Source organism: Dyadobacter sediminis (assembly GCF_005860765.1).
GTDB lineage: Bacteria > Bacteroidota > Bacteroidia > Cytophagales > Spirosomataceae > Dyadobacter > Dyadobacter sediminis.
In genome coordinates this window covers 288,357-403,699 of the sequence record NZ_VCEI01000025.1, presented here as the reverse complement: position 1 = coordinate 403,699, position 115,343 = coordinate 288,357, and the positions used below count along the sequence as shown (strand labels likewise).

The 115,343-nt window shown below is 44.9% G+C and carries 107 protein-coding genes and 1 pseudogene (2 of these 108 cut by a window edge); 60 read left to right on the top strand and 48 right to left on the bottom strand.

Going from position 1 to position 115,343, the window contains the following annotated elements:
- The 6 genes from FEM55_RS14085 to FEM55_RS14060 form a co-directional block, all read left to right on the top strand.
- Nucleotides 1-492 carry the 3' portion of a transketolase family protein gene (locus tag FEM55_RS14085; protein WP_138282006.1) on the top strand. The gene continues 429 nt to the left of window position 1, outside the view, so the window shows 492 of its 921 coding nt (coding positions 430-921); its start codon lies beyond the left edge, outside the window; the stop codon is at nucleotides 490-492.
- Nucleotides 489-2,183, top strand: a complete 1,695-nt coding sequence (locus tag FEM55_RS14080; RefSeq protein WP_138282005.1) for a hypothetical protein — start codon at nucleotides 489-491, stop codon at nucleotides 2,181-2,183. The genes FEM55_RS14085 and FEM55_RS14080 overlap by 4 nt, the downstream gene beginning before the upstream one ends.
- A 2-nt stretch (nucleotides 2,184-2,185) precedes the next feature.
- A complete protein-coding gene (locus FEM55_RS14075; RefSeq protein ID WP_138282004.1) occupies nucleotides 2,186-3,307 on the top strand; it encodes an acyltransferase family protein in 1,122 nt (373 codons plus the stop codon).
- A gap of 72 nt (nucleotides 3,308-3,379) precedes the next feature.
- Nucleotides 3,380-4,123, top strand: a complete 744-nt coding sequence (locus FEM55_RS14070) for a glycosyltransferase family 2 protein (protein WP_138282003.1) — start codon at nucleotides 3,380-3,382, stop codon at nucleotides 4,121-4,123.
- Between the two features lie 11 nt (nucleotides 4,124-4,134).
- The gene (locus FEM55_RS14065) at nucleotides 4,135-6,819 is read left to right on the top strand and encodes a DUF3352 domain-containing protein (RefSeq protein ID WP_138282002.1); all 2,685 of its coding nucleotides are present in this window, start codon (nucleotides 4,135-4,137) and stop codon (nucleotides 6,817-6,819) included.
- 8 nt (nucleotides 6,820-6,827) lie between these two features.
- Nucleotides 6,828-7,853 (top strand): hypothetical protein, encoded by a 1,026-nt coding sequence (locus FEM55_RS14060; protein WP_138282001.1) that lies wholly within the window; start codon nucleotides 6,828-6,830, stop codon nucleotides 7,851-7,853.
- Here the strand turns inward: FEM55_RS14060 and FEM55_RS14055 are convergent.
- Nucleotides 7,850-9,106, bottom strand: a complete 1,257-nt coding sequence (locus FEM55_RS14055; RefSeq protein ID WP_138282000.1) for a cation:proton antiporter — start codon at nucleotides 9,104-9,106, stop codon at nucleotides 7,850-7,852. The genes FEM55_RS14060 and FEM55_RS14055 overlap by 4 nt on opposite strands.
- A gap of 298 nt (nucleotides 9,107-9,404) precedes the next feature.
- Here FEM55_RS14055 and FEM55_RS14050 point away from each other — a divergent pair, with 298 nt between their 5' ends.
- Both FEM55_RS14050 and FEM55_RS14045 read left to right on the top strand, forming a co-directional pair.
- Nucleotides 9,405-10,493 carry a lipase family protein gene (locus FEM55_RS14050; RefSeq protein WP_229209263.1) on the top strand — a complete coding sequence of 363 codons (1,089 nt, stop codon included), beginning with the start codon at nucleotides 9,405-9,407 and terminating at the stop codon, nucleotides 10,491-10,493.
- An 8-nt stretch (nucleotides 10,494-10,501) separates the two neighbouring features.
- Nucleotides 10,502-12,253, top strand: coding sequence for a M14 family metallopeptidase (locus FEM55_RS14045; RefSeq protein WP_138281998.1), 1,752 nt, complete (start codon nucleotides 10,502-10,504; stop codon nucleotides 12,251-12,253).
- Between the two features lie 16 nt (nucleotides 12,254-12,269).
- On the opposite strand, the gene FEM55_RS14040 is transcribed toward FEM55_RS14045, so the two are convergent.
- On the bottom strand, nucleotides 12,270-13,085 hold the full coding sequence (locus FEM55_RS14040; protein WP_138281997.1) for a hypothetical protein: 816 nt from the start codon (nucleotides 13,083-13,085) through the stop codon (nucleotides 12,270-12,272).
- Between the two features lie 175 nt (nucleotides 13,086-13,260).
- Here FEM55_RS14040 and FEM55_RS14035 point away from each other — a divergent pair, with 175 nt between their 5' ends.
- Both FEM55_RS14035 and FEM55_RS14030 read left to right on the top strand, forming a co-directional pair.
- Nucleotides 13,261-14,403 (top strand): DEAD/DEAH box helicase, encoded by a 1,143-nt coding sequence (locus FEM55_RS14035; RefSeq protein ID WP_138281996.1) that lies wholly within the window; start codon nucleotides 13,261-13,263, stop codon nucleotides 14,401-14,403.
- A gap of 75 nt (nucleotides 14,404-14,478) precedes the next feature.
- Nucleotides 14,479-14,784 carry a rhodanese-like domain-containing protein gene (locus tag FEM55_RS14030; protein WP_138281995.1) on the top strand — a complete coding sequence of 102 codons (306 nt, stop codon included), beginning with the start codon at nucleotides 14,479-14,481 and terminating at the stop codon, nucleotides 14,782-14,784.
- A gap of 16 nt (nucleotides 14,785-14,800) precedes the next feature.
- Here FEM55_RS14030 and dapF read toward each other — a convergent pair whose 3' ends face one another.
- Together dapF and rplS are read right to left on the bottom strand one after the other, a co-directional pair.
- The gene (dapF, locus tag FEM55_RS14025; protein WP_138281994.1) at nucleotides 14,801-15,586 is read right to left on the bottom strand and encodes a diaminopimelate epimerase; all 786 of its coding nucleotides are present in this window, start codon (nucleotides 15,584-15,586) and stop codon (nucleotides 14,801-14,803) included.
- Between the two features lie 146 nt (nucleotides 15,587-15,732).
- On the bottom strand, nucleotides 15,733-16,095 hold the full coding sequence (gene rplS, locus FEM55_RS14020) for a 50S ribosomal protein L19 (protein WP_138281993.1): 363 nt from the start codon (nucleotides 16,093-16,095) through the stop codon (nucleotides 15,733-15,735).
- Between the two features lie 249 nt (nucleotides 16,096-16,344).
- On the opposite strand from rplS, the gene FEM55_RS14015 reads away from it, so the two are divergent.
- Nucleotides 16,345-17,826, top strand: a complete 1,482-nt coding sequence (locus tag FEM55_RS14015; RefSeq protein ID WP_138281992.1) for an NAD(P)H-hydrate dehydratase — start codon at nucleotides 16,345-16,347, stop codon at nucleotides 17,824-17,826.
- Between the two features lie 37 nt (nucleotides 17,827-17,863).
- Here the strand turns inward: FEM55_RS14015 and feoB are convergent, their stop codons facing one another.
- Nucleotides 17,864-19,999, bottom strand: a complete 2,136-nt coding sequence (feoB, locus tag FEM55_RS14010; protein WP_138281991.1) for a ferrous iron transport protein B — start codon at nucleotides 19,997-19,999, stop codon at nucleotides 17,864-17,866.
- 29 nt (nucleotides 20,000-20,028) lie between these two features.
- Nucleotides 20,029-20,277, bottom strand: coding sequence for a FeoA family protein (locus tag FEM55_RS14005; protein ID WP_229209262.1), 249 nt, complete (start codon nucleotides 20,275-20,277; stop codon nucleotides 20,029-20,031).
- A gap of 222 nt (nucleotides 20,278-20,499) precedes the next feature.
- Here FEM55_RS14005 and FEM55_RS14000 point away from each other — a divergent pair, with 222 nt between their 5' ends.
- The 5 genes from FEM55_RS14000 (at nucleotide 20,500) to ccsA (FEM55_RS13980) (ending at nucleotide 25,231) form a co-directional block, all read left to right on the top strand.
- The gene (locus FEM55_RS14000) at nucleotides 20,500-21,162 is read left to right on the top strand and encodes a heme exporter protein CcmB (RefSeq protein WP_229209261.1); all 663 of its coding nucleotides are present in this window, start codon (nucleotides 20,500-20,502) and stop codon (nucleotides 21,160-21,162) included.
- Between the two features lie 46 nt (nucleotides 21,163-21,208).
- Entirely contained in the window at nucleotides 21,209-21,892 is a 684-nt protein-coding gene (ccsA, locus tag FEM55_RS13995; RefSeq protein ID WP_138281989.1) for a cytochrome c biogenesis protein CcsA, read from the top strand.
- Between the two features lie 77 nt (nucleotides 21,893-21,969).
- Nucleotides 21,970-22,194, top strand: coding sequence for a CcmD family protein (locus tag FEM55_RS13990; protein WP_138281988.1), 225 nt, complete (start codon nucleotides 21,970-21,972; stop codon nucleotides 22,192-22,194).
- 5 nt (nucleotides 22,195-22,199) lie between these two features.
- Nucleotides 22,200-22,634 carry a cytochrome c maturation protein CcmE domain-containing protein gene (locus tag FEM55_RS13985; protein ID WP_138281987.1) on the top strand — a complete coding sequence of 145 codons (435 nt, stop codon included), beginning with the start codon at nucleotides 22,200-22,202 and terminating at the stop codon, nucleotides 22,632-22,634.
- On the top strand, nucleotides 22,631-25,231 hold the full coding sequence (gene ccsA, locus FEM55_RS13980; RefSeq protein WP_138281986.1) for a cytochrome c biogenesis protein CcsA: 2,601 nt from the start codon (nucleotides 22,631-22,633) through the stop codon (nucleotides 25,229-25,231). Before FEM55_RS13985 ends, ccsA (FEM55_RS13980) begins: the two co-directional genes overlap by 4 nt.
- Nucleotides 25,232-25,319: 88 nt before the next feature.
- On the opposite strand, the pseudogene FEM55_RS25185 reads toward ccsA (FEM55_RS13980), so the two are convergent.
- Both FEM55_RS25185 and FEM55_RS25180 read right to left on the bottom strand, forming a co-directional pair.
- Nucleotides 25,320-26,453: pseudogene (locus tag FEM55_RS25185) on the bottom strand (TonB-dependent receptor plug domain-containing protein); the annotation flags it as partial.
- A 45-nt stretch (nucleotides 26,454-26,498) separates the two neighbouring features.
- Nucleotides 26,499-27,872: a TonB-dependent receptor gene (locus FEM55_RS25180; protein ID WP_229209260.1), complete on the bottom strand. Its 1,374-nt coding sequence runs from the start codon at nucleotides 27,870-27,872 to the stop codon at nucleotides 26,499-26,501.
- Between the two features lie 297 nt (nucleotides 27,873-28,169).
- Here FEM55_RS25180 and FEM55_RS13970 point away from each other — a divergent pair, with 297 nt between their 5' ends.
- Both FEM55_RS13970 and FEM55_RS13965 read left to right on the top strand, forming a co-directional pair.
- On the top strand, nucleotides 28,170-28,469 hold the full coding sequence (locus tag FEM55_RS13970) for a DUF3817 domain-containing protein (protein WP_138281985.1): 300 nt from the start codon (nucleotides 28,170-28,172) through the stop codon (nucleotides 28,467-28,469).
- Between the two features lie 49 nt (nucleotides 28,470-28,518).
- A complete protein-coding gene (locus FEM55_RS13965) occupies nucleotides 28,519-30,696 on the top strand; it encodes a DUF5916 domain-containing protein (protein WP_229209259.1) in 2,178 nt (725 codons plus the stop codon).
- Here FEM55_RS13965 and FEM55_RS13960 read toward each other — a convergent pair whose 3' ends face one another.
- Nucleotides 30,697-32,073, bottom strand: coding sequence for a leucine-rich repeat domain-containing protein (locus FEM55_RS13960; protein ID WP_171036548.1), 1,377 nt, complete (start codon nucleotides 32,071-32,073; stop codon nucleotides 30,697-30,699).
- A gap of 110 nt (nucleotides 32,074-32,183) precedes the next feature.
- Nucleotides 32,184-33,158 (bottom strand): polyprenyl synthetase family protein, encoded by a 975-nt coding sequence (locus tag FEM55_RS13955; RefSeq protein ID WP_138281983.1) that lies wholly within the window; start codon nucleotides 33,156-33,158, stop codon nucleotides 32,184-32,186.
- Between the two features lie 228 nt (nucleotides 33,159-33,386).
- On the opposite strand from FEM55_RS13955, the gene FEM55_RS13950 reads away from it, so the two are divergent.
- On the top strand, nucleotides 33,387-34,301 hold the full coding sequence (locus tag FEM55_RS13950) for a patatin-like phospholipase family protein (protein ID WP_138281982.1): 915 nt from the start codon (nucleotides 33,387-33,389) through the stop codon (nucleotides 34,299-34,301).
- A 75-nt stretch (nucleotides 34,302-34,376) separates the two neighbouring features.
- Here the strand turns inward: FEM55_RS13950 and FEM55_RS13945 are convergent, their stop codons facing one another.
- Nucleotides 34,377-37,760, bottom strand: a complete 3,384-nt coding sequence (locus FEM55_RS13945; RefSeq protein WP_138281981.1) for a TonB-dependent receptor — start codon at nucleotides 37,758-37,760, stop codon at nucleotides 34,377-34,379.
- 460 nt (nucleotides 37,761-38,220) lie between these two features.
- On the opposite strand from FEM55_RS13945, the gene FEM55_RS13940 reads away from it, so the two are divergent.
- Nucleotides 38,221-39,003: an alpha/beta fold hydrolase gene (locus FEM55_RS13940; protein ID WP_138281980.1), complete on the top strand. Its 783-nt coding sequence runs from the start codon at nucleotides 38,221-38,223 to the stop codon at nucleotides 39,001-39,003.
- Here the strand turns inward: FEM55_RS13940 and FEM55_RS13935 are convergent.
- Nucleotides 38,993-39,436 (bottom strand): hypothetical protein, encoded by a 444-nt coding sequence (locus FEM55_RS13935; RefSeq protein ID WP_229209258.1) that lies wholly within the window; start codon nucleotides 39,434-39,436, stop codon nucleotides 38,993-38,995. The genes FEM55_RS13940 and FEM55_RS13935 overlap by 11 nt on opposite strands.
- A gap of 78 nt (nucleotides 39,437-39,514) precedes the next feature.
- Here FEM55_RS13935 and FEM55_RS13930 point away from each other — a divergent pair, with 78 nt between their 5' ends.
- From FEM55_RS13930 to FEM55_RS13910, 5 genes are all read left to right on the top strand, one after another.
- A complete protein-coding gene (locus FEM55_RS13930; protein ID WP_138281979.1) occupies nucleotides 39,515-40,219 on the top strand; it encodes an SAM-dependent methyltransferase in 705 nt (234 codons plus the stop codon).
- A 140-nt stretch (nucleotides 40,220-40,359) separates the two neighbouring features.
- Nucleotides 40,360-41,070 (top strand): hypothetical protein, encoded by a 711-nt coding sequence (locus tag FEM55_RS13925; protein WP_138281978.1) that lies wholly within the window; start codon nucleotides 40,360-40,362, stop codon nucleotides 41,068-41,070.
- A 135-nt stretch (nucleotides 41,071-41,205) separates the two neighbouring features.
- Nucleotides 41,206-41,841 (top strand): MBL fold metallo-hydrolase, encoded by a 636-nt coding sequence (locus tag FEM55_RS13920; RefSeq protein WP_138281977.1) that lies wholly within the window; start codon nucleotides 41,206-41,208, stop codon nucleotides 41,839-41,841.
- Nucleotides 41,842-41,870: 29 nt separating this feature from the next.
- On the top strand, nucleotides 41,871-42,575 hold the full coding sequence (gene pssA, locus FEM55_RS13915; RefSeq protein WP_138281976.1) for a CDP-diacylglycerol--serine O-phosphatidyltransferase: 705 nt from the start codon (nucleotides 41,871-41,873) through the stop codon (nucleotides 42,573-42,575).
- A 163-nt stretch (nucleotides 42,576-42,738) separates the two neighbouring features.
- Entirely contained in the window at nucleotides 42,739-43,740 is a 1,002-nt protein-coding gene (locus FEM55_RS13910) for a 3-oxoacyl-ACP synthase III family protein (RefSeq protein WP_138281975.1), read from the top strand.
- Between the two features lie 61 nt (nucleotides 43,741-43,801).
- Here FEM55_RS13910 and FEM55_RS13905 read toward each other — a convergent pair whose 3' ends face one another.
- Nucleotides 43,802-44,161 carry a CoA-binding protein gene (locus FEM55_RS13905; protein ID WP_138281974.1) on the bottom strand — a complete coding sequence of 120 codons (360 nt, stop codon included), beginning with the start codon at nucleotides 44,159-44,161 and terminating at the stop codon, nucleotides 43,802-43,804.
- Nucleotides 44,162-44,321: 160 nt separating this feature from the next.
- Here FEM55_RS13905 and FEM55_RS13900 point away from each other — a divergent pair, with 160 nt between their 5' ends.
- Nucleotides 44,322-44,894: an NUMOD4 domain-containing protein gene (locus FEM55_RS13900; RefSeq protein WP_138281973.1), complete on the top strand. Its 573-nt coding sequence runs from the start codon at nucleotides 44,322-44,324 to the stop codon at nucleotides 44,892-44,894.
- An 8-nt stretch (nucleotides 44,895-44,902) separates the two neighbouring features.
- On the opposite strand, the gene FEM55_RS13895 is transcribed toward FEM55_RS13900, so the two are convergent.
- Nucleotides 44,903-45,199, bottom strand: coding sequence for a HesB/IscA family protein (locus FEM55_RS13895; protein WP_138281972.1), 297 nt, complete (start codon nucleotides 45,197-45,199; stop codon nucleotides 44,903-44,905).
- Between the two features lie 140 nt (nucleotides 45,200-45,339).
- Between FEM55_RS13895 and FEM55_RS13890 the strand changes: the two genes are divergently transcribed.
- Nucleotides 45,340-45,858, top strand: a complete 519-nt coding sequence (locus tag FEM55_RS13890; protein ID WP_138281971.1) for a DUF7935 family protein — start codon at nucleotides 45,340-45,342, stop codon at nucleotides 45,856-45,858.
- A 108-nt stretch (nucleotides 45,859-45,966) separates the two neighbouring features.
- The gene (locus FEM55_RS13885; RefSeq protein ID WP_138281970.1) at nucleotides 45,967-48,375 is read left to right on the top strand and encodes an endonuclease MutS2; all 2,409 of its coding nucleotides are present in this window, start codon (nucleotides 45,967-45,969) and stop codon (nucleotides 48,373-48,375) included.
- Between the two features lie 72 nt (nucleotides 48,376-48,447).
- Here the strand turns inward: FEM55_RS13885 and FEM55_RS13880 are convergent, their stop codons facing one another.
- Complete coding sequence (locus FEM55_RS13880; protein WP_138281969.1) at nucleotides 48,448-49,698, bottom strand: MFS transporter; 1,251 nt, start codon at nucleotides 49,696-49,698, stop codon at nucleotides 48,448-48,450.
- A gap of 242 nt (nucleotides 49,699-49,940) precedes the next feature.
- Here FEM55_RS13880 and FEM55_RS13875 point away from each other — a divergent pair, with 242 nt between their 5' ends.
- From FEM55_RS13875 to FEM55_RS13860, 4 genes are all read left to right on the top strand, one after another.
- Nucleotides 49,941-51,068 carry a Gfo/Idh/MocA family protein gene (locus tag FEM55_RS13875; RefSeq protein ID WP_138282569.1) on the top strand — a complete coding sequence of 376 codons (1,128 nt, stop codon included), beginning with the start codon at nucleotides 49,941-49,943 and terminating at the stop codon, nucleotides 51,066-51,068.
- A 75-nt stretch (nucleotides 51,069-51,143) separates the two neighbouring features.
- Complete coding sequence (locus tag FEM55_RS13870; RefSeq protein ID WP_138281968.1) at nucleotides 51,144-52,289, top strand: Gfo/Idh/MocA family protein; 1,146 nt, start codon at nucleotides 51,144-51,146, stop codon at nucleotides 52,287-52,289.
- 90 nt (nucleotides 52,290-52,379) lie between these two features.
- Nucleotides 52,380-53,432 (top strand): sugar phosphate isomerase/epimerase family protein, encoded by a 1,053-nt coding sequence (locus FEM55_RS13865; RefSeq protein WP_138281967.1) that lies wholly within the window; start codon nucleotides 52,380-52,382, stop codon nucleotides 53,430-53,432.
- 166 nt (nucleotides 53,433-53,598) lie between these two features.
- Nucleotides 53,599-56,946, top strand: coding sequence for a ThuA domain-containing protein (locus tag FEM55_RS13860; RefSeq protein WP_229209257.1), 3,348 nt, complete (start codon nucleotides 53,599-53,601; stop codon nucleotides 56,944-56,946).
- A 79-nt stretch (nucleotides 56,947-57,025) separates the two neighbouring features.
- Here FEM55_RS13860 and FEM55_RS13855 read toward each other — a convergent pair whose 3' ends face one another.
- The 4 genes from FEM55_RS13855 to FEM55_RS13840 are packed head-to-tail and all read right to left on the bottom strand — an operon-like array spanning nucleotide 57,026 to nucleotide 59,832.
- Nucleotides 57,026-57,799 carry a TIGR02757 family protein gene (locus FEM55_RS13855; RefSeq protein ID WP_138281965.1) on the bottom strand — a complete coding sequence of 258 codons (774 nt, stop codon included), beginning with the start codon at nucleotides 57,797-57,799 and terminating at the stop codon, nucleotides 57,026-57,028.
- A 15-nt stretch (nucleotides 57,800-57,814) separates the two neighbouring features.
- Nucleotides 57,815-58,027 carry a hypothetical protein gene (locus FEM55_RS13850; protein ID WP_138281964.1) on the bottom strand — a complete coding sequence of 71 codons (213 nt, stop codon included), beginning with the start codon at nucleotides 58,025-58,027 and terminating at the stop codon, nucleotides 57,815-57,817.
- 20 nt (nucleotides 58,028-58,047) lie between these two features.
- Complete coding sequence (locus tag FEM55_RS13845) at nucleotides 58,048-59,040, bottom strand: LysM peptidoglycan-binding domain-containing protein (protein ID WP_138281963.1); 993 nt, start codon at nucleotides 59,038-59,040, stop codon at nucleotides 58,048-58,050.
- A 3-nt stretch (nucleotides 59,041-59,043) separates the two neighbouring features.
- Nucleotides 59,044-59,832: a DUF4905 domain-containing protein gene (locus FEM55_RS13840; RefSeq protein ID WP_171036547.1), complete on the bottom strand. Its 789-nt coding sequence runs from the start codon at nucleotides 59,830-59,832 to the stop codon at nucleotides 59,044-59,046.
- 56 nt (nucleotides 59,833-59,888) lie between these two features.
- Here FEM55_RS13840 and kdsB point away from each other — a divergent pair, with 56 nt between their 5' ends.
- On the top strand, nucleotides 59,889-60,626 hold the full coding sequence (gene kdsB / locus FEM55_RS13835; RefSeq protein WP_138281961.1) for a 3-deoxy-manno-octulosonate cytidylyltransferase: 738 nt from the start codon (nucleotides 59,889-59,891) through the stop codon (nucleotides 60,624-60,626).
- Nucleotides 60,627-60,785: 159 nt separating this feature from the next.
- Nucleotides 60,786-62,351 carry a T9SS response regulator signal transducer PorX gene (porX, locus tag FEM55_RS13830; RefSeq protein WP_138281960.1) on the top strand — a complete coding sequence of 522 codons (1,566 nt, stop codon included), beginning with the start codon at nucleotides 60,786-60,788 and terminating at the stop codon, nucleotides 62,349-62,351.
- 125 nt (nucleotides 62,352-62,476) lie between these two features.
- Here the strand turns inward: porX and FEM55_RS13825 are convergent, their stop codons facing one another.
- Both FEM55_RS13825 and fsa read right to left on the bottom strand, forming a co-directional pair.
- On the bottom strand, nucleotides 62,477-63,151 hold the full coding sequence (locus FEM55_RS13825; RefSeq protein WP_138282568.1) for a cell division ATP-binding protein FtsE: 675 nt from the start codon (nucleotides 63,149-63,151) through the stop codon (nucleotides 62,477-62,479).
- A gap of 30 nt (nucleotides 63,152-63,181) precedes the next feature.
- Entirely contained in the window at nucleotides 63,182-63,838 is a 657-nt protein-coding gene (gene fsa / locus FEM55_RS13820; RefSeq protein ID WP_138281959.1) for a fructose-6-phosphate aldolase, read from the bottom strand.
- A gap of 280 nt (nucleotides 63,839-64,118) precedes the next feature.
- Between fsa and FEM55_RS13815 the strand changes: the two genes are divergently transcribed.
- Entirely contained in the window at nucleotides 64,119-64,820 is a 702-nt protein-coding gene (locus FEM55_RS13815; RefSeq protein WP_138281958.1) for a tetratricopeptide repeat protein, read from the top strand.
- A 93-nt stretch (nucleotides 64,821-64,913) separates the two neighbouring features.
- Nucleotides 64,914-65,261 (top strand): transmembrane 220 family protein, encoded by a 348-nt coding sequence (locus FEM55_RS13810; protein WP_138281957.1) that lies wholly within the window; start codon nucleotides 64,914-64,916, stop codon nucleotides 65,259-65,261.
- On the opposite strand, the gene FEM55_RS13805 is transcribed toward FEM55_RS13810, so the two are convergent.
- On the bottom strand, nucleotides 65,251-66,018 hold the full coding sequence (locus tag FEM55_RS13805; protein WP_138281956.1) for a biotin--[acetyl-CoA-carboxylase] ligase: 768 nt from the start codon (nucleotides 66,016-66,018) through the stop codon (nucleotides 65,251-65,253). The genes FEM55_RS13810 and FEM55_RS13805 overlap by 11 nt on opposite strands.
- A gap of 44 nt (nucleotides 66,019-66,062) precedes the next feature.
- On the opposite strand from FEM55_RS13805, the gene rsfS reads away from it, so the two are divergent.
- The 3 genes from rsfS to FEM55_RS13790 all read left to right on the top strand — a co-directional run bounded on the left by rsfS (nucleotide 66,063) and on the right by FEM55_RS13790 (nucleotide 69,625).
- On the top strand, nucleotides 66,063-66,446 hold the full coding sequence (gene rsfS / locus FEM55_RS13800; protein ID WP_138281955.1) for a ribosome silencing factor: 384 nt from the start codon (nucleotides 66,063-66,065) through the stop codon (nucleotides 66,444-66,446).
- Between the two features lie 73 nt (nucleotides 66,447-66,519).
- A complete protein-coding gene (ftsH, locus tag FEM55_RS13795) occupies nucleotides 66,520-68,577 on the top strand; it encodes an ATP-dependent zinc metalloprotease FtsH (RefSeq protein WP_138281954.1) in 2,058 nt (685 codons plus the stop codon).
- A 100-nt stretch (nucleotides 68,578-68,677) separates the two neighbouring features.
- Nucleotides 68,678-69,625, top strand: coding sequence for an aldose 1-epimerase (locus FEM55_RS13790; protein ID WP_138281953.1), 948 nt, complete (start codon nucleotides 68,678-68,680; stop codon nucleotides 69,623-69,625).
- Here FEM55_RS13790 and FEM55_RS13785 read toward each other — a convergent pair.
- From FEM55_RS13785 to FEM55_RS13770, 4 genes are read right to left on the bottom strand one after another with little or no spacing between them, the layout of a single operon-like run.
- Nucleotides 69,622-70,755 carry a nucleotidyltransferase domain-containing protein gene (locus FEM55_RS13785; protein ID WP_138281952.1) on the bottom strand — a complete coding sequence of 378 codons (1,134 nt, stop codon included), beginning with the start codon at nucleotides 70,753-70,755 and terminating at the stop codon, nucleotides 69,622-69,624. The genes FEM55_RS13790 and FEM55_RS13785 overlap by 4 nt on opposite strands.
- A 1-nt stretch (nucleotide 70,756) precedes the next feature.
- Nucleotides 70,757-71,674 (bottom strand): serine kinase, encoded by a 918-nt coding sequence (locus FEM55_RS13780; protein WP_138281951.1) that lies wholly within the window; start codon nucleotides 71,672-71,674, stop codon nucleotides 70,757-70,759.
- Nucleotides 71,675-71,686: 12 nt separating this feature from the next.
- On the bottom strand, nucleotides 71,687-72,127 hold the full coding sequence (locus tag FEM55_RS13775; RefSeq protein WP_138281950.1) for a lasso peptide biosynthesis B2 protein: 441 nt from the start codon (nucleotides 72,125-72,127) through the stop codon (nucleotides 71,687-71,689).
- Between the two features lie 5 nt (nucleotides 72,128-72,132).
- On the bottom strand, nucleotides 72,133-72,399 hold the full coding sequence (locus FEM55_RS13770; RefSeq protein ID WP_138281949.1) for a PqqD family protein: 267 nt from the start codon (nucleotides 72,397-72,399) through the stop codon (nucleotides 72,133-72,135).
- Nucleotides 72,400-72,717: 318 nt separating this feature from the next.
- Here FEM55_RS13770 and FEM55_RS13765 point away from each other — a divergent pair, with 318 nt between their 5' ends.
- On the top strand, nucleotides 72,718-73,980 hold the full coding sequence (locus FEM55_RS13765) for a BaiN/RdsA family NAD(P)/FAD-dependent oxidoreductase (RefSeq protein WP_138281948.1): 1,263 nt from the start codon (nucleotides 72,718-72,720) through the stop codon (nucleotides 73,978-73,980).
- On the opposite strand, the gene uvrC is transcribed toward FEM55_RS13765, so the two are convergent.
- The 4 genes from uvrC to porW are packed head-to-tail and all read right to left on the bottom strand — an operon-like array spanning nucleotide 73,949 to nucleotide 81,535.
- On the bottom strand, nucleotides 73,949-75,757 hold the full coding sequence (uvrC, locus tag FEM55_RS13760) for an excinuclease ABC subunit UvrC (RefSeq protein ID WP_138281947.1): 1,809 nt from the start codon (nucleotides 75,755-75,757) through the stop codon (nucleotides 73,949-73,951). The genes FEM55_RS13765 and uvrC overlap by 32 nt on opposite strands.
- Before the next feature lie 60 nt (nucleotides 75,758-75,817).
- Nucleotides 75,818-76,951 carry a glycerate kinase gene (locus FEM55_RS13755; RefSeq protein ID WP_138281946.1) on the bottom strand — a complete coding sequence of 378 codons (1,134 nt, stop codon included), beginning with the start codon at nucleotides 76,949-76,951 and terminating at the stop codon, nucleotides 75,818-75,820.
- A gap of 18 nt (nucleotides 76,952-76,969) precedes the next feature.
- Nucleotides 76,970-79,270 (bottom strand): penicillin-binding protein 1A, encoded by a 2,301-nt coding sequence (locus FEM55_RS13750; RefSeq protein ID WP_138281945.1) that lies wholly within the window; start codon nucleotides 79,268-79,270, stop codon nucleotides 76,970-76,972.
- A gap of 51 nt (nucleotides 79,271-79,321) precedes the next feature.
- Nucleotides 79,322-81,535: a type IX secretion system periplasmic lipoprotein PorW/SprE gene (gene porW, locus FEM55_RS13745; protein ID WP_229209255.1), complete on the bottom strand. Its 2,214-nt coding sequence runs from the start codon at nucleotides 81,533-81,535 to the stop codon at nucleotides 79,322-79,324.
- A 138-nt stretch (nucleotides 81,536-81,673) separates the two neighbouring features.
- On the opposite strand from porW, the gene FEM55_RS13740 reads away from it, so the two are divergent.
- The gene (locus FEM55_RS13740; protein WP_138281944.1) at nucleotides 81,674-81,922 is read left to right on the top strand and encodes an AtpZ/AtpI family protein; all 249 of its coding nucleotides are present in this window, start codon (nucleotides 81,674-81,676) and stop codon (nucleotides 81,920-81,922) included.
- A 19-nt stretch (nucleotides 81,923-81,941) separates the two neighbouring features.
- On the opposite strand, the gene FEM55_RS25295 is transcribed toward FEM55_RS13740, so the two are convergent.
- Complete coding sequence (locus FEM55_RS25295; RefSeq protein ID WP_262710590.1) at nucleotides 81,942-82,076, bottom strand: hypothetical protein; 135 nt, start codon at nucleotides 82,074-82,076, stop codon at nucleotides 81,942-81,944.
- Nucleotides 82,077-82,322: 246 nt separating this feature from the next.
- Between FEM55_RS25295 and atpB the strand changes: the two genes are divergently transcribed.
- The 4 genes from atpB to atpH all read left to right on the top strand — a co-directional run bounded on the left by atpB (nucleotide 82,323) and on the right by atpH (nucleotide 84,941).
- Nucleotides 82,323-83,417, top strand: coding sequence for a F0F1 ATP synthase subunit A (atpB, locus tag FEM55_RS13730; RefSeq protein ID WP_138281942.1), 1,095 nt, complete (start codon nucleotides 82,323-82,325; stop codon nucleotides 83,415-83,417).
- 44 nt (nucleotides 83,418-83,461) lie between these two features.
- On the top strand, nucleotides 83,462-83,725 hold the full coding sequence (gene atpE, locus FEM55_RS13725; protein ID WP_131957818.1) for an ATP synthase F0 subunit C: 264 nt from the start codon (nucleotides 83,462-83,464) through the stop codon (nucleotides 83,723-83,725).
- Between the two features lie 163 nt (nucleotides 83,726-83,888).
- Nucleotides 83,889-84,383 (top strand): F0F1 ATP synthase subunit B, encoded by a 495-nt coding sequence (gene atpF, locus FEM55_RS13720; RefSeq protein ID WP_229209254.1) that lies wholly within the window; start codon nucleotides 83,889-83,891, stop codon nucleotides 84,381-84,383.
- A gap of 21 nt (nucleotides 84,384-84,404) precedes the next feature.
- Nucleotides 84,405-84,941, top strand: a complete 537-nt coding sequence (gene atpH, locus FEM55_RS13715) for an ATP synthase F1 subunit delta (protein WP_138281941.1) — start codon at nucleotides 84,405-84,407, stop codon at nucleotides 84,939-84,941.
- Nucleotides 84,942-85,001: 60 nt separating this feature from the next.
- Here the strand turns inward: atpH and FEM55_RS13710 are convergent, their stop codons facing one another.
- From FEM55_RS13710 to FEM55_RS13665, 10 genes are all read right to left on the bottom strand, one after another.
- Nucleotides 85,002-85,880, bottom strand: coding sequence for a sugar phosphate isomerase/epimerase family protein (locus FEM55_RS13710; RefSeq protein WP_138281940.1), 879 nt, complete (start codon nucleotides 85,878-85,880; stop codon nucleotides 85,002-85,004).
- A 27-nt stretch (nucleotides 85,881-85,907) separates the two neighbouring features.
- A complete protein-coding gene (locus FEM55_RS13705; RefSeq protein ID WP_138281939.1) occupies nucleotides 85,908-87,590 on the bottom strand; it encodes a carboxylesterase family protein in 1,683 nt (560 codons plus the stop codon).
- 165 nt (nucleotides 87,591-87,755) lie between these two features.
- Nucleotides 87,756-90,296, bottom strand: coding sequence for an ATP-dependent Clp protease ATP-binding subunit (locus FEM55_RS13700; protein ID WP_138281938.1), 2,541 nt, complete (start codon nucleotides 90,294-90,296; stop codon nucleotides 87,756-87,758).
- 65 nt (nucleotides 90,297-90,361) lie between these two features.
- Nucleotides 90,362-90,982, bottom strand: a complete 621-nt coding sequence (locus FEM55_RS13695; protein WP_229209253.1) for a WbqC family protein — start codon at nucleotides 90,980-90,982, stop codon at nucleotides 90,362-90,364.
- Nucleotides 90,983-91,125: 143 nt separating this feature from the next.
- Nucleotides 91,126-91,752: an L-threonylcarbamoyladenylate synthase gene (locus tag FEM55_RS13690; RefSeq protein WP_138281936.1), complete on the bottom strand. Its 627-nt coding sequence runs from the start codon at nucleotides 91,750-91,752 to the stop codon at nucleotides 91,126-91,128.
- Between the two features lie 52 nt (nucleotides 91,753-91,804).
- Nucleotides 91,805-92,776: a glycosyltransferase gene (locus FEM55_RS13685; protein ID WP_138281935.1), complete on the bottom strand. Its 972-nt coding sequence runs from the start codon at nucleotides 92,774-92,776 to the stop codon at nucleotides 91,805-91,807.
- 123 nt (nucleotides 92,777-92,899) lie between these two features.
- Entirely contained in the window at nucleotides 92,900-93,823 is a 924-nt protein-coding gene (locus FEM55_RS13680) for a YihY/virulence factor BrkB family protein (protein WP_138281934.1), read from the bottom strand.
- A 26-nt stretch (nucleotides 93,824-93,849) separates the two neighbouring features.
- A complete protein-coding gene (locus FEM55_RS13675; RefSeq protein ID WP_138281933.1) occupies nucleotides 93,850-94,257 on the bottom strand; it encodes an acyl-CoA thioesterase in 408 nt (135 codons plus the stop codon).
- A gap of 2 nt (nucleotides 94,258-94,259) precedes the next feature.
- Nucleotides 94,260-95,297 (bottom strand): endolytic transglycosylase MltG, encoded by a 1,038-nt coding sequence (mltG, locus tag FEM55_RS13670; RefSeq protein WP_138281932.1) that lies wholly within the window; start codon nucleotides 95,295-95,297, stop codon nucleotides 94,260-94,262.
- Between the two features lie 66 nt (nucleotides 95,298-95,363).
- Entirely contained in the window at nucleotides 95,364-96,443 is a 1,080-nt protein-coding gene (locus FEM55_RS13665; RefSeq protein ID WP_138282565.1) for an Ldh family oxidoreductase, read from the bottom strand.
- Nucleotides 96,444-96,671: 228 nt separating this feature from the next.
- On the opposite strand from FEM55_RS13665, the gene FEM55_RS13660 reads away from it, so the two are divergent.
- The 5 genes from FEM55_RS13660 to FEM55_RS13640 all read left to right on the top strand — a co-directional run bounded on the left by FEM55_RS13660 (nucleotide 96,672) and on the right by FEM55_RS13640 (nucleotide 101,646).
- Nucleotides 96,672-97,295 (top strand): DUF502 domain-containing protein, encoded by a 624-nt coding sequence (locus FEM55_RS13660; protein WP_138281931.1) that lies wholly within the window; start codon nucleotides 96,672-96,674, stop codon nucleotides 97,293-97,295.
- Between the two features lie 87 nt (nucleotides 97,296-97,382).
- Complete coding sequence (locus tag FEM55_RS13655; protein ID WP_138281930.1) at nucleotides 97,383-97,997, top strand: hypothetical protein; 615 nt, start codon at nucleotides 97,383-97,385, stop codon at nucleotides 97,995-97,997.
- Nucleotides 97,998-98,053: 56 nt separating this feature from the next.
- Entirely contained in the window at nucleotides 98,054-99,289 is a 1,236-nt protein-coding gene (locus FEM55_RS13650) for a 3-phosphoshikimate 1-carboxyvinyltransferase (RefSeq protein ID WP_138281929.1), read from the top strand.
- A 9-nt stretch (nucleotides 99,290-99,298) separates the two neighbouring features.
- Complete coding sequence (locus FEM55_RS13645; RefSeq protein ID WP_138281928.1) at nucleotides 99,299-99,985, top strand: hypothetical protein; 687 nt, start codon at nucleotides 99,299-99,301, stop codon at nucleotides 99,983-99,985.
- Nucleotides 99,982-101,646, top strand: a complete 1,665-nt coding sequence (locus FEM55_RS13640) for a S8 family peptidase (protein WP_138281927.1) — start codon at nucleotides 99,982-99,984, stop codon at nucleotides 101,644-101,646. The genes FEM55_RS13645 and FEM55_RS13640 overlap by 4 nt, the downstream gene beginning before the upstream one ends.
- Here FEM55_RS13640 and FEM55_RS13635 read toward each other — a convergent pair.
- On the bottom strand, nucleotides 101,633-102,172 hold the full coding sequence (locus tag FEM55_RS13635) for an NUDIX hydrolase (protein ID WP_138281926.1): 540 nt from the start codon (nucleotides 102,170-102,172) through the stop codon (nucleotides 101,633-101,635). The genes FEM55_RS13640 and FEM55_RS13635 overlap by 14 nt on opposite strands.
- 72 nt (nucleotides 102,173-102,244) lie before the next feature.
- Here FEM55_RS13635 and FEM55_RS13630 point away from each other — a divergent pair, with 72 nt between their 5' ends.
- Entirely contained in the window at nucleotides 102,245-103,156 is a 912-nt protein-coding gene (locus FEM55_RS13630; RefSeq protein WP_138281925.1) for a DUF2911 domain-containing protein, read from the top strand.
- Between the two features lie 48 nt (nucleotides 103,157-103,204).
- Here the strand turns inward: FEM55_RS13630 and FEM55_RS13625 are convergent, their stop codons facing one another.
- From FEM55_RS13625 to FEM55_RS13615, 3 genes are read right to left on the bottom strand one after another with little or no spacing between them, the layout of a single operon-like run.
- Complete coding sequence (locus FEM55_RS13625; protein WP_138281924.1) at nucleotides 103,205-103,813, bottom strand: trimeric intracellular cation channel family protein; 609 nt, start codon at nucleotides 103,811-103,813, stop codon at nucleotides 103,205-103,207.
- A 9-nt stretch (nucleotides 103,814-103,822) separates the two neighbouring features.
- Entirely contained in the window at nucleotides 103,823-104,644 is an 822-nt protein-coding gene (locus tag FEM55_RS13620) for a thymidylate synthase (protein WP_138281923.1), read from the bottom strand.
- A 32-nt stretch (nucleotides 104,645-104,676) separates the two neighbouring features.
- On the bottom strand, nucleotides 104,677-105,105 hold the full coding sequence (locus tag FEM55_RS13615; RefSeq protein WP_138281922.1) for an OsmC family protein: 429 nt from the start codon (nucleotides 105,103-105,105) through the stop codon (nucleotides 104,677-104,679).
- Between the two features lie 248 nt (nucleotides 105,106-105,353).
- Here FEM55_RS13615 and FEM55_RS13610 point away from each other — a divergent pair, with 248 nt between their 5' ends.
- Genes FEM55_RS13610 through FEM55_RS13580 form a run of 7 tightly spaced genes read left to right on the top strand, consistent with a single transcriptional unit; the run spans nucleotide 105,354 to nucleotide 109,600 of the window.
- On the top strand, nucleotides 105,354-105,788 hold the full coding sequence (locus tag FEM55_RS13610; protein WP_138281921.1) for a hypothetical protein: 435 nt from the start codon (nucleotides 105,354-105,356) through the stop codon (nucleotides 105,786-105,788).
- Between the two features lie 17 nt (nucleotides 105,789-105,805).
- Complete coding sequence (locus FEM55_RS13605; protein ID WP_138281920.1) at nucleotides 105,806-106,048, top strand: 4a-hydroxytetrahydrobiopterin dehydratase; 243 nt, start codon at nucleotides 105,806-105,808, stop codon at nucleotides 106,046-106,048.
- A gap of 46 nt (nucleotides 106,049-106,094) precedes the next feature.
- A complete protein-coding gene (gene rsmI, locus FEM55_RS13600; protein ID WP_138281919.1) occupies nucleotides 106,095-106,796 on the top strand; it encodes a 16S rRNA (cytidine(1402)-2'-O)-methyltransferase in 702 nt (233 codons plus the stop codon).
- Nucleotides 106,797-106,814: 18 nt separating this feature from the next.
- Complete coding sequence (locus FEM55_RS13595; protein WP_138281918.1) at nucleotides 106,815-108,092, top strand: lipoprotein N-acyltransferase Lnb domain-containing protein; 1,278 nt, start codon at nucleotides 106,815-106,817, stop codon at nucleotides 108,090-108,092.
- Complete coding sequence (locus tag FEM55_RS13590; RefSeq protein ID WP_138282564.1) at nucleotides 108,058-108,855, top strand: inositol monophosphatase family protein; 798 nt, start codon at nucleotides 108,058-108,060, stop codon at nucleotides 108,853-108,855. Before FEM55_RS13595 ends, FEM55_RS13590 begins: the two co-directional genes overlap by 35 nt.
- A 35-nt stretch (nucleotides 108,856-108,890) precedes the next feature.
- Entirely contained in the window at nucleotides 108,891-109,427 is a 537-nt protein-coding gene (locus tag FEM55_RS13585; protein WP_138281917.1) for a YfiT family bacillithiol transferase, read from the top strand.
- A gap of 17 nt (nucleotides 109,428-109,444) precedes the next feature.
- The gene (locus FEM55_RS13580; protein ID WP_138281916.1) at nucleotides 109,445-109,600 is read left to right on the top strand and encodes a FeoB-associated Cys-rich membrane protein; all 156 of its coding nucleotides are present in this window, start codon (nucleotides 109,445-109,447) and stop codon (nucleotides 109,598-109,600) included.
- Nucleotides 109,601-109,731: 131 nt separating this feature from the next.
- Here FEM55_RS13580 and acs read toward each other — a convergent pair whose 3' ends face one another.
- Complete coding sequence (gene acs / locus FEM55_RS13575) at nucleotides 109,732-111,621, bottom strand: acetate--CoA ligase (RefSeq protein WP_138281915.1); 1,890 nt, start codon at nucleotides 111,619-111,621, stop codon at nucleotides 109,732-109,734.
- 253 nt (nucleotides 111,622-111,874) lie between these two features.
- On the opposite strand from acs, the gene FEM55_RS13570 reads away from it, so the two are divergent.
- Nucleotides 111,875-113,095 carry a THUMP-like domain-containing protein gene (locus FEM55_RS13570; protein WP_138281914.1) on the top strand — a complete coding sequence of 407 codons (1,221 nt, stop codon included), beginning with the start codon at nucleotides 111,875-111,877 and terminating at the stop codon, nucleotides 113,093-113,095.
- A 29-nt stretch (nucleotides 113,096-113,124) separates the two neighbouring features.
- Here FEM55_RS13570 and FEM55_RS13565 read toward each other — a convergent pair whose 3' ends face one another.
- Together FEM55_RS13565 and FEM55_RS13560 are read right to left on the bottom strand one after the other, a co-directional pair.
- Entirely contained in the window at nucleotides 113,125-113,478 is a 354-nt protein-coding gene (locus FEM55_RS13565; protein WP_138281913.1) for an ArsC family reductase, read from the bottom strand.
- An 18-nt stretch (nucleotides 113,479-113,496) separates the two neighbouring features.
- Nucleotides 113,497-114,903: a dicarboxylate/amino acid:cation symporter gene (locus FEM55_RS13560; RefSeq protein WP_138281912.1), complete on the bottom strand. Its 1,407-nt coding sequence runs from the start codon at nucleotides 114,901-114,903 to the stop codon at nucleotides 113,497-113,499.
- A 422-nt stretch (nucleotides 114,904-115,325) separates the two neighbouring features.
- On the opposite strand from FEM55_RS13560, the gene FEM55_RS13555 reads away from it, so the two are divergent.
- Nucleotides 115,326-115,343 carry the 5' end (the start) of a universal stress protein gene (locus FEM55_RS13555; protein ID WP_138281911.1) on the top strand. The gene runs 834 nt beyond the window's last position, so only the first 18 of its 852 coding nucleotides appear in the window; the start codon lies at nucleotides 115,326-115,328; the stop codon falls past the right edge of the window.

Below are 115,343 nucleotides of genomic sequence, written 5' to 3'. Positions count from 1 at the left end.
CAAATCAGGAATGACGCACGTCCCGCTTATTTGCGGCTCGGAGCCGGGAAAACGGCACCTGAAAATTCTGTTTTATCAAAATCTTTTAAAATAATACATCAGGGAAATGCTGCCGAAATCACCGTTTTTGCACTTGGCCCGATTGCGAACAATGTCATGACCGCTTTGTCATTGTCAGCGGAGCTTGCATCCCGGGTGAACGTTGTCACGGCTTTGCATTTTCCTCTTCAGCTCGGCAGTGAACTGATTGATCTTGTTAAGAATGCGCCTTCTGTTCTTGTGGCAGAGGAACATGTGAGTACAGGCGGACTGGCTCAGCAGCTTTCGGTACAATTGCTTGAAAACGGCATTTTTCCACGCAGCTTCAGAAGCCTGAAAGCAGAAGGTTATCCCAACAGAAAATACGGAAGCCAGACTTATCACCAAAAAATATCCGGGCTAGACGCGGATTCCATCTTATCAGAAATCAGCCAGCTACTCATTCCGGCATGACGAACAAGGCTTTAACCGTTATTGTTAGCCTCATTCTTTTATTACCGTTAGTCATTTATTTTACGGTATGGGATTACTATGCCATCAATATTCCCAAATGGGATGACCACGCCCTGAAAACGTTTATCCTGGAATATGCCGGTGCCGAAAACGGACAGCAAAAAATCAGGGCACTTTTCAAACAGCACAATGAACACCGCATTGCACTCACGCGGTTTATTACCTGGATCGACTTTTGCATAGCGGGCGGTGTAAATTACAGGCATCTGATGCTTGCCGGCAACTTGTTGCTTCTGGGGATCATTCCGCTCTGGCACGACATCCTGAAGAAAAGCAAAAAGCCTCTTTTTGCATTGGTACCGGTTCCGTTCCTCTGGCTTACACTCGCTTTCTGGGAAAATATGTATTGGGGAATGGCCGCCATTCAGAATTTCGGCGTGGTGACGCTGGCATTATGGACGTTGTATCTTTGTATCAATCCCCGGATTTTCCCTTTTCTGATGTCGTTTTTTCTGGCGGGCCTCACCATCCTGACGAGCGGAAACGGGCTGCTGGTCCTCCCGGTCGGTGCGGTGCTGCTTTTTCTTACACAGAACCGGAAAAGATTTGCAAGCTGGATTATTGCCAGTGCTGCAATGGTTGCCGTTTACTTTTACTCATATACCAAAACCGGGTCCAATCCGGAGTCCAAGGCTTCTCTTTTCCAGCTTGTCAAAGGCTATATGGCTTTTTTAGGCTCTTTTGCTGAATCCTTCCCCGTACTGAACCATTTTCAGGTCTGCTTTTTTCTGGGCATTGTACTTTTTCTTGTCGCCGTTTCCATCATTTCCGCCACTTTGTTCAGACTGATCCGGAATAAATACGGCGTTAAATATGAGCGGATTACAGATCTTTTTTGCCTTGGCGCCATTCTTTTTATTCTCGGAACTGCATTGATTGTCGTTTACGGACGTGCGGGTTTCGGCCTGGAAGGACTGATTACCAGCCGGTATAAAATTTACTCCGTGCTGCTGCTTATTGTCGCTTATCTGTATGTTGTAATTCCGATCCGCGGCAGTTTTTTATCGCCCTATATTACCGCTATTATATTTCTGGCGGTTACTTTTAATGTTTTCAGTTATCATTATCATCTGGTGGATGCCTACAACCTGCGCAAAATGCTGGTTACCGAACAGTTCAACTGGACTTTTGAAGATAAAGAACTGAAATACCCTTCGGACACTTCCTTTGCTTCCCGGATCGTGGCCAAAACACCCGTTTTCTACGATCAATGGCTTCCTTTGATTTCCATTGCGGACCGGCAGAATTATGCGGGCAACTCACCCGGCATGACAGCTCTGTTTGATGAAACCAGTTTTAAAGCAGGCAAAAACAGCCTGACAGTCAACAACAATAGTTTCACCAGCCAGCGGTTGCAGGACAGCGGCATATATATTTTGCTAAGTTCCAAAAAACGGTATTATGTATTTCCGGCGTACCGTACACGCAATACGAGCAGGAAAGAGCTGTTTCTGAAGCAATATTACTTTGCATCCGGTTTTCATTCGGAAATTTCTTATGCAGGTCTGGAAAAAGGAACTTACCAGATTGCGCTCATTCGACAGCAAGGCGAGCAAACCGGAATGCTGTTTAAAGGAAAGAAAATAATCGTTCGGGAAACCCGGGAAAACAAAGTAAAGGTAAACTGGTAACTATGCGCGCCACAGCTCAGGGACATATCATTCAGCTTGACGGGATTCGTTTCATTGCAATTGCACTGGTGCTCATTGATCATCTGTTTGTAGCAGTGAATGTCATTCCGTTCGGAGCATTAGGCGTTACGATTTTCTTTGTACTGAGCGGTTTTCTGATTTCCAGGATTCTCCTAAAAAGCAAGAAAAAAACCTACGGAACGCCGGACGGCTTCAAAAAATATTTACGCAAGTTTCTCATAAGAAGAACCATACGCATTTTTCCGGTTTATTATCTGACCATATTTTTACTGTACGTTTTCAATGTGCCTCCGGTCAGGGACAAGCTTGCATGGCTCGCACTTTACGGTACGAACATTTACATGGCCTATCACAAGACCTGGATGGGCTCCGTGGATCATTTGTGGTCCCTTGCCGTGGAAGAACAAGTTTACTTATTCTTTCCATTTCTTATATTTTTTATACCAAAACGCAACTTGGTACCGGTTTTGGGCATGATGGGTATACTAAGCCTTGCATTCCGTTTCGTTTACTTCCTGATGAGAAAGGATTTTACAAGTGACGACTGGATTGTGACTTATGTAAGCACGCCCGCCTGCCTCGACTCCTTTGCGCTTGGCGGCTTTATGGCGTGGATCCAGCTTTACAAAAATGACTTTTTTATAAAACTTTTCAATAAATCCGGACCGGTACTGATCGGCTTGCTGGCCTGGGTGTTGTTGCAGTACTGGGCTAAAACTTTTGAAAACAGGTTCAATTTCGCCTTTGTCGTGCTGGACCGGACCGTTTCATCCGCATTCGGTTTTTTCCTGATCGGAAGAGCAGTAATGGGTTATAACGGGTTGATGGCTGCCTTTCTGGAAAATTCCGTAAGTATTTATCTGGGAAAAATCAGCTATGGCCTTTATCTGTATCACAATTTTGTCTATAACCATTTTCACAGCGGCCCGACGCACCCGACGGTTCGCCTGTTCAATAAAATTTACCAGTATATACCGGATTTAAGAGGTTCTGTAACCTTTGAAGCGCTTATTGTTATTGCGCTGACGATTGCCGCAGCTTCCATTTCCTGGCATTTTTTTGAAAAACCGATCAACGCAATAAAAGATAAGTATGCCAACTAATTTAAAATTTGCGATAGCCCGGTTACAGCCTTTATTTATTAATTTCGCCAAACATACCAAATAAGATTCTGCATGTCGTACCTGCTAAGTATTGTAATGCCTGCTTACAACGAACAAGATTGTATCGAAAAAGTAGTATATAACTGGACTGATTTTCTTAAAAATAAATTCCCGAACGATAAAACAACCCTCATTGTAATCAACGACGGATCCAAAGATAAAACCAGGGAACTTCTGGATAAACTAATCCCGAAAATTTCCAACCTGACCGTTATCCACCAGAAAAACGGCGGACACGGCAATGCAGTTGTGAACGGCTACCGCAAGGCGCTGGAAGTTGGTTCCGAATACGTTTTCCAGACCGACAGTGACGATCAGTTTGTTTCCAGTGATTTTGACAAGTTGTGGGAAAAGCGAAATCAGTCACAGTTCATTCTGGGTTACCGGCAAGTACGGCATGATGCGGGTGTGCGTCTGTTTATAACATCCTTTCTGCGCGGAACCATTTCGATGATTTACGGTACTTACATCATGGACAGCAACATTCCGTTCCGGCTGATCAAAGGCACTTTCCTGCAAAAGCTGATGAATCAGTTACCAGATCCGGAGCCTTTTGCACCAAATATCTTTTTATCCGTCATGGCGAAAAAATCCGGTCAGCAGCTTTTCGATATTCCGATTACGCACAAGGACCGGGAAACAGGAACCGTTTCTATCGTAAAATGGAATCTCTGGAAAGTTTGTATCCGAAGCTTTAATGAACTGCTGCGGTTCCGGCTTGAACTGAACAGAAAAGTGAAGGCGATCCGTGCTTAAAATTCAGGTTTGTGTCTATTAAAAAAATAGTTGTTTTTCTGCTGGCATTAGGAATCCTTTCAGGAGGATATTTTCTGTACCGATGGTCGCGTGGTTCTTCGGCTGCATGGAAATTCATTCCTTCCAATGCCGTTGTCGTTATTACAAGCGAGCATCTTCAGGATTCGTTCTACACCGCAACGGAGGCTGACGTTGATCTGAAAAGACTTCCGTTTCTGGACATTGCCAGCGATAATCTTTCGCTATTGAACCTGCTTACGCCGGACCGGAAAAAATTATCCGGTTTTCTCAAAGAGAAAGTACTTTCGTATTCCTATCATCCGAGAACGAGTACGGAATGGGGCGTGATCCTGTACATTCCCGTTAAAGATGACGAAGAAGCCAAATGGTTGAAAAGCCCGCAGCGGGCAGGAATCCGTGCTTTGCACCATACTTTTCAGAATCAGCGGATCACGGATATTATTGACAGCAATTCGCGGCCATTGTTTTCTTACCTTATCAAAGACGATTTTCTGATCGTCAGCTATTATGGTGATCTGATTGAAGATGTTGTGCGTGCTTCATCTCTGAACCTGGAATCGTTCCGGCTGAAATCGGAATTTTCACAGATTCATGATTCGGATTACGGGACAAGCCTGTATCTGAACAGCGAAGCATGGAACTCCGTAATTTCTTCCGAGCATTCAGACGGCGTTTTGAGAGAATTTTCAAGAAATTTCGGACGTTATCAGGATTTTCACATTGAAAAAAGCAAGGAAAAAGGGCCGCTTACGCTTAAATCCACAGGAACGGATTCTCCGGATTATTATCTTGCCGGCATCACCAACGGAATTCCGGGCGCGCCGTTTGCAGGTCACAGGCATATTTCACAGCAAACCTCATTTCTGTACCGGACAGCCGTCGTAGACAAGGAAGCATTTCAGAAAAATTTCCTGAAATGGCATAAAAGCTATAAATCCGAGGCCTGGAACAAGCTTAATTATTACATTGCCGGAGAAAGCAATCTGCTGATTGAAAATCTCGGATCGGAGTTGATTCTCTGTCAACTGGAAGAAAACAACAGCATCAGTGACGGAAAAATCCTGCTGGCAGAATTTTCCAACTACGAAAAGCTGAGGCCCGTCCTACAAAAACTGGCAAAGCTGGCCACACAGGAATCCAGTGTTTCAGCAGACCAATATCAGGGGTACGACATTTACTCCGTGCCGCTGCCCGAATTGCCTTCGGGACTTTACGGACCTATGTTCAAGGGATTTCCGAGAAGTTACATTACTTATATTGCGCCTTATCTTGTCATCAGCAACAATTCACAGGTTCTGCAAAACTACATTGTAGACTATGAAAACCAGATTACATGGAAACAGTCGCCGGAATATGACAGTGCGCTGACGGCCACCAAAAATGAAGCCCAGCTTTCACTGATTGTTAACCTGCGCAAAGCACAGACAAGAGCCGGGAAGCAGGCTGCAAAAAACTACAATGACCTTACTTCCAAAATTGAAGCCGTTGTTTTTCAATGCCATTACGACGGCAATAAAGCATATCCTGAAATAACGCTTTATCCGAAGAAGAGACAGACAGCCAGTAAAGTGCTTAACCGTACTTTTCTGAATATCAATATTGAATGGCCGGTGATTTACGACACGGAACTTGCCGCTCTCCAGAACCCGGTTGACGGCAGCTCAGAAATACTGCTTACCGATCAGAATAACAATTTATTGAGAAGCAGCAATTTATACGAAGGCAAAACAAAAGCGGTCGCCAGACTCAACGGTCCGATCGTTACCGCTGCTTACAAGCTGGACTTTCTCAATATCGGCAGGCAGCAAAGGATATTTGCCACGAAAAGAAGCATTTACGTACTGGATGAAGACGATTCCACAAGGATTTCAACTTTTACCGGAACATTGCCTTCTTCACAGCCCATCACCGCGCTGTATTCCATTGACGGCGGCAATGAAGGAAGTAACCGTTTGATTATCAAGAATGAGGCAGAAGAACTGTTTTTGTGGGAAAATGTCATGAAGCCGGTCAAAAGGCTGAACCGTTCCGTTCAGTTTGAAAGCATACAGAGTCCGGTTGTAGCATTGAACCAGATCGGAAACAGGGGTTTTATTGTCACGCAGAAAAACGGAAAAATCTACTTGCTGAAAGAAAACGGCACTGTACGGCCCGGCTTTCCGACTGACATCCTTACACGGACTGAAAGTGCATTCACATGGGCACAAAACCCTGAAAGTGGTCAGCCTGAACTGGTTGGCGTAAGTGTTTCCGGCGAACTGATCCGGATCGGTCTGGACGGAAACATAACATCGCGCAAGCAGCTTTTGCGCCCTGAACCCGGTTCCAGGTTCCGTACGCTTTTTGACAGAAACTCGCTGGACTGGATTCTTGTCCGTTCGCTCAATTCCAAAACTGCCATCATCACCAAGGACGGCAATGAACTGTTTGAGATCAAAGACATTCTGCCGAATTCAATCATCCAGTATCATTTCTTTGGCGTGGACAACCGGTTTATCAGCATTAAATCGGGAAATTACACGACTGTTTTCGATATGACGGGAAAGAGACTGGGCGACAAAGCCATTCCGTCGGAAATGCCGGTTCAGCTTACTTATCAGCCGGGTTATTATAAATTGCTTATATTCAGCAGGTCGGAAGAAAAAGTACAGGTTTGGTCGGTTAAGCTGCGGTAGTGTTTTTTATGAAATTTCTTAAATACGCATTTCTTGTCCTTGGTTGTCTGGTCTGGGCTGCCGGACTGAGCCCGGCCTTGTTGTCGGAAGCCGGGAAGCTGGATCTGATCAAAGACAGTTACCGGTTTGGCGATCTTTACCGTTTGTCCAATCTGGCTCAGTTTAAAGATCCAAGAACCGAATGCACAGCTTACAGAACGCCTGCAAAAACTGCTTCACAGAAAACCCATTTATACATCATCGGTGACAGCTTTACGGAAGCGCAGCGCGTTGGCAAAAAGGATTTTGCGGTGGATGCTTACACGTATGTACACTGGAATGAATTTCTGCATCTGAAAACAGATCCTTCCGAAACCAATATTCTGCTGCTGGAATCGGTGGAAAGGCATTTCAGGGAAAAGATGAAGGATACGATCCGGAACCTGATTCCGGACCATGCGACGTTTGTTTCCAAAGGCACTCCGCCGCGCTTCATGAACCGGCTCGACAATGCTTTCAAATCCAGATCAACCGAAGACCGGCTGGACGAACTGCTGTTTCAGAATGATGTCATTCTTACTTTGAAAGAATGGAAATCCGCATTTAATTACCGCTTCTTCAGCCGTGTGAACAAAGGCGTTACGCTTATAAACAATGACGAAAACGTCGTTTATTACATGGATACGGATACGCCCAACATGACTTCTTCTTTTTCCAAAGTAAATGAAACGGAAATTGACAGCATGGTACAAAATATCAATGCTTCGCAGGATTTTGCCAGAAATCTGGGTTTTGACCACGTCATATTGTCCATTATTCCAAACAAGGTTTCTGTTTTAACAACCGAAACTGTAAAATACAACAACCTGATCAAGAGGATTTATACGCATCCTGAACTGAAAATGCCGTTTATAGATGTTCTCACCGATTTCCGGAAAATGGGCAGCAACGCTTATCTTAAAGGCGATTCGCACTGGACCTGCGAAGGTCAGTACCTCTGGCTTGACAAAGTCAATGCATTTATAAAAACGATTGAGAAACCCGCAAATTCCTAATCTGCTACTTCCGCCGTTTCGCTCATTTTGGCCGTCAGCTTGCCAACGGTAAGCCCCTGAACAATAATGGAAAAGAGCACTACAAAGTAAGTAATGGCCAGAAGCAGATCTTTGTTCAGATCCTGATCTATAGATAAGGCCAATGCGATGGAAACGCCGCCCCGCAAACCGCCCCAAACAAGAATGGTTATGGACTTTTTACCAAAACGCGTACGGAACGGAATAATCCGGACCGGAATGTAAATGGAAATAAACCTTGCAAAAAGCACAACTGCAATCGCCGCTATTCCGATAAAACCGTATTGTTTCAGATCAGGAATCAGAAGCAGTTCAAAACCGATGATGAGGAACAGGATGGCATTCAGGATCTCGTCGATCAGTTCCCAGAACTTGTCAATATAATCCCGCTCCATTTCAGAAACGCCTCCAAGATTTTTCCCGTAATTGCCTACAACCAGTCCGGCTGCGACCATCGCCAGCGGACCCGACATATGCATGGCCTGCGCTGCAAGATGCCCGCCCATAACGATAGCAAGCGTAATCAGAACGTGAACATTGTAGCCGTCCACGCGGTAAATCATCTGTGAACCTATGAATCCAAGCACAAGTCCGAGAACAATTCCGCCGAGTGCCTCTTTGACAAGCAGTGAAGTAATGCCTCCGAATGAAGTATTTACCTCCTCGCCTCTCGCCAGTGCAAGCATCAGAATGAACACCACGACGGCCATACCGTCATTGAAAAGGGATTCTCCGGCAATTTTGGTTTCCAGCGATTTCGGAACGCCGGCCTGCTTCAGGATTCCTAATACGGCAATCGGATCGGTTGGTGAAATCAAAGCGCCGAAAACCAGACACTGAATCATCGGAATCGGCATTCCTGCAAAATTCAGTAAATTGTACATCAGAAATCCGATCACAAAAGTGGAAATCACCACGCTGACCGTAGAAAATATCATGACAGGCGCACGCTGTTCCCTTAAATCTTCCAGGTGAATGTGAATGGCGCCAGCAAAAAGCAAAAAATTAAGCATGGCTCCCATCAGGATTTCCGTCAGATCGACACTGGCGATCAGGGTCGTAATCCGGATAAATGTCCTTGGAAAAATACTGTCAGTTGCTATTAATCCAACGGAAACAATCAATGCAATCACCATTACACCAATGGATGCAGGCAGTTTCAGAAACCGTGCATTGAGGTAAGCAAAGATGGCCGAAAGGACGATTAATGCCGAAAAAGAATAATATAATTCCATAAAAATATTTTTAGACCAGCCAAAAATAAGAAACTCAAATTTAAAACTGCCCTTTGAAGAGGCTGATTTGCAAACTCTAATGGTATTCTAATGACCTGAACAGCTGTCAATTTTTCAAAAAAAGTACCCTGCGGCATGAATCCAGTTATTAAACCGGGAGATTTCCTACATTTAGAAATTGATACTTTACTGTTCCTTTTAATAAAAATATGCCGTTGAAATGATAAATATCCGGACTGTTTTCAGAAAACTATATTTACGATCCTTAACCAGTGCCGCCGCTGTATTTTGCTGCTGCATGGCATTACACGCCCAAAATGGTTTGCTGAAACCGGGATTCGATAAAGCCGAATATGAAGAGTTGCTGCGTATGCACGTCTTGCTTTACGATCCGCTGATGACAGATTCCGCAAAAACGCCTGTTCCGAAACCTGCCGTTTTCAAATCTGTTTACAAATCGCCGGTTATAGGACTGGACAATCGCTGGGAACTCTGGAAAAATGACGATCAGGTGGCGGCTATCAATATCCGGGGTACAACTAAAAACCCGGTTGGCTGGCTGGAAAACTTTTATGCTGCCATGGTTCCTGCACACGGCGAAGTCAAACTTTCTTCCACCTTTTTGTTTCAGTACCATCTTGCGGACCATCCGAAAGCAGCAGTACATATCGGCTGGCTTATCGGAACCGCTTATCTGGCGAAAGACATTCTCCCGAAAATCGATTCGTGCTACAAAGCCGGTATCAAGGACTTTCTGGTAATGGGACATAGTCAGGGCGGCGCCATTTCCTACTTGCTGACGTCGCATTTATACAATCTTCAGAAACAGAACCGCCTTCCGAAAGACATTCGTTTTAAAACATACAGCAGCGCAAGCCCGAAAGCCGGCAATACATATTATGCTTACGAGTACGAAGCCATGGTTGCCGGTGGCTGGGCGAATAACGTTATCAATGCAGCCGACTGGGTTCCGGAAGTGCCGTTCTCCGTGCAGACGCTGGACGATTTCAATAAAACCAACCCTTTTAAAAACATAGACAAAATAATAAAAAAGCAGAAGTTCTTTGCACGGATCGCATTACGGCATGCTTACAGGAAAATGAAAAAGCCAAGTGAAAAGGCAAGAAGTAATTATGAAAAATTCCTGGGCAACTACGCTTCCAAAATGGTCAGAAAAACGTTGCCGGAGTTTAAATCCCCTGTTTATTTCAAAAGCAGCAATTACGTACGCATCGGACCAACAGTCGTTTTAATGCCGGATAAAGCTTATTTTAACCTGTACCCGGATTCTGATGATCAAATATTTGTGCATCATCTTCCCGAACCATATTTATATTTGCTGAAAAAGTACAATGCCGGTCCGGCTGAAACAGGTAAGTCAAGATAATCCATCCTATGCGCATTCAAAATACATTTGTCCGGACAAGTATTCTTCTTTTCGGTTTCCTGATTTCTTTTTCCGTTCGTGCGCAGTATGAAACCAGATTTGAGAAATCCGGAGGCACTCAAACTACTGATTATGAAGAAGGTATTGCTTTTTATAAACTGCTGGCAAAAAAATTTCCTCAGGTCCGGATTACCGAAGAAGGATTGACTGACAGCGGCAAACCGCTGCATCTTGTTTTATATTCCAGCAATAAAAACTTTGACATAAAAAAACTGAAAGCAGAGGGAAAAGCCATTTTGTTTGTCAACAACGCCATTCACCCCGGCGAGCCGGACGGCGTGGATGCTTCCATGATGCTGTTAAGGGATATTTTGTTGAATCCGAAGAAATTTCCTGAAATGGAGCATGTTGTGCTTGCTGTTATTCCATTTTACAACATCGGCGGAACGCTGAACCGCAACAATACGACTCGTACCAATCAAAACGGTCCGGAAGAATACGGTTTCAGAGGAAATGCCCGGAATTTTGATCTTAACCGCGATTTTATAAAAAATGACACCAGAAATGCACGAAGTTTTGCAGCTATTTTCCATAAACTGGATCCTGATCTTTTTGCCGACATGCATGTAAGCAACGGCGCGGATTACCAGTATGTGATGACGCTCGATTATGCGCAGAAAGACAAGCTGGGCGGAAGACTGGGTGAATTCAACAATGCCGTTTTTCTTCCTTATATGTACAAACATCTTGAAAAAGCCGGTTATGAAGCAACGCCGTACGTGAATGCCTGGGGTCAGACGCCTGACAAAGGTTTTGTGCAGTTTCCCGACTGGCCGCGTTACTCAACAGGCTACGCCGCTCTTTTTCATACAATTGGTGTCATGACAGAAACACATATGCTGAAACCTTATGATCAGCGCGTGAAAGCAACTTATGCGTACTTGCACGGCAATATCCTGTTTCTGGCCAAATACCGGAAAGAACTGCTGCAATTGCGCAAAGAGACCAAGGAAGCGGTGAAAGTGCAGGAAAAGTTTGCGGTCACGTGGCAGGTTAACAAAGAGAAAAATACCCAGATCGAATTCAAAGGCTATGAACCTGAATACATTACCAGTAAAGTAAGCGGTCAGGAGCGACTGTATTACAACCGTTCAAAACCATTTATCAAGAATATTCCTTTTTACGATACGTACGTGCCGCAGGATGAAGTTACAAAGCCGGCAGCTTACCTTGTTCCGCAAGGCTGGCACAATATCATTGAACTGCTGAAACTGAACGGAGTGGAAATGAAACAGCTGGAAAAAGATGCTGAAATGGAAGTGGAAACGTATTTTATTGAAAATTACGAATCACCCAAACAGCCTTTTGAAGGACATTACTGGCATACGGGCGTCAGTCTCAGGACCGAAAAAACGAAAGTCGGTTTCAGGAAAGGCGATTGGTACATTCCTGTAAATCAATGGACGAACCGTTACATCATTGAAACGCTGGAACCCAAAGCAGTTGATTCTTTTTTCAAATGGAATTTTTTTGATACGATTCTTCAGGCCAAGGAACATTATTCTGCGTATGTATTTGAAGATCTGGCAGCGGAACTTCTGGAAAAATCACCCGAACTGAAAAAGCAGCTGGAAGAAAAAAGAAAATCCGAGCCGGAATTTGCAAAAAGCGCCAATGCCCAGCTCGAATTTATTTATGACCATTCACCTTATCGCGAAAAAGAGTATTTGCGCTATCCGGTTTTCAGGCTGATGAAATGATTTTTAACTAAAATAATCAGAGACGCAGGCCGAGGTTAAACATGAATTCTCCGGTAAATTCAATACCATGCATTTTGTTATTGATGTTGAGATACTTTTCGTTATCAACATATCTGGAACCGAGGCCGAGATGCAGGCCAAGCTGAAATGCGCGTGTGATCTGAAAATTAATGTAATTATTCACCATAAGGCCAAATCGGAACACTTTTGCTCTTGCCTCCGTACTGGTGTAACTTCCGGTATTCGGATTATAGAAGTCGTTATATATCCATCGATGACCAAAACCAGTAAATAAATTAGGACCTACTGCATAAGTGACGCGTCTTTGTCCTGCCGGATAAATTTTAAGTCCCGGCGAAAAATAAAATATTTCTGTTCCCTGTCTGGTATCGTAAGCAATACTTGAGGAATTGTCAGGAAAAGTAAGTGCAAAAGGCAGCGTAATACCAAAATAACCTTGTTTGTCGATGATTCTTTCGTAATTAATTCCAAAGCCAATGCCGCTGTCCAATGCCTGGAACGGAGAAAAATTGATGAGGTTAGCTCCAAACGTTATTCCTCGTCTGCTGTTTTTTTCATTTTCGGCCTCCTGCCGTTCGTTCATGTAAACAGTTACACCGTTTTCCATACGGATACTGCTCAGTTCATTTTTACGGATGACAAAGCTGGCGTCGGATTCTTCTTTTCCAAGCTTGTACGTCACGTTGTTGATGCCAACTTCGAGGATCTTGCATTCAGTGACTTTGCCATTTCTGCGGATGATGACATCCTGTGCATTTGCAACGATAAAAATGGCTGAAAATAAAACAGTTAAAGTAATGGCTCTGATCATAAATTTACTGATTTAATGAAGGTTGTCTAAATTTACGCATTCCGGAAAACTTTTACGCAGTATACCCACTGAACGTTTAAAAAGTTACTTCTGTTATACTTTCGGCCTCCTTGGTCAATAATTATTCAGGCTGTTTATATCATGATGTTAAAAGCAGCCATCTTAAAAAACACAAATGATATTTCAGGATTTAAAACTCATTGAGCCCATTACAAAGGCGCTCCGGGAAGAAGGCTACACAACACCCACTCCCATTCAGGCAAAAGCAATTCCCATTATTTTAGAACAGAAAGATTTGCTGGGCTGCGCGCAGACCGGAACCGGGAAAACAGCCGCATTTGCCATTCCGATGCTTCAGTTGCTTCAGAACAATCCGGTTGGAAAATTTGAAAGAAGCCGTATCCGTGCGCTGATACTTACTCCGACGCGCGAACTGGCTATTCAGATTGGTGAAAGTTTTGCCGCTTACGGAAGATATACCGATATAAAACATACCGTTATTTTTGGCGGCGTTGGCCAGAAGCCGCAAACCGATGCCATTCAGAGAGGCGTTGACGTACTGATTGCAACACCCGGCCGTTTGCTGGATCTGATCAATCAAGGCTTTATCAAGCTGAATCAACTTGAATTTTTCGTACTGGACGAAGCCGACCGCATGCTGGATATGGGATTTGTTCACGATGTTAAAAAAGTGATCAAACTGCTGCCTGCCAAAAGACAATCGCTTTTCTTTTCGGCAACCATGCCGCCGGCGATTGTTACGCTTGCCGATACGATCTTAAGAAATCCGTCCAAAGTGGAAGTGACACCTGTTTCCTCTACGGCGGACACGATCAGACAATCGGTTTTCTTTGTGGACAAATCGGATAAAAATTCGCTTTTACTGCATATTCTGCAGGATTCTTCCATTGCTACGGCGCTGGTTTTTACCAGAACCAAACACGGTGCCGACAAAGTTGTGAAAGTATTGAGAAAAGCAGGCGTTACGTCTGAAGCCATTCATGGCAACAAATCGCAGAACGCGCGTCAGAATGCGTTGAAAAACTTCAAAAGTCAGGCTACGAGGGTTTTGGTTGCCACGGATATTGCGGCAAGAGGAATTGACGTAGACGATCTGACGCATGTAATCAACTATGAAATCCCGAATATTCCGGAAACGTATGTTCACCGGATCGGGCGAACAGGCCGCGCAGGAGCGAAAGGAACGGCTTTTTCATTTTGTGATACGGAGGAAAAAGTATATCTGAAAGACATTCATAAACTGATTGCCAAAAACATTCCGGTGGTTAATGACCATCCTTATGCCGCAAGGAGATAAAATTTTAAATGGTTTGTGAATTTTCGTTACCGTATTATCCTTTATGGAAAACCGGTAACGATTTTTTTTAACGGTATGACAAAGAATACTTACACCGATATTGATCTCCACGAGGCGCTGAAACTGAGAAATGAAGCCAGTTCCGTATTGGTGGACGTGCGGGAAACATGGGAATTCGAAGAATTCAACGAAGGCGGCATCAACATTCCTTTATCCGAAATCCGGGATAAAAGGAATTTGCTGACTCCTTATAAAAATATTGTTGTGATCTGTACAAACGGCGTCCGGAGCAAAGTCGCGGCAATGGATTACTGCCGCGTACCCGAATGGCTGGACAAATCGATTTTCCACGTAAAAGGCGGAATTATCGAATCGGAATAGCTAGCTTAAATCCGTTTTATTCCGGCAAGTTCAGCTTTCCTTCAAACACGCGTACGGCTGGCCCGATTAAATAAACATCGTCAAATTCGCCCGGCTGTTTTTCTTCAAACGCAACTTCCAGCGCGCCGCCAATGGTTTTGACATGGATCGGACTTTCCCAGCCTTCACGTAAATGCGCTGAAAGTGCACAGGCTGTTACGCCTGTTCCGCAGGAAAAAGTTTCGTCTTCCACGCCGCGCTCGTAAGTACGGACGCTTAACTGATTCTGATCTTTTACCTCAACAAAATTGACATTCACGCCGCCTTTGGGCCCGTAAACGGAACCATACCGGATGCCGCTTCCGATATTTACGACATCCACTTCCTCAATATGATCCACATAGGTAACATAATGCGGAGAACCCGTATTCATGAAATCATGTTCGTCAAACTTTTGAACGTCTCGAACCGAAGACATTTTCAACCGGATAATGTCATCTGAAACTGTGGCTTCATGCAAACCGTCTACGGCAATAAAAGTGGTTTTTTCAGAAAAAAGGCCCAGATCATGCGCAAAGCGCACAACGCAGCGGCCACCGTTTCCGCACATGCTTCCTTCTCCGCCGTCCGCATTGAAATAAACCATTCTGAAATCGTAACCCGTTTCATTCTGAAGTAATATCAGTCCGTCCGCTCCGATTCCGAACCTGCGGTGACAAAGCGATGCAATGAATTCTTTCGAGACCGGAAAGTTTTTTTCCCGGTCATCAATCATTACGAAATCATTTCCGGTACCCTGATATTTATAAAATACGGTATTCATAAAAGTAAATAGTTTGCAGCATTCCAACGCCTGTAAAAATAGCGGATATTACATCCAGTTGAAACAGGCAGTTGTTTTAAACAACAAAACCCTGCAAGAAATAATTACTTGCAGGGTTTCGATTCAGGTCCGAAAGACAATAAATCTTATTTCGAAACTTTAAGCTCTTTGATACGAGCGGCTTTGCCCTGACGTCCACGCAGGTAAAACAAACGGGCACGACGTACTTTACCGCGGCGAACCAGTTCGATTTTTGCAATACTTGGAGAAAGAATAGGGAAAACACGTTCAACAGCTATGCCGTTTGATATCTTGCGTACTGTAAATGTCTCACCGCTTGCGCTAAGGTTACGGCGCTGCATAACAGTACCCTGAAATTGCTGGATACGTTCTTTGTTACCTTCGCGGATCTTAACGTGTACGTTGATCGTGTCGCCTGAATTGAATTCAGGATACTCGGATTTACGATTTTCAATCGTAGCTTCTACGAGTTTAATAAGTTCGCTCATGACGAATGCTTTTTATGGATTAAAATAATGACTGTTTTCAGCGGATTGGGTGACGCCCATTCATTCAAAACAGCTTTTGCGAAAACGAGTGCAAAGCTACTATTATTCCGTTGCATATGAAAGTTTTGACCTGATATAATCCTCAAAAATTATACGTTTTTACGCTTTGTTACCTTTGCAGCAAGCGCGTTGGTACAATGATTTAGGCAAATGCTATTTTGCATGACATTTTTCACAACCTGACTTTTTATGAAAATCCTGAATGTAGAACAGATTCGCCAGCTGGACGCTTATACAATTGAAAACGAACCGATTTCATCCGTTGATTTGATGGAACGTGCTTCAAACGGCTTTGTAAGATGGTTCTGCAATCAGTTTGTGAATACAAGACCGGTTTGTGTTTTTTGCGGAAAAGGCAACAATGGCGGCGACGGGCTGGCAATTGCGCGCATACTTGCTTCAATGGATTATCATGTAAATGTTTACATAGTTGAGCACAGCACCGATGCTTCGGCTGACTTTCAGGCAAATCGGGAGAGATTTAAAAACAGCGTACAACCAAACAGCATCCGTACAGCCGCCGACTTTCCTGAAATTGCTCCGGAAACCGTTTTGATTGATGCCATTCTGGGTTCAGGATTATCCAGACCGGCAGAAGGACTTTTGGCGGATGTGATCAATGCTATTAATAATTTGACAAACAAAACGATTTCGGTTGACATTGCCAGCGGACTTTATGCCGACAAACCCAATGATAAAAATAATATCATTATCAAGCCGGATCATACCGTCACATTTCAGTTTCCGAAACTGGCTTTTATGCTGCCGCAGAATGCGTTGTTTGCCGGAGAATGGCACGTTGCGGACATCGGTCTCAGCAAGGATTTTATCCGGAATGCGCAAACACCTTATTATTTTACCGAAAAACAAAACGCGGAAGCAATCATAAAGCCCAGGGAAAAGTTTTCACACAAAGGAACGTTCGGGCATGCGTTGCTGATCGCGGGAAGTTTTGGAAAAATGGGCGCGGCAGTTTTGTCCGGTAAAGCTTGTTTGCGCTCGGGCGCCGGGTTGCTGACGATGCATTTTCCGGCTTGCGGTTACGATATTATGCAGATTTCCATTCCCGAAGCGATGGCGGTTCCGGACAAAAATGAAAAATACATCAGTGAGTTACCCGATCTGGAAAGTTACTCTGCGGTTGGCATCGGGCCGGGGCTCAGCAAGGATGCAGCGACTGTAAAGGTTCTGGAACAACTGCTGGATTCCGTAAAAGTTCCTTTGATCATTGACGCCGACGCATTGAATATTTTATCCGAAAATCGCTTTTTACTTGACAAATTACCTGAAAATACAATTCTTACTCCGCATCCGAAAGAATTTCAGCGACTGGCAGGCGAAAGCAAAAACGAATACGAACGACTGGAAACAGGCAGACAATTTGCCGTAAAACACAAAGTCGTTATTTGCCTGAAAGGTGCAAATACGGCTGTAATCCTTTCAAACGGCGAAGTGCATTTCAATTCAACAGGCAATGCCGGCATGGCAACCGGCGGAACCGGCGATGTACTGACAGGAATAATAACCAGTCTGCTTGCACAAAAGTATGCGCCTGCGGATGCTGCCGTTCTGGGGGTTTACGAACACGGACTCGCCGGCGATCGTGCAGCCGTCAAAAAAGGACAAAGCGCACTTATCGCTTCCGACGTTGTCGACTGTCTTGGCTGGTAAAAAACTCCGTTGTTTTGTCAAAAGCCGTTCTGCAAGATCAGCTCAGCAACTGATAAGTAGCAAATGCAGATGCATAAGCCAGTGCCATCAGATACACAAGCTGGATCAACGGCCATTTCCAGCCGTGTGTTTCGCGGTACACGACGGCAATCGTGCTCATGCACATCATGGCAAAAACGTAAAACATCAGCAACGAATAACAGACTGCAGGCGTAAACATGGCCGCACCCGTATCCGGATTCTTTTCGTTCAGCAGCTTTTCTTTAACCGTAAGTACATCTTCGGAATCGCCGCCAATGCTGTAAATAGTAGCCATTGTACCTACAAAAACTTCCCTCGCCGCAAAGGAAGCCAGCAATGCAATTCCGATTTTCCAGTCGTAGCCGAGCGGACGGATAACGGGTTCAATGAAATGTCCGAACTGACCGGCATACGAATTTTCCAGTCTTGCGGAAGCAACGGCAACATCAATTTCTTCCTGCGGCTTCGTGCCCATTTCTGAAATGACCCTTTTTTCGGCATTACTCATGCTATCGCCCGGACCGTAAGAAGCCAGCACCCAGAGAATAATGGAAATCGCCATAATGACTTTCCCGGCTTCCAGCACAAACGATTTGACACTTTCATACATGGAAAAACCGACATGTCCCCAGCGCGGCCATTTGTAAGTAGGCATCTCGAGCATGAAATAACCCGGTTCTTTTCTTGGAATAAAAAGGGATAACAGCCACGCCGAGCCAAGCGCCCCGACAAGCCCGAGCACATACAATCCGAAAAGTACAAGTCCTTGCATATTGAAAAACCCGAAAACTTTTGTGGACGGCACCACCAAAGCAATCAGAATCGTATAGATAGGCAAACGTGCCGAACAACTCATCAGCGGCGTAACCAGAATCGTAAGCAAACGTTCGTAGCGGCTGCTGATGCTTCGGGTCGTCATAATGGCCGGAACAGCGCACGCAACGCCGGAAATAAGCGGAACCACACTTCGTCCGTTCAGACCGAAGCGGCGCATGAGCTTATCCATAATCACCATCACACGCGCCATGTAACCGGATTCTTCCAGTACGGAAACAAGTGCAAACAGAATCGCAATTTGCGGGATAAAAATAATGATACCGCCGATTCCGGCCAGAATTCCATTTGTTATCAGATCATTGAGCACGCCTTTTGGCAATGCTTCCTTGGTCCATTCAATGGTTTGGGCCGTAACCGCATCCAGCATATCCATCGGATAGGAAGCCCATGCAAAAATGGCCTGAAAAATGACAAGCAGCACAAAGGCAAAAGTTACATAGCCCCAAACCGAATGCAGTAAAATACTGTCCAGTTTTCTGGTCCAGTATGGCTGTTCCGTAATTCCCTGGGATTTTACGGATTTGGAAACAATCGGCTTTATTTTCTCATAGCGTGCGACCGTTTCCGATGCCAGAAAGTGGTTTTCATCAAACCCGTACTTCTCAATAAGTGTGTCGAGCTTGGCCCGGACGGGTTGTTCAAGAAAGGAAAAATTATCGTGCTGACAAACGTATTGCAAAGCAACATAATCATTGTCAAGATGATACAGTTCGCGCACTTCTTCGATCAGCTCCACTTCGTTTCCTTTGGGTTCGTAGAAATACTGCAGAGCAGGCTTTTCTCTTTTTTCCAGTGTCTGCTTTACAGCTTCTTTCAAAGTGCTGATTCCTTCTCCGGTACGTGCGTTGATCCGGATAACGGGAACATTCAGCTGCATGGCAAGCTGTACCGCATTGACCGTCAGATTCATGCTGGAAGCCACATCCAGCATGTTGAGCGCCAGAATGGAAGGAACACCAAGGTCGCTTACTTCCGTGAAAAGAAGCAGGTTTCGCTGTAAATTGGATGCATCCGCCACAATAATGACAACATCCGGATAATCAGGGTGTTTCGGGTTGGCAAGAATATCCATTACAACCGTTTCATCCTTTGATTTGGGATAAATGCTGTAAGTTCCCGGAAGGTCTACAACCGTTACGGCTGTATCCGGCTGCCCCTCCGAGCCGGACAAACGGAATGTACCTGATTTCTTCTCAACTGTTACACCGGGAAAATTTCCTGTTTTCTGCCGTAATCCGGTCAATGCATTAAATAACGTAGACTTGCCGGCATTTGGATTTCCTACCAGCGCAACTTTAATATGAACTTGTTTCAATGGACAGGCTGATAAACGGAACGTATTTGTTACTCAAGCTCAATAACGGCCGCTTCGTTCAGTCTTAACGACAAGGAGTAACAACCGCCTACATTGATACAAATCGGATCACCAAAAGGTGCAATTGCATCCAGACGCACTTCGCTGCCGGGAAGACAGCCCATTTCCAGCAATTTCAAAGACATGTCACGATCTGTGAATGACTTTATAACCCCTTTTTCTCCTTTTCGAAGACTGCAAACCGTACGAGCCGACATACGCTCCTTATTTAGATTCATTTTATTTAAAGTGCAAATTAAGCACTATCAGTTTGTAATTCAAACATAACTTCAGCAATTGTATAATGCTTGCGACAAATACTGCAAATTCGTACCCGATTTATTATTTCCCTCAGCCTTTATGTCGTATTTTTGCAGTGCGAAAGGAATCCGACAAGCAGAGGATTTGATTTAGTAAGTACAATCACCGAGCTGCAAGCAAACAGCCGATTGCCCGTAATCTTGAACGAAATAAAAACCCTGATCTGGAAAGAAGTAACCCTTGAATGGCGTCAGAAATACGCATTGAGCGGGATGTTGCTTTATGTTGTGAGCACCGTTTTTGTTTGTTATCTCAGTTTTAATCTCAGAAGAAACCAGCTTACACCCATCGTATGGAACACGCTTTTCTGGATTATCATCTTGTTTACGGCAGTGAATGCGATTGCCAAAAGTTTCTCGCAGGAGAGGTTCGGACGGTTGTTGTACTACTATAATCTTTGCAGTCCGCAGGCCATCATCATATCAAAAATCGTTTACAATTCGTTGATCATGTTGCTGCTGTCCGGTTTCGGATTTGTTTTTTATGCTTTCGTCATGGGAAATCCGGTTGGCGATATGGGACTTTATCTGATCTGTATTTTGCTGGCCGCCATTGGTTTTGCTTCGGTGCTAACGTTGGTGGCAGGCATTGCTTCCAAGGCGGACAACAGCGCTACGCTGATGGCCGTTCTCAGTTTCCCGATCATACTGCCCATGCTGCTCATGACGATCCGGCTGGCCAAAAATGCGCTGGACGGTCTGGACTGGTCGGTAAGTTCGGATGAAATCACCACACTATTATCTATTGATCTCATAGTAATTACGCTCAGCTATTTGCTTTTTCCTTATCTATGGAGAAGCTGAAACCTGCATCTGGCCTGAAAAAAGATTAAAAGTTAAAATTCTGAAAATGAGAAAGATCTGGTGGAAAATCCTTTGCATTGCTATTATATTCTACGTGATTGTAATGGGCATCATGGGTCCTGTTCCGCATCTTGCGATTATCAACGAAAGCATCCGCAATACGTATTATCACGTGGCGCTCTGGCTGGCCATGACTACTTTGCTCTTTGCATCCATGGTTTTTTCCATTCGCTACCTCAGCAGCGGACGCATCAATGATGATGATATTGCCAGCGAACTTGCGAAGTCGGCCATCTTTTTTGGTATTCTGGGCTGCCTTACCGGCTCGGTCTGGGCCAATTATACGTGGGGCGACCCGTGGCCGAACGATCCGAAACTGAACGGGGCCGCTGTCGGAATCCTGATTTATCTTGCGTACCTTTTGCTGAGAAGTTCGTTTGAAGACGAGCAGCGTAAGGCCCGCATTTCGTCCGTTTACAACATCTTTGCGTTTGCCGTTTTTATCCCGATCATTTATATTCTTCCAAGGCTTACAGATTCGCTGCACCCGGGAAGCGGCGGCAACAGCACTTTCGGTTCGTACGATTTCAACAACGACATCCGGAAGGTATTTTATCCGGCCATTATCGGTTATATTCTGCTTGGATTGTGGCTTGCAGAACTGCGGGTAAGGATCAAACGGATTAACCGCGTGCGTGAAGAAAAGCTTGTTTCAACGTCCAGAATATAGATTTATCACTGTTTTTTAACAGATCATAAACATTTCAATTCAAATTTTCGTTAAGATTTCAGTTCCCCTTAAATACAATGAAAAGAGTTCTTCAGATTCTGTTTTTCCTGTTTTTCATATCCGGAAATACATTTGCACAAGCTGCTGAAAACGCTGTCCCGATGGCTGACAAGCTGCGCGAAGACGGCAAAATATGGGTTGTAGTTGCCGTCATAGCCATTGTGTTTCTGGGCATTGCCGTTAACATGCTTCGAATTGACTCCCGTGTAAGCAAAATTGAGAAGGAATTAAATATCAAGTAACATTCATGAAAAAGATACAGATATTCGGTCTTATTATCGTAGCCGTTGCCATCGGAATCATTGTTTCCACTGCCGGCGATGCCAGTACTTATGTTGACTTTACCAAAGCCAGGGAAATGGCACAAGAAGGTGACGCTGAAAGTATCCATGTGGTCGGAAAATTGAAAAAAGACGTTTCAGGACGGATTCTGGATATGGAATACCAGCCTGAAATTGACCCCAATTACTTCGCTTTTACATTGATTGACAATAATAACGTAGAACAGAAAGTCATTTACAAAAACACCAAACCGCAGGATTTTGATAAATCGGAACAGGTTGTGGTGATTGGAAAAATGCAGGACGGCGCTTTTACAGCCGAAAAAATATTGATGAAATGTCCGTCGAAATACGACAACGGCAAAATGGAAACCACTGAACATACAGCAGCAAAATCATGATTCACAGCACAATCGGAAGTGCAGGTCACCTGCTGGTTATTATTGCGTTTGTAACGGCGCTCGTTGCAACATTCGCCTATTTCAAAGCCGGCATGTCCGGCACATTGCCTGAGGAAACACTGACCTGGAAGAAGTTCGCCCGAATGATTTTTTTCGTGCACGTGGCGGCAGTCGCAGGGGTCGTCTTTTCGTTGTACTGGATCATCGGAAATCATTATTTTGAGTACCATTATGCCTGGAAAAACTCCTCGCTTTCCCTGCCGACCGGTTACACGATTTCCAGCTTCTGGCAGGACCAGGAAGGAAGTTTTCTGCTCTGGATCTTCTGGAACGTCGTGCTCGGCGTGGTACTGATTTTCTCAAACCGCTCGTGGGAAGCGCCTGTGATGACCGTTTTTGCTTTGGTTCAGGCATTTCTGACTTCCATGATTCTGGGCGTTGTCATTCCCGGACTGGATCTTAAAATCGGCTCCACTCCGTTCCTTTTGCTAAAAGAAGTAATGCCGGACTTACCGGTTTATCAGATGGACGCCAATTTCATTCCGAAAGATGGCAACGGACTGAATCCGCTTTTACAGAATTACTGGATGGTGATTCACCCTCCTACCCTTTTTCTGGGATTTGCCACTACGCTGATTCCTTTCTCGTTTGCCATTGCCGGATTATGGACGAGGAAAATTCAGGACTGGATTCGTCCGGCATTGCCGTGGGCGCTGTTTTCCGCGCTGATTCTGGGTGTAGGTATTTTGATGGGCGCTTACTGGGCTTACGAAACGCTTAACTTCGGCGGTTACTGGAACTGGGATCCGGTCGAAAACTCTTCCATTGTTCCCTGGTTGGTGCTTGTTGCGGCTATTCATACGATGATTATCGGAAGAAGAAATGCCACTGCGCTTAAAACTTCGTTTATCCTGACGATTGCCACTTTCATTCTCATTCTTTACTCCACTTTCATGACAAGAAGCGGGGTTCTGGGAAATGCATCGGTTCACTCGTTTACAGACCTTGGACTTTCGGGTCAGCTTCTGGTTTATCTTCTGACATTCACAATCGTGGCAACCGGCCTTCTGATTTACCGCTGGAAAGAACTTCCTGTTGACGAAGAAGAAGTTTCTACATACTCACAGGAATTCTGGATTTTTATCGGTGCTACTTTATTGTGCTTGTCCGGTTTCCAGATTCTTGCCACGACTTCCATTCCGGTTTACAATAAAATTGCGGAAGCGTTCGGTACCATCCTGAACATGGCTTTGCCGGCGGATCAGATCGGGCACTATAACAAATTTCAGCTCTGGTTTTTCTCGCTGATTATTGTATTGACCGGTATCGGCCAGTTTTTCTGGTGGAAACGAGTGGGTCAGAACCGCCTTCAGGCACTTTACAATCCTTTGCTGATTGCATTGATCATCAGTGCGGCTATTATAACATATCAAGGCGTAAAGGACATTCAGTACATTGTTCTTTTGACTACGGCGGTTTTCGCAATTGTGGCGAACGGCACCATTCTGATTAATATCATCAGTGGAAATTACAACTTGTCGGGTGGCGCTATTACGCACATCGGCGTTGCACTGATGCTGATCGGGATTCTGTTTTCTTCGGGTTATACCAAAGTTGTTTCCATTAACAATTCCGGGCTGATGATTTCGCGCAGTGAGGAATTTACCAGTAATGACAATAAGGAAAACAAGGAAAATATTACGCTATGGCTCAACAAGCCTGAGAAAATGGGCGATTACATGCTCACATGGCGAGATGTCCGCGTGGAGCCGCGTCATATTCCGGGTTATATTCCCAAAAGCTGGGTCGATATTGTAGAAGGCGATTTCCATGCAGTTGCTCTGAGAGATATTGTTGTCAATGACAAAAAATACAACTCCAAAGGCGACACGATCGAGATTTTCCCTGAAAACTTTTATTATGATATTGAGTATCGTGAGCCTTCCGGACGTATTTTCAACCTGTTCCCAAGGGTTCAGATCAATCCGAGAATGGGCGGGATTGTTTCATCACCGGACATTCAGCGCAAGTACAACAAGGATCTGTACACGTATGTTTCCATGGTAACCAACCCGACTGCCGAGCCGGTCTGGAGTCAGACCGAAAACTTTACGGTAAACATGCGCGATACATTTTTTGTAAATGATTATGTTGCCATTCTGGATAATGTCATCCGTACGGAACAGGTCGAAGGCGTTACGCTTGGCGAAGGCGATGCAGCAGTAAAAGCCATTATCCGCGTGCTGGACAAGGATAAAGAATATGTTATCACGCCGTCGTTTGTAATCCGAGACCGTATGGTGGCACGCAAGCCGGAAGTAAGCAACGATTTGGGCATGCGTATTCAGTTCCAGGAAATCAATCCGCAGACAGGCCAGTTCTCATTTGCCGTCAATACGACGCAACGTGATTTTATTGTCATGAAAGCCATTGAAAAGCCGCTTATCAATGTACTCTGGCTCGGAACATTCGTATTGGTTATCGGCTTTGTTATGGCCACAATCAGGAGATTCAAGGAGTTTGTAAAAATGCGGAACAGGGAAAATATGCCTGCTTCCGGCAAAAGCAAATCCAAAGCCAGGCCACAGGCTGTTTAAAATACATCAGCAATATAAAAAGGGGGCTCAAACTTTGTTTGAGCCCCCTTTTTATTATACAATCTGTTTTTTTCTGTTATACTTACAATCAGAAACGGAAACCAAGCCGGGTAAAAATGAAAGCGCCGTTGCTTCCCATCTGAACAGGGTCCCATGCTCCACCCGACTCCGTAAGCGCAGGCAAGGACATGTCCGGATAAACATTGAAGATATTGCTTCCGCCCACCGACAATGAAAAGTTCTTGCTTACCTTGTAATTCAAGGTAACATCCGTCTGGATTCTCGGCTTGTACACGTCCAGTTCGTAATCCCAGTTGGCCAGTTTTATTTCTCCAAAACGGATGAATCGCAGCATAAAGCTGAATTTATCCACTGAGTAATCCAGTGTCAGGTTTATTTTGGAGGGAGGCGCCGAAGCGAGTACAAACCTGCGTTCTCGTTCATCAAAATAAATGTCCTCTTTTCCTGCCAGTTTCGGACTTGTGTTTACCGGACCGAGTTCCATCCAGTTGAAGTTGGCTGCCAGTGTGGAACTAAGCCTTCCAATGCCCAATGGGGTTGTATGCGCTACAATCACATCGATTCCTTTAGTCGTCGTATAAGATAGTGCATTGGTAAAAAACTGGGCTTTTCCAACTCTGAGCTGTTTCAGAAGATCACCAATTTCCTTGTCCTCATCGCTGAATTGTCCGGTCAGCACAACGCGGTCTTTTACTTTGACATAATAACCATCCACGGTCACCGAAAGTCCGGAAGCCGGTGAAACTGTAAAGCCAACGCTTGCATTCTGAGATGTTTCCTGTTTTAGTTTAGGAATTCCCAATGCCTGCGTAACAGCACTTTCATTATTGGCAAGTAAAACTTCAACCGGTGTACCGTTCACAAAATTGGTAAAAGTGGAATTGAAATATTTTTGCGCAAGTGACGGCGCACGGAAACCTGTACTGACCGTTCCGCGCAATGAAAATGCATCGGTTACTTTGTAGCGCAAACCCACTTTTCCATTTACCGTACTTCCGAAATCGCTGTAATTTTCATAACGTACCGCGGCATCCACCAAAAATTTCTTTGTAACATCGGCTTCTACATCCAGATAAACGCCCACATTTGAACGGCTTTTGTCCGTAACGTCCGTCGGGCTGTATCCCGGAAATCCCTGGGAACCGCCCGGGTAAGTCGGGTCGTAGTTGTAATACGAAGCGCGCTCGCCTGCAAAGATCTTATACTGTTCTGTTCTGTATTCCGCCCCGAATGCAAGGTTAAGCCCTTATAAAATCGTTTTGTAATACCTTGTAATGTTCAGATTGTTCACATTTTGCCCTAACTGAAAGCCGCCGGCATCGAACGTTGTCTGAGACAATGGCCCGAGCGAACGGTTCAGCGAATTTTTTACATTAAAATGAAATTTGTTAAAACCATATGTATTGCTCAGATCAATATCCCAGCCTTTCCATACGCCTCTTACGCCAAAGGCAAACGAACGGTCGTCAATCGTGCTGGCAATGATCGGGTCAAAGCCGTTCGGATAAATGGAAGGAATGTTCCGATCGTCGTCAGCAAAACGCGTCCACGCATAAGCATCGCCTTTTCTTTTGTTAAAACCGCCAAAGCTGTAAACCTGAAAATTCGTTCCGATCGGAACTTTTGCATTGTAATACACTGCAGCATTGTTGATCTTCGGGTCGCCGTACTGTCTTCTGGCAAGATCCGCTTCGCTGGAAACGGTATTGGCGCGGTTGGTATGATCCCGGAAATTGTAATCTGCCGTAACGTTCAGAAACCCTTTTTTTGCGATTTTTATTCCGTAGTTGAGGTTTGCATTATAGTTCAGTCCGTCAAACTGCTTATCGTCGTAGCGGTATTTTGCCTTGTACATGCCCGCATTTACATTGGCGCTCAGCTGATTTACCGTTTCTTTCAAAACAATATTGATAACGCCTGCAATGGCATCCGAACCGTACTGTGCAGAAGCGCCGTCACGCAGGATTTCAATTCGTTCGATGGCAGCAGCCGGAATGGCGTTCAGGTCGGTGCCGGTGTTCCCGCGTCCGCGCGTACCGAAAAGGTTTACAAGCGAAGACTGATGACGTCTTTTCCCGTTGATCAGAACCAAAGTCTGATCCGGGCCGAGACCGCGCAAAGATGCCGGATCGACGTGATCCGCACCGTCGGAACCGGTCTGGCGATTGGAATTGAAGGAAGGAGCTGCAAACTGAAGAAGCTGATTTACGTCCAGCTGGCCCTGCTTCGTTGTAATTTCCCGGATATCGATCACATCCACCGGTGCAGGCGTATCCGTAGAGGAACGGTTTAAATTTCTGGAACCCACAACGGTAACCTGATTCAGGACAGTCGCATTTTCAAGAACCAGATTCTGCTCACCGCTGCCGCTGATGGCTTTTTCAAGCTTGTTGTAACCGACATAAGTCGCTACAATGACAGAACTTGCACTGCTGACCGACAACGTGTAGGCACCGTTTCCATCGGTTGTCGTTCCGTTGCTGGTTCCTTTTTCGATAATGGAAGCACCGATCAGCGGATCGCCTTTTTCATCTGTAATCCTTCCGGAAACCTTGAAACTCTGCGCAAAACAGAAACAGGTTACCAGTGTAAAAATAAAAGTGAAGAACGTTTTATTCATGTAAGTTGGCTTTTGTAGTATAAATTTTTCTCAAAAATATCAGACCACAAATATCAAACTAAACCAAACAATGTTCTTACAACAATCCGGATTTTAGAATTTAATTATATAAAAAGCACATTAAGTATCATCTTCTATGCAGTTAGGTTACTGAATTGCATAGAATTCCTCTCTTTTTACATTTAATGAATGATTATATAACAATTCCATGGAAAAGCTTTTGCATTATGGTGTAGATCAAGCTTTCGAATATGTATCTTTACACTTGTAATACATGTTTTCTTTTGTTGATTTCTTATGCTTTCTACTTTATTAAAATCAGCTTTGGGCCGCTTCCGCATCATTGCTTTTCTGGAAGGTGTCTCCTATCTGGTGCTGCTGGGTATTGCCATGCCGCTCAAATACCTCGCTGGCATTCCGCAGGCCGTTCGCGTAGTCGGAATGGCGCATGGCGTACTGTTCGTCCTTTTTGTACTGCTGCTTGTTCAGGTTGCCGCTCAATATGGCTGGTCTTTCAAGAAATCCTTTTTGTCGTTCTTCTCATCCCTGATTCCGTTCGGTACGTTTTATGCCGATGCAAAATGGTTCAGAAGCTAAGCATACCTTCAACCTTCGTTATCTACCAATTCCTATACCCATCAAGCAAGTGCAACGTACTTCTATCCTGACCTTTGTCTTTTTCTGTTTGATCATTTTCCAGAGCATTGCGCAGAAACCCAATGAAAATTACCAGTACCACATTCATTCCGCAGCCGCTCCGCTGAATATCGACGGCGTGGCGGACGATCTTGCCTGGTCTTCTGCTGAAACGGCAACGGACTTTTTCATGATCACGCCAATGGACACCAGCTTTTCGCGTGCACAGACGGACGTTAAAATGTGCTATGACAAGGATAATCTTTACATTCTGGTTATCAACTACAAGCCGATCAAAGGTGCTATCATTGTGGAATCGCTTAAAAGGGATTTTGCATTTGGAAAAAATGACAACTTCCTGCTTTTCATGGACACGTTTGATGACCGTACCAACGGTTTTTCATTCGGGGCCAATGCTGCCGGCGCTCCATGGGACGGACAGCAGGGCGATGGCGGAACCGTGGATCTGAGCTGGGACAACAAATGGCTGAGTTCCGTCAAGAACGATGACGACAAATGGGTCTGGGAAGCTGCGATCCCGTTTAAAAGCATCCGTTACAAACCCGGAATTACACGCTGGGGAATCAACTTCAGCCGGCAGGATCTTACCATTTCCGAGAAATCGGCTTGGGCGCCGGTTCCGAGGCAGTTTCCTTCGGCATCGCTGGCTTACACCGGCGTACTGGTATGGGACGTTCCGCCGCCCAATCCAGGCCCGAATATTTCCGTGATTCCGTATGCCGCCACACGTCTTACCAAAGATTACGACAATGACACGCCCGGCAAGTACAAACCTGCTGTCGGCGGTGATGTCAAAATCGGACTGACGCCTTCTTTGAACCTCGATTTGACGGTTAACCCGGATTTCTCGCAGGTGGACGTGGATGTGCAGCAAACCAACCTGACGCGATTCGAACTCTTTTTTCCGGAACGCCGCCAGTTCTTTCTGGAAAATGCCGATCTTTTTGCCAATTTCGGGTACGCTACCATTCGTCCTTTTTTCTCCCGCCGCATTGGTCTTGGCGTACCGATCCAGTTCGGAGCGCGTATGAGCGGTAAAATCAACAAGAACTGGCGTATTGGTGTACTGGACGTTCAAACAGGTTCTTCCGACAGCCTGACGCCCCGGAATAATTATGCCGTGTTTGCACTTCAGAGACAGGTTCTGGCCCGGTCCAATATCCGTTTTATATACGTAAACAAGGATGCGACCAACTATTCACTCGACAGGCATGCAGCCACCAGCCGCTATAACCGGAACATCGGAGCGGAATTTAATCTTGCAAGTGCCAAAAACCTGTGGACCGGAAAGGTCATGTTCCTGAAATCCTTTACGCCGGGAAAATCAACGGATGATTTTTCACATGCCGCCGATCTGAAATTCAACAAGGCCAATTTTTTCTGGCAATGGCAGCATGAATACGTCGGTAAAAACTACAATGCAGAAGTGGGGTACGTTCCGAATGCCGTGCGGATGGGTTATTATAAAATCAGCCCGAACATCGGTTATCTGTTTTTTGTGAAATCTCCGAAAATCATCAGTCACGGGCCCAAGCTCGTCAGCAATGTTTACTGGGACAAACAGTTTAATGTCAGCGATAAGGAATATATTCTTTCCTATAACCTGAATTTCATAAACCGCGCAACGGTAGCCGTCTGGGGAGCCAGCAATTATGTACGCCTTTTACGCCCGTTTGACCCGACTAACCTCGGCGGCTTCACGCTGACAACAGGCAGTGAACACAGCTACAAATCCGCCGGTTTTGATATCGTTTCCGGCCCGCAAAACCGGTTTACATATCTTGTTTCCGGAATAACAGGCGGTTACTATCAAAACGGAAGACGCAATAACCTGCGCGCCGAACTTGGCTACCGCGTGCAGCCTTATGTAGCAATTACAATGGCCGGAAATTACAACGATATCCATTTGCCGGAACCCTGGAACCGCAAGCAGTTATGGCTCGTCGGTCCGCGTGTGGACGTCACTTTTACGAACAACCTGTTTTTTACCACTTTCATGCAGTACAACAATCAGGCGGATAATATCAACCTGAACGCACGTCTGCAATGGCGGTACAAGCCGGCTTCGGATTTGTTCATTGTTTACACGGACAATTATCTTCCCGAAAACTTCATGGTCAAAAACCGGGCGATTGTTTTGAAATTCACATACTGGTGGAATCTGTAATCAGTAGTATACTTCAATATTCCTGTTTTTCAGCTGTCCGAGTTGCTGGCTGTACTTTATTTCGGCATCGTCTTTCACAAACGGGTTTCCACGGAGATAAAGCTTGTCCAGCTGCTTTATCTCCAGCAGCTGTTCCGGAAAAGTAAGGAAGTTGTTGGACGAAAGATCCAGTTCCTGCAGATTGAAAAAAGCGGTAAGTTCCTTTGGAAAATCCGTAAACCAGTTGAAACCAAGATCCAGGATTTTAAGATTCTGCATTTTTGCAATGCGAGCCGGCAGCTTGCTGATATGATTGTGATGCGCGTAAAGCGTATGCACTTTGGAAAGACGGTCAATTTTCTTCGGCAACGACGTCAACTGATTGTGCGAAACAGCCAGATGCGTCAGTTTTTTCAATTTGGTGATGGAAACCGGCAGTGTTTCGAGCTTGTTGTAATAAAGATCCAGCACTTCCAGATTCTTCATTTTTTTGATTCCTTTCGGCAAAACCGGAATGGCTGATTTATAAAAATTCAGATCCTGAACGCTATTTAGTTTTCTGAAACTTTTATTCGATAAATGATTCATTTCATTGCCGCCAAGCCACAAACTGGAAAGCTTCCTGGATGCCCGCAACTGTTTTGGAATGTCTGTAAATTTGTTTTCGTTCAGGTTCAGTAATGTAAGCGAATGATTTTCGGTAATTTCCAAACCATTGTTTCCGATCTGATTATTCTGTAAATGAAGTTGTTTCAGCTTTGGCAGATGCTGCATCTGAATATGAACGCTTTGTAATTCATTCCTGCCCAGATACAATTCTTCCAGATTCGGAAACCTGTAAATTACATCCGGAACCGATTTCAAATCGAGCTGATTCAGGTAAAGCCGTTTTACCTTTAAGGTATCCTGAAAAACCAGTGCAGATTTCAGGTCCGTTACACTGCTGTCGCCGCTGCGCACTTCCCGCATGACCGGCTGTTTTCCGAATGTCTTGAAAGACATGATCGCAAAGCGCGTACCGGCCGGCTTTTTCACTTTCCAGCCGTCAAAACCGGTGAGAAAAGCTTTTCTGGTCAGTTCATTAAGTGAATCCTTGTTATAGCCCTCGCCGGTCTGCAGATCAAAGATCAGATAATCCGCACTGCCTGACTCATTGATATAAAACCGGGTAAAAACGGTAATTCCGGGGTTTGGATTTTCCGGAAAAGCTGCGGCGAGCACATCATTCGTTTTTGCCAGGATTTCGTCTGCCGCATTTTGGCCGGTACCGGTATACTCATTGGAAAGTTTCGCCTGATTGATGCCCTGCTTTTCAGCATTTTCAGAAGACAGAACACGGATTTGCGCATAAAGACTTTCTATGCAAAGACAAAGGAATGCAGTCAGAATGAGTTTCATAACAACAAGATTTTGTGGAAGTAACAACATAACTAAAAACTTAGTCACATTAGTATAAAATCTTGTATTTTCTTTAATGAATTATAAAACGCTTCGGAGAACGGGATCAGTTACTTGCTTCTTTCAATCGTGTACTGCACAAGTTGTTCGAGCGACCTGCGGTGCGGTGAGTCTACAAATTCATATAAAAGTTCGTGTGCTTCTTCCACATAGCGCTGCATGACTTCCTGCGCATACCGGAGCCCGCCCGAATCCTTTACAAAAGCAATAACCTCGTTTACCTTTTTAGGTTTGTGGCTTTCATTACGGATGATGTTGATGATCTTGCGTTTTTCAAGCCATCCGGCGTGGTTCAGCGCATATATAAGCGGAAGCGTCATCTTTTTTTCCTTGATATCAATGCCGAGCGGCTTGCCGATTTCATCTTCGCCGTAGTCGAAAAGGTCATCTTTGATCTGAAAAGCCATGCCTACTTTTTCACCGAACGCATGCATCCGCTTCACAATGTCAGCACCGGCACCAACCGAGCTCGCGCCCACGGCACAGCAGGAAGCAATGAGTGAAGCCGTTTTTTGCTTGATGATCTGGTAATAAACTTCCTCGTTAATATCCAGCCTTCTTGCTTTTTCAATCTGAAGCAATTCGCCTTCACTCAGTTCACGAACGGCGGTAGAAACAATTTTCAGAATATCAAACTCCTGATGATCAACGGACAAAAGCAAACCGCGCGAAAGAAGATAATCTCCGACGAGCACGGCAATCTTATTTTTCCACAATGCATTGACCGAAAAAAAACCGCGGCGGTAATTGGAATCGTCCACAACGTCGTCATGTACAAGTGTCGCCGTATGCAAAAGCTCGATCAGGGCGCCACCGCGGTAAGTGGATTCGGAAATTTCGCCGCAGACTCCGGCAGAAAGAAAAACAAACATGGGACGTAGCTGTTTGCCCTTGCGCCTGACGATGTAATTCATGATCTGGTCCAGCAGCATTACATCACTTTTCATAAACTGACGAAACTTATGCTCAAAGGCTTTCATTTCATCTGCAATCGGAACCTGAATTTCCTTTATTGAAAGGGTCATATGTATTAACGAAGGACCATGCTCCTACTGATATAAACAGGCTGTAAATGGCAGCCGTCACATTGTTTTGTCGTTTCAAATATATTTTGAACTCCAGTCTTCAAATTTGGAATAAAATCTTCTGTTTATACCAATTTTATTTTTAAAATGTTTACAATTGAGAAAAAAGGAATTGCATCGGAATCGAAATGTCAAATTGCAGAACGCTGATGCAGAAAACATACAGCTATGAAAGCACTTGTTCTCGGAGGAGGGTCCATGAAAGGCGCATTTCAGGTGGGCGTTATCCAGGCCGTGCTGGAAAGCGGTTTCGAGCCAGAAATGATTTACGGGATATCTGTCGGCGCACTGAACACCACCTTTCTTGCCAATGAAGCCGGACATCAGTTTCACGACAACAAACAAGTCCAATGGCCGGTTGCCGGACGAAAACTGCTTGAATTCTGGATCAGGAACATTACGCAGCCGCAGGATATTTCCATTCTCCGCTCCCGTGTGAAACTCGGTGTCAATACGCTTATGAGTCGTTTTGACGGAATCGTGAACCCGCAGCCGCTTCATCAGCTGATCCGGAAGCATGTAAACAAGGAAAATCTGGTCCACAATCCGGTACGCGTCAAGGTCGGGGCTGTCAATATGGCTACCGGGGAAATAAAATATGTAGCGCCGGACAATCCGCACTTTCTGGATTATGTATTCGCCAGTTCATCCATTCCCATGCTGATGCCCGCCGTGGAAATAGAACAGCAGCTTTATCAGGATGGCGGCATGCGGGAAGTTGCGCCGGTCCGGCAGGCCATTGAAGATGGCGCTACGGAAATCGTTCTCATCGCCTGTCATTCACCGCTATTGTACCAGCCGGAAGGCATCAATACCAAAAACCTGATCACACTGATCGAACGCGTAAGAGACATTACTGTAAACCAGATTGTAAACAGCAATATCATTTGGGCGGAAAATTACATAGACCGGTCCGTACTGCGCGGAAAACCCATGAAACTAACGGTTATACGACCCAAAATACCGCTCTTTCTTGATCTGCAGCATTTTACTTCCGAAGATATTTCCAGACTGATTATCGAAGGCTACCGCGCAGGAACGGAGGCCATTTCGAAAACTGAAAAAATCCCGGAAAAACAATGAACGCCGCTATAAAGCAGAAAGCCCGTCTGTCCGGACGGGCTTTCTGCTTTATTCAGGAAATTACTGAACGGGCAATCAGTTGAAAATATAACGGATTCCGATCTGTGCCTGCCAAACGCTGTTGACAGTAGCGCTCGGGATAAATGAATCTCTCAGTAAAATCGTTCTGTTCACGTTATTTTCATTCACAACCTGCGTGGCAATCCGGTAAGAAGGAGTGCCGTCCGCAGAAACACTTGCAAGCGCCAGCGGATTTACCGTAGTTGACTGGTTTCCAAGTCCCCATTTGTCATTGATCAGGTTTCCAATGTTCAGGACATCGCCGCGAAGCTGGATCGTGTTTCTTTTTCCGTTTTTGCCGACAGCCACATAAAACTCCTGGATAACCGTCAGGTCAAAGCGGGTAAGCCATGGAAATGCGCCTCCGTTGCGTTCCGCATACTGGCCACGACGGCTTTTCAGATAATCATTTCCTTCTATGTAACTGTTAAATGCATTCTGCTGTTCTTCCGGCGAGTAGGTGACAGCATTGGCTCCGGTACCGACAGTCAATGGTGCAAATGACAATTCAGAAGCATTACGCGGCACATAAATCAGGTCATTGGAAGTTTGTCCGTCGCCGTTCAGGTCCTGATTAAGTGTGTAGGAAATTTTGCTTCCGCTGTTGGAAACGGCACCAAGCGTAAATGTGGTGGAACCGCCAGCCGTACCACCATAATTGATGCGGTAATTCAGCAAGCCGACAATGCGGTGACGAAGGTCATTGTCTGCATAAGATAACGGCAGATAATTCTGACCTGCTACGGACGGAATGTTGGCCTGAACCGTACTTCCTACAAATGCAATGTCTTTTGCTTCGCCATACGTATAAGAAACAAATCCGCCGAAACCGCGTGATGCCGGTTTTTCCAGTTTAACCGTTGCAATGTATGAATTTCCTTTTTTCGTATTTTTCAGCACAAAAACGTTGGAAATATTCGGGTTGATAAATCGGGCAACAGCCACGGTATTGGCCGCGCCGGTACCGGTGCTGGTAACGCCGGAAGCAGGGTAACGCGGGCGCTCGTCGGCACCTTCAAACGTGCGATCCGGTGTTTTCAGGTTGGCATCAATGTAACGAAGGCCGTTGATTGTCTTGTTGTAAATAAATTCAACCGTTCCGATCAGTCCCAATGGCAATCGCTGGTCAACAGCAATGTTTGACTTCCAGATCTGCGGATATTTCAGGTTCTGGTCCGATGCGTTGATTACATACGGCGGCAATGTTGTAATGTCTGCTTTATTCGTCGGAATGTACCGGGTAGGATCCGTCGTAAAGGCGTAATCCGTTGTATTGGATTCATTGATCACTGCTGTATTTACGCCGTTGTTACCCAATTGGTTGGAAATCAGAACTTCCGGAATACGTGAAACAAATATTCCGGTTCCTCCGCGAACCTGCGTTGTTTTGTCGCCTTTTACATCCAGGTTGAAACCGATACGAGGTGAAATCAGCAGTCTGGTTTTCGGGAAAGTTCCGGTGGTGACTTTATACGGAGCTCCGTTTTCATCCTGAAACGTCAATCCAGCTACAATCGGGTTATTGAAATCCGTTGCAGTAGAATTGTCGTAGGCAAAAATATCGCCGCGGATCCCTGCAGTCACTTTAAAGTTCGGGCTAACCTGATATTCGTCCTGCAGGTAAGCACTGTACAAATCTCTTTTCAGAACCTGCAACGGCTCGCCTCCGCCCGGAAGCAAAGAGTAACGAAGGTTGTATTTGGCCACAGTAACCGGTGAAGTTGTAGCGCCCGGATTGTCCAGTGATGCCTGCGCAGCTGTTTTGAAATCCTCTATGGAATTGTAAACATACACGCCGTTCGACGATGGGAAAAAGACGTTATTGGAAGTAAAATGCTCATAAACAACACCCGCAGTGAACGTATGCTTTCCGGCAAAATAGCTCAGGTTGTTTGTAATGTTGAACGTAGAATAGTTCAGCTTGTTATTCGGCGTAAAAGGATCGAAACCAACGGTTGTGTAAGTACTTCCGTCTTTCAGAATGTCCACGGTCGGGAACATGGCTGTTTTATACGTCCGGTCTTCAATTTGCTTGTTATAGGTAACAATCAGGTCATTTGCCAGCTTGCCGTTAAAGTTGGAAGTCAGCTCGGCTGCGATAGAACGTGTATTGTCTGCAATAAGGTAACCCGTATTTTCAGCTGAAATAGCAAGCGGACTGTTTGTACGGTTTCCGTTACCCGCCGTGTTGCTGCTGCTGCTGTTGCTGATAACTTGTCCTGATTCCGACTGATGCTGCGAATAACGTACTGAAAGTTTGTTACGGTCATTGATGTTGTAATCCAGACGAATAAGTCCTTTTGTACTTTTAACTTCATTATTAAAGCCGTCCAGTGCACCAATTGAATAGTTGAATTTGGTCGTAAGGAACTGATCCAGATCGCGAAGATCCGATTCCAGTACACGCGAAACGTTGCTTCCGCCTGTTCCTCTGTCCAGCGACCAGGTCAGTGCCGGCGTGCTGCTGGTAAATCTTTCGGCATTAATAAAGAAGAACAATTTGTTCTTGATAATGGGGCCGCCCAGACGGAATCCGTACGTATTTTCCTTTACATTAGGCTTGGGTGTAAGGTCACGGCCGCCGTTTGCTTTTTTGCCTACAAGATCGTTGTTCCTGAAAAGCGTGTATGCCGATCCGGAAAATTCGTTTGTTCCGGACCTCGTTACGGCATTGATACCCGCACCGGTAAAGCCCGACTGGCGTACGTCAAAAGGCGCCACGTTAACCTGCACCTGATCCAAAGCATCCAGCGATACTGCCGTCGTTCCGGTACGTCCGCCGGCCTGCGCCGATGAACCCAATCCAAAACCATTGTTAAAAACAGATCCGTCAATCGTAATGTTGTTGAAACGCGCATCCTGACCGGCGAATGACTGGCCGTTTCCGTACGGATTGTACTTGGTAATGTCGTTGATGGTACGGCCGATTGTTGGCGTTGTGTTAATGGTTTCACGCCCGAAAGAAGAAGCTGCTCCGGTACGGTCCGAGCTGAAGATGTCACTTCTTGCGGTTGATATTACAACTTCCTGCAATTCGGTGCCGTTTTCTGCCATTGCAAAGCTCACATCCGCACTGGTTCCCAGCTCTGCAAAAATGTTTTCCCTGGTCTGATCTCCGAAACCTACAAAAGATGAAGTAACTGCATACGGACCACCGACACGAACGCCGGGGATTGTATAAAGTCCTTTTTCATTCGTAACCGTTCCGTACTTGGTCCCAGAAGGCACGTGAATGGCCACGACGGTCGCACCGGGAAGAACATCTCCTTTGTTGTCTGCAACCCGACCTGTAATTGTTGATGAAGTAACCTGCGCCCTGACTTCCGGACTAAATAAAGCAAACAGAAATGCAACCAGCATTGCACCTGCTGCTTTGAAAAGTAAACTTTTCGATTTCATAAATTATGTTGAGTTGATTTTTATTGTAAGTGGGCTCCATGAAGGAAGATAAGTATTATCTGATGCAAAATAATATCATTTTTAATTTATTCGCAACAACGAGAATCCTACTAAAATGCAATACTATTTACCATAACTCATTGATCTATTGAAATAATACATTTAAGTAGACCAATAATTCAATATTTTTAATATAAAGAAATTGTCCGGAATCCGGCTGCTCCGGGATTAATAAATGAAAATGATTTCAGGAGGTGTGTAAATCAACTTTTTAAGTCTGAACCAGAAAAACTTATAAAAATATGATGCCTGCTGATATAAATTTTTTGTTAATTTTTATCAGATGTTCATTCTCGGTTAATAAATTCCTGCGCACCTTTGCAAAAATCAGGTGCCAGAACCGGAACTTGCCGTAAACTGTCTGACAATGATCGGTCTTTTCAATCAAACATCTTTTTAAATGCAACTTCACTTTAAACAATTCGGAGAATCCGGAAAGCCGCTGATCATTCTGCATGGCTTGTTCGGCCTCCTGGATAACTGGCTTACGATTGGCAAGGCAATTTCAGAACACGGCTATAAAGTCTTCCTTGTCGATCAGCGGAATCATGGCCGTTCACCGCATGAAGCGCCGCTTAGTTTTCCGGCTTTCGCCGCAGATCTGAAAGAATTCATAAGTCAGCACCAAATTCAGAATCCGGTTCTGATCGGGCATTCGATGGGCGGAAAAACGGTGATGGAATATGCTTTGACAAACCCCGGAACATACGACGGACTGGTTGTTGTGGATATTGGCCCGAAACCTTATCCTGTTCATCACAAAAAAATACTGGAAGGACTGAATGCAATGAATCTGGAAGAAGTAGAAAACCGGAACCAGGCGGATGAAATGCTGAGCCGTTATGAACCAGCGTTGGGCGTAAGACAATTTCTGCTCAAAAACCTGTACCGGAAAGAGGAAGGAGGATTTGCGTGGCGTTTCAATCTGCCGCTGCTCACCAGTGCTATTGAAAACATTGGCGCAGAAGTCAAATCAGACCTGAAAGTGGAGGTTCCGGCTCTTTTCATGCGCGGCGAAAAATCAGATTATATTCTGGACGAAGACTGGGCCGACATTCTGAAAATGTTCCCGAATGCAAGGCTGGAAACGATTGCCGATGCCGGGCACTGGATACAGGCCGATCAGCCCAAATCTTTTGTCGCTGCTTTATTTGAGTTTCTGGACAAAGCGGTTATCGGATAAACTTCATTCTCGGACTGTTGCAGGCTGTGACAATCATCTGGTTTCCTATGAATTCGATTTCCCAGGTCGGGCAGTTGATGCAGTTAACCAATTCACACGCTTCATTAGTCGGAATCGGGCTTTGAGGCTTTATTTCGAGTAACCGATCATTAATGATCAGTGAAGTCGGGGCGCAGCATGCCGGCTTTCCGTCTGCATTCAGGATGACGCCGTCAGAACGGAGAATTATTGTGTAGGACTGTGAAGCAGAAACCGGTTCCCAGGTTTTCTGATCATCAATCGATACTTTTTCTTTTTCGGTCAGTTTCCAGCTTCCTGCAAAGGATCCGGATCCGGCATTCAGGAACTCCGCGGCGGACTGAACTTCCTGACTGTCCTTGCTACATGATAATAGCACAAGGAAATATAATGGCAGATAGAATAATCTTTTCATGACTTCGGACTTTGTTTTTCTTCATGATTCCGTTATTACGGATTTGGTTGGAACAACACATTAAAAATCAACCCGCTTATGAACGATGCCGGAATAGCATTATACCTCATCCCGACCGTACTGGCAGAAAGCACGCAGGACAAAGTGCTGAGCCCTCAGGTTATCGATGCAGTACAGCATCTGAATGTATTCTTTGTCGAAAATGTACGTACTGCCCGTCGCTTCATCAGCAGCCTGAAACTGGGCAGAATCATTGACGAACTTACGTTTATTGAGTTAAACAAGGATACGCCGGAAAGTGAAACCCGCGAACAACTGAAAAATCTCAGACAAAGCGCCGGGATTATTTCAGAAGCCGGCTGCCCGGGAATTGCCGATCCCGGCGCCGTTGCCGTAAACCTTGCGCACCAGATGGGCATCCGCGTCATTCCGCTGGCTGGCCCCTCTTCTATTCTACTGGCGCTGATGTCGTCAGGGATGAGTGGGCAGTCTTTTACTTTTCACGGTTATCTTCCAATTGATAAAGTACAGCGGAAAAAGGCAATTCAAAGCCTGGAACGCGATGCACGGCAGCGAAGCCAAACGCAGATTTTCATGGAAACACCCTTTCGGAACAATCAGCTTCTGGAAGCAGTACTGGAAAGCTGTATGCCTGATACACAACTCTGCATTGTGGCCAATGTAACAGCAGAAGATGAATTTATAAAGGCCATGCCCGTTAAAAGATGGAAAACCAATACGCCTGATCTTCATAAAAGGCCTACGGTTTTTCTGATCGGTTAAATGTAAAACGCCAACTTCTTCTGAATCAATTTTGAACAGAATTTTATCTGCAAAACAAGGCTCTTTTTCCAACCTTAATATCAAAAATACACTCTTCATGGCATCAATGGATCTTTGTATCAAACTTACTAATTAACGCTATGAAAAAATGGATGATGCTCACAGGTGTGGCAATGACCCTATTTTTGTCTGCCTGTGACAATGAAGACAAACTGAATGCAATCGTTAAAGTGGATTCTGCATTTGAAACGGGCGCGGACGGCTGGACACCGGGTTTCAGTGATTATTCAACAGATACAGACTCTACGACGCTGGAAATGGAAGCAGAACGCACAACTCTTCCGACCGGCCTGGACACAACCCGATATGGCTACATGTTGCAAGGACATAACCGAGCCGACGATATGTTTATGTATCTCAAGAAAAAAGTAACAGGCTTTGTCCCGAACCAGACTTACAGCGTCGTTTTCAACGTCAATTTTGGAACACAATATCCGGAAAACAGCTTCGGAGCCGGCGGTTCACCGGGAGGTTCGGTTTACCTGAAAGCGGGCGCTTCACCGGTTGAGCCTGTCCGAAAGCTGGAAAACAAAATGTACGTTTTTAACCTGAATAAAGGCGCGCAATCGGAAATCGGGAAAGATGCGGTGCTGCTGGGAAATGTCTCCAATGGCGTTGATACGTTCGTTTATAAACTGGTGGAAAGATCCAATACCGACAAACCTTTTACGGTGAAGGCAAATGCACAGGGTGAAATCTGGCTTTATATAGGCACCGACTCGGGTTACGAAGGTCTGAGCGTTTTTTATTACGACAGGATAACGGTGACCTTGACGGAACAGCAGATTTAGCAAAAAGCATTGTTGTATTTCAAAATCGTCCGTGCGAGTATCCATGCACGGACGATTTTGTTTTCCGGATTGTAGGTTTCCAAAGTTTTGTAACTTCGCCGGCGCAATCATTATTTCAGTAAAATACCGCATGGCATGATACATATTGAAACTTTTGTCTTTAATCCGTTTGCAGAAAATACCTACTTGCTGCACGACGATACCGGCGAAGCAGTGATTATTGATCCCGGCTGTTACGACAAACAGGAATTGGCTGAAATAACCGATTATATTGAAGCAAACGGATTAAAGCCCGTTCAGATCATCAATACGCATGCACATATCGATCATGTTCTGGGAATTACCGCTTTGAAAAGGAAATACCAAATTCCGTTTTCCCTGCATGCACTAGATGAGCCTTTGCTGAAAGCAGTCCAATCCTATGCTTCCAATTACGGCTTTGCTTCATTCGACGAACCAGAAATTGATACCTATCTGGCCGAAGGAGACACGGTACATTTTGGAAATTCGTCACTGAAAGTCATTTTTGTTCCCGGACATGCGCCTGGCCATATTGCTTTTGTAAATGAAGATCAGCGTTTTGTCATAGGCGGTGATGTGCTGTTTCACATGAGCATCGGACGTACGGACTTGCCCGGCGGCGATCATAACCAGCTGCTTTCGAGCATTCGCAGCAAATTGTTTACATTGCCTGACGATTATACCGTTTATCCCGGCCATATGCAGCTGACGACAATCGGTTTTGAGAAGAAAAACAATCCGTTTTTTTAAAATCCAGTTTTTGAATAAAATTTTCAGCCATGATCCGTCGCAACATCCCGAATGCACTTACCTGTGGAAATCTGCTGTGCGGATGTGTCGGTGTAGTCGAGGCATTTCACAATAACCTGCTTTTATCCTGCGTACTGATCGGGGTTGCGCTCATTTTTGACTTTCTTGACGGCTTTCTGGCAAGACTGCTGCATGCAAGTTCACCGATCGGCAAGGACCTGGATTCGCTGGCGGACATGGTGACGTTCGGGTTACTGCCGTCCGTTATCGTATATCAACTGCTTATGCAGAGCATTCCGGATCTTTTCGGGATCTGGAAAGCCAATGCGGCATTTATCATTGCTATTTTTTCCGCTATCCGGCTGGCCAAATTCAACAATGACCCAAGACAGTCCGATTCGTTTATCGGTGTTCCTACGCCTGCCAATGCCATGCTGATTGCTTCCCTGCCGCTGATTGTTCATACGCATGGTGAAATCTGGAAAGACATTATTGTCAACACCAGTAATCTGCTGATCCTTTCCGTTGTCATGTCTTACCTGCTGGTTATGGAAATGCCTTTGATTGCACTTAAATTTAAAAATTTCGGCTGGAAAGGAAATGAAGCGCGTTTTCTGCTGATCATACTGGCTGTCGTTTTACTGCTTACGCTGAAGATTCTGGCAGTACCGGCCGTAATCATTCTTTACATTCTGCTTTCTGTTGCTGACAATTTCAGGAAAAAGCGTGCATGAATGGATATACGTTTGTTTTTTTGCAATTTTGAAACTTATTCGGGCAAGGCTGAGCCATACTGGTATAAAGTTTTCTGTACATGTAATATGACAGAATCCATATACGTTCACTCATTACCTGATTCTGACATCAACTGAATTTAGTACAATTAATTAGAAGCATATGGCATTGTCACGAATTACTGGTTTAGGTTATTATGTTCCCGACAATGTGATAACAAATAATGATCTCACGAAATGGATGGAAACTTCCGACGAATGGATACAGGAAAGGACCGGAATTCGTGAAAGACGTTATTTTGAGTACGGAAAAGATACCAATTACAGCATGGCCGCCGCAGCTTCGCGGCAAGCGCTGGAACACGCAGGCCTAACTCCCGGCGACATTGATGTAATTGTTTATGCCACCATTACGCCGGATTATTTTTTTCCTGGCTCGGCCTTTCTGATGCAGCGCGAACTCGGCATGGACGGAAAGCCGGTTATCGATATCCGGGAGCAATGTTCCGGTTTTGTATATGCTCTTTCCATTGCCGATCAGTTTATAAAATCAGGAATGTATAAAACGGCGCTAGTCGTAGGCTCGGAAATACAATCTTCATGGATCGACAAAAGTACGGCTGGCAGAAATACTGCGGTAATTTTTGGCGACGGAGCCGGGGCAGCCGTCCTTACCGCTACCGAAGATCCACAACATTGTATAATATCTACACACCTGCACGCAGACGGGCGCTATGCTGAGGAGCTTTTTGTACGGGAACCGGGAAGCAGCCGGCCCGGACGTACCATTACCAAAGAAATGATTGAAGAAGGCGGATTTAATGTTTACATGAATGGCAATGCCGTTTTCAAACACGCCATTGTGCGGTTCGGGGAAGTCATCCGGGAAGCACTTGAAAAGAACGGACTGGAAGCCGGCGACATTGATTTACTGGTTCCACATCAGGCAAATATCAGAATCAGTGACTATGTAAGGCAGCAACTCGGACTTTCGGAGTCGCAGGTTGTCAACAATATTCAGCGATTTGGAAATACTACCGCCGCATCCGTCCCGATCGCACTTGCAGAAGCTTTCGAAAACGGTCGATTGCATGATGGAAACCTGATTTGCCTTGCTGCATTCGGAAGCGGATTTACATGGGCATCGGCCCTGATCCGCTGGTAAAAATAATTTACTGCAGGTTTTAGAACTATTTTATTAAATTACAAAAGATCAGGCATGATTTTTAATACTGCCCGACTGAAAGCATCACAAGCGTACAACCTTCTATTGGTATGATATTTTTGGCAAGTAACATATTTTTAAATTCAGGGTTCTCTGTGCCAGGATTAAAAATGACGCGGTTAGGCTTCAAGGAAATGATATACGCATAGTAGTCGGGCTGGTGACTTGGATTGATATATAAGGTAACGGTATCCACATCTTCCCATGCTACTTGCTCCGTATGAATTTCTTCACCCAGCGCAAAACCTTTTCTGCGTCCGAGAAGTAAAAAAGGATGACCGTAATTCCTGAGTTTTTGTGCTGCCAGATAAGCGTATCTGGATGGATTTGAGGAAGCTCCGACAATAAGAGTACGCTTCATGCTTTAATGATTTGGTAAAAACAATGATTACACATTTGCTACATGCACTGGATTAACATATTTAGATTACAAAATCGTTTCCTGTATCAAAAGAATGCAGTATAAAAGTGCCCTTAGTTAAACAAACCTTTGAAAAAATTAATATTAGATCTATATCCAAATGAATGAGTCAAATGTAAGTCGGAGTTTCTGGAATGAAAAGTGGGCAAAAATTATATTCGACGAAATCGAGAATGCTCCTCATTATGAAGTGTCAAATTACGGCAGGTTAAAAAGTTTTCAAAATAACCCTAAAGAAGGCGCCATCATCAAAGGATCCGTTATTCAGGGTTACAGATCACTTAATATCCGGGTAGCCGGAGGAAAAACGATCAACCGCTATGTACACAAACTGGTTGCCGAACACTTCGTGGAAAAAGCAAGCCCGGAACATATATTTGTGATCCATGTTGATTTTGAGAAACAGAACAACTATTTCGAAAATCTGAAATGGGTCACAAAAATGGAAATGATTGACCATAACCGTGAAAATCCGGCCTTCGTCAATCGTGTGATACCAAGACGTACGAAAAACTATAAACTAACGGAAAGCAAGGTGCGTATTATCAAGAAATTACTTAAAAATGATAATAACAGGCTGAAAATGATTGCAAAACAATTTGGCATCACGCATACGCAGCTGAACAGGATCCGATCCGGCGAAAACTGGAAACACGTTACTATTGAGGAGTAAACAGCGTTTTACATCTTATCAAGCGCAGAAACCGTATAACCGCTCCCGTTCGTTCCTTCTTCATAATCGACCGATACGCCGATTACGTACATGAGGTGACGCTTGTCTATGAATATTTTAATATCCTCAATTACATAGGTTAGATCATTCTCCGTAGCCGTATCAAAACCCAGCAGAAATGTTCCGCTGCACGCACCGCCTCTGAGTCCGACTCGCAGGCCGTAAGTGTCGGGAATTTTATTGGACCTTAATGTTGTTTTTATTTCAAGTTTGGCTTTTTCAGTAAGCTGAACCGGACTTTCCATAATAGAGTATTGCTTGATTTTTGCATATAAAGATGAACACCATTTGTCTGCAATGCATTCGTTCCTGCAATAAAACGATGTTAAATCACGTCAATATTCTAATTTTGTAGTCGTTATCCGGAATAAATTGAAATAAAAACATGGAATATTACTCGTTACTTGTTGTCCTGATCCTGGGAGTTGCCATGGTATATGGCATGTACCTGACCATTACAACCGTAGCCGACAAGGTTTTTGAAAAACAGAGATGGGACATCAGAAGTACAAATACAGGCATCACCCTTCCGCTGAGGTTACAGGCATATGAAAGAATGTGCCTTTTTCTTGAAAGAATGGCGCCAAACAGCCTGTTGCTGCGTCTGGTCCCTTCCGCAATGAGTGCACTGGAACTTCAGCAGTTGCTTCTTCAGGAAATACGCGAAGAGTACAACCATAATGTAGCCCAGCAAATGTACATCAGCAGCAATGCATGGGAGCAGATTACGAACGCAATGAACGAAACCGTAGCGGTCATTAATCAGTCGGCTTCGGAAATACCGGCGGAAGCGCCGCCTTCGGATCTGGCGAAAAAAATCTTTTCGCATGTCATTGAAAAAGAAGTGCAGCCTTCGGCACATGCCCTGAAAGTGCTGAAAGAAGAAATCCGGGGGCTGTTTTAAATTAAAAATTCATTAACAAACCAGAACAAACAGACGCTGCATTTACAGTAAAATGCAGCATGTCGGAAAAAGCGGACGGACAACTGCCGGAAGCTAACTTTCAATCCAATGCTATATCCAAATACATTAGAACAGAAATTAGGTTTTGACAAGCTCAGGGAACGCCTGAAAGAAGCTTGTATAAGCCCGCTGGGGCAAGGGTATGTAGAGAAAATCAAGTTTTCAGAAAATTTCGGCCTTGTGGAAAAGCTGGTCAGCCAGACGGCCGAAATGCAGCGGATCATGGAAATCGGTGAAAACTTTCCTTCCCAGAACTATATTGACGCAACACCTTATCTGAGACGTGCCGCCATAAAGGGCATGCTGCTCACGCAGCAGGAATTTTCGGACCTGAAAGTATCGATGCAGACCATTCGGCTTTGTCTGCGGTTTTTTGACAGTCAGGAACCGGACGCTTATCCGATTCTGGGTGAATATTCCAAAAGCATTAAAGTCGAAAAAGCGATTACGGATGCCATTGACCGTATTATTGATGACCGTGGCCAGATTCGCGATTCAGCCTCTTCGGAATTGTCAAGGATCAGAAAACGCCTGATTTCCGAACAGGCCGGCATTCGTAAAAAGCTGGATACCATTCTGAAATCCGCCCGAAGCAACGGCTGGATCGGCGATGATGTTTCGCTTACGATCCGCAACGGACGTATGGTGATTCCGGTTTCAGCCGAGCATAAACGAAAACTGAAAGGTTTTATACATGACGAATCCGCAACCGGACAGACCGTTTTCATTGAGCCAACGGATGTCTTTGAATCCAATAACGAAATCCGTGAACTGGAATACGAAGAGCGCAGGGAAATAAACCGAATTTTGCTGGAACTTACAAGTCAGCTCCGGCCTTACGTGCCGGATCTTCAGAAAGCATACCAGTTTCTGGGGTTGATGGATTTTCTGCGGGCAAAGGCAAAACTTGCGGCTGAAATGAGTGCCATTAATCCGCCTTTCAGCAACCGGCAGTTCATCGACTGGCGCAATGCAAGACATCCGCTTCTGCATTTGTCTTTTCAGAAACAGGGCAAGAAAGTAGTTCCGCTGAATATTGAACTGAAAGAAAACCAGCGCATTCTGATCGTTTCCGGACCAAATGCCGGCGGTAAATCCGTATCGCTGAAAACCGTCGGGCTTATTCAGTACATGTTCCAGTGCGGGTTGCTTGTGCCGGTGGAAGAAGGCTCTTCCATGGGATTTTTCCAGAATATATTCATTGATATCGGAGATGAGCAATCGCTTGAAAATGACCTGAGTACATACAGTTCGCACCTGACAAACATGCGCCATTTCCTGACGTTGGCCAACAAGCGTACGCTGTTTCTGATCGACGAATTCGGAACCGGAACCGAGCCCGGACTGGGCGGCGCCATTGCAGAAGCTATTCTGGAAAACCTGACAAAATCGGGCGCATACGGCGTTATTAATACGCATTATACCAACCTTAAAGTGCTGGCTGATAAAACGGAAGGGCTTGTAAACGGAGCCATGCGCTTTGACGGCGAAAACCTTGAACCGATTTACCAGCTGGAAATCGGCAGACCGGGAAGTTCCTTTGCCTTTGAAATTGCCTCGAAAATAGGATTGCCGACTGCCGTAGTAAACCGGGCCAAGGAAAAGCTCGGAACGCAGCAAGTGAATTTTGAAAAATTGCTGAAAGAACTGGATATTGAAAGAAGGGTTTTTGCAGAAAAGAACATTGAACTTGGCATCAAAGAAAGAAAACTGACCAAACAGCTTGCCGACTACACTTCTTTAAAGGAAAACCTGGAAAACAATGAGAAGAAAATTGTAAACGAAGCCAAGCAAAAAGCCAAAAACCTGCTTTCGGATGCCAATCAGCTGATTGAAAATACAATCCGGGAAATCAAGGAAAACAAGGCCGAAAAGGAAAAAACCAAGACGGTAAGAACGGAGCTTGAAAAATTCGGAAAAGCAAACCTGGAACTTGCAGCAGTTGCAGAACCAGCTCCGGAAGTGGAAGTCTTTGAACCGGAAAGCGGAGAAATTACGCCCGGAAGTTACGTGCGCATTATTGGCCAGACGGCCATTGGCGAAGTACTTGCGATCAAGGGAAAAGATGCTGAAATCAGGATTGGCGATCTGAAATCCACGGTTAAACTGAACCGGCTGGAAAAGGTTTCCAACAAAACCTACAAAGCAGCGACTGGTGAAAAGAAGCTGAAAACCAGTGCAAAAGGTGTGGATTTAAATGAACGCATGCTGAATTTCAGCTTTAATCTGGACATGCGGGGCAAGCGCGGCGAGGAAGCACTCGGGCTTGTGGATCAGTTTATGGATAATGCCATTATGCTGGGTTATGACGAACTTCGGATTGTACACGGAAAAGGCGACGGCATATTAAGAACGCTGGTCAGAAATCATCTGCGCGGCTATTCGCAGGTCGCAAGCATGCAGGATGAACATCCCGATCGCGGCGGTGCCGGCGTAACGATTGTCAAGCTGAAATAAAATAGGCTTATATCCAATAAAAAAAGGCAGGCGATGTAAAATCGCCTGCCTTTTTGCTTTATAACTATAAGATTACAACTGAGGCTGTTCTGCCACTTTGATTTCGTCCACAGATCCGGTTTTAGGATTGCCTGCCCAGAACCACAGAACGATAAACAGAACGATCAGAATAATCGGGAAAGTCAGCATTGTGGATAAAGTCGCTTGTCCGGCTGCCAGCTCCAATGCAGGCCCGGTAACGCCTTTTGCTGCATATTCAGCATGTGCGGAATCAATCCAGCGTCCGATAAACGGCTGAAATATAGATGTGGACAACATACCAACTCCACCGATTATGGACATACCCAAAGCGCCGCTAAGCGGAACACGCTGTGCGACAAAACCGATCATAATCGGCCAGTTGAAGCATACGCCCAAGCCAAAAATAACTGCCGCCAGATAAGCAATCGGACCGGTAACCGTACTGAACATATAAATACCGATGGCTGCAAGAATGGCTCCTCCGAACAAAACGCCCGTTTGACCAAACCGGTCCACAACCGGACCTGTGAAAAGTCTGCCAAGTGTCATGACACCGAAAGTCAGTGCCAGAACCAGCATGGCATCCGCGCCGCTGCTGCTTAAAACTACGGATACCCATTGGTTAGGACCAAACTCGGTAATGGCTGTCAGCGCCATGCAGCAGAATATATAAATGTAGAGCGGTGTAAGCATAGCCTGAAAGTTTTTGGAAAGCGAAGTAACGCCTTCTACTTTCGGACGAGGAAAAGCCTGACCGAAAAACAGGAATGCATAGATCACAGTCGGGATCATGAGCACCCAGATCTGCGTTTGCCAGGATGCGCCTGCACTGGTCATGAATTTGGAGATCAAACTGCCGATTACGATTCCGCCCGGAAACCACATGTGAAAACGGCCCAGCATTTTGTTCAGCTTGTTGCTTGTATACATATCCGCGATCATCGGGTTACAGGCCGCTTCGGTACAACCGTTACCAAATCCGATAAAAAATGTCGAAACCAGCAAACCGGTATATCCGCCTGCATAAATCGTTAACAGAATACCCAGCGTATGCGCAACAACAGCTACCTGCATAATGATCTTCGGGCCAATCGAATGGTAAACAATACCGCCGATAACCATTGAAATCGGGAAGCCGAAAAAGAACATGGAATTGATAAAGCCCAGCTGCTCGGCGGTAAGGCCGAATTCGGATCCAAGCTGAGGAAGAATACCTGCCCGGATGCTGAATGAAAAGGCCGTGGTAATAATGGCAAGACAACTGGCATTAAAAAGTCTGCCGCTGTTGATTGTTTGAGTCATGTGACTAAAAGGATTTGGTTATTTGAATTAGACTGTTTAAGAGCTCGGGCTACTGATTTCTTATAAGATTTTCACAAAAAAAACAAATTAACGCTTTTTCTACTGCTTTTAATTATGCCTGAGCAGTGTTTTTTATGTGTTAAAATTATATTTGTAAGAAGTAAGAGTCATGTATACTACTCTTTATAATTGTAAAATCTTTTCAAAACTTTAAACCAACTGGAATGTCAAGAAAGATCAGGATGGGTATGGTGGGCGGTTCTCTGGAAGCCTTTATAGGCGGAGTCCATCGCCGTGCTGCTATCATGGATGGAGAAATTGAACTGGTTTGTGGCGCATTCAGTTCCGACCCGGCCAAGTCCAAAGAAACAGGAAAAGCCTTGTATTTGCCAGAAAACCGCATTTATGATAACTATGAGGAAATGATTCTGAAGGAAAAAGAGTTGCCGGAAGGCGAACGCATGGACTTTGTGTCCATTGTAACGCCAAACCATGTACATCATGCACCGACAAAGCTTGCTCTTGAAAACGGCTTTCATGTTGTCTGCGACAAACCGATTACATTAAATACCCAGGAAGCAGAAGAAATTGTTGCAATTGCTGAAAAATCCGGTCTGGTTTTTTGCCTGACGCATAATTATACAGGTTACCCGATGGTAAAAGAAGCGCGGGAAATGATTGCTTCCGGCGCAATCGGTGAAATCCGAAAAGTAATTGTGGAATATCCGCAGGGTTGGCTTTCGGCTTATGTGGAAGTGGCTGGCAACAAACAGGCCGCATGGCGCACAGATCCGAAACGCTCGGGAGCTGCAGGCGGACTGGGCGATATCGGAACACATGCCGAAAACCTGGCCGAATATATAACCGGTCTGAAAATTACAGAACTGTGTGCCGACCTGACTATTTTTGTAAAAGGCCGGTTGCTGGACGACGACGCCAACATTCTGCTCCGCTTCAACAATGGCGCAAAAGGAATTCTCCAGAACAGCCAGATTGCCAACGGAGAAGAAAATGACCTCAACATCCGCGTTTACGGCGAAACCGGCGGTCTGCAATGGAAGCAAATGGAGCCGAATACCTTGATCCATAAAACCAATGAAGGCGTTAGAATAATCCGTACGGGCGTTGGCAACTTGTCCAAAGCGGCTCAGGTGCATACGCGCATTCCGGCCGGACATCCGGAAGGTTATTTCGAAGCTTTTGCCAATCTTTACAGGAACTTTGCCATTCATGTAAGGGCATACTGGGAAGGCACAACGCCTGATCCGGTGTACGATTTTCCTACGGCAAAAGACGGGCTGCGGGGCATGAAGTTCATTGATACCGTCATTGCTTCCAACAATTCGGAGACCAAATGGACTGCTTTCTGATTTAATTTAAATAACCATTTATAATGTTAAACCGCGGATGCGGATTGTTTTTCACCTTTCATTCAATACCCGTTTATGAACAAAATTAAAGTTGGCGTTGTCGGTACAGGCTTCATCGGACCCGCACACATTGAAGCGCTGAGACGTCTTCCGCAAGTAGAAGTTGCCGCACTTTGTGAAGTCACTGCCGAACTCGCCAAAGAAAAGGCCGATGCACTTGGAATTGCAAGATCCTACACATTTGAAGAGCTTCTGAAACAGGACGACATTCAGGCAATCCATATTTGTACGCCCAATTTTCTTCATTATTCCCAATCCAAAGCTGCCTTGCTTGCCGGCAAGCACGTCATCTGCGAAAAACCGCTTGCAAAGGACTTGTCCGAAGCAGAGGAATTGGTAGAACTTGCCGCCAAAACCGGTCTCGTAAACGCCGTTCATTTTAACCTTCGTTACTATCCGCTGGCGCGCCAGATGAAATCCATGCGCGAGAAAGGCGAACTGGGTGAAATCTATTCATTTATCGGTTCTTATCTTCAGGACTGGCTTTTCTACGAAACCGATTACAACTGGCGCCTCGAGCCGGACAAATCCGGTGATTCACGTGCGATTGCAGACATCGGCTCGCACTTGATGGATATTCTGGAATACATTACAGGTTTGAAAACGGTGGCCGTGATGGCGGATTTCAATACTGTTCATAAAACACGCAAAAAGCCGCTGAAAGCCGTAGAAACCTATTCCGGAAAAATGCTTCAGCCTGAAGATTATGCGGATGTTCCCATTACAACTGAAGACCATGCCAATGTACTGCTCCGTTTCGACAACGGCAATAAAGGCGTGATAACCGTTTCACAAGTTTCTGCCGGTCGTAAAAACCGCATGTCGCTGGAAATTTCCGGATCTAAAAAGACATTCAACTGGTGCTCCGAATCCCCGAATGAAATGTGGATCGGAAACCGTGACAAAGCCAATGAAATCCTGCTGCGCGACCCGTCTCTTGTAAATGAAGACGTGCGCTCAACGATAACGTTCCCCGGCGGCCATAATGAAGGCTTTCCAGATACTTCCAAGCAGATGTTCAAAGAAGTATATGCGGCGATTGCACAAGGCAAACAGCCCGAAAACCCAACTTTCCCGACCTTCGCTGACGGATACCGTGAATTGCTGATCTGCGAAAAAATCCTGGAAAGCAACAAGGCACAGGCCTGGGTTACGATTTAACTCTGAATGAAAAAGTGAGTGAATAGTGAAATGCTCCGGCAAATTCATTCACTCATGCAATTATTTGCTCATCATTAACATTGACAAATTATGAAAACGATAAAAGGACCGGGTATCTTTCTTGCGCAGTTTCTGGGCGATGAAGCACCTTTCAATTCTTTGGACTCCATTGCCGGTTACATGGCTGACCTTGGCTACAAAGGCGTACAATTACCAATTTGGGACCCGAGGATTATTGATGTAAAACTTGCCGCCGAGTCACAAACGTACGCGGATGAACTAAAAGGAAAACTGAAAGACAAAGGGTTGGAAATTACCGAACTGGCGTCACATATCATCGGGCAGCTTGTAGCCTCCCACCCTGTTTATGATGAAATGTACGACGGTTTTGCCATTCCCGAGGTTCGCAACAACCCGAAAGCAAGAGCCGAATGGGCAACGCAGCAGCTGAAATATGCAGCCGTAGCAAGCCGGAATCTGGGACTTACCGCAAGTGCAACTTTTTCCGGCGCTTTGGCGTGGCCTTTCCTTTATCCATGGCCGCAGCGTCCTGCCGGCTTGGTAGAAACCGCATTTAAAGAACTGGCAGCAAGATGGAAGCCGATTCTGGACGTTTATGACGAGAACGGCGTGGACGTTGCCTACGAACTACACCCGGGTGAAGATCTTTTCGACGGCTCTACTTTTGAGATGTTCGTGGATTACCTCGACGGACATACACGCGCCAACATCAATTACGATCCGAGCCATTTTGTGTTGCAGCAGCTGGATTATCTGCAATTCATTGATCTGTATCACGACCGTATCAAAGCATTTCATGTGAAAGATGCCGAGTTCAATCCTTCCGGAAAGCAGGGCGTTTACAGCGGTTTTGCAGGCTGGGCAGATCGTGCAGGCCGTTTCCGTTCATTAGGTGACGGACAGGTGGATTTCGGAAGTATATTCTCCAAATTATCCCAGTACGATTACGGCAGCTGGGCAGTTCTGGAATGGGAATGCTGCATCAAATCGCCGTCACAGGGCGCTGCGGAAGGTGCTCCGTTCATTGAAAACCATATTATTGAAGTTACAACCAAAGCGTTTGATGATTTTGCCGGAACCGGTGCAGACGAGGCATTTAACCGTAAAGTGCTCGGCCTGTAACTATAAATTGCTATTTACAAGTATATTGAAAACCTATCTTCCTTCTGAAGTATAGGTTTTTTTTGTATATTCAAGTATTATCCGTTAATCAACAATTATATTAGGAATGCGTAATTTTCTTTATCAAACTTCATTAAAATGTTTGCAGGCGGCAAGTATGGTCTTAATGACCTGCTTTTGTCTGGAAACTTTTGCACAGACCGTAACACCGGAAAAACGGATTCTGGTTTTTTCCAAAACAGTCGGATTCCGGCATTCTTCCATTCCGGCAGGCAGAACTGCAATTTTGAACCTCGGACGTGAAAAAGGTTTTGCCGTGGATACAACGGAGAACGCAGCGGTTTTTACAGACAAAAATCTTCAGAAATACAGCGCGGTTATTTTCCTGAACACCACCGGAAATATCCTGAACGACAAGCAGCAGGATTCTTTTGAACGCTATATTCAGGCGGGCGGCGGTTATGTCGGGATTCATGCGGCAACGGATACGGAGTATGAATGGCCGTGGTATAACAAACTTTCAGGCGCTTACTTTGCCAGCCATCCGGGAAACCCGAATGTGCAGGAAGGCGAAGCATACGTAGTGAACGACCAGCATCCGTCCATGACCGATTTTCCGAAAAAATGGAAGATCAAGGATGAGTTTTATGATTTCAAAAGCTTTAACCCGAAAGTAACTGTTCTGGTGAAAATTGATGAAAAAACATACAAAGACGGGAAGATGGGCGACGATCATCCCATGTCGTGGTACCATGAATATGATGGCGGAAAAGCATTTTATACCAATTTTGGCCATGAAGATGCAACGTACGTAAATCCTGTATTTGTAAAACACCTGACCGGCGGCCTTAATTACGTCATGGCTTCCAAACTGGATTATTCCAAAGCCCGTCCGGAAGAAAACCGGTTTACCAAAAAAATACTGGCTTCCAAGCTGGACGAACCTACTGAACTTGTTGTACTGGATGATCAGCGCGTTTTATTTGCAGAGCGGAAAGGAAAACTTAAACTGTACAATCCGAAGACAGGAAAAGTTAAGCTAGCTGCCGAAGTGCCGGTTTATACCAAACAGGAATACGGTCTGATGGGATTGAACATTGACCCGAATTTCAAAACCAACAAGCTTGTTTATCTGTATTATTCGCCGCCGTCTTCCGAAGCCGATACGGCGCAGCATTTGTCGCGCTTCAAATATGATGATGTAAAAGATACGCTTTTGCTCTCGACCGAAGAAGTGCTGCTGACCGTTCCTGTAAAAAGAACGGATTGCTGTCATACCGGCGGTTCTATCGCGTGGGACAGCAAAGGAAATCTTTATTTATCTACGGGTGACGATGTAAATCCGTTCCAATCCAGCGGGTATGGTCCGATGGACGAGCGTCCGGGCCGCGAAGGTTGGGACGGACAGCATTCTTCTTCCAATACCAATTCCCTGCGGGGTAAAGTACTGCGCATCAAGCCGCGTTATGGCGACCGCCGCGCCAACATGCCGGGTGGAACAAACCTGTACGATATTCCCGAAGGAAACCTTTTCCCGGCCGGCAACCCGAAAGCACGTCCGGAAATATATGTAATGGGCACGCGTAATCCGTACCGGATTTCCGTGGATCAGCATAACGGTTATTTGTATTGGGGCGACGTTGGCCCGGATGCATCCAACGATGATCCGAAACGCGGTCCGCGAGGCTATGATGAAGTAAATCAGGCCAGAAAAGCAGGCTATTTCGGTTATCCGCTATTCATTGCCGACAACAAACCTTATGTGGATTTCAACTTTGCCGATAGCACTTCCGGAAAGCCTTTTGATCCGGCTGCACCGGTAAACAACTCGCCTCACAATACAGGTCTTCAGGAACTGCCTCCTGCACAGCCTGCATTTATCTGGTACCCGTATGCGGATTCGCCGGAATTCGGGGCGATTGTAGGAAAAGGCGGCCGCAATGCCATGGCCGGTCCTGTTTATTATGCAGCTGATTACCAGAACGGAAAAGGAAAATTCCCGGATTATTATAACGGAAAATTCTTTGCTTACGACTGGATCCGTGACTATATCAACGTTGTGACGATGAATGAGCAGGGCGATCTTGTGAATATGGAGCGTTTCATGCCAAATGGAAAATTCAGCCACCCGATTGACATGCAGTTTGCCAACGACGGATCGTTATACACGCTGGAATACGGCCCGAACTGGTTTGCACAAAATGATGAAGCCAGCTTGTCACACATTACGTTTAACGCCGGAAATCGTGCGCCGGTTGCGATTGCTTCTGCTACAAACACGGTTGGAGCCGTTCCGCTGAAAGTGAACTTTTTATCAAAAGGATCAAAGGATTATGACGGGGACGCAATCAAATATGAATGGACATTCGGAAAAGGACTGCCGAAAAGCACTGCTGCAAATCCGACCTTTACGTATGCAAAGCCGGGCGAATACGTGGCTACGCTGAAAATAACGGACAGTGCCGGCAATTCCAATACTTCCGAAGTCACGATTAAAGCAGGAAACGCAGTTCCGAAAGTGGATGTGGCGATTAAAGGCAACAAGACTTTTTACTGGAACGGAAAACCTGTCAATTACGAAGTTTCTGTAATGGATAAGGAAGACGGCAGCCTTGCCGACAAAAAAATTCCTGAAGAAGATGTCATGCTGACCATTGATTATCTGGAAGGTTATGACAAAACGCAGCTTGCACAAGGTCATCAGGCCAATACAGGATTTGAAACCGGAAGAAGACTGATCGAGCTCAGCGACTGCAAAGCCTGTCATTCCATTACCAAAAAATCCATCGGGCCGGCTTACATTGAAGTAGCAAAACGGTATGAAAAAGAACGCAATGCAGTAAAGACACTTGCTGAAAAAGTGATCAAAGGCGGGGGCGGAAACTGGGGCGAGCAGGCCATGGCTGCGCATCCTCAGCACAAGCCGGAAGAAGCCGAGGAAATGGTAAAGTATATCCTTTCGCTTGCCAAGGAAAAAACAGTCGACAAAAAGCCGCTGAAAAGCAGCTACGTTACTGAAGCCAAACAAAAAGAAGGTTCATACATTTTCTCAGCCAGCTACACGGATAAAGGAAGCAATTCCATGGGACCGTTAACCGGTTTTAAAACCATTGCCCTGCGCCCGTCAACACTGATGGCAAATGCTGCGGATACAACAAGAAACACGGTGGCATTCAAAGGTGAAAAAGGCACGGACGTGATCGTTGCGCTGAAAAATGACAGCTTCATCGGATTCGAAGATATTGACCTGAATGAAGTTTCCGGCCTGACTTTATCGGTAAGCCATAATGCCGCTCGGACTGCGGGCGGAATCATTGAAGTTCACATGGATGCTGTAAACGGGCCTAAACTAGGTGAAGCCAAGGTTGAAAATACAGGAAACGTGGATATTCCGGTAAAAGTCACAGCTGACGGCAGGCTTCACAAGTTGTTCTTTGTATTCAAAAATCCCTCTGCAGGCAATAAAGCACTTTTTGCTGTTGACTGGATTAAGTTTAACAATGCGGTGATGTAAAAATCACAGCCGAAAACTTCGGCAGCGCTTAGTCTAACAAAAAACAGCTTCCTTTCCGGGAAGCTGTTTTTTTATGTACTCATTTGGCAAAACCTTCAATGCCCAGTCCGAACAACGCAAAATCGTATTTGACAGGATCATCCGGATTCAGCAACCTTAGTGAAGCAGTAAGTTCTGTCGCTGTTTGCCAGTCTGTTACTGGCCTCTTGATCAATCCCAGAAGCCTTGCAACGCGATCCACATGCACATCGCAAGGACAGACAAGCTGAGCCGGCGTAATTGTATTCCAAATCCCGAAGTCCACCCCTTTATCGTCTATTCTGACCATCCAGCGCAAAAACATATTCAGCCGTTTGCATGATGATTTTCTGACAGGCGTCGCAATATGCTTGCGCGTTCGGGGCGGAAAATGCTCCGAATTGCTGAACAGATCATGAAAACCGATCAACCCGTTTTCAATCGTCTGATCTTCCGGTTTCATATGACTGCTGAAAGCGTATTCCAGTGAATCGTGAAGGCTGTAATATTGTTTGAAAAAATGCAGAAAATAAAGTGTATCCGTTGCATTGAACGTCCGGTGCTTGAAATTAAGAAACGGCCTCAGATCGCGTTCTTCATGATTCCGTATAAAATCATACGGCGCATGATCCATGAATGCGGAAAGTTCCAGACATTTATTGATAATGGTTTTACGCTGTCCCCAGGCTAGTACCGCAGCCCAGAAACCCATTATTTCAATATCCTGTTTCCGTGAAAACAAGTGCGGAATGCTGATCGGATCGGAAGAAATAAATTCAGGACAATTATACTGTTCTGCTTTTTCTTCGAGTAAATCAATTAAATAAGGTGAAATAGTAAATGCTTGTGTTTAGTGTTTGGCCTGGCTTCCACGGAACATGTAAGCCAGAATTCGGGATATACCGGAAAAAAACATGACGATTCCGGAGAACAAAAACGTAAATATGGCAATGAATGGATACAGCATGGTGAACATAATGCTCCACATTTTATATCCTGCCGTGTTTTTGAGCGCGGCTCTTTCTTCTTCTCTTTTGGAACGGAATTCTGGTGAATGTTTCATATTTGCAGGTTATTCAAAAATTATTCCAGATAACTTACAACGGCCCTGAATCTTTTGCTGTTTGGAGAAACTTTTTCGAAAGCTCTGGAAGACAACTTAATAACAATATCGTCGTTGATGCTCGTATCCGGAATACGGCCTATGATTCTGACAATGATTTTTTCCTGATTATATTCATTCAGCACTTCCACCAAAGCGCCGATCGGAGCCGTACGGTGAAGACCCAGAAATTTGCTTGTACTTTCATCCGTCTCGATTACCTCGGCCAAACCGGATTCCGATTTTCTTTTACCACGAACCACTTTGGGCGGAGCCACTTCTTCCACCGGCTTCACTACTTTTTCAGGAACGACGGTTTTGGCTTTTGCAGAATCTTTCACAACCGTTGTGGTTGTAACTTTCGGCTCCGGAGGAGCCACCGAAGCAACGACTTTCTCAGCACCTTTTTCACTGACAATCAGCTCCTGACCTTCTCTGATATTGTCATCTGTAAGATTGTTCCATTTTCTCAGGTCCGCCATCAGCACGCCATACTTCACAGCCACACGGTACAAAGTCTGCCCCGGCTCTACTTTATGGATTCCGTTCGGAGCAACTGAGACAGCTGATCCGGCACTCGGAGCTGATGCAGCCGGTGCTACAGCAGCCGGTTTCAAACTTTTCACTTCCTCCTTCTTCTCTTCCTTCCTTTCTTCCTTTTTCTCCTCTTTCCTTTCCTCCTTTTTAGAATCCTTTTTACCAGCTTTTGCTATGTAAGGTACCCGGATTGTTTGTCCGGACTGGATCTGATCGCTCATTCCCGGATTGGCTTCCCGAAGTGCCTGAATCGTAGTACCGTACTGTCGGACTACTGCAAACATGGTCTGCCCCTGATTTACTTTGTGCAAAACAAAAACCTTACCTCCTACTTTTTCAACCCCCACAGAGTCTACTGCATTCATTCCATTGGCACGTGTACAAACCATGCCTGTCAACAAACCTGCCAGAAAAGTCAGGCAAAAAATGTATTTCATTTATTATGAAAAAGTTAAACTCGAGAACTCGTTATTGTTTTTAAGATAAACCAGCGTTGAAGCTTTCAGCATCATGGTGGAGCGGCCTATTCCCTTGCGTTCTTCAGACAGTTGTTCGTGTAAAACAATCTGCTTGTTGTTTGTCACAATCAGGAGATATTGAATGGCTTTATCCTGCTCGTAAATATAATAAGAAAACATTATATAGGGCCTTTTCTCCAGATAATCAATGTTCACAGCAACATGTCCGCCTGTAACTTGTTTAATAAACGAACCAAGCTGGTCAAAGTATGGATTTCCCTGTTTGTAACGAACGGGCTCTTTCAAAATTATTTCACCGGACTGCTCTTTGTATTCACCGGAAAGCGGCATTATTTCCCCGGTTTCCGCATTGCACGACATATGCCTGAACTGCTCGCCCGCTTTTGTCGCAACCTCGATCCTGTCCGGCGCAATCTTTTTAACCATCAGATAATTGGGCAGCACCCACAGCGTTTGTCCGTTTGCTGCATTAACGGCAAGCAGGTCAGTCGGTTCGGGAAGTTCCGGGTAACGGTAGTTATGCAAAAAAAGCTGTTTACCCGAAAAAGCCGTCAGTGAAGTCCACCAGTCTGTACCTTCCGGCTGATTATGCCATAAGAGCTGCTGTACAGCGACATCAGCCACTGCAAACGAGACTTTTTTTCCTTCTGCTTCCCGTAACTCGATAGCCCACAAGTTGCTGTCTGCATCCGGATCAGGAAGAATTCTCCAGATATTTTGCGAAAACGGATGTGAAAAGATTTTATGCAATTTTTTACCTTTATTTGATTCAAATTTAACAATCGGACCATACTAATAACAAAATCGTGCGAATTTTAGGAATAATCCCGGCCCGCTATGCTTCAACGCGTTTTCCTGCCAAAGCGCTGGCCGATATCGGAGGAAAAAGTATGATCCGGCGGGTATACGAACAAGCCAGGAAAGCTACGCAGCTTGATCAGGTTATTGTGGCGACGGATGATGAAAGAATCCTGAATCATGTAAAACACTTTGGAGGACAGGCTGTTATGACTTCCGAAAATCATCACAGCGGAACGGACCGATGCTTTGAAGCCCTTTCCAAAACGGGAGATTATGAATATGTGATCAATATTCAAGGCGATGAACCTTTTATCAGTCCGGAACCGATTGACAGTCTGGCTGCCGTACTCGACGGTGTTACGGAACTGGCAACTTTGGTGAAAATTGTAGACAATGAAGATATTTTGTTTAATGTAAATGTTCCAAAGGCTGTTTTGAACAAACGAAAGGAAGTCATGTATTTCAGCCGCCAGACGATTCCTTACCTGCGGAATGCAGCGCAGCCTGAATGGCTGGATTCGCATGTTTTCTATAAACACATCGGGATATATGCATACCGTTCGGATGTTCTTGCCGAAATCACAAAGCTGCCGGTTTCCGGTCTGGAAAAAGCGGAGGCACTGGAACAGCTTCGCTGGCTTGAAAACGGCTATGCCATCAAGGCCGTGATTACTTCCGACGACTCGCACGGCGTGGATACGCCCGACGATCTGGAACGGGTTACAAGAAAGTTCCTGTCGTAAACCGATGACTTGGAATGCTATTTTTACAATTCAGGATAATGCTTGACAAGGGCGCGTACAGGATTAAAAAACGTTAAAACGTGTATTTTTATACGACTGCTTTTGATTGACACGTTACCCTTGTAGAGATTTCCACTAATTCAAACGAAAACAACGCTTATGCAATACAACATTCTTTGGGCCGATGACGAAATAGATCTTCTAAAACCTCATATCATGTTTTTGACCAACAAAGGGTATGGCGTAACGCCCGTCAACAGCGGTGCCGATGCTTTGGACCGGATCGAAAACGACCGATTTGACATTGTTTTTCTGGATGAAATGATGCCCGGCATGACCGGACTTGAAACTTTGGCCCAGATCAAACAGCAGCAGCCCAATTTACCTGTTGTAATGATAACGAAAAGTGAAGAGGAACACATTATGGAAGATGCCATCGGTTCCAAGATCGATGATTATCTGATCAAACCTCTGAATCCCAATCAGATCTTGCTTTCTGTCAAAAAAATTCTTGAAAATAAAAGACTTGTCACAGAAAAAACAACGCTTACCTATCAACAGCAATTCCGGAACCTGGCCACGCAATACCAAGACCGGATCGGCCATGAAGAATGGGCGGATATTTATAAAAAACTGATTTATTGGGAACTGGAACTCGAAAGTTCGGAAGATCAGGGAATGGCGGAAGTGTTCAGCATGCAGAAAAGTGAAGCCAATGCCAATTTCTGTAAATTCATTGAGGAAGAATACGAAGACTGGCTGAATGATCCGAAGTCGGACAAGCCGATTCTTTCGCATCAGCTTATGAAACAAAAAGTTTTCCCGCATCTGAAAGGATCGGATGAACCGCTGTTTTTTCTTTTGATTGACAATTTCCGGTATGATCAGTGGAAAATGATTCAGCCGATTCTGCAGGATTACTTTAACATCGAAGAAGAATCCTCTTATTACTCCATTCTGCCGACCACAACGGGTTATGCAAGAAATGCGATTTTTTCCGGACTGATGCCAAGCGAAATGGAACGCAAGCATCCGCAATGGTGGGTAAGCGATGAAAATACACCGGAAGGTGAAGAAGGGCTGAACAACCACGAATACGATTTTCTCCAGAAGCAGCTGGAAATGAATCATTTCAACATAAAATCTTCTTATAATAAAATTCTGAATACCAATCAGGGCAAATCGCTGATTGATAACTTCAACAATCTGCTCAACAATCAGCTGAATGTTGTCGTTTACAACTTTGTGGACATGCTTTCGCACGCACGTACGGATGTTCAGATGATTAAAGAACTGGCGCCGGATGAAGCTGCTTACCGATCCATTACAAGATCGTGGTTCCAGCATTCGCCGTTACTCGACTTCATTAAGAAAGTTGCTGAAAAGAAATGCAGGCTGATCCTGACAACGGATCACGGAATGATCCGCGTACAGAAGCCGGTCAAAATCATCGGCTATCGTGAAACCAATACAAACCTGCGTTACAAGCACGGAAAAAACCTTGGATTTGATGACAATCATTTGATGGTTTGCCGCAAGCCGGAACGTATTTTCCTGCCAAAACCGCATGTCTCGACTTCGTATGTGTTTACAAAAGAAGATTACTTCTTTGCGTATCCGAACAATTACAATCAGTATGTAAACCTTTATCGTGATACGTTCCAGCACGGCGGCGTTTCACTGGAGGAAATGATCATTCCGATCATTGATATGAAAGCAAAATAATTTTTGAATTTAATTATAAAAAAGGAGAAGCGCGGAACAGAATTCCGCGCTTCTCCTTTTTATTTTAATCCATATTTTTTTATCTAAAAGCCAATCGCTAAAAGCTAACCGCCAAAAACCATCCATCAGCCCTCCACGACGCTTCCGTTTTCGCATTTTAAAACGCGTGCCGGGTAACGTTTCAGAAAATCATGATTGTGTGTTGCCATCAGAATAGCCGTTCCGGCATTATTGATCGTCCTGAAAACCTGCATGATCTGTTCACCTACTTCCGGATCAAGGTTTCCGGTCGGCTCGTCGGCAATCAGAATCCGGGGCTCGTTCAGCATGGCGCGTGCAATAACCACACGTTGCTGCTCGCCGCCGGAAAGCTGATGCGGCATTCTTTTCTGAGCCGTTCCCAGTCCGACCTGCATCAGAACTTCCGCAATGCGCTTGGCAATTTTCGCCTGCTGTTTCCAACCGGTTGCACGCAGAACAAAAGAAAGATTATCCTCAACAGAACGGTCGGAAAGCAGCTGAAAATCCTGAAACACAATACCAATGCGCCGGCGTAGAAAAGGAATGTCGGCCCGCTTGATATGATGAAGTTCATAACCGGCAACTTTGGCAGATCCGGTATGCAGCCACAAATCCGCATACAGGGTTTTGAGAAGTGAACTTTTCCCGCTTCCGGTACGGCCAATCATATATACGAATTCGCCGTTTTTTATTTCAAAATGGACATCGTTTAAAACAGGCCGCTCACCTTGATAAATATCTGCCCTATCCAGTACAATAATTGGCTCTGTTGACTCAATCATGTTAATTCAAGAAAAGTAATTTCTAGACTAGGAATTTCCCTTATTATAATCTGCAAGGAATTTCTCCAGACCAATGTCTGTCAGCGGATGCTTCAGCAACGCCTCCATTGCACTTAACGGACCTGTCATTACGTCTGCTCCCACTTCTGCACACTGAATGATATGCATCGGGTGACGAACGGAAGCTGCAAGCACCTGCGTATCAAAACCGTAATTTCTGTAAATGGTAAGAATCTGTTCAATAAGCCCGATTCCGTCCGTAGAAATATCATCCAGACGGCCGATGAACGGAGACACATACGTTGCGCCTGCTTTGGCGGCCAGCAATGCCTGTCCTGCGGAAAAAATCAATGTACAGTTGGTACGGATGCCCTTGGAGGAAAAATATTTCAAGGCTTTTACGCCTTCTTTGATCATTGGAATCTTTACTACAATTTTATCATCTATTTCAACAAGTTCTTCTCCTTCACGAATCATTCCTTCAAGATCAACTGAAATAACTTCTGCACTTACGTCACCATCCACAATATCGCAGATTGCCTTGTAGTGACGCATGATGTTGTCCTTGCCGCTAATTCCTTCCTTGGCCATTAGCGAGGGATTGGTGGTAACGCCATCCAGCACGCCAAGCGCTTGCGCTTCCCGGATTTCGTGCAGGTTAGCCGTATCAATAAAAAATTTCATATAGGGAATTGATTGTTTTGAATATTCACAAAAGTAGAAAACCCTGGCCAAAAGCAAAAAGAATGAAGAGAATTGAAGGGGAAGGGCATAAAAAAAGGCAAACCGAGAATCTCACCGCATCGACCACCTACCCTTGCTTCCGTCAGGACCTGGGGGATTCGGAAGGAGCTGGTAGTTCCGATTTGCCGCTGCAAAGATAAAGACATTTTATTGACAAAAAGAAAACAATCGTTTCATCTTTCGCTTTACTTTTGTGCGAATCAATTAGAAATGAAGCCATATGCCCCGATTATTTTTTTTTATTTTTTTAATTTTCCTGTCTTCTTGCTCTGAATCCGCCGATGCTTTCCTCCAAAAAGCCAAGGAATTGATGCAGGAAGGTAAATCCCGCGAAGCCATCGAATACATTAACAAAGCCATTGAAAAAAGTACGGATAATGCCGAGGCTTTTAATCTACGCGGCGTAGCATATTATGAACTGAAAGAATACCCGAGTGCTTTGCTGGACTTTAATCAGGCCATCAGAATACAGCCAGATTCCTATCGCCCTTATTTTAACCGCGCGCTGCTGTATACGGATGAAAACCGCCTTGATTCTGCATTTGCCGATTACAACAAATCAGCGGCCTTGGCTCCGGATACCGCCGATATCTTCCTGAACCGGGGACAAGTGCTGGTGCTGATGGAAAAAATTCCGGAAGCAATCACCGATTTTGAAAAAGCGACCAAACTGGATGAAAACAACAAACAGGCGTGGTATAATCTGGGAAACACGTATTACCGCAGCAAGGATTATACAAAAGCAGCACTGGCTTTTCGTCAGACGGTCAAACTGGATGCTGCGTACAGCAAGGCATTCTACGGTCTCGGCCTTGCGCAGTGGAATTCCGGAGAAAAAGATCTTGGCTGCATAAACCTCAAACAGGCTGCAAACCTGGGCTATTCCGATGCCGCCGGAGCAATCGCGCAGTTTTGTCAATAAAAATGTGGAAAAATAACTCGCAAATGATTAATAATTGTTACTATGCGGCTTATTACAACAGCATCCATTTTATACATTCAACAAGTTTGAACAATGAGATTCTTCAAAATATTTTTCGGAATTGTATTTGTAATTTTTGCCTATCTTCAATGGAATGATCCCGATTCGGGCGTCTGGATTGCCACATACAGCTTTGCCGCACTGGCCTGTTTTATGAGCATCCGGGATTTATGGCCGAACTGGGTTTTTTACGTACTTGCTGCCGGTTACCTCGTAGCCGCCATCCTGCAATGGCCACCGGAATTTGAAGGCATTTTCTTCGGTGAAACCGCCATGCGCAGCCTGAACATCGAACTTGCCAGAGAATCACTCGGCTTGGGAATGTGCGCTGTGGTAATGGCGGTTATCGGAAAATGGGGCCAGAGTCCGGTTATTGAATAATCCATTCGATTTCTTTTAATCCCAGTTCCAGTACTTCGGGTTCTGTCTCGAGTTTTACCAGGATTTTCCCAATGGCTGTAACGCCGGTTACGGTTCCTTTTACAATCCGATTCTGGTAGTTGAATGTCACGGTTTCATTATAGCCGTACAAGTGGCTGAGGTATTCCTGGCGAAGGTCATTGTGTCTCCACAATGACCTCATCTGCTGATAGTATACATCCAGAAATGTGAGAACTTTCTGAAATTCTTCCGGCAGTAAGAATAAATTTCCTGTTTCCCTGGAAAGTGATGTGGCATTGCTGTTTTCAAAATCTTTTTGATTTACATTCAAACCGATTCCGACAATGGAACCGGCTATTTTAGTCCCTTGTATTGAATTCTCGATCAGTATGCCGCATACTTTCCTGTTATTCACATAAACATCGTTCGGCCATTTTATTTTTACATGCCCGACATACTGGCTCAAATAAGCTCGGATTGCCAATGCAATAACCTGACTGATCAGGAACTGCTCCGAAACTGTTATAAACGACGGGGAAAGTATTACTGAAAAAGTCAGATTCTCACCCGGGCTTGCCTGCCATACCGTTCCTCTTTGTCCCTTTCCTTTGACCTGATTATCGGTAATGACAATTGTCCCCTCTGCAAATAAACCTGCGTGCACTATTTCAGCCGCAATGTCGTTTGTAGAGTGACAACTTGGCAGATATATAACTTTTTTACCAATTATTAAGGTATCCTGTATAGAGTTGTACAATTTTTTTGCTTTACTTTAGGGTTTAGAAAAGGATTTAACTACGAATGAAAGAACGTAAAAATAAAGAACTATCATCAAAAGATCTCTCTGAGCTGGTAGCAAAAGGAATGATTGAAAAGAAAGGCTTGGATATTGCAATTCTTGACCTAAGAAACGTAAAAAACTCAATAACTGATTTTTTTGTAATCTGTTCGGGTAATTCTGATACCCAAATCGATGCATTGGCAAACTCGGTTGAAGACGAAGTTTATAAAGTATCCAAAACAGAGCCCTGGCAGAAGGAAGGCAAGGCGAATGGAGAATGGATTCTAATTGATTATGTGGACGTTGTAGCTCACATTTTTAATAAAGATCGCCGGAAACATTACGATCTTGAAGAACTTTGGGGAGATGCGGAAGTAACATACCTGGAAGAATCCATGGTATAAATCACGGGCATGATGAACATTCATTATGCCCGGAATGTTGTTTAATATATTTCCTCTTAATTAAATACACAGAATGTCTGAAAACGATAACAAAAGAGGGCCGCTCAGTCCTAAAAGTCCTCAAAAAGGATATCAGGGCTGGATTATAGCCGCTCTGATTGCCACCATACTTGGAATAACATACCTTAACAGAACCTCAACAATCCGCGAAACGACTCAGAAGCGCTTCGAGAAGATGATGGCTGACAAGGAAGTGGAACGGGTAACCATTGTCAATGATAAATCCGTGGAAGTTACGCTGAAACCGGAGGCTCTGAAACAGGATAAATACAAAGTTGTTGCAAAAGAAAATAACTACTTCGGCGGCGAATCTGTATCGCATTACCAGTTTCAGGTAACCTCGGCGGAAACTTTCAAAAAGGATTTTGACAAAATGCAGGAAGGGGTTCCTGACGATGACAAAGTTCCGTTTGTAGTGGATACACGAAATGACTGGACCAGTTTTCTCGGAACCTGGGGCTTTTTCATTGTCATGATTCTGGTGATGTACTTTATTCTTGGCAGAATGTCAGGCGGAGTTGGACCCGGCGGTCAGATTTTCAATATCGGCCGTTCACGTGCTACTTTGTTTGATGCTGAAAATAAGGTTAAAATAACTTTTAACGACGTTGCCGGTCTGGATGAAGCAAAAGAAGAGATCAAAGAAATTGTAGAGTATCTTCAGAGTCCGGACAAATTTAAAAAACTGGGTGCGAAAATTCCTAAAGGTGCGTTGCTTGTAGGCCCTCCCGGAACCGGTAAAACCTTGCTTGCAAAAGCCGTTGCCGGTGAAGCGGGCGTTCCCTTTTTCTCACTTTCAGGTTCTGACTTTGTAGAAATGTTTGTGGGTGTTGGTGCAGCGCGTGTGCGTGATTTGTTCAAGCAGGCCAAGGAAAAAGCGCCTTGCATCATATTTATTGATGAAATTGATGCCGTGGGCCGTTCCCGCGGAAGAGGTGCCATGCCGGGTTCAAACGATGAGCGTGAAAATACGCTGAACTCGTTACTGGTGGAAATGGACGGTTTTGCTACCGATTCCGGTATCATTATTGTTGCCGCAACAAACCGTCCGGATGTACTGGACCCTGCTTTGTTAAGGCCAGGACGTTTTGACCGTCAGATTTCTGTGGACAAGCCGGATGTAATTGGCCGTGAAGCAATTTTCAAAGTGCATTTGAAACCTTTGAAATTGTCGACGGACGTGAATATTCAAAAGCTTTCTTCGCAAACTCCGGGTTTTGCAGGAGCAGAAATCGCAAACGTTTGTAACGAAGCAGCCCTGATTGCAGCACGCCGTAACCGCGATGAAGTAACCATGCAGGATTTTCAGGATGCTATGGACCGTGTAATCGGTGGTCTTGAAAAGAAAAACAAGCTGATTTCACCTGAAGAAAAAGAAATCGTTGCGTACCATGAAGCCGGCCACGCCGTAGCAGGTTGGTTCCTGGAACATGCTGATCCTTTGGTTAAAGTATCGATTGTTCCCCGTGGCGTTGCGGCATTGGGTTATGCACAGTATTTACCGCGTGAGCAGTATCTGTATCGTACAGAGCAGCTTTTTGATGAAATGTGTATGACGCTGGGCGGACGTGCAGCTGAAGATGTTGTTTTTGGAAAGATTTCAACAGGTGCGTTAAGTGACCTTGAACGCGTTACGAAAGTGGCTTACAGCATGGTTACCATGTATGGAATGAACGAACGTATCGGAAATATTTCCTATTACGATTCCAAACAAAGTGATTATGCGTTTACGAAACCATATTCCGAATCTACTTCACAAGCCATTGATGAAGAAGTAAGAAAGCTGATTGATCAGGCTTATCAGTTTGTTAAAAGTCTTTTAAGTGACAAACGCGACAAACTGGAAGTACTGGCCAAGGAATTGCTTGAAAAGGAAATTTTGTTTCAGAGTGATCTTGAAAAGCTGATCGGAAAAAGGCCGTATGAAAAAGAAACCAGTTATCAGGCTTACATCAACCGCAGATCGCATGAAGAAGCTGCAATTCATGAGGAAGTAGTAAAGCATACGCTTGAAAAAGAGCATAAAGAAGAGGAAATGGCAGAAGCTGAAAAAAGCGCTTCTGACGATTAATCGCTAGTTGAATATTCAAAATAAGCCGGATAAGTTGATTCTTGTCCGGCTTTTTGTTTGAGATATGCACTATATTTACCGACCTTAACTTTCATTCATAATGGCATTTGAAATATTTGAACAGCAATTTGGCGACCTGAAAGAGCTTGTCGTTCAGGATTCAGCAACAAAAAACAGGTTTGTCGTTATTCCGGAACTCGGCGGGATTGTACGCCAGCTTTCCTTATTGAAAGATGAAACCCTTTTTTCGGTTCTGAAAACACCTGCAACTCCGCATTTGCTTACCGAAGATTCCAGAAGTGCCAGTGAATTGCTTTTCCCTTTTGCAAGCCGTATTCCGGATGGAAAGTACAGATTTCTGGGAAAGGATTATGAACTGGATAAAAATGAAGACGGAAACCTGAATGCCATCCATGGACTTGTCCGCAAAAAGCCATTTGAAATAGAAGAGCAAATCATTGAAGATCAGTATGCATTGATCAGGTTGTCATTTCATCTTAAAGAACTGAAAGGTTATCCTTTTGAACTTCAGTTTTCCGTTACATACAAACTGGATGCTGCCGGAACATTTACATTGAAATACGAAGCCGAAAACAAAGGCACTTCTCCGGCTCCGGTCATGTTTGGCTGGCATCCGTATTTTTTGCTGGGAAATGAATCCGCCGATGCCTGGAAAATCAATATTCCTTCTGATGAAATCGTAGCATTTGATTACAATTCGATTCCAACCGGTAAAGAACCTTTCACTGTAGATATGCCAACGTTGCTTTACAAGAAAGCTTTTGATAACTGCTTTGTAATCCGTTCACAAAATGACTCCGCAGTAACTCAGCTTATTTCTGAAAATCAGGATGTAACGTTGAATGTTCGTCAGGGAATTGGTGCAGATAAATTTAACTTTCTTGTCGTTTATACTCCTCCGGCAAGGGACTGTGTGGCAATAGAGCCTTTAACTGCAAACGTCAATGCATTCAATTCAGGCGAAGGACTGAATATTGTGGCTCCGGGAAATCAGGTCGAAGGTACAATTCAGGTATTTTTGACCTAAAACCGGTTTTTACGGTACCAGATCATTTTGTGCCAGATAAGCTGCAGATTGGAAATATACGATAAATGAGCTGCAATGATGGAGAACCTGCTTTTCCAGTTATCGCGGTACTTCAGATTATAAAGCAAGATCCTCCACGATTTGGTTTTGATTACCGGTCGTTCATTTTCCCAATGAGTGATCATATTCCGGAAAAATGAAGCCGAAGGTGAAAATGGTGCTTTTGGATTCAAGTATTTAAGATAATCTTCTGCGGTAATGATTGTGACTGCGTTCAAAGATTCAAGCAGAAGACGTTTGAAACCTTTCTTCCGGGCTGTTTCAGCAATGTAATTCCAGTCAAGTTTGTCTGCATACAAGCGCAGTAAACGAATAAAATCCGCCATGTATTTCAATTTGTCCCACTGCTCAACGCCTCCGTGATGGATCAGCATCATCAGCAGCTGATTTTCCATTTTCGGTATGCTGACCAAAGCTCCTGAAATGCTGAATTCGGTCATGTCACCGGCTATTTCGGTCCAGGAAAAATCATAGCAATAACGGGGATAACTACAATTCCACTGAATTTCAAGCGATTGCAGAATATTTTCATTAACCGGATTCAATGGAAGCTGGTAATCTGTATTCAGATACTGACTAGCAACTTGCATTCTGCTCAATAAGTAGCTACGGTAATGATCAGGCTCAAAGCCGTTGTCCGACAATATTTTCAGACTTTTCTTAATGCTGGCTTTATCAATAAAAAAGTCAATGTCGCCAAATTCCCTGTTTCCGGGCTTGTCGTATAACATCCACGCCCACAAAGCGCCTTTCATTAAAAATGCAGGAACATCGTTTTCAACAAGTTGCCTGTATAATTTAAGAGAAACGCCCAGAAAAGCCATATTGGTCACGGCCTGCCCAACGCTGTCTTCATGAAGTGATTGCAAGATTTTTTTTGGAATACCTTCCAGATGATTTTGCTGAATATAGTCAAAAAGCAACGGCCTGACCTGATGCCAGTTCGCAAGCTTTGATAACCGTTCCCAATGAACAGGTCTTTTGTAAATAGCAATTGGAAGATCGTGCGTTAAATGCAATGCAGCCTTGATCAAATGCGCTAGTTCAGGCGAAATTTTGATTTTTTGCATATCAACCGGCAATTAATGATTCCGGAATGCTTTCCTGAACCCACTTTTCCAGATTACTGAATCCGTCCGGCCTCTTTTTTCGCCACATCTGTGCAGATTTTGCACATTGAAAACTTTGCAGAAAATGCCTTTTCAGCGCTTCATTGGCCAGCAGCTGAACGGGTAAAGGAAAATTTTTCAGCATTTCTGTCGGAATTTCAGCAGCCGTCAGCGTTTGCAGCGCCTTGCGGTTCCTTGCTTTATGAAGAAAAAAAACCTGGCCCAGTTTAACCGGATCGTGCAAGAAACCTGATTTTGGCTGATAAGAAAATTTGTTAACTCCTTCACTCACCGGCTGCAATCCGGATTCATCGTAATCAAGTCCTTTTACTGTGTTACTCCAGATTTTGAGCTGCGGATAAGCCGGAATCACAAAAGGCAAACCATCCTTGTCAAAATGAATCGCCGTCAGATCGTCACTTAACAGTTTACATCCGGCTTTGATAAACGCTGCAGCAGTTGTTGATTTTCCGGCACCGGGTGCACCCATAAAACACCACGCCTCATCTCCTATCTGCACCGCACTCGCATGTAATAAAAAGTAATTTTTCTGAAACAGAACAAGTCCGAGCGCTTCACTGACAGTAAAAAGGCTCAGTAGATTCGGGTCTTCACAAAATGGCATGATGGTAAGAAACCTTCCGGAACTTGCCTTGAAACCGGCTACATTTTCCCAATGCAAATACAGATTTTCATCCTGATCTTTTCCAAAATCAGCCTTGATCCCTCTTCTGTAAATCTGTGTCGTTCTCAGTTTGGGAAATTCAAATTGTGCAACTTGAATGTGAAGATCATAGTCTGCAACTGTTTTTACTTCACTCAATTCCGGCAGTTTGATCTCGGAAAATATGTTCAGGCCATATGCAAGATAGGAATACATGTGTGTCAATAGTTATTTCCAGGCCCAGAGGCGGTGATAAGAAACAGATTCCGGCCACTTGCCCATGATAACCGTTCCGTTATTTTCAACCCATGCATGCGCTTCAAAATGCTTTGCAGGATTTACCTCAATGCCGATTTCAAGTGTCAGAGAAGGTACTTTTCGCAGCAGGTATTTGGCAGCAAGTGCACGCGGCAGGCAGAGTAGTTCAAATGGCAGCAAGTTGGCCGCCGTATCCACGGCCCAGACGGTAAGTTCAATCTGCTGCGGTGAAACTTCCTTTACTGTACTTGTTTCGGTAATCCGGTGAAACAACCTTCTGAATTGTAGAAACGGCAGTAATGTAAGGCCCGTTTTGATCAGCAAAAGGCAAACAGCCGATTTGAGAAAGATTACCTTTCCGTCATAGCTCAGACTTTTCCATCTTTTTATAAATTGACCCGATTTGCCCAAAATAGTTATTTAACAATTTCCACCAGTTTTTCAGAAATCAAATCTTTCAGCAGCACATCAATATCGTTTTTACACGTTTCCGTGTCTATATCGTATTCATTTACAACAACCTGACAAAGTGAATCCATGGTCTGCGGCCCTTTTTCAAGTGTATCCCAAATCAGGACGCCCACTTCATCCAGCCCGTAATAAGCGCCTTTGCTATGGTTCAATATGACAGTTTCACCTGCAACTTTGGACGAGATCTGGTCGGATGATAACTGGTATTTCATGATTTAAGCGTATTGGATATGGAAAGCTGCCGTTTTCTGTATCTTACAAAGTTAAAAATTTTAATAACTTCCTGTTAAACTTTATTCCCTTCGTCTGCTGTTATGCAATACAGCAATGAATCAGAAAAGCCGAATATCCTGAAATACACTGCAACATTAATCATAGATAGCCAGTTAAATTCATAACAACCAGAATGGCTTGCAGGTAATTTTCAAAGGGCAGCAATTGAAGTACAACAAGTGAATAGCAATTTTCAAATTGATCTGGAACTTTTATAACCTGCCTGTCTTTTTCATCATGATCTTAAAAGTTATTTCATGCAGATTGCAATCGTTGGCGGAGGCGCTTCGGGATTTATGGCTGCCATTACAGCAGCAGAAAATTATCCGGATGCAAGGATTTTTATAATTGAAAAAAACAGGACCGTATTGAATAAAGTACGCATTTCAGGCGGCGGAAGATGCAATGTCACGCATCATCCGTCCGATCTGCGGTTTTTTATCAAAAATTATCCAAGAGGTGAAAAACTGCTACGCAAGCTTCTTGGCCGTTTTGACGCCACGGCTACGATCAGCTGGTTTGAAAAGCACGGAGTAAAATTGAAAACCGAACCGGACGGACGCATGTTCCCGGTTTCCGATTCTTCCCAAACGATTATTGACTGCTTTTTAAAAGCTGCCAGAAATGCGGATGTAGAAATCCGTACAGGCGTTTCCGTAAAGTCGTTTTCAAAGATCACAAACGATACGCAGCAGGGATTTCTTTTGTATACCGACCAGAATGAAACCATTTATGCGGACCGCCTGCTGATTGCAACGGGCGGTTATTCGAAACCCGAAGGGTTTGGCTGGCTCCAATCGCATGATCATGAAATTGTTTCCCCGCTTCCTTCCCTGTTTACTTTTAATACGCCGGATAACGACTTGCTTCCGCTTGCAGGCGTTTCAGTTCAGGATGCGCTTGTAAAAATTTCCGGTACAAAGCATGAATGGCGCGGGCCGCTGCTGATTACGCATTGGGGTTTCAGCGGGCCGGCAGTTCTGAAATTATCAGCCTGGGGCGCGCGCGATCTGGCGGAAAAAAATTATCATTTTACATGCAGAATAAACTGGCTTCCGGACTTCAACGAGCAACAGGTCCGTGAAATCCTGATTCAGGAAAAAGTCAAAACGCCCAAACAACAGATTACTTCGCATGCAAGATTCGGGATTCCGCTGAGGCTTTGGAAAGCATTTGCAGAAAAAGCGGAAATCGGTGAGACGCTGCGCTGGTCGGAAGCCACCAACAAATCATTAAACCGTATTACGGAACTGCTCACAAACAGTCAGTTCGAAGTAAAAGGAAAAACGACTTTTAAAGAAGAATTTGTCACTTGCGGAGGAATTTCGTTGGCGGACGTGAAGCCGGAAACACTGGAAAGCAAAAGTGTTCCCGGATTGTTTTTCTGCGGAGAAGTGCTGGATGTAGACGGTATTACAGGCGGTTTCAATTTCCAGAATGCATGGACAACCGGCTATATGGCCGGCTTGCACATCGGCGCTGAAAACGTTACTGAGCCATTGCATCAAAATAAGCTCTGACCTTTTTGGCACGATCCAGTCCGATCAGCTCGGTAAGTGTTTCCAGCGAACTTTCCCGTATTCCGCGTACCGATCCAAAATGTTTCAGCAGTTTGGCGGCAGTTACTTTTCCCACGCCATTAACGTTTTCCAGCTCACTGATCAGGCTTCCCTTGCTTCGCTGGTCGCGGTGGAAAGTAATGGCAAACCGGTGCGCTTCATCCCGGATTTGCTGGATGAGTTTAAGCGATTCGGACTTTTTGTCAATATATAGAGGCAAAGAATCCTCGGGGAAATAAATTTCTTCCAGCCTTTTGGCAATCCCGATAATCGGAACCTGGCCGTAAATTCCCAGACTCTTCAATGCATCGCAGGCAGCTCCGAGCTGTCCTTTGCCGCCGTCAATAACAATCAGATCCGGCATGGGCTGCTCTTCCGCGATCAGTCGCAGATAACGCCGTCCGACGACTTCATTCATGGAAGCAAAGTCGTTGGGTCCGATAACCGTTTTGATATTAAAATGCCTGTAATCTTTTTTGGACGGTTTTCCGTCTTTAAAGCAGACCATTGCCGAAACAGGATTTGTACCCTGGATATTGGAATTATCAAAACATTCAATATGCCGAGGAAGCGTTTTCAGCTGCAAATCGGCTTTGAGTCTGATCAGGACACGGTCTTTTTTGGATGAAGTTGCGGTGTTTTCCACTTCTCTTCTTTCTGCTTTTTCCCTGCGGAAGTACATCACATTCTTCATGGACATATCGAGCAGTTTTTTCTTGTCGCCGATTTGCGGAACGGTAATTTCCAGCCGCATTTCAAGATCCGGTTTCAGGTTTGAAATCAGTTCTTTTGCCTCGGTGCCATAAGTAGCACGCATTTCCACGATCATCATGGCCAGAATGTCCGCATCGCTTTCATCCAGCTTTTTTCTGACTTCAATTGTCTGGGTAGCAACCATATAACCCTGTTTTATTTTCATAAAATTCAGGTAAGCCGCTTCTTCGTCCGAAACAATTGTAAGCACATCGATATTCCCGATCCTTGGATTGATAACCGTAGCCTTGCTCTGAAAATTGGAAAGATGCTCGATTTTGGTTTTCCAGGAATGTGCTTTTTCAAAAGCCATCTGTTCCGCAGCTTCAAGCATTTTTTCTTTGAAATACTGCTGGGGCAACGACAGATTTCCTTTAAGAATATGATGAATCTGCTCAATTTCCGCATTATACTCCTTTTCACCCTGCAACCCTTCACACGGGCCTTTGCAGTTGCCGATGTGATATTCCAGGCAAACCTTAAATTTCTTCGCCTCGATGTTTTCCTTATTTAAAGGAAGCTGACAGGACCTGATCTGATACAAGGATTTGAACATGTCCAGTAACGTGTACATGGAGCGCAGATTTGCAAACGGACCATAGAAAGTACCTTTTTTACGATCCAGGTTGCGCGTCGGGTAAACGCGTGGAAACGGCTCATCCGTAACGCAGATAAAAGGATATGTTTTATCGTCTTTGAGCAGGATATTGAACTTGGGCTGAAGCTGTTTGATCAGCTGATTTTCCAGCAGCAGCGCATCCCATTCACTTAACACAATGGTATATTCAATACGTCGGATCTGACTGACAAGACGCTTTGTTTTACGGTCATGCTGATTGGATTTCAGGAAATAACTGGAAACCCGGTTACGCAGACTTTTGGCTTTACCAACATATATAACTTCTCCTGTTTCATCAAAATACCGGTATACACCCGGCTCAAGAGGAATTTTGGAAAGTTCTTCTTTATAATTGAATTCAGACATTTAATTTTTGATTGTCTGGACAATGGAAATGAATTTGTCCAATAAGTTACACAACCATTTTCACCTATTTGAAAAAAACAACCTCACAAGATGAAAAGTTGCGTCTTTAACAAGGTCAAAGGCCTCCTTTTGTGCAACATTCAGATCCATCGGCCGGTTTAGGACAGATACAGCATAAGTCATACCAGCATCGCGGACCTGCTCGGGAGTAATCTGCAGGGTTCCGCACACCACGGCCAGCGGAACGTTAAATTTCCGGCAATAACCGGCAAGACCTTTTACTACTTTACCGCTAAGCGTCTGTTCGTCCACTTTCCCTTCTCCCGTAATCACCAGATCCGCATTTTCAATCAATTGCGTGATCCCGGATTGTTCCATTACAATGCTTGTTCCGTCTTTCAGAACTGCATTCAGGAACCATAAGCAACCGGCTCCAAGTCCGCCTGCTGCGCCTGCACCCGGGTTCCGGCTAACATCTTTTCCGAAAGTTTCAGAAGCAATTGCTGTAAGATTCTTCAGGCCGTCATCCAGCTTTTTGACCATTTCAGGACTGGCTCCTTTTTGCGGACCGTAAATGTATGCGGCTCCGTTCAATCCGGTCAGCGGATTGGTTACGTCACATGCAACCGTTATGCTGACATCGTTCAGCCTTGGATCAGCATGCGTGGAATCAATGGATTTTATTTCATTGAGCGAAGCGCCGTTGGGTTCAATAAGATGTTTTTCCTGATTATAAAACTGAAAGCCCAAAGCAGCTGCCATTCCGGTTCCGCCGTCTGTTGTAGCGCTGCCTCCGATTCCCAGAATTATTTCCCGGATGCCCTGATCCAGTGCATTTTTTATCAGTTCGCCGGTTCCGAATGTACTGGCCAGCATCGGATTGTGTTCTTCAACCGTAAGAAGGCTCAGTCCGGAGGCCGCAGCCATTTCAATAAAGGCTGTCTTTCTATCTGCTGAAATTCCGTAAGAAGCTTTTATCAGTCTGCCAAGCGGGTCCTTTACATCGGCTTTTACGCTGGAACCGGAAGCCTGTCTGGTTAATATCTCGGCAGTTCCCTCACCCCCGTCCGCAAGCGGAACAACATGAACACATGCATCGGGAAAAGCAAGCAGAATTCCTTTTTCTATTGCGCTGCAAACCTCAGCTGCTTCCAGCGAACCGCGAAATTTGTCGGGTGCAACAAGAATATTCATAAATCAGGGCACATTATTTTAAAATAACACACCTTCATCATCCGAGCGGGACGGCGGAACATAGGTATCGGTACTATCCGAGACAACACCGCCGCCGCATTCTCTTACATAATTTTCAGGCTTGTTGAACGGCCCCTTGCGGTATTGCACAAGTGTCTGATCAGCATAAACTTTCTTCATAAAAATTCCCCATGCCGGCATGGCAACGCGTCCGCCCTGACCCAATTCTATGGTACGGAAGTGAATGCTTCGGTCTTCACCGCCCACCCAGATGCCGGAAACCAGATGCTGCGTCATGCCCATAAACCAGCCGTCGGAATAATTGGATGTCGTTCCGGTTTTTGCAGCGATTTCATTTCCTTCAGTAACGCCGTATTGTCTCAGCCGGCCCGCCGTTCCGCCCGGATCTTCCACAGCACCACGCATCAGATACAGCATGTTATATGCCATATTCTCACTGATTTCCTGATTTTGTTTCTGAAAAAATTCCTGTAAAACGTTTCCGTAACGATCCTCAATACGCAGGATAGTCATTGGTTCCGTACGATGACCGCCATTTGCAAAGGCACAATAAGCGCCAACCATTTCATAAACAGAAACGTCGCTGATTCCCAGACAAAGCGAAGGCACCGCCTGCAGATTGCTTGTAATGCCCAGCTTGTGCGCATAATCCACAACTGTTTTGGGACGCACCATTTTCATCAGATAGGCACTTACCGTATTCACAGACTTTCCAAGCGCCTGCCTCAGCGACAATGCCTGATAGGAATATTTGTTATTGGAATTACGCGGAGACCAGCCGCTTGGAGCGCCATCAGACGGACCGAAATAAATCGGCTGATCCGTAACATGATCACAAGGTGTCAGGAAATTCTTGTCAAGTGCAGAAACATAAACAAACGGCTTGAATGTAGAACCCGGCTGCCGGGAGCCTTGCTTGACGTGATCGTATTTGAAATATTTGAAATTAATCCCTCCTACCCAGGCTTTGACATGTCCGTTCCTTGGATCCATGGACATCATGCCTGCACGTAAAAAACGCTTGTAATAACGAATGGAATCAATCGGGCTCATGGTTACTTCTTTTTCGCCATTCCACGAGAAAACCTTCATTTTATACGGCTTCTTCATGATCCTCCATGCTTCCTCTTCGCCAAGGTCCCTTTTAAGTGAAATGAAATGCGGCGATTTCCGGACAGCTGAATTAATGAATCCCGGAATTTCCTTTCCATTTTTGTCTATCCACGGATCACGGCCTTTCCAGTGTGCATCAAACAGTTTTTGCTGTTGCTTCATATGCTCCGTCAGTGCTTCTTCCTGATACCGCTGCATGCGTGAATCTATAGTCGTGTAGATTCTCAGGCCGCTTGTATAAAGGTCATAAGTTTCGTCATGCTCTTCATTGTAAACTTTGATCCAGCTTTTAAGATAACCGCGCATCGACTCCCTGAAATACGGCGCAAGACCGGTATTATGGCTGTCAACTGTAAAATTCAGTCCCAGTGATTTTTCTTTATAGCGGTCGAATTTATCCGTAGACAGATAATCGTATTTCATCATCTGGCCAAGAACGATATTTCTGCGGTTCAAAGCATTTTCAGGAAAACGAAGCGGATTAAAAAGCGTCGGATTCTGAAGCATTCCGACAAGCAGTGCAGCTTCCGGCACATTCAAGTCCCAGGCTTCCTTGTTGAAATAGGTTTTGGCCGCAACCTTGATTCCATACGTATTATTCCCGAACGAAACCGTGTTCAGGTACATTTTCATGATTTCCTGCTTGGTATATTTCCGTTCCAGAATCACTGCCAGAATCCATTCTTTCGTTTTGGCAATTACAATTCTGACCAATGGAATTTTTCCCAGAATGCCTTCAAATTCTTCGGAACGGGTATTGAAAAGGTTTTTTGCAACCTGCTGCGTTAATGTACTGCCGCCGCCCGAACTGGAATTTCCTGAAACAATCCCTTTGAAAACACGCAGCAAGCTTCTCGGGTCAATTCCGGAATGGTTTACAAAACGCGCATCTTCGGTTGCTATAAGCGCATTGATCAGATTCGGTGAAATCTGTGCGATGTCAATGGAAATACGGTTTTCAAAAAAGTACTTGCCCAGCGATTTGCCGTCTTCGCTGATCAGTTCGGATGCAAGTTCGCTTTTCGGGTTCTCGAGTGTTTTTAAATCCGGCATTCCTCCGAAAAGCCAGAAAAAATTGAAACTTACGGCAACAATGTAAAGTATAACAAGACCCAGCCCAAATGCAACAAAACGCCAGAGGCGAACAATGCTGCGCCGGTACTTTCCGGGTTGTAATTCAATCATAAATGATAGGGTATTTTAATAGTAAACGGACAAAGATACAATTTCAGACAGTTATCTCTTTCCCATCGATACAGAATTAAGTTCCTGCATTTCTTTTAGTCTCGGAAGGTATACGCTGGAAGGATACAACCGCATAAATTCTTCAATGGCTTGTGCATAAGCCTCTTTTCCCCGTACTTTCCCGATTATGAAAACCCGCAGCAATGCAAATTTATCTTCCATCGGGCCGCCTTTGTAGGCAGGAAGATTTTGTTCAATGTCGTCGAGTGCTTTGGAATAATTCCCGTCCAGATACAATTTGTAAGCAGCTTCATATTCTTTTACAGGATTGGTCCCGATTGCAGTCGCATTGCCTGCAGCATCCGGCGATTTGCTTACCAACCGTGCATACGTGGAGGTCGGGTATTCTTTCAGCAGCTTGTCTTTCCAGACCAGTTTATTGCTGTTGCCTTCGTCATAGGTAAGGTATAGAAGGTAATAAATTTCTTCCTTGTACTGCGTATTTGGAAAATCAGCAAGAATGCGTTCAAAAGTCGCAATCGAACGTTGCGGTTCTTTCAGGTCAAAGCGGTAAATTTTACCAAGATTATACAGGGCGTCTTCCTTTTTCTTCTGCGATTCTGCAAGTTGTGCCTCTGTCAGCGGAACGCTCTGTTTCATGGTATCATGCAGTTCATTCCATTCCTGGCTGCCTTTTTTCATAATGCTGTCCGAGGACGCAACAGGCGCTTCGGCAGAGTCGAGCGGATTGTCCGGATTTCCGGCTGCGAGTGTTTTAAGCTGGCGGCTGCTTCTCCGCCAGTCGTCTTCAAGCGGACGGTTTCCCCAGATTCTTTTGAACTCTATTTTACCCTGATTTATCAAAGCCGGATCGTACAGTTCCCATCTTCTTTCATTTCCGTTCATCATCGGGTTTGGCGTACTCCGGCTGGTTGCATTTTGTGCCAGTTCCATTTCTTCTCTGGCTTTTCTTTGTTCCTCTACTCTGGCTTTTTCCTGCGTTTCAATGATGTTGTCGATATAATTGTCCAGCGCCGCAGGATTCATTTTAGCAAGATTCTGAAGACTGTCTTCCATATCGACAAGCATGTACTGCGTTACAAAATCGTCCAGCGCCTTTTTACGGTCGGCAACAAGCCTGTATTCCGGCGCTTCTTCCGGAAGGATGATCAATGCACTGTCATAATACGACTTTGATTTTTCAAAATTTTCAAGCGCTTCATAGTTGATACGAGCCAGCTGAAGATAAGTGTAAGCCTTTTGCTGCGTATTGGTTCCTTTGGAAGCAAAAGCGGATTTCTGAAGATATTCAATGGCTTCGGGTATTTGTTTGCGGTGTTCAGCCAGCAAGCCCATTGTAAAATAGATCTTGTCCTTCAAATCGTCATTTTTACGGTCACGAAGCATTTTTTCAAAGCCGACAGAAGAGAGATCTCTTTCCGGATTGAGCACGACTTCATTCTGAAGGGAATTCATGGATGAATAAAATCCAAGATTGTAATCCGGCGTATTTCGCTGCACACTTTTGTAATGCTTGTTTGCAAGCGCATACTGTCCGAGACGGTCGTACATCTGCGCAGCTGCAAAATGGATCCTGGCTGTTTCAATGGATTTGTTCAGCATGGGAAAAGTTTCTTCCAGAATGGCAACCGAAGTAAGGTATTCGCCGTTTTGCTGGTGCAGATACGCTTTTGTAAGATAAAAATCGCGCGTTGAATTTTTATCCAGCGCTTGCTGGCTCAGGTACTCGGCTACGCCAAGTGCATTGGAAAAATCCTTCTGGACAATGTAGGCACGCATGAGCAGAATCAGCGCGTCGTTCTTGTCGTTTTCATCACGCCCGTTTGCATATACATAACGCAGTGCTTCAAGCCCGTCCGGCCATTCTCCCATGTATAAACGCGCTTTTCCCAATACAATATAACTGTTGTCGAGCCACTTGCTGTTCTGGTGTTTTTCGGCGACAATCGAAGCTTTTTTAACGGCATTTTCAAGCTGCGGTTTTACGGGAAGGGACAAGACAGAGTCCATTGGCAGCAAAATCGGCAGAATCTGATTATAATCTTCTTTAAAAGCCTTTTTCATTTCATACTCGGCATTCAGCAAATCCTGTTCTGCCATGAAATAGGCATTGTACCTTGCAGAAAGGTTATGAAAACCAATGGCACCCCGTCTGGAGCTGAATTGCGAACAGGCAAAGAAACAGCTTATAAAGATCAGGCATAGTAACAGCCGGCTGATATGAATAATGGAACGGTCGATCACGAATTTGGCTATTAGGGATGGTCTAATTATCTTCTTGACAAGCAAAACTAAAACGGTAATTTGAATATTTACGTATTGAAGATAACGTCATTTCTAAAATTTGGAGCAATTTTAACATTATATTTTATTTGTGTCCCCATGAAGAAAAATAATCCTGACCCGTTCAGTGAAGAAAGGAAATCCGCGTTGAAAAAACAGTCTTCAGGATTTCTGAAGTATTCCGGAATGGCAACCCAGATGCTGGGCACCATACTGCTATTTACTTATGGCGGCTACAAGCTGGACGAATGGCAGCAGAACAAAGTACCGGTCTGGACCTTGATCCTTTCCCTGGTTTCCATTGCTGCATCGCTGTATATGTTGATCAGAAGTTTTACGAAAAAGTAAATATCAAAGCTTACGCATGTTACGCAGCATTATAGCAACAGCCGTTCTTGGAATTGTATTTTTCCTCGCTCAGCATTTTCACTTCGATTTTTTCCTGCACCGGCATATCTGGTATATTCTGGCCTTCTTTTTCGGGCTGTCCTTTTTCATTCACAGGTTAATGGAATTCGGTTTCAGAAACAAACGGGAAAAATTTGTCACCTTTTACATTTCCACAATCGCAGGCCGGATTGTTCTCAGCCTTGTGTTTATTGCACTGTTTTTGTATAACGGGCTAACTGATTCATTACTATTTGTCATCAACTTTTTTGCACTCTATTTATTTTATACATGCTTTGAAATATATGGTTTGTATCGTAACTTGCGCCGCGATTGACAAAGCATAGCATTTCAAGCCTTTATGTATACCCATTTGAGACTGTTTTTTACTACGGCCCTAGTTGTGGCAACCTGCCTTTTCAATGCTCCTGCCCATGCAGCGGAACCCACCCAGCACGAGTCTGGCGGAGTTGCCGAAGGTATTAATGAGCAAGAGCATAAAATTGAACATAATCTTGAAGAGTCGGAAGAAAAGTTTGATATCGGGAGCATGATCATGCACCATATTGCCGATTCTCATGAATGGGAAATGACGCATGGCGTAACCATTCCTTTGCCTGTTATTCTTTACTCCGCCGACCGTGGAATCGAGGTTTTTTCTTCTTCCAACTTCCATAACGAGCACCACGAATACAACGGCTATCATCTGGTTCACGGTGAATCGGAGCAGATTGTTCCGGTTGATGAATCCCGCAAGATTTACGATTTTTCGATTACGAAAAACGTAGCTTCCATGCTGCTGAGTGCCGTAATTCTGATTCTTGTCTTTACAAGCATTGCAAGCTGGTACAAAAACAATAAAGGCAAAGCGCCAAGAGGTTTTCAGTCTGCAATGGAAGTAATTATCCTGTTTATCCGGGATGAAGTCGTGAAACCGAATGTCGGACCCAAGTATGAAAAGTATCTGCCTTATTTGCTGACACTTTTCTTTTTTATCCTGATCAACAATATTCTTGGTCTGTTGCCGGGATCGGCCAACCTGACCGGAAATATTGCCGTAACGATGACGCTTGCCGTACTGACTTTCATTATCGTTCACCTGAATGCAAACGGTCATTATTACAAACACCTTGTCAAACCGACCGGCGTTCCTGCTCCGTTGTTGCTGATTATGATTCCGGTTGAAATTGTGGGTGTGTTCATGAAACCGTTTTCATTGATGGTGCGGTTATTTGCCAACATTACAGCGGGCCACATTATCCTTTTAAGTCTTTTCGGACTGATCTTTATTTTCCAGAGTTTTGTCATCGCACCGGTTATTTCACTGTTTGCTCTTTTCCTGAACTTCATTGAAATCATGGTTGCCTTCATTCAGGCTTTCATCTTTACGCTTTTGTCTTCCATGTACATCGGAAGTGCGATTGAAGATAACCACGATGCTGACCTCGGACATTAATTCGCATTCTCTTTTATTAATTTATATTTAAAACAAACACAATTATGTTGCTTCAAATTTTGCTTCAGGCTACAGAACAAAGCGGTGCAGGTCTTGCAGTTTTCGGTGCTGCTATCGGTGCAGGTCTTGCTGCTATCGGTGCTGGCCTTGGTATTGGTAAAATCGGTGGAAGTGCTGTTGAAGGTATCGCTCGTCAGCCGGAAGCTGCCGGTGCTATCCAGACTGCCATGCTTATCATCGCTGCTCTTATCGAAGCTGTGGCGCTTTTTGCAGCGGTTATCTGTCTGCTTATTTCGTTCAAGCTTTAGTAAAAAAATTCGGGCTGATTCAGCCCTGCTTTCATAGCACTAGGCATGAAAGTAAATGAAATGCATCGTGGAAGCATTAGGCTTCCACAACTTTTTAATAAAGAGAGAAAAAAGTAAAAGGATCAATCCTTTATTAATCTTACACTCAAAACTCATTTATACTATGTCATTGCTTACTCCAAACCCAGGCCTTATTTTCTGGATGCTGGTGGTATTCTTACTGGTTGTTTTCATCTTGGCAAAGTTTGCATGGAAACCAATCATCAAAGGCCTTAAAGATCGCGAAAATGAAATTCAGGGCGCTCTGGATCTTGCGGAAAGAACAAGAGCAGAAATGATTCAGCTGAAATCGGATAACGAAAAGCTGATTGCAGAAGCCAATGCTGTACGCGACCAGATTCTGCGTGATGCCAAAGAAGCTGCTGACCGTACCATTCTGGAATCCAAAGACAAGGCTGCTGTTGAAGCCCAAAAAATGATAGAAGGCGCGCGTGAGACTATTCGTAACGAACAACAGCTTGCCGTTTCCAAAATCAGAAAAGAAGTAGCTGTGCTTTCCCTGGAAATTGCTGAAAAGGTTTTGCAGCGTGAACTGAAAGATAAAGAAGCGCAGGAAAGCCTTATTGCAGAACTTGCTTCATCTGCACGTCTTAATTAAAATTTATAAAATTAATTTCCGATGTCAGTAAGTATAGTTGCTTCCCGATATGCAAAGTCACTGATCGAACTTGCGAAAGAGCAGAACGTTCTGGAAGAAGTTTATCAGGATATGTTATTGTTCAAAGACACTGCCGATAAGAACCGTGGCCTGATGCTGGCACTAAAAAGCCCGGTCGTACGTCATGAAAAAAAGCTTGGAATTCTAAAATCGCTTTTTGAAAACCGAGTTAATCCGGTTTCCTATGCGATTTATACCATTATTACCAAAAAGAACAGAGAGGCAATTCTGGACGAGATTGCAGCCGAATTTATTAAAAGCTACAATCTTTACCGCGGAATTCAGAGAGCAACGGTTATTACAACCACGCCGCTTACAGCGGAATTGCGTGAACAGTTTAAAGGCATTGTTGCCTCCGCGACAGGAAGTACTGTTGATCTGAGCGAAAAAGTCGATACAAGTCTGATCGGAGGTTATATTCTCAGGATTGATGACCGTCAGGTGGATGCTTCGCTTCGCAGCCGATTGAATGAACTTAAGTTACAGTTAACAAACTGATATTTTTATCTGCTAATTTGGAAGACCCGGCTGCCATGCGGCCGGGTCTTTTTATATTTTTTATACATTCATTTTTGTCACATTTTTAAAGCTGATTTCAATCGCTTCAACCGGCGGCCTTTTGGCCACATCCTGCTCCACAAAAAAGTGAGTCATACCGGCGATTTTACGTGCATCAAATATCTTCTTAAAATCAATGGAACCCGTTCCGACTTCTGCAAACGATTGATCGCCTTTATCCATGTCTTTTACATGCCACAAAGGGAAACGGCCCGGATATTTCTTGAACAAATCGACAGGATCCATTCCGGCTTTTACTATCCAGTACAAATCCAGTTCCAGTTTGACAAGTTCCGGATCAGTACTTGCTATAAGGTCGTATGGAAGCTGCCCGTCCATTTTCTTGAATTCGAAATCATGATTGTGATAACCAAACTGCAGACCAGCCTTTTTAGCAACTTCTCCTGATTTATTAAACAGATCAACGTACTTTTTATAGTCGTCAGTAGATTTTCTTTCCGCATCCGTCAAGTAAGCACAGTTTACATATTTCTGGCCCAGTTCAGCTGCATCGTCTACAGCGCGCTGCCAGTCATTGCTTAATGTACCTTTTACATCTTTTCTTTCTACACCGGCACCATAATGGCCGCTTACCGGATCTAGTCCAAGGCTTTTCAGCATTGCCTTGAACTCCTTGGTTGTTTTACCAAAAAATTTCCCGTCCGTATACCCGAATAGTTCCACTTCTTTATACCCGATTGCCGCAACCTTTTTCAAAGTGCCTTCCAGATCCTTTGAAAGCTCATTTCGCAGCGTATAAAGTTGCAATCCGACTTTCGAAGATGCTTTCATTTCCCAATTCGATAACACCGGTGTTGCCATCAGCAAAGCTCCTGCTTTTACAAACGATCTGCGGGAAATATTTTCTGTGCTTTTCATTTTTAAATTGTAATTATATGATTGTTTTTATTTGGTAATGCTAAGTACGTTGGAACCTGCCATTGCTTTCTTCATTTCATCCGTCAACTGCCAGTTTTCTGAAAAATACCCTTCTGCAACAGGATTTAAAATCGAGCCTTTGAAGAAAACGAGATCTTTGAATTCCGGCAATTTCCGGTGCATGACAGGAACAAACGGTAAACCTTCTTCCTTCATGCCTGTCCACCAAGGCAATCCGGAACTGATGGCTACGTAGTGTTTATCAATCGGAAATATGTAAAACAAGCCGTAATCTTTGTCAGCGGAATTCAGGTGCAGCGGCAATTTGTCTGCATGCCTTGCAATCAAACTATTGGTTTCTTTGGTTCCAAACAAAATCAGATTAGCGCTTTCCAGATCACTTGGCCGTACTTCTTTGTCAGACAATATGCGGGGAAAGAACATCATTCTGCCCAGAAAAGGACCGCGGTATTGTGCCCAGTCCGCAGCCTGGTTTGCGATATCCATTCTGCGTTTCAACTCTTCCTGAGAAGGATTATCGGCTGTTCCGTAGACATAAACATGCCGGGATGAAAAAGCATCGAAGAGCGGCCCTTCTGCTCCTTTTCTCTTCGTCATTGCAGAGTTGCCGGTTATTGTACCAACTACCCAGGCATTGTTCTTTTTTACAAATGAAACGACGCTGTCCGTTTTTGCATTGATTTCGTTATTATCAATCTTAAAACTCACACCCGATGCATTACTGAATTTCGGATGATTTTTCAGGTTCAGTGTAAATGCATTCAGGTTCTTTGTTGTAATGGCTATGTTGTTGGCCTTTGAAAATCTTGCATCTATTTCTGCCAGCATTCCATCACTGATCTTGTCAAATTTCACCCAGAATGCCTTGTCATATTTGTAAAGTTTGCTCACAAATCTCACACGATCCGGATAAGGGTTTCTTTCCGCATGTCCGAACCATTCGAAGATAAATTCATTATCATAAGCACTGACCCAGCTGTCATGTTTCACATCTACAAACTCCTTGTAACTAACTTCCACACCCAGGTTCTGTAATTCTGAAACCCACTTCTGCGTTCCGGAAACAGGCACTACGGGATCAGCATCGCCATGAAAAAAATGGATCGGAAAGTTCAGCGCATTGGGAGCCAGATCGAAAGTGCCGCTAGGCGGTGCAGGACAAACCGGCGCAATGGCAGCCCATATGTCAGGCCGTGTAAGTCCAAGCCAGAGCGTACCGCCGCCACCCATGGACAAACCGGTCAGGTAAATCCGGTTTTTATCAATTTTAAAGCGTTTTTTAACATCATCCAGAACGTCATAAACGTCTTCTTCCGGAATTCCCTGGTAACCCGCAGTTCCTCTTGCCAGCGGCGATGCAACAATGAAATCCACGTTTTCCCACTGCGGAAAATACCTGGTGGCTTCTACATCCGTTTCTCCTTCCGCATTACTTTTGCCGAAAACCCTGCGGAGTGAAAGCCGGTGATTGTCGCCTGCGCCATGCAGCATAATCACAAGCGGATACTTTTTATTTTCATCAAAATTCTTTGGTATATAGAGGCCATAAGGCTGCTCCGTATCGTCAGCATCCGAAAAAAATGTCATTACCTGCGGACCGGAAGGAAGTTTTTGTGCAGCGGAATCAAAAGCCGGAAAACTCAGAAGCAGTCCAATAATAAACAGGATTTTGCAGGAATTTACATTCATTTTAATATACGAATTTTCTGGGGCTAAATATAAACTAAATCATAACGGGATTTTGCTAAAAACGTATTTTCCTTTTCAGCATACGGTGTTAATATTTGCAAACAAAAAAAGGCAGATCGTACGACCTGCCTTTTTGCATAATTGCTGCATTCCGGAATGAACGGCTTAGTTGGCCAGTTCCTCTTCTTTCTTACGAACACTGATAACAAGTTGTTCACTGTTTTCTTCATGATTGGCAACCAGTACGTCACCTTCACGCAAGTCACCTTTCAGGATTTCTTCTGCAACGGGATCTTCAAGATATTTCTGAATGGCCCGGTTTAATGGACGTGCTCCGTATTGCGGATCGTACCCTTTATCCGACAAAAAGTCTTTCGCAGCTACTGTAAGTTCAATTTCATAACCCAAACCTTTTACGCGGTTGAACAGTTTGCCAAGAGAAATGTCAATGATTCTGTGCAGATCTTCGCGCTGCAATGAATTAAAGACAATCACATCGTCAAGACGGTTCAGGAATTCAGGCGAGAACGCTTTGCGAAGTGCACTTTGAATCGTGCCTTTCATGATGTCATCCTGGTTTTCAGTTTTCGCTCTTGTAGAGAAACCGATTCCCGTACCGAAGTCTTTCAGATCACGTGCACCAATGTTGGATGTCATGATAATGATCGTATTTCTGAAATCGACACGGCGTCCAAGTCCGTCCGTCAGAATACCATCGTCCAGAACTTGCAAGAGAATATTAAATACATCCGGATGCGCCTTCTCGATTTCATCCAGCAAGACAACGCTGTACGGTTTACGACGGATTTTTTCAGTCAACTGACCACCTTCTTCGTAACCTACATATCCCGGAGGAGCTCCTACCAAGCGGGATACGCTGAATTTCTCCATGTACTCACTCATATCGATACGCACCAAAGAATCGTCTTTATCAAACAGATAAGTAGACAAAACTTTCGCAAGTTCGGTTTTACCTACACCGGTTGGTCCGAGGAAAATAAATGAACCGATTGGCTTTTTAGGATCTTTCAAACCGACTCTTGTACGCTGAATGGCTTTAACCAGTTTTTCAATCGGCGGATTCTGACCAATTACCTTAGCTTTAAGCTCGTCGGCCATGTTCAGCAATTTCTTGCCTTCGTCCATGGAAACGTTGGTTACCGGAATACCCGTCATCATGGCGACTACTTCCGCAACGTTCTGTTCTGTAACGGTATAACGCTTTTGCTTGGTTTCTTCTTCCCAGGCAAGTTTGGCACGTTCCAGCTGATCAATCAATTTTTTCTCACGATCTCTGAGCTGTGCTGCTTCTTCGTATTTCTGGCTTTTGACAACCCTGTTTTTTTCCTGTTTGATGTTCTCGATCTGTTCTTCAAGAAGCAGAATGTCCTCAGGAACCGTAATGTTGCTGATGTGAACGCGTGCGCCTACTTCGTCCAGAACGTCAATGGCTTTATCCGGCAGAAAACGATCCGTAATATAGCGCTCCGATAATTTTACAGCTGTGCTGATTGATTCCGGCGTATAATTTACATGGTGATGATCTTCGTATTTATCCTTGATGTTTTCAAGAATCTGAATGGTTTCTTCGATGGAAGTTGCATCCACCATAACCATCTGAAAACGACGTGCCAAGGCACCATCTTTCTCGATATACTGACGATACTCATCCAGTGTGGTTGCACCGATACATTGAATTTCACCGCGTGACAATGCAGGCTTGAACATGTTGGATGCATCCAGAGAACCCGATGCACCGCCAGCACCTACAATCGTGTGAAGCTCGTCAATGAAAAGGATAACGTCCGGCGATTTTTCAAGCTCGTTCATGACCGCTTTCATTCTTTCTTCAAACTGACCGCGGTATTTGGTTCCGGCTACCAACGAAGCCAGATCAAGCGTTACAACACGTTTTCCAAACAAAACGCGTGATACTTTTTTCTGAACAATTCTCAAAGCAAGACCTTCTGCAATGGCTGTTTTACCAACACCGGGCTCACCAATCAGAATCGGATTGTTCTTTTTACGACGGCTCAAGATCTGTGCAACGCGCTCGATTTCTTTTTCACGTCCTACAATCGGATCCAGTTTACCGACTTCGGCCATTTTGGTCAGATCCCGTCCAAAGTTGTCCAATACAGGTGTGCGGGATTTTTCAGCTCCTTTTGACTCTTTTCCGGATGCGGAACCACTTCCGCCTCCAAACATGCCACCTCTTGCTTCATCATCTCCGTCTTCGGTCTCCGGACCCATATGAGGTCTGGATCCTGATGATTGATATTCTAACATTTCTTTGATGACTTCGTAGTTAACATTGAATTTATGCAATATCTGGGTTCCGACATTATCTTCATCCCTTAATATAGACAAAAGCAAGTGCTCGGTCCCGATTAAAGTACTCTTGAATATCTTGGCTTCCAGATATGTAATCTTTAATACCTTTTCTGACTGCCTTGTCAAAGGAATATTCTGAAGATTCTTGACATTATTGGTAGCAGCGCCTTTTGTAGCCTGCTCGATATGCTGCCTTACATCATCCAGGGAAACGCCAAGTTTCTTCAGTAAACCAATCGCAACTCCATCGCCCTCACGAATCATTCCTAATAACAAGTGCTCTGCTCCAATGTAATCATGCCCGAGACGCAGGGCTTCTTCCCGGCTCATCGAGATTACTTCTTTCACTCTATTCGAAAATTTTGCTTCCATTGTGTAGCAATAAAAAGTGTTTTAATATTCTAAATGCTACTTGATCCTTGTTTGTTCAAAATAGCTTACTGAGACTTACAGGATCTTAACAAAACACTTTTTGCTTCCGGCCCCATATTGAAAAGTAAATCAACAATACTTAAGTTACTCACAAAATCATTCCCGAAGGTTTGATAATAAGGTACTGGCTGATAATATTTGAATAAATTATTGCCTTTCCTGTTGTTTATAAGCGAAATATCATTAACCACACACTCCGGTCTATTTATTTCACCTGACAAATTGTACATGACTTCCTTTTTGACTCCAACCAATTTAAGACAAAATGTCAATAATTCATAATTCAGGTCAACAAGAAAAGCGAAATTCTTCTGGTAAATCCGTAGCAGCCCGGGTGCATAAAACTCATAAAACGGAGACTTCCCGTATGCCGATTTAAAACATCCCAGGTGACGACGTACCCAGTCCTGATTGTAATCGATTTTTACATCCTTTGTAAGACAGCCCGCTTCATAACTTTTGACCGGTACCGTCAATACATCAATTTTATTTGTAGTAAGCACTTTACAGCGGTTGCGGTAAGTTTGCTTCACATACCTTTCTTCAATATCAACGTGAATACGGTCGTACTGTAGTATACAGGTGAAATATTCCAGACAAGGCAAATACTGCAGTTCAAGCCGCACTTCCCGGCACTGTTTGTTTATAGAAAAAAAATCCGGCACTACCAAATATGCTAAAGGCTTATGATATTATCAAAAAATTCATAATAATTATTTTACCAAAACCGCCTTGTTCATGAACGGCTTAAATCATTACAATTCTGATTTCACAGGAAAACACTCACATCGCCCAGGCCTTCCCGAACAATTTCAAAATTCCCGGAATCCGCTTTTACAATCGTGGATGCAACATTTCCGCCATATCCGCCATCAACAACCATGTCCACCTGATGCTGAAACTTTTCGTATATTAATTCCGGATCAGTAGAATACTCGATAACTTCATCGTCATCTTTTATCGAAGTTGTTACAATCGGATTGCCCAGCTGTTTTACAATCAGCCTCGGAATAAGGTTGTCCGGAACACGGATCCCAACGGTTTTCTTGTTTGTATTCAGTAATTTCGGAACGTTGCTGGTGGCTTCCAGAATGAAAGTGTAAGGTCCCGGCAAAACCCGTTTCATGATTTTGAAAGCTGCGTTCTCAACTCTGGCAAAATCGGATATGTGGCTGAGATCGTAGCATATGAATGAAAAATCATTTTTTTGCGGCTTAATACCCTTGATCCTGGCGATCCGCTCCACTGCCCGTGCATTATAAATATCACAGCCCAGACCATACACCGTATCCGTAGGATAAATAACCAGACCACCGTCCCGAAGGCAGTTTACAACCTGCAGGATTCTTCTTTCATCGGGATTCTGGGGGTAAATTTTAATAAATTCAGCAGGCATAGAAAAAATTCTCTTTATAATTTAACAATCACAAAGCACAAATCCTTCCTGATTATCCAACTTTTTTTAAGTTTTTTAGATAAAAACGATACAGGGAATTCACCGGAAGACGTAATCTGCACAGTACCATAATCAGTTCCGTTTGCCAGCCGGGATTCTCAATGTAGTTTAAAAGCTTGCAAAACTGCTCTGCAAGTTCGAATTCTCCGGCATACAGACATTTTCTGATAAACGTACGTATTCTGGCAGCAAGCAGATCAAATTCCTCCTGATCGCGGTTCAGATCATATGCTTTGTTACAAACTTCGTAACACGAAAAAAGGATTCCACTTCCTTTCTGATACACCCTGGCCGATAAAGAACCAGGCACCATTCTCTTTTTGGTAAGAACCTCATCCAGATAAAAATAGTGAAACTGTGCCGACGAACGGACCCAGAAATCAAAATCTTCAAAATGGAGCGATTCATCGTAACCGCCCAGATAATGCAGCACGGATGTCCGCATCATCATGGTCGGCGTACAAATGAAATATTTTTCCAGGACATTCTTGTAAACATCACCGGACGGTACTTTCTGCAGGGATTTTCCATTGACATCAACCGGATAATGCGTCTTCTTTTCCTTTCCGTCCGTATCAATATAAACCGCATTGGTAAAAACCACGGCGTAGTCATCTGTAAGTGCTTCGAATGATTTTACCTGTTTTGCAACGCGTTCCGGCATCAGCACGTCATCGCCGGAAAGATCAATGGCATATTTCCCGTACGCAGCCGCAAGCCCCTGGTTGAATGCTTTGCAAAGGCCCTTATTATTTGCGTTTTTAATCAGCAGGAAAGCGGGGGAAGTTTCTTTGTATTGTTCAATGATAGACAAAGTCCTGTCGGTGCTGGCATTGTCAATAACAATAAGCTGAATGGCGGGATAAGTCTGCTGGCGAACGGATTCAAGGGCTTCTCCGATGTACTTTTCCTGATTATAGGCCGTCAGGATAATGCTGACTTCAGGTTGTTGTTTCTCTTCCATTTCAGATCGCTGTCATACCGGTTCCACACCTTCAACGGCATGGAAACAAACCTGATTTCAGCCGCAGTTCACAAAATTATCAACAATGAAGATAAATATGCCGGATAGTTATTTTACGGCAAATCAATGTATCAACGATCGCTGTTTTCTGGTTGCAGCCAGAATTCCGGCATTGATTTCAAAGCCGAGGATGATTACAAATGCCAGCAGATACAGCCAGATCATAAGCGCAATCATGGTGCCGATGGAACCGTAAAGTTTGTTGTAGGAACTGAAATTGGAAAGGTAAAATGAAAACCCGTAAGTAGCCGCAATGATGAGGATGGAAGCAACAATGGAACCTGTATTGACAAAATTTTGCTGCCTGCCGTGCGTCGGGGCAAACCGGTAAATAAAGGAAATCGTCAGCATCAGCGATCCGAAACTGATCAGGTAACGGGTGATGTTCAGAAGCACGATAATCCAGTTGTCTTTCAGCATATGCCATTCACTTACAATATGCATGACGCCGTCTCCGACAATGAGCAGAATAACCGAAAGGAAAAGCACTGCAATCAGCAGCAAGGTAAGCAGCGTGGCAATTCCTCTGCTTTTCAGAAAACCCCTCGTTTCCACGTCTTCATAAACCATATCAAACGAACGCATGAGCGACATCATTCCGTTGGTTGAAGCAATCATGGCAAATATGAAACCGAATGAAAGCACGCCTTTGCGCGGCCGGCTGATGATATCCATAATGGTCTGATCGGCATCCTCGTAAATTCCTCTCGGAATATTCTCGCGCAGCATTTCCATAATCTGCTGATCCAGATTTTCGATCGGAATGTAGGGAATCAGTGTAAAAAGGAAAATAATGGCCGGAAAGGAAGCAAGCGTCAGGCTGTAAGCCACGGCCGAGGCACGCTGGTCTATGTCAAATTTATCATTGCTTTTTACCAGATTAAGCAGCACGTCATACAATGAAACCGTTTTGCCGAGCAGCAACGGCCTCTGCAGCCAAAGGATAATCTGCTTGACATATCGGTTTCTCAACAGCTTCTCAAGCATATACTGTTTTCTGTTTATTTCCGGATTCAAAAATAACCTCTCAGTTTGTCAAGCAGCTTTTCGGGTGCCATGCAAAGCTTGCCGTTATCCCGTCTTTGAAAAACAAGCGTGGTCTCACCGGTATTGAGCAGCACATGGTGCTGATTTCGTATTTCGTAATGAAAAACGACCCGGATTCCCGGTATTTCGTTAAGTATGACCTTAATGCTGAGTTCATCGTCGTACCGCGCCGGCTTCAGATAACGCGATCGGTTTTCATAAACCGGCATCATAACGCCCTCATCTTCCATTGCCTTGTAATGAAAGTCCAGACTCCGCAATGCTTCTACCCTGCCGATTTCATAATAGCGCGCATAATTTCCATAATACACATAACCCATCTGGTCCGTATCGGCGTAGCGGACCCTTATTCCCTTTACTTCGTATGTGAACATGGTTATTTCATAATTTTCAATCTGTTCAATTCGGCCTGGTACATGCGCGCATTGTTCAGATGATCCGTATAATTGGTGGCAAATGCATGATAACCGGACAAATCGGCTTTGGCGCACATATATACATAATCATGCTTGTCGTAATTCAGAACGGCATTCAGCGAATTCAAATCAGCGACACGGATCGGGCCCGGCGGTAAACCGACATTGACATACGTATTGTAAGGCGAAATGATTCGCAGCTGATCGTTCAGAATGCGTTTGATGCCGAAGTTCTGCAATGCAAATTTAATTGTCGGATCAGCCTGCAATGGCATTTGTGCGTGCAGCCTGTTGATGTACAGCCCTGCTACTTTGGGCCTTTCGTCCACTTTCCGCGCCTGCTCCTCTTCTACAATAGATGCCAGGATCGAAACCTGCACAGGCGTGAGCCCGATTTCTTTTGCTTTTGCAATTTTTTCGTCCGTCCAGAATTTCTTGTATTCACTATGCATCCGGTCCAGAAACTTTTCCGTACCGGTTGTCCAGTAAATGTCATACGTATTGGGCAAAAACATGGAAACAATTGTCAGGGTGTCCAATCCGTATTTGCGGCAAACCTCCGGGCTGTTGAGCGCCTTCCGGAAATTGTCTTCACCGAATTCAAACCGGTTTCCGATTCTTTTGATCAGGTCTTCTTTCAGCCGGATGTTGTTGAAAGTAAGCCGTACCGCATCCTGATTGCCTGAAATCAGCTTTTTGATAACGATGTAATTATTGGAATTCGGCTTGATGACATACCTTCCGGGTTTTACTTTATCGGGGTACTTCAGCAGTTTGGCCAGAAACTGAAACGAGATATGGTCATTGATCACTTCATGCTTGTTAAGCGTGTCCAGAACCGTTTTGTAAGTGGCGCCTTCAGGAATCAGTAATGCAAAGCTGGTTTGTTTGTCGACCTGCAGATTGGGCGTTTTAAAAATCTGCCAGAAGTAAAAAGTGAAAGTGGTTGTAAGAATGGCCAGTGTGACAAACAATCCTACCTTGAAATTACGGGACATGTGTTTTTTGCTTTTGGCTGTCAGCGCATGGCTGCAAGCTGCGATAAATGATTTTTAAACAAAAAATTAAAGGTTATTTTCAAAAGGTATATTAAAACGCTTTGCCAGTTCATCTAATGACAAAACGACAGGTTCCAGCAAAGCGATTCCATTTGTAAACCGGTCTGCTTCCGCTTCGCGTTCCGGATCGCCGGGAATCAGCACTTTCTGTCCTTCAACTGCCTTTGCGCCGCGAAAAGCACGGATCCATTTGTCCATATCTTTTTTAAACTCCTCTGCCGGACGAAACCCGTCGATCCGCATGGCGCCCAGAAAATGACCTGTTCCCAGACCGACCCCTTCCTGTGCATTCATAAACCCGGCCGTTGCAAACGGCGGCACCCAAGGGCCAAAGTTGGCGCCTGACAAAACGCCTGAAAAAATATCCACAATGGCGCCCAGCCCGTATCCCTTATGGCTTCCGTGCTCGCGGTCAGAACCGAGCGGCAATAATCCGCCGCCGCTCTTGACGGCATTGGAATCCGTTGTTGCGTTGCCTTCTGCGTCCTGCGCCCAACCGAGCGGAGCAGGCAACCCTTTGCGCTGAAGAATTTCAAATTTGCCGTAAGCCACTGCCGTAGACGCAAAGTCTGCCACGAAAGGAGGCTCTTCCAGAGCCGGAACTGCCACCGCAACTGGATTGGTACCCAGCAGTTTTTCAAGTGAGAAAGTAGGCGTTACCAAAGGCGCGGCGTTGGTCATCGTCCAGCCGATCATCTCTTTTTCCAGCGCCAGCATGGCATGATAACCGGCGATTCCAAAGTGATTGGAATTGCGTACGGAAACCCAGCCGGAACCGACTTTTTCCGCCTTTTCCATGGCAACTTCCATGGCTTTCGGCGCTACGACCAGTCCCAGTCCGCGATCTCCGTCTACAACGGCGGTACTTGGCGTTTCATAAACGACTTTTATCTCCGGTTTGGGATTTAGCCTTCCGTGATCGTACAGGCGTACGTAGCCGGCCAGCCGTGCAATGCCGTGCGAATCCACACCGCGCAGATCTGCACTGACCAGCACCTGAGCGGCCAGCTTGGCTTCCTGCTCCGGACAACCGATGGCAAGGAAAACTTCTTCTGTAAAATGTTTTAAATAGCCGGCCTGATACATATAATTCAATTGAATGAACTTCTGATTAATTTTATACGCGTATTCTGAAATGCGGTTTGAAGCGCGAAGCTGCAAATATCCTAATTCAATCGGCATAGTCCAATTTTTCATATTGCGGATCTGCTTTTTATTGGTCCCGGCAAAAACAGATGCAGGATCTGTTCTGTTTGTAAAAACCTATTCTTTTGACTTACAGTAATTTCCAAAATAATTATCAGATCAATTTTAATGGAAGGAAAAAATTCTCTTTTAAAACGAATCATCCGCTACTTCATTCGCGGGCTTGTTCTCGTTGCGCCGCTTTATGTCACTTTACTGATCATATGGACTGGAATCGAGTATCTGGACAACATCATTCCGATCAACATTCCCGTTTCCGGCAACCAGTATCTGTATCTGCCCGGACTGGGTTTTCTGATTATTCTGCTGGGAATTATCCTGCTTGGCTTTTTCTTTTCCACCATTGTGCCGCAGTCGTTTTTCAGCTTTGCAGAAAGTATCCTGCGCCGTGTGCCGCTTGTCAGTCTTATTTATTATTCGATCAAAGACCTTATCCTTGCTTTTGTAGGCGACAAGAAGAAATTCAACCAGCCGGTTCTTGTGACGATGTACAAGGATACGCAAATAAAAAAGATCGGTTTTATTACGCAGAATGACCTCAGCCATTTGAAAATTAATGGTCATGTTGCCGTGTACATGCCTTTGTCTTACTCTTTGTCCGGCGAGCTCTTCATCGTTCCCGCAGAGCAGGTTACGCCTCTGGAAGTTGCCTCGACGGACATCATGAAAATGGTGATTTCAGGCGGTGTGTCCGTCAAAGTCCCAAAGGAAGAAACCATGGAAGAAGATTGATCCAAAGCATATAAATTGAGCAACAATGCAACACTTTTGCCCGTTTAAAAGAATGATTCCCTATATTTGAACCATTCTTTTTACGCTATGAGACAAATACTTGCTATTGTCCTTTTACTTTTCCTGGGGAATCTGACAGCATGGTCGCAGGATCATTATGACCCTAAAAAAGCACTTTCCAGCGAAGAACTTTTCCTCAAACAGAATAATACCAATCGGATTATTGCCTCTCCTGGCCAAAAATACCTGGTTCTCGACGCCTCGCCCGTGATCGGCGGATTTCATCGTTACCGTTTTTTCCCGGGCGATAATATCAAGTTCAGGATGCGCAACGAAACCATCCGCTTCAATGAAACCATTGCCGGCGTAACCGATTCTTCTTTCAGCATTGCCGTTATCAACGAGGCTGTCGGCAGAATGGACTACCAGGAAGTGCTGCTGAAAGATGTGCGTTTGCTGAAAGTTTCACGTCAGATTCCTTTTATCTCGCAGGCTGCGCCGCTTCTGCCACTTGCAGGGCTTATTTACATCGGAGCCGATTTTTTCAATAAAGGTGTTGACAACAAACGATATACAACCGACGGATCTTCGCTGATCGTCGGAGGCTCGCTGATGGCAGCCGGATTTTTCTGTTACAAACTGACCTTTTCTTCTCTCAAAATAAACGGAAGAAACAAGCTGAAAGTCCTGGAAACCTATTGAATTGTTAAACCGCTGCCGAGCAGTTCGGCATTCTTGTACTAATCTGATTTTTTGAAGTGAAATCCATTATTGTCCATCCTCCAAAGCAACCCATACGCACCGAAATACGCCTTGCCGCTTCCAAAAGTGAATGCAACCGTGCCCTGATCATCAATGCCCTCACGGGTTTTCAATGCGCGCTTTCCAATATTTCAGAAGCAAGGGATTCACAAACCATGCAGCGGCTTCTGCAGTCGGATGACTATACAGCGGACGTTATTGATGCAGGAACAACCATGCGTTTTCTGACGGCATATTTTGCGGTTACCAATCAGAAAAAAAGAATGACGGGAACACCGAGAATGTGTGAACGCCCGATCGGGATTCTGGTGGATGCATTGCGGATTTTAGGCGCAGATATCGAGTACGAGCAGAATGAGGGTTATCCGCCGTTAAAGCTGAACGGATTTACATATTCCGGAACCAACGAGCTTGTCATGCGCGGCGATGTGAGCAGCCAGTATATTTCTGCATTGCTGCTGATTGCGCCGGAATTGCCTGATGGGCTGACAATCAGACTCGAAGGGGAAGTCGGTTCAAGGCCATACATTGAAATGACACTGAATCAGATGGCGCATTTTGGTATTGAATATCAGGCAGACTGGCAAACGAACACGCTGACGATTCCGCCTTACAAATATCAGCCGCAATCTTACAGCATTGAATCGGATTGGTCCGGCGCAAGTTACTGGTACAGCATTGTAGCGCTTGCCACCGATGCAGAAGTGGAATTGCTCGGGCTGAAAAAAAATTCTCTGCAAGGTGACAGTGCCATTGCAGAAATCATGCGGAATCTGGGTGTGGAAAGCGTATTTACAGAAGGGGGTGTATTACTGACTAAAATTCCGGGAGCCGCATCCATTGGCTGGGACTTTACAAACTGCCCGGATCTTGCACAAACCATTGCCGTATGCTGCGGACTGAAAGATATCAAGCTTTCATTAACCGGCATTGAAAGCTTGAAAATCAAGGAAACAGATCGCGTTCTTGCTTTGCAGAATGAACTTGTAAAACTTGGTGCCGAACTGAAAGAAATCGAGAAAGATCATCTTTACGAAGTTTCCATAATAAAAAATGCATCGCTTTCGGAGCTGCCTTCCATTCACACGTATGACGATCACCGAATGGCAATGGCTTTTGCACCGGCAGGTATGATCAGTCCTGTACGCATTGAAGAGCCGGGCGTTGTGGTGAAATCGTATCCGGGATTCTGGAAAGATCTGGCCAGAATCACCACGCTGGAAGAAGAATAACTTTCAGGTATGCTGAAACATTACGCCTTTTCGCTTCTTGTTTTATCATTTTTTATCATTTCCTGTTCCGGCCCACACAAGCCGGAACAGCTGAAAGAACCCGGCTATGCTCCGCTGGAAGCCGGAAACTTTTCGGAATTCAATGTTGAAAAAACAACCTATGTTTCCGGCCAGCCCGATAAAATCACAAAGCATGTGATCCGGCAGCTTACCCAGACTCCGTTTACAGATTCTGAAGGCAATTCGGTTTTCCCTCAACAATATGCAACGCTGAATACAGATCAATCGTGGCAAACGGACTCTGTAACAGTTTCATGGCATTCGGCAAATAAAGTTTTTGCACAAGAAAACGGCCGTACTGTTGTAAAGATGATCCTTCCGGCTGCAGAAGGTTTGCAATGGAACGGCAACGAATACAATACTTCCGGCAAATGCATGTTTGAAGAAAGCCAAGTAAAAAAGCATTATCAAACCGGTTCTTTGTTTTTCCCCAATACAGTTACGGTGATCCGGCAAAACGATTCCACACTTTTGTCCAGAAGCAAGTATACCGAAACGTATGCTGCGGGCGTTGGTCTGATATGCCGCGAGCAAATTTACCTGCGCTATTGTTATGATGGCGATTGTCTTGGAAAAGGGATTGTCAGTTCGGGCTGGAAAAAAATCACTAGCATCAGAAAATCCGGAAAGCAATGATCAGAACTTTACTTGCTGCATTTGTTACATTTTCACTGATTTCATTTCACAGTTTTGCACAAAGCAACCCACGGTATCTCGTCCTGTACAAGGACAAGATAAATTCTCCTTTTTCAACAGACAAACCTTCCGATTTTCTGTCCGAACGTGCCATTATGCGGAGAACACGGCAGAATATTGCATTGACAACACGCGATTTCCCCGTAAACCCGGCGTACGTAACGGCTGTAAAACAAACGGGTGCCGCCATTGTATTTTCCTCGCGCTGGTTTAACGGTTCCGTTGTTGAAGCTTCCGTCGCACAACTGGAAGCGATTAAAAAACTTCCTTTTTACAAAGGAATCGAACTTAATCTTCCCGTTGCTAATCTAAATTCAAAATCCGAAGGTGTCGAACGCATCCATGCCGGAAGCCGAAAACTGGAAACTGAAGAGGATCTGGACTACGGAAGCATGAATGCCCAGCTTGCGCTCATGCAAGTAGCGCAACATCACCAGAAAGGGTATCATGGCGAAAATATGCTCATTGCTGTGATGGACAACGGATTCAACAGCGGCGATAAAGTCGGCTTTTTAAAACCGCTCCGCGATGAAAACCGGATTGTTGACACGTATGATTTCATGGCGCGCGAAAGCAACGTTTACAATGACGGCTCGCATGGCCTGAACGTATTGTCAACAATGGCCGCTTACCTTCCCGGCACCATGATCGGAGCTGCCTTTAAGGCAAGTTATGCCTTGTACCGGTCTGAAAACGACTACATTGAATCACCGTACGAAGAAATTACATGGCTGATGGCCGCCGAACGTGCCGATAGCATCGGTGCGGATGTGATCAATACTTCGCTGGGCTACTCCTATTTCGACAATGAATTCAACAGGCCTGAATACAATTACACCTATGCCGATATGGATGGGAAAACAACCATTATCAGCCGGGCAGCACGATTTGCTACGCGTACAGGAATGCTGGTTGTATGCGCCGCCGGCAACGAAGGTGACAATGCATGGCATTATATAGCGGCACCTGCAGATGTGGATTCCGTTCTGACTGTGGGTGCAACCAATTACGAGCGCAGCTATGCACCGTTGAGTTCTGTCGGGCCGAATGCGGCCGGCCAGCAGAAGCCGGATGTGGCGGCGGTCGGGCTGCAGGCCGTTGCCGGTAACACAGCCGGGAATGTTTCGGGTTTGAACGGAACTTCGCTTGCTTCGCCGCAGATTGCAGGATTATGCGCCATTCTTTGGCAGGCTTATCCGCAGCTTACTGCGCAGGAAATTATCAAGGTGGTGAAAATGTCCGGGCACCAGGCTACCGCACCGGACAATCTGCTGGGCTACGGTGTTCCCGATCTGGTCAAAGCAGTGGAATATATCGACAGCAATTTCAAACCGCTGGGCACTGAAAGTGAAACGATCCGTCAAATTGTCATTGCGCCCAACCCGGCACAAAAAGAACTGGTATTAACGATTCCCGCTGCTTTGGTTGGAAAAAAAGCAAATCTTGCACTTTACGGCGTGAACGGCGCATCTTTGGGAAACATGGAATCGCAGCTTGCAGCAAGCCAGGTCATTTCCACGGCACATTTATCTTCCGGACTTTATTTTCTCAGAATCCGCGTCAATAATCAGGAAAGGGCCTTGAAATTTATAAAGCAATAGTTTTCCTGAACATCCGCATGATGGATTCCGAGTTATTGAGTTTTTCAATATCTGCCACCGGAACCCAGCGGACGTCCATGGATTCATCGTTCAGAACAATGGATTGCCCGGGCTCTGCCCTGAACAGGAAGCGTACGTCATAATGATTATGCGCAGGCAAATTGTTCCTTTCCGGGATCAGATGAATGTCTACATCAAAAATCCCTTTTTTGTATAATGCAAGCTGTTCTATGCCAGTTTCTTCACTGATTTCCTTGCGTGCAACCGCTTCCACATCCGGATCGCCGTCACAATGGCCACCGGGCTGAAACCAGCGGTCCAGCTTGCGGTGATGCAGCATCAAAACTGAACTCCTATCAGCAGAAAGTACCCAGCCGGAAGCCGTTACATGCCCCGTAAGCAGCGTTCGTTCAAAGCATTCGGGATTGTTCCTGACAAAATCCAGCATTTCCCGGTACATATTATTTTCATTTCCGTTTTCCGGTTCATACGCGCCGAGCAGGGATAATAAACTGTTTCGCTTCATGTAGGCTATGTAATTATTTCATTCTAATTTCACCGCAAGTTTAATACATCAGGAATAAACCATTTGTCAGAAATGAAAAAGTATCTGTTATCTGTTTGCTTTACCGCTTTGCTTGCAACCAGTTCCATGTCACAGCGCACACCGCAGCCAAGTCCCGCAGCCGGCGTGATGCAGACGATCGGCGTTACGGATTTTAGCATAAAATATTCAAAGCCAAGCCTGAAAGGACGAAAGGTTTTTGCAGACAGCTCCGAACTGGCACCGTATAACCAGCTTTGGCGCACCGGAGCCAATATGGCCACCATTTTCGAATCGAGCACGGAATTTTCTTTCGGCGACAAAAAAGTACCTGCCGGAAAATATGCGCTTTTCTCCATTCCTTCCGGCGCAGCATGGACGGTCATTCTGAATAAAAACTACAATCAGCCGGGAACCAACGATTATAAAGAAACGGAAGATGCAGCCCGCATCATGGTTTACCCGACTTCAGGTGAATTTACAGAATCGTTCAAAATTGACATTTCACCGCTTTCCGACAGCAGCGCCGTCATGGATCTTGCATGGTCATCGGTCCACATTCCGGTTCCGCTTTCGGTAAGTACAGAAAGCCTGACGATGACAGCACTGAACAAGGCCGTTGCCGAAAAGCCGGAAGACGTAGCTACTTTACAAAGCGCAGCCGGCTATATGCTGTCAAAAGGGAAAGACCTGCAGGTCGCGCTTTCACTGGCCGACAAAGCCATCGGATTGAAGGAATCCTTTTCCAACTTATGGCTGAAAGCGCAGATTTTGAACAAACTTGGAAAGGTTAATGAAGCGCTTCCGGTTGCGCAGAAAGCCCTGGCTACAGGCAGCACTTCAGGCGAAGGCTCATTCAGTTTCTACAAAGGCCAGATTGAAAAAGGCATTGCCGAAATGCAGACAAAAGCCGCTTCTACAAAAGCAGTCGCTTCCGCGGCAAAGGTAAAAAAGAAGAAAAAGTAGTTGATAAAGAGCAATGAATAACGGCAGGCTTTTCCAGCCCTGCCGTTATTATCTGAAAAATTTCGGAACACTCCAGTGATACCGCACGGCCAGAATCCGGAGAATGATAATCACAAGTGATGCCGCAATGAATGCCGTGTTACGTTCCGCACCGAGCTTGTTCAGCAGCAAATAACTGCAGGCGCCTGTAAAGCAAGCCGTAGCATACACTTCCTTTCGATAGATAATGGGGATTTCGTTGGTCATGACATCGCGGAGCACGCCCCCCATAGTGGCAGTAAAAACACCCATAATCACGGCAATTTCCGGCTTCACACCAAGATTCAGCGCCTTTTCTGTTCCGATAATGGTAAAAAGTGCAATGCCGAACGTATCAAAAAGAAACATGGTTTTTCTTAACCTCAGCACAAATTTGTAAAATACCGAAGTGACCAGAATGCCGGCAATAATGGCATATATGATCGTAATATCGCTGATCCAGACCAGCGGATAACTGCCCAGCAGAATATCGCGCAGCGTTCCGCCGCCGATGGAAGAAATAAAAGCCGTAAAACTGGCACCAAACCAATCCTGATGCTTCTGGTCCTTAACCGCCAGCGCACCTGAAATGGCAAATGCAAAGGTTCCTGTTATTTCCAGAATATACTGAATGCCCATGCTGACTTTCTAGACTGCAACGGGGGCTTTAATGCCCGGCCATGGATTGTAATTCTGAAGTTCGAAATCTTCAAACTTGAAATCAAACACACTTTTCACGTCTGGATTGATGGCCATAACAGGCAATGCACGCGGCGTACGGCTCAGTTGCAGTTCAACTTGTTCTAGGTGATTCAGATAAATGTGCGTATCGCCGCCGGTCCAGATAAAATCTCCAAGATCCAGATCACATTCCTGCGCAATCATCATCGTAAGCAGCGCATAGCTCGCAATGTTGAACGGAACGCCCAGAAAAACATCCGCGCTGCGCTGATAAAGCTGGCAGGAAAGTTTGCCTCTGGTTTCGCCTGCGGCTTCATCCGGCGGTGCCACGTAAAACTGAAACAATGCATGGCAAGGCTGCAGCTTCATTTCCGACAGTTCAGAAGGGTTCCAGGCCGAAACCATAATGCGGCGGGAATCCGGCGTACTTTTCAGCTGTTTGAGAATTTCCTGAAGCTGGTCTACGGTTTTGCCGTTTGCGCCTTCCCAGCTGCGCCATTGCTTTCCGTAAACCGGGCCCAAGTCTCCGTTTTCGTCTGCCCATTCGTCCCAGATGGAAACGCCGTGTTCTTTCAGGTAAGCTATGTTGGTATCGCCGCGCAAAAACCACAGCAGTTCATAAATGATCGATTTGGTATGAACTTTCTTCGTCGTGACCAAAGGGAAACCGTCTTTCAGGTTGAAGCGCATCTGATAACCGAAAACGCTGATCGTACCGGTCCCGGTTCTGTCAGTCTTACGGACGCCGTTATCCAGTATATGGCGTAATAAATCGTGGTATTGCTGCATTTTATTGATAAAAAGCGCTTGAATTAAATCGGTTAAGCAGTTACAATTTCGATATCGTACGTGATCGTGGCAAGCGCTTCCAGCTGTGCAGTGGCTGAACAATACTTTTCCATCGACAAGGCCACCGCGCGGCTGATCTTGTTCTGATCCAGATCATTTCCTGCAAACTGGTAAATCAAATGAATTTTCCGGAACGGCTTTCGTTGCGTGTCTTCTTCCTGCACGCGGTCTCCTTCGGCCGAGATACGGAAATCTGTAATGTCCTGACGTTGTTTTTTAAGGATCAGAACCACGTCAATGGCACTGCAGCTGGCAAGCCCCATCAGCAACAATTCCATGGGCCGCACGCCGAGGTTGCTTCCGCCTATATCCGACGATGCATCGGTATGTACTTTGATTTCCGATGAGCCGCTTCCTTCAAAATGAAAGGCGTCATCCACACGAACAAGTTCTATTTTCATAATTTCTACTTCGGTTATTGTAATGGAGGTTTTGTTAATGACAAGATCGTTAACCCGTTATTGTCATCTAACCGTTCCTGTACTGATTTAATGCCTGTTTTTAGCCGATTCTGTTTTAATAAGGATTTGAGCTGTATCAAAGTTCAAATATACTTCATCAAACGTGATTCGGCTATTTGACGGAATAATTTAAAAACAAGTATAATCCTTGTATATTCGTTTTATCAAAAGATCAACGTTCTATAAATATGTTCAGACTATATTCGAGCATTCTGATTTCAGCCATTCTGTTTTCCAACTGTCAAAGCGAATCTGAATCAACGCCTGTTGAGGCCGAAAAACCTTTAACCCAGAAGGATTTGTCCGGAATGTATAAAGGTTACAAGGTTTTTAATAAATCAACCGAGGATTCTTCCGAAGTTTCCCTTAAGCTCAACTGGATTTCAGATAACAAAATGAAGCTGGAAGAAATTACGCCGTACAATTACACGACGCAGATTGACATGACCGGCTTTGACTTTGTGTATGACCGCGGTATTGGCGAAGATGAATGCGGCGCCACGTCGCTGACAGGAACCGGAAGCTTCAAGGGAACGCAGCTTTATCTGATTGAAACAATTAAATGTGTGAACGGCAACGGCCCTGATAAATTCATGGAATACCGTGTAAAAAAAATCCAGTAGGAAACAATTCCGGCAAAATGTGGAAAGAAGAAGATAACATACTGAAAAAAAGTTTCACTTTCAGGAATTTCAGGGAAGCTTTCCGGTTCATGACCGAAGTGGCTTTCATTGCCGATGAAATGGACCACCATCCGTTCTGGACCAATTCCTATAATAAAGTCAGCTTTGAACTGAATACACACGATGCAGGAAACGTTGTTACAGAAAAAGACAGAAACCTTGCTGCTGCAATCGACGAAACCTTTAAAAAATTTGAATAAAATAACCGCGCGGCTGACGGATCAATATATGCCGGTCAGAATATAGATGAAACTTTACATTGTTCCCACACCGATCGGCAATCTTGAAGATATTACGCTTCGCGCTGTCCATGTTCTGAAAAGTGTTGATGTTGTACTGGCCGAAGATACCCGTACATCCGGCACCTTGCTGAAACATCTTGGCATTTCCAAACCGATGCACAGCTATCATATTCACAATGAGCACCAAACCGTCATGCGCGTAACCGAGCGTATCCTGAAAGGTGAAACCATGGCGCTCATTTCCGACGCAGGCACGCCCGCCGTTTCCGACCCCGGTTTTCTGCTGGTACGCGAATGTATAAAACAGGGCGTAACCGTTGAATGCCTTCCGGGTCCGACGGCCTTTGTCCCCGCACTCGTCAATTCCGGACTCCCCTCCGACCGCTTCACTTTCGAAGGTTTTCTGCCGCATAAGAAAGGCCGGCAGACCCGTCTCCAAAATCTTGTACAGGAAGAAAGAACGATGGTTTTTTACGAATCGCCGCACAGACTTGTAAAGGCACTGCAGCAGTTTGCAGAATATTTCGGAAAAGAAAGGCAAGTAAGTGTTTCCAGGGAACTGACAAAAATATATGAAGAAAATGTCCGCGGCACTTTAGAGGAAGTAATTGCTTATTTTTCCGAAAAAACGGTGAAAGGCGAAATTGTGATCGTGCTGGCTGGAAAAGCAGAGGAAAAAAAGAAATCTGAAAAATACGAGGATTAAATATCCTGAATGACTGATATGAACCGACACCCGGAACGCATTTTATCCGATAAAAACACATTTTTTAAAAAGTACCAGGTCATCAGAAACCTTATTCTGTTTATTGCTATTTCGCTGATCCAGCATCCGCTTGCCTTTGCGCAGTTCGGTACATTGAGCCAGGAAGCAAAAGTAAGCCTGATTACAGTCGGGCCGGGACGGGAACTGTATTCGGGTTTCGGACATAGCGTCATCTGGATTTATGATCCGGTTCTGAAACTTGACAATGCTTACAGTTACGGTTCTTTCAGCTTTGAAACCGGAAATTTCTACGTCAAATTTCTAAGAGGTACTTTGCCTTATACGATTTCGGTTGCGCCGCTTGCCCCGCAATCCGCCTACTGGCGTGCTGAAAACCGGTCCATCAAAGAACAGGTCCTGAACCTTTCGACCAGCCAGAAACAAAAGCTTTACAACTTTCTGGAAAACAATCATTTACCTCAGAACAGGGAATATCAGTACAAGTTCTTTTACGATAACTGCGCCACAAGGCTGGCTGTTGCACTGAAAGCGGCATGCGGTGACAGCCTGGAATATGAAGGGTACAAACAGGAAAAACTGAGTTTCCGGCAATGGATCGACCGTTATGCCTATTTACAGAATCCATGGGCGGATTTCGGGATGGACCTTGCAATCGGAACGCCGTCGGATGAAATTGCCGATCCGGAACAGGCTACTTTTTTGCCGGACAACCTCAGCAAGGCCTTTTCAAAGGCACGCATGATTACACCGTGCGGAATTCTGCCGCTTGTGGCTTCCACAAAAGAACTGAACCGGGCCAACCCGATGAGCCGCAATCACCGTTTTACGCCCATGGTTGTGTTCTGGAGCCTGGCCATTTTTGTACTTGCCTTTACATACTGGCAGATCAGAAGACAGAAAGTCAATTTCACATTGGACAAAATCCTGTTTTCCATCGCCGGATTGACGGGCTGGCTGATTTTACTGTTATGGTTCGGGACCAATCACGGCGTCACGGCTTACAATTATGACATTCTGTGGGCATTTCCTTTATGGATGCCGCTTATTTTCTTTATCTCAGAAAACAGAAAACCATCGTGGTTCCAGTATTTATTGATATTCTACGGATTTCTTTTACTTTGCGCTACGGGCAATCTGATGAAGCACAACCTTGTACTGATACCCATTCTGCTGACGCTCATCATCAGGGTTTATTACATGAATAATACACTTTCTAAAATCCCTAATGGACAACATGACAATGGATCTGGAAAAGCTGACACAACAAACTATTGAAATCGTAAGGCAGGCTTCTTCCTTTATTCAGCGGGAAGCTGCACAGTTTTCACGCGATAAAATTGAATATAAAGATCTGAACAATCTGGTTTCCTACGTTGACAAGGAAGCTGAAAAACTGCTTGTTGCAGGGCTTAGCCAGTTGTTGCCGGAAGCAAGTTACATTACAGAAGAAGGAACTACAGGCCAGGAACCGGACCCGTCGGCACTGAACTGGATTATAGATCCGCTGGACGGCACTACCAATTTCATTCACGGCATTCCGGTTTACTGCGTCAGTGTTGGACTGGCCAAAGGAAAAGAACTGCTTGTAGGCGTGATTCATGAACCCAGTCTGGATGAAATGTTTTATGCCTGGCAGGGCGGCGGCGCGTGGTGCAACGGAAAAAAAATCAGTGTGAGCAACGTTCCGCTTCTGCAGGAAAGCCTGATCGCAACCGGTTTTCCATATGCCCGATTCGACAAGCAGAAACGCTATATGTACATTCTGGAACTGCTGATGCAGAAAACACACGGCATCCGCCGCATGGGTGCAGCAGCCGTAGACCTTGCCTATGTGGCAGCCGGCCGTTTTGATGGTTTCTATGAATACAATCTGAATTCCTGGGATATGGCCGCGGGCGTTTTACTGATCAAGGAAGCGGGCGGAAAAGTGACCGATTTCAAAGGAAGCGACAATTACCTTTTTGGTGGTGACATTGTTGCAGCTTCACGTGCTCCGCATCAGGAACTTGTGGATGTAATCCGGAGTAATTTCAACTGATCATACTTTTACGTTTTCATTTATTTCGAATACTAATGGACCTCGAACAGCTTCGTTACCCAATCGGAGAATTCAGATTTAAGGACAGTTATTCGCTGGCCGAAGTTAAATCCAACATTCAGATCATCAGTGCTTTGCCTTCGCGCTTTATCAATTTGCTCGGTGGCTGGGATGATGAAAAATACAATACGCCTTACCGTCCGGACGGCTGGACGATCCGGCAATTAATCCATCATGTTGCTGACAGCCATATCAATGCCTACACCAGATGCAGGCTGGCGCTGACGGAAGATAATCCGGTAATCAAACCGTATGATGAAGCTGCGTGGGCCGAATTGCCGGACGGAAAAGCAGCACAGGTTGAATTGTCTCTTCAGCTCATGCGCTATGTTCATTTAAGATGGGTTCTGCTCTTGAACTCCATGCAGGAAGCGGAATTGGCCAGAACTTATACGCATCCGGCGACAGGACGTGTTTTCAGGATGGACGAGGTTATTGCCAATTATGCTTGGCACAGCGAACATCATTATCAGCATGCTTTTCAGCTGGCAGTCAGGAACAATTGGCAGTAAGCGGTTGTTTGCAGGATATGGTAACGCAACAGATCATTATTCTCATTCTTTTTCTTGCAGCTGCCGGCTACATGGGCTGGCGCTTGTGGAAAGCATTTGACAGCAGAAACAGTGGCGGCTGTGCCAAAGGATGCGGTTGCGCTGCCGACAAGAATGCTTCTGCAAAAGCATGATTGATTTTAAGGAAATGCAGGATTTGAGATATTTTTAAAACATATTATAACAAAACAGAAAACCGCTTTACACCTGTGTAAAGCGGTTTTCTGTTTTAAAGCTGTATATTCAAAAACCTAAGCCGGATTTTTTATAAAGCGCCTCTTTTGATATCTTCCACAACTGCCGGATCGAGCAAAGTAGAAATATCGCCCAAATTGCCCATATCGCCTTCTGATATTTTCCTTAAAATCCGTCGCATGATTTTTCCGGAACGCGTTTTCGGCAAACCCGTTACAAACTGGACTTTATCCGGTTTTGCAATCGGCCCGATAATCCGGGAAACCGTTGCGGCAATGTCTTTTCTGAACATTTCGGCATCTTCCGGCTCGCTTTCCGCAATGACATACGCGTAAATGCCCTGGCCTTTGATATCATGTGTATAACCCACAACGGCCGATTCCACAACGCCAAGGTGCATGTTAATCGCGTTTTCTACTTCCGCCGTCCCGATTCTGTGCCCGGAAACATTCAGTACATCGTCTACGCGGCCTGTGATTCGGTAGTAGCCGTCTTCGTCACGCAGGCAGCCGTCGCCGGTAAAATACATGCCCGGATACGTAGAGAAATAGGTTTGCTTGCAGCGTTCATGATCGCCGTAAGTAGTCCGGATGATGCCCGGCCACGGAAATTTCATGCACAGATTGCCGCTTACGCCGTTTCCTTCAATTTCCTTTCCGTTTTCATCCACAATAACAGGCTGAATTCCGGGCAAAGGCAACGTGGCAAAAGTCGGTTTTTCATGCGTAATGCCGGCGAGCGGTGAAATCATGATGCCGCCGGTTTCCGTTTGCCACCAAGTATCGGCAAGCGGGCAGTTGTCGGAACCGATGTTGGTTTTAAACCAGTGCCATGCTTCTTCATTGATAGGCTCTCCTACCGAACCCAGCTTTTTCAGCGAGGAAAGGTCATGGCCTTTTACATAATCCAGCCCGAAACTCATCAGCGAACGGATGGCAGTCGGAGCCGTATATAAAATATTGACCTGATGCTTTTCAACGATCTGCCACAAACGGCTGGCGTCGGGGTAAGTGGGCACGCCTTCAAAAATAAGCGAAGTTGCTCCGGTGCAAAGCGGGCCGTACACGATATAACTGTGGCCTGTGATCCAGCCAATGTCCGCCGTACAGAAATAAACCTCTTCCGGCTCGTACTGAAATACGTTGGCAAAGGTATAAGCCGCATAAACCATATAACCACCGCAGGTATGCACAACGCCCTTCGGCTTTCCGGTCGAGCCCGATGTATATAAAATAAATAACGGATCTTCTGCGTCCATCGGCTCGGCTGCGCATACCGAATCCACGTGTTTAACTTCTTCTTCCCACCACAGATCGCGGCCTTTCAGCATGGAAACCGGCGTGCGGGTACGCGTCATGACGATGACATGCTTTACAGAACGGCATTGATCCAAAGCTGCATCCACGGTTTCTTTCATCGGAATGACCTTGGAACCGCGGTATGCGCCGTCCGAAGTAATGACCATATTGCATTCGGCATCATTGATACGGTCCGCAATGGATTTGGCAGAAAACCCGCCGAATACAACCGAGTGTATGGCTCCGATCCTTGCGCAGGCCAATACGGCAACAGTCAGTTCAGGGACCATCGGAAGGTATATACAAACCCGGTCGCCTTTTTTTACGCCATGTTTTTTGAGCACATTGGCAAACCGGCAAACGCGGTCGTGCAGCACATTGTAGGAAATGGAAACCGCTTTGTCTTCCGGATCATTGGGCTCCCAAATAATGGCAGGCTGATTACCTATTTGTGCCAAATGCCTGTCGAGTGCATTTTCAGTTATATTCAATACGCCGCCTTCAAACCACTTTACATTTGCCTCATTGAAATTCCAGCTTAATACTTTTTTCCAGGGCTTGCGCCACTGGAATTGTTGGGCTACTTCCGCCCAAAAACCTTCGGGATCTTCTACACTTTGTCTGTAGGCAATCTGATACGCTTCAAAGGTCTTGATTCTCATGATAAATAAAGGTTAAACTTAGGGATAAAGGATAATGGCTGACAATTTATAATTTTCATCTGGTTAGTCCTACTTAATGCAATACAGAATGTTGCGCTTTCCGGACAACCTGCATGCAAGAATCAGCCTGAGGTGTGTTTACCGGATTTTATTCCGCTGTCAATCTTCCAGTTGGATTTTCACGATCCGTTTTTTGTGACCCGCATGCAAAAAGATGTACTTTCGGATTTGTAAACCGCAGAAATGTTTTTTCATGAATAAGCCGAACAGCCAAACAGACCGGCAGGAAGCCGGATTTTCCGAAACCGAAATCGGTTTCATCCAGACGAATCTTAAGGAAAATCCGGGTCAGCTGATTTTGCGTGCCGGGCAGTTTAAAGAGCTGGATGTAAAGAAACTCGCTGCACAGATTTTATCCAGACAAAAAGCCGTCAAGAAACTTCCTGAATGGTCGGCAAATGAAAGACTGATTTTTCCGCCTGCGCTTTCTGTCGAGCAATGTTCTTCGGAAGCAACGGCGCGTTACAAGGCAAGTCTGGTTTCCGGAAAGCAGCTTATGGATGTAACCGGCGGCATGGGCGTCGATTGTTTTTATATGAGCAGGAAATTTGATCACGCACTTTATTTTGAGCAGCAGGAAGAAGTTGCAAAAACGGCGGAATACAATTTTAAACAACTGGGCTGCAACAATATAACTGTCCATAACGCCGATTCTATTCAGGCAATTGAAAATAAAAAAGTGCCTTCGGACTGGATTTATGCCGACCCGGCAAGACGGAATACAAACCGGGAAAAAGTAGTACTGCTTTCCGACTGCACGCCGGATATCACAGCCAGTCTGCCGGTTCTGTTTGAAAATGCACCTAATATTCTGTTAAAAACTTCGCCGCTGCTAGATATTGATCTGGCTTCAAGGGAACTTGAAAATCTGGCAGAAGTGCATGTAATCGGCTACGAACAGGAATGCAAGGAATTGCTTTTTGTCCTTAAAAAAGACTGTAAAACTGAAAATTTTACGATTAAAACACGCATTATCAATGCAGCCGGAGAAGTTCTTCATCAACTTGATTTTGACCGTGAATCCGAACGTAACGCACCTGTTTCCTATTCCAATCCGCTGAGGTATTTGTATGAACCGCATCCGGCCGTTCTGAAAGCAGGCGCATTCAGGACTTTGTGCGCAGAATTCGATACAAGGAAACTGGCCGTCAACAGCCAGTTATATACTTCTGAAAACTACATTCCTGATTTTCCCGGAAGACCTTTTAAAATCGTGGCCGTATGCAAGCCGGATATGCGGGAAATTTCCGGATACATACAAAGCGGCAAAGCCAACCTGACGATCCGGAATTTTCCAGGCAAAACAGAAGAGCTCCGCAAAAAATGGAAACTGAAAGAAGGCGGTGATTTTTACCTTTTTGCTACAACGCTAACGGATAATGCCAAAGTGGTTATTGTAACCACAAAGCCTTAAAATACTTTTGAAAAAATCTGGAAAGGAACTTAGAGAAATAGCTCTTCAAATTCCTTTTCTGAAAACCCGAGTGCAACGGGCTTGCCGCTGGCATCTTCCACAAGCGGCCTTTTGATAACGGAGGTTTTGGAAATCATCAGCTGCACAGCCGAGTCTTCATCTTTTACCAAACTTTTTTCTTCATCCGGAAGCGCTTTCCATGTGGTTCCGGACTTGTTGACGAGTTTTTCCCACGAGTAACTGTCAAACCAGCTTTTCAGCTTTTCGGGCGTGATTCCTTTCTTTTTATAATCGTGGAAAGCGTAGGCAATCTGATGCGTATCCAGCCAGGTTCTCGCCTTTTTGACCGTGTTGCAATTGGGAATTCCGTATACGGTGAACATAAAGTTATTCAATTGAATTTACGCTTCTGTTTCCGACACAACCGGCTCATCCAGCAAGAGATCGGAGCTATGCATTTTCTGATCATCCAACTCTCCTTCCCAGCGCGCAATGACCGCCGTTGCAAGGCAGTTTCCGGTAACATTGACAGAAGTCCGGGCCATATCCATCAGTTCGTCAATTCCCATAATGAGCAGAACCGGCCATTCGGGCATACCGAAATTTGCAATCGCACCTAAAAGAATAACCAGCGTGGCGCGCGGAATTCCGGCAACGCCTTTACTCGTGAGCATTAGCAAAAGGACCATTGTAAATTGCTGCCCCAGTGACATTTCCGTTCCGGTAGCTTGTGCTACGAAAACGGTTGCGAGTGCCAGGTAAAGCGTGGATCCGTCCAGATTGAAGCTGTAACCCGTCGGCATGACAAACGAAACAATCTGACGCGGAACACCGAATTTCTCCATCTTTTCCATGGCCTTGGGCAGAGCCGCCTCGGAACTTGTCGTGGAAAATGCAATGGAAACCGGCTCCACGATGGCTTTGGCAAATTTCAGGACAGGAATTTTTGCGATCAACGCAACGGGTACAAAAACGATCAGTATAAATACAATCAGCGCGCAATAGAGTGTCGCCAGCAACAGCGCAAGGTTTTTCAGTACGTCAATGCCCATGTGTCCGACCGTTTCCGCAATGGCCGCGCCTACGCCGATCGGCGCAAAAAGCATGATGATTTTGGTCAGCTTAAACATGACTTCCGCCAAAAGCTCCACGCCGTGTACAAATTTTTCCTTTTTGACTGTCGGCAGCAAGGCAAGGCTTATTCCGAAAAGTACGCTGAAAACAACAATCTGCAGCACTTCTCCGTGGTAAATGGATTTGGCGATGTTTTCCGGAAACGAATGAACTATGATATCCTGCCAGGTCTGCTCATTAACCTTCGGTAAAGTGGCATTCAGCGTTGCAGGCGGAATAATGCCTACACCAGGCTTGAACCAGTTGGCAAAAAACAGCCCGATCAGCAAGGCAAAAGTAGTAACGACTTCAAAGTACAAAAGCGATTTCCAGCCCATTCTGCCGACCTGCTTCAGATCGGAATGACCTGCGATCCCGGTTACGAGCGTGGCAAAAAGCAGCGGTGCAATCACCGTTTTGATCATTTGCAGAAATATCTGTCTCAGAAAATGCAGCCCGGTTCCCATTGCCGGAAAATCATAGCCGATTTCCGTTCCCACAAGCATGGAAATCAGAATGGAAGTAGTCAGGTTTTTTTTAAGGATGGCGTAATAGATCAGTCCGGCCAGGGCAAGCCAGCGCAGAATAATCAGGACGTTTGCGGATAAAGGAACGATGTTGTAAGCACTTAATACGGTTGCTATTGCTGCAATGGTAATCAGTGCAATATTAATAAGGGTAATCTTGCGCTTCATATGGGAATTTAAATAGGGAAATCGTTTGTGATGGTAAACTTATAAAAAATCAGTTTAAGACCAACTATGAAGTTTAATGCTGTTTGGCTGATTTTCGAAATAAATTGTAGGCTTTGAACAATCAGGTTTTATGATTGTACTAAACAAATGCTTATTTATAAAATAAATTTCGGTTTTGAAAAATTTCAATTTCAGGTTTGCCGGATAAAAATACTGAAATTTTGAGTCCGGTAAAACAATCCTTTTTTCAGAACCTGTTCCTCAGCTTACGCATTCTTTCCAACTTTCCGAAATGAAATTTGTACGCGGGCTTTCCACTTTACGGCATGTTTGTCAGAAAACATGGCTCGAATCTTTGGTTTGAGTCTGTAAATTTGATATGTTCGAAAAGTACATTTCCCATTTCAAATCACGGAACAAAAATGAACAAAATACTGATT

Excerpts from the sequence above, each read along its gene's own strand:
- FEM55_RS13605 (WP_138281920.1), top strand. The coding sequence starts at position 105,806 with ATGTGGAAAGAAGAAGATAACATACTGAAAAAAAGTTTCACTTTCAGG.
- FEM55_RS13875 (WP_138282569.1), top strand. The coding sequence starts at position 49,941 with ATGGGTATGGTGGGCGGTTCTCTGGAAGCCTTTATAGGCGGAGTCCAT.
- FEM55_RS14080 (WP_138282005.1), top strand. The coding sequence starts at position 489 with ATGACGAACAAGGCTTTAACCGTTATTGTTAGCCTCATTCTTTTATTA.
- FEM55_RS13780 (WP_138281951.1), bottom strand. The coding sequence starts at position 71,674 with ATGTATTCCTATCTTGCATATGGCCTGAACATATTTTCCGAGATCAAA.
- FEM55_RS14030 (WP_138281995.1), top strand. The coding sequence starts at position 14,479 with ATGACAAAGAATACTTACACCGATATTGATCTCCACGAGGCGCTGAAA.
- FEM55_RS13585 (WP_138281917.1), top strand. The coding sequence starts at position 108,891 with ATGGACCTCGAACAGCTTCGTTACCCAATCGGAGAATTCAGATTTAAG.
- FEM55_RS13870 (WP_138281968.1), top strand. The coding sequence starts at position 51,144 with ATGAACAAAATTAAAGTTGGCGTTGTCGGTACAGGCTTCATCGGACCC.
- FEM55_RS13920 (WP_138281977.1), top strand. The coding sequence starts at position 41,206 with ATGATACATATTGAAACTTTTGTCTTTAATCCGTTTGCAGAAAATACC.
- FEM55_RS13675 (WP_138281933.1), bottom strand. The coding sequence starts at position 94,257 with ATGTTCACATACGAAGTAAAGGGAATAAGGGTCCGCTACGCCGATACG.
- FEM55_RS14015 (WP_138281992.1), top strand. The coding sequence starts at position 16,345 with ATGAAAATCCTGAATGTAGAACAGATTCGCCAGCTGGACGCTTATACA.
- ftsH (WP_138281954.1), top strand. The coding sequence starts at position 66,520 with ATGTCTGAAAACGATAACAAAAGAGGGCCGCTCAGTCCTAAAAGTCCT.
- fsa (WP_138281959.1), bottom strand. The coding sequence starts at position 63,838 with ATGAAATTTTTTATTGATACGGCTAACCTGCACGAAATCCGGGAAGCG.
- ccsA (WP_138281989.1), top strand. The coding sequence starts at position 21,209 with ATGAGAAAGATCTGGTGGAAAATCCTTTGCATTGCTATTATATTCTAC.
- FEM55_RS13910 (WP_138281975.1), top strand. The coding sequence starts at position 42,739 with ATGGCATTGTCACGAATTACTGGTTTAGGTTATTATGTTCCCGACAAT.
- FEM55_RS13685 (WP_138281935.1), bottom strand. The coding sequence starts at position 92,776 with ATGGAAGAGAAACAACAACCTGAAGTCAGCATTATCCTGACGGCCTAT.
- FEM55_RS13615 (WP_138281922.1), bottom strand. The coding sequence starts at position 105,105 with ATGAAAATAGAACTTGTTCGTGTGGATGACGCCTTTCATTTTGAAGGA.
- FEM55_RS13570 (WP_138281914.1), top strand. The coding sequence starts at position 111,875 with ATGAATAAGCCGAACAGCCAAACAGACCGGCAGGAAGCCGGATTTTCC.
- FEM55_RS14050 (WP_229209263.1), top strand. The coding sequence starts at position 9,405 with ATGGCATTACACGCCCAAAATGGTTTGCTGAAACCGGGATTCGATAAA.
- FEM55_RS13970 (WP_138281985.1), top strand. The coding sequence starts at position 28,170 with ATGCTTTCTACTTTATTAAAATCAGCTTTGGGCCGCTTCCGCATCATT.
- FEM55_RS14035 (WP_138281996.1), top strand. The coding sequence starts at position 13,261 with ATGATATTTCAGGATTTAAAACTCATTGAGCCCATTACAAAGGCGCTC.
- FEM55_RS13905 (WP_138281974.1), bottom strand. The coding sequence starts at position 44,161 with ATGAAGCGTACTCTTATTGTCGGAGCTTCCTCAAATCCATCCAGATAC.
- FEM55_RS13990 (WP_138281988.1), top strand. The coding sequence starts at position 21,970 with ATGAAAAGAGTTCTTCAGATTCTGTTTTTCCTGTTTTTCATATCCGGA.
- FEM55_RS13885 (WP_138281970.1), top strand. The coding sequence starts at position 45,967 with ATGCTATATCCAAATACATTAGAACAGAAATTAGGTTTTGACAAGCTC.
- FEM55_RS13580 (WP_138281916.1), top strand. The coding sequence starts at position 109,445 with ATGGTAACGCAACAGATCATTATTCTCATTCTTTTTCTTGCAGCTGCC.
- FEM55_RS14060 (WP_138282001.1), top strand. The coding sequence starts at position 6,828 with ATGAAATTTCTTAAATACGCATTTCTTGTCCTTGGTTGTCTGGTCTGG.
- FEM55_RS13960 (WP_171036548.1), bottom strand. The coding sequence starts at position 32,073 with ATGAAACTCATTCTGACTGCATTCCTTTGTCTTTGCATAGAAAGTCTT.
- FEM55_RS13595 (WP_138281918.1), top strand. The coding sequence starts at position 106,815 with ATGAACCGACACCCGGAACGCATTTTATCCGATAAAAACACATTTTTT.
- uvrC (WP_138281947.1), bottom strand. The coding sequence starts at position 75,757 with ATGTCTGAATTCAATTATAAAGAAGAACTTTCCAAAATTCCTCTTGAG.
- FEM55_RS13850 (WP_138281964.1), bottom strand. The coding sequence starts at position 58,027 with ATGAAACATTCACCAGAATTCCGTTCCAAAAGAGAAGAAGAAAGAGCC.
- FEM55_RS13700 (WP_138281938.1), bottom strand. The coding sequence starts at position 90,296 with ATGGAAGCAAAATTTTCGAATAGAGTGAAAGAAGTAATCTCGATGAGC.
- FEM55_RS13640 (WP_138281927.1), top strand. The coding sequence starts at position 99,982 with ATGATCAGAACTTTACTTGCTGCATTTGTTACATTTTCACTGATTTCA.
- FEM55_RS13680 (WP_138281934.1), bottom strand. The coding sequence starts at position 93,823 with ATGCTTGAGAAGCTGTTGAGAAACCGATATGTCAAGCAGATTATCCTT.
- FEM55_RS13845 (WP_138281963.1), bottom strand. The coding sequence starts at position 59,040 with ATGAAATACATTTTTTGCCTGACTTTTCTGGCAGGTTTGTTGACAGGC.
- FEM55_RS14055 (WP_138282000.1), bottom strand. The coding sequence starts at position 9,106 with ATGGAATTATATTATTCTTTTTCGGCATTAATCGTCCTTTCGGCCATC.
- FEM55_RS13625 (WP_138281924.1), bottom strand. The coding sequence starts at position 103,813 with ATGGGCATTCAGTATATTCTGGAAATAACAGGAACCTTTGCATTTGCC.
- FEM55_RS13755 (WP_138281946.1), bottom strand. The coding sequence starts at position 76,951 with ATGAATATTCTTGTTGCACCCGACAAATTTCGCGGTTCGCTGGAAGCA.
- FEM55_RS13955 (WP_138281983.1), bottom strand. The coding sequence starts at position 33,158 with ATGACCCTTTCAATAAAGGAAATTCAGGTTCCGATTGCAGATGAAATG.
- FEM55_RS14005 (WP_229209262.1), bottom strand. The coding sequence starts at position 20,277 with ATGAATCTAAATAAGGAGCGTATGTCGGCTCGTACGGTTTGCAGTCTT.
- FEM55_RS13710 (WP_138281940.1), bottom strand. The coding sequence starts at position 85,880 with ATGAAAAGCACAGAAAATATTTCCCGCAGATCGTTTGTAAAAGCAGGA.
- FEM55_RS13945 (WP_138281981.1), bottom strand. The coding sequence starts at position 37,760 with ATGAAATCGAAAAGTTTACTTTTCAAAGCAGCAGGTGCAATGCTGGTT.
- FEM55_RS13590 (WP_138282564.1), top strand. The coding sequence starts at position 108,058 with ATGGATCTGGAAAAGCTGACACAACAAACTATTGAAATCGTAAGGCAG.
- FEM55_RS13985 (WP_138281987.1), top strand. The coding sequence starts at position 22,200 with ATGAAAAAGATACAGATATTCGGTCTTATTATCGTAGCCGTTGCCATC.
- FEM55_RS13880 (WP_138281969.1), bottom strand. The coding sequence starts at position 49,698 with ATGACTCAAACAATCAACAGCGGCAGACTTTTTAATGCCAGTTGTCTT.
- FEM55_RS14070 (WP_138282003.1), top strand. The coding sequence starts at position 3,380 with ATGTCGTACCTGCTAAGTATTGTAATGCCTGCTTACAACGAACAAGAT.
- FEM55_RS13925 (WP_138281978.1), top strand. The coding sequence starts at position 40,360 with ATGAAAAAATGGATGATGCTCACAGGTGTGGCAATGACCCTATTTTTG.
- FEM55_RS13895 (WP_138281972.1), bottom strand. The coding sequence starts at position 45,199 with ATGGAAAGTCCGGTTCAGCTTACTGAAAAAGCCAAACTTGAAATAAAA.
- FEM55_RS13890 (WP_138281971.1), top strand. The coding sequence starts at position 45,340 with ATGGAATATTACTCGTTACTTGTTGTCCTGATCCTGGGAGTTGCCATG.
- FEM55_RS13610 (WP_138281921.1), top strand. The coding sequence starts at position 105,354 with ATGTTCAGACTATATTCGAGCATTCTGATTTCAGCCATTCTGTTTTCC.
- FEM55_RS13950 (WP_138281982.1), top strand. The coding sequence starts at position 33,387 with ATGAAAGCACTTGTTCTCGGAGGAGGGTCCATGAAAGGCGCATTTCAG.
- dapF (WP_138281994.1), bottom strand. The coding sequence starts at position 15,586 with ATGAATACCGTATTTTATAAATATCAGGGTACCGGAAATGATTTCGTA.
- FEM55_RS13565 (WP_138281913.1), bottom strand. The coding sequence starts at position 113,478 with ATGTTCACCGTATACGGAATTCCCAATTGCAACACGGTCAAAAAGGCG.
- FEM55_RS14040 (WP_138281997.1), bottom strand. The coding sequence starts at position 13,085 with ATGATCAGAGCCATTACTTTAACTGTTTTATTTTCAGCCATTTTTATC.
- rsmI (WP_138281919.1), top strand. The coding sequence starts at position 106,095 with ATGAAACTTTACATTGTTCCCACACCGATCGGCAATCTTGAAGATATT.
- FEM55_RS13705 (WP_138281939.1), bottom strand. The coding sequence starts at position 87,590 with ATGAATGTAAATTCCTGCAAAATCCTGTTTATTATTGGACTGCTTCTG.
- FEM55_RS13940 (WP_138281980.1), top strand. The coding sequence starts at position 38,221 with ATGCAACTTCACTTTAAACAATTCGGAGAATCCGGAAAGCCGCTGATC.
- FEM55_RS13765 (WP_138281948.1), top strand. The coding sequence starts at position 72,718 with ATGCAGATTGCAATCGTTGGCGGAGGCGCTTCGGGATTTATGGCTGCC.
- FEM55_RS13620 (WP_138281923.1), bottom strand. The coding sequence starts at position 104,644 with ATGCAGCAATACCACGATTTATTACGCCATATACTGGATAACGGCGTC.
- FEM55_RS13865 (WP_138281967.1), top strand. The coding sequence starts at position 52,380 with ATGAAAACGATAAAAGGACCGGGTATCTTTCTTGCGCAGTTTCTGGGC.
- FEM55_RS13655 (WP_138281930.1), top strand. The coding sequence starts at position 97,383 with ATGAGACAAATACTTGCTATTGTCCTTTTACTTTTCCTGGGGAATCTG.
- FEM55_RS13935 (WP_229209258.1), bottom strand. The coding sequence starts at position 39,436 with ATGAAAAGATTATTCTATCTGCCATTATATTTCCTTGTGCTATTATCA.
- FEM55_RS13660 (WP_138281931.1), top strand. The coding sequence starts at position 96,672 with ATGGAAGGAAAAAATTCTCTTTTAAAACGAATCATCCGCTACTTCATT.
- FEM55_RS13790 (WP_138281953.1), top strand. The coding sequence starts at position 68,678 with ATGGCATTTGAAATATTTGAACAGCAATTTGGCGACCTGAAAGAGCTT.
- FEM55_RS13750 (WP_138281945.1), bottom strand. The coding sequence starts at position 79,270 with ATGATTGAATTACAACCCGGAAAGTACCGGCGCAGCATTGTTCGCCTC.
- ccsA (WP_138281986.1), top strand. The coding sequence starts at position 22,631 with ATGATTCACAGCACAATCGGAAGTGCAGGTCACCTGCTGGTTATTATT.
- FEM55_RS13810 (WP_138281957.1), top strand. The coding sequence starts at position 64,914 with ATGAGATTCTTCAAAATATTTTTCGGAATTGTATTTGTAATTTTTGCC.
- mltG (WP_138281932.1), bottom strand. The coding sequence starts at position 95,297 with ATGTCCCGTAATTTCAAGGTAGGATTGTTTGTCACACTGGCCATTCTT.
- FEM55_RS13815 (WP_138281958.1), top strand. The coding sequence starts at position 64,119 with ATGCCCCGATTATTTTTTTTTATTTTTTTAATTTTCCTGTCTTCTTGC.
- FEM55_RS13770 (WP_138281949.1), bottom strand. The coding sequence starts at position 72,399 with ATGAAATACCAGTTATCATCCGACCAGATCTCGTCCAAAGTTGCAGGT.
- FEM55_RS13635 (WP_138281926.1), bottom strand. The coding sequence starts at position 102,172 with ATGAAGCGAAACAGTTTATTATCCCTGCTCGGCGCGTATGAACCGGAA.
- atpF (WP_229209254.1), top strand. The coding sequence starts at position 83,889 with ATGTCATTGCTTACTCCAAACCCAGGCCTTATTTTCTGGATGCTGGTG.
- acs (WP_138281915.1), bottom strand. The coding sequence starts at position 111,621 with ATGAGAATCAAGACCTTTGAAGCGTATCAGATTGCCTACAGACAAAGT.
- FEM55_RS13690 (WP_138281936.1), bottom strand. The coding sequence starts at position 91,752 with ATGCCTGCTGAATTTATTAAAATTTACCCCCAGAATCCCGATGAAAGA.
- FEM55_RS13785 (WP_138281952.1), bottom strand. The coding sequence starts at position 70,755 with ATGCAAAAAATCAAAATTTCGCCTGAACTAGCGCATTTGATCAAGGCT.
- FEM55_RS14045 (WP_138281998.1), top strand. The coding sequence starts at position 10,502 with ATGCGCATTCAAAATACATTTGTCCGGACAAGTATTCTTCTTTTCGGT.
- FEM55_RS13645 (WP_138281928.1), top strand. The coding sequence starts at position 99,299 with ATGCTGAAACATTACGCCTTTTCGCTTCTTGTTTTATCATTTTTTATC.
- FEM55_RS13665 (WP_138282565.1), bottom strand. The coding sequence starts at position 96,443 with ATGTATCAGGCCGGCTATTTAAAACATTTTACAGAAGAAGTTTTCCTT.
- FEM55_RS13740 (WP_138281944.1), top strand. The coding sequence starts at position 81,674 with ATGAAGAAAAATAATCCTGACCCGTTCAGTGAAGAAAGGAAATCCGCG.
- atpB (WP_138281942.1), top strand. The coding sequence starts at position 82,323 with ATGTATACCCATTTGAGACTGTTTTTTACTACGGCCCTAGTTGTGGCA.
- rsfS (WP_138281955.1), top strand. The coding sequence starts at position 66,063 with ATGAAAGAACGTAAAAATAAAGAACTATCATCAAAAGATCTCTCTGAG.
- FEM55_RS13930 (WP_138281979.1), top strand. The coding sequence starts at position 39,515 with ATGAACGATGCCGGAATAGCATTATACCTCATCCCGACCGTACTGGCA.
- porX (WP_138281960.1), top strand. The coding sequence starts at position 60,786 with ATGCAATACAACATTCTTTGGGCCGATGACGAAATAGATCTTCTAAAA.
- atpE (WP_131957818.1), top strand. The coding sequence starts at position 83,462 with ATGTTGCTTCAAATTTTGCTTCAGGCTACAGAACAAAGCGGTGCAGGT.
- atpH (WP_138281941.1), top strand. The coding sequence starts at position 84,405 with ATGTCAGTAAGTATAGTTGCTTCCCGATATGCAAAGTCACTGATCGAA.
- pssA (WP_138281976.1), top strand. The coding sequence starts at position 41,871 with ATGATCCGTCGCAACATCCCGAATGCACTTACCTGTGGAAATCTGCTG.
- rplS (WP_138281993.1), bottom strand. The coding sequence starts at position 16,095 with ATGAGCGAACTTATTAAACTCGTAGAAGCTACGATTGAAAATCGTAAA.
- FEM55_RS13900 (WP_138281973.1), top strand. The coding sequence starts at position 44,322 with ATGAATGAGTCAAATGTAAGTCGGAGTTTCTGGAATGAAAAGTGGGCA.
- FEM55_RS25180 (WP_229209260.1), bottom strand. The coding sequence starts at position 27,872 with ATGAATAAAACGTTCTTCACTTTTATTTTTACACTGGTAACCTGTTTC.
- FEM55_RS13560 (WP_138281912.1), bottom strand. The coding sequence starts at position 114,903 with ATGAAGCGCAAGATTACCCTTATTAATATTGCACTGATTACCATTGCA.
- FEM55_RS13630 (WP_138281925.1), top strand. The coding sequence starts at position 102,245 with ATGAAAAAGTATCTGTTATCTGTTTGCTTTACCGCTTTGCTTGCAACC.
- FEM55_RS14075 (WP_138282004.1), top strand. The coding sequence starts at position 2,186 with ATGCGCGCCACAGCTCAGGGACATATCATTCAGCTTGACGGGATTCGT.
- FEM55_RS13860 (WP_229209257.1), top strand. The coding sequence starts at position 53,599 with ATGACCTGCTTTTGTCTGGAAACTTTTGCACAGACCGTAACACCGGAA.